Origin of the sequence: Brevibacillus reuszeri (assembly GCF_002897295.1) — a bacterium.
GTDB lineage: Bacteria > Bacillota > Bacilli > Brevibacillales > Brevibacillaceae > Brevibacillus > Brevibacillus reuszeri_A.
In genome coordinates this window covers 230,687-346,029 of sequence record NZ_BEXF01000004.1, presented here as the reverse complement: position 1 = coordinate 346,029, position 115,343 = coordinate 230,687, and the positions used below count along the sequence as shown (strand labels likewise).

The following is a 115,343-nucleotide window of genomic DNA, read 5'->3' as shown; positions in this document are numbered from 1 at the left end:
GATGTGGTCCTTTACGGCATCATCAGCTCCCTCAAGCGAGAACAACCGAATATCTCTTTGGCCGTCTTATCCAATCAGCCTGATCGGACGGCGGAATTGTTTGGGATTGAGGCTTTTAACCGCTGGAGCTTCGGAACCATCGTCCGCGAGCTTTCGCGAAGTGACATGCTTGTAATGGGCGGCGGAACCTTGATGCAGGACGTAACCAGTCCACGTAGCGTTCTCTACTACCTGGGCATCGTCACCATTGCCAAGCTACTGGGCAAACCCGTGGTTTTTTACGCACAGGGGTTTGGACCCATCCTCAAATCTCTCAGTCGCACCATGATCAAGCGCGTCGTAAATCGCGTTGATGTGATCACAGTTCGCGATTATGAGTCAGGAGAAGACTTCAAAGCTTGTGGCGTCAAAAAAGCGCCCATTCATATAACGGCTGACCCTGCTCTCACGATTTCACCTGACGACATCTCGGATGAGCGCGGCAAAGAACTGCTCGACGGCATGTTTGCTGATCCGACGAAGCCGCTTGTTGCTATTTCCGTGCGTGACTGGAAGCAGGAGCAGCAGTTTAAGCTAACAATCGCCAAAGCGGCAGATTGGTTCATTTTGCGTGGCTGGAATGTCTTGTTCCTGCCTATGCATGTGCCTAGCGATCTGGCTCCTTCTCGTGAAATCATGGAACAGATGGAACAGCCAGGAGCCCGTCTGCTCGATGCTTCTGTTACTTTCCATGATATCATGTCCGTCTTAAAGCAGTGTGACTATGTGGTAGGCATGAGACTTCATTCCCTGATTCTCGCCTGTATGCTTCGCACTCCTTTTATCGGCATATCCTACGATCCAAAAATTGATCGTTTTGTAGAACGAGCAGGTATGCCAAATGCCGGTCATATCACGCAGCTGGATGAAGCCTCCCTGCTTACCCTACTCGCCCAGCGACTGGACAAGCTCGAACAGGAAGTCGAGATCGTGACAGAGCACTCCCATCTACTCGAAATCGAAGCTGCGAAAAGCAGTGAATTGGTGCTTCAAGCGCTTCGCAAAAAACATTGATCGGAAAGGAGGACTCATCCATGTCCATTTCCTCTCAAGTTTTAATTGGAATGAATCGGTTGTTTCCGCTCCCCGTTCACCCATTCAATCTCGCAAACAACGGGGATATGAGCTATACGGAATGGCAATTTCAAAAAGGGGATCAGACCATTCAATTCTTCCTCCCCTTTCACAGTCAAGAGCAAATGTTCAGAGATAAAACAGTCCTAGATATCGGTTGTGGCGGTGGTGGCAAAACATGCTATTACGCTACCTTTGGCCCGAAGAAAATGATTGGGATCGATATCGTTCCTCACTATGCTGAGGAAGGGAATGCCTTTGCCAAGCAAAAAGGGCTGGAGGACGTCGTTTCCTTTGTGACTGGTGATGCAGCTAACATGACCTACGCAGACAACACCTTTGACACGATTATTATGAATGACGCGATGGAGCACGTCGGCGAGCCGGAAAAAACGCTGGACGAATGCTTCCGTGTCCTGAAGCCAGGCGGTCATCTCTACATTAATTTCCCGCCTTACTACCATCCATACGGCGCGCATCTATCCGATGCGATCGGAATACCTTGGGTCCACGCGCTCTTTTCGGAGCAAGCCTTGATCGATGCTTACAAACAACTCGTACGTGATCTGCCAGACGGTTCTGATCGGATTGCCTTCCGCTTTGACAAACGTCCTGATGGCAGCGACACGATCTCCTACATCAACCAGATGACGATCAAGCGGTTTCGTAGAATCCAGCAAGGCGTCGTGCAGCCTGCTGTCTATGAGCGGGAAATCCCTCTCCGCAATCAGCTGAAAGGATTGGCAAACATTCCTGGATTCCGTGAGTTTTTTGTCAAAATGGTCGTATGTGTCTACCGAAAAGAAAAATAGCAGCAGAACCTGAAAGCAGAAAGCCCCTTGCTCCTGATGATCTGGAGAAGGGGCTTTTCGTTATTGAGCTTTCGATGAAGTCTGCTTCTTACGGATCGTATTCATAAAGCTGCGCAATTTATTGCCACCCGGCAGCCAATCCAGCTCCTTGTCTTCAATCAACGGAATGAGGAGCAACAGTCCCAGGTAGACGAACAGTCCTACTCCTACCCCTGCCATCGTTTCCATTGCTCCCAAGAGACGCACCTTTTCTTTGCCCGCGAGCAAAAAGCCGACTGCCTCTGTAGCACCCCATGCCAAAAGCAGCATCAGGTTGGCTACCAGAAGTGGATACAATGTGTCAAAACGCCAGTTGATAGGTACAACGACGAGTTTTTTGATCGCGCGCATATTGAGCACACATACAAAAGCTGTCGCACACAGCCAAGAGAGCGAGAGACCATCCATCCCCAGGAACGAGGTAAATAACAGCGTAGCTCCGACCTTGACCAAAACACCATACAACAAATGAAGCGCAGGAATTTTTTCTTTGCCTACTCCTTGCAAAATCCCGTTCGTAGCCAAAAGCAATGACAACGGAATCGCCGTGACGCCTAGAATCGCCATTGCGCGTGTCCCTTCCATGTCTCCATACAGAGCCAGGTTGGCGCCCTCAGCCACGGCTGTGAGACCGAGACCTGCCGGAAGACCAATGAGCCATGCGAAACGCAGTGACAGCTTGGTAAGCGTCGTGACGCGCTCCTCATCCCTTTGTCTCTTCGCCTCAGCGATAGCAGGCACGATCGAGAGAGCAATTGAGGAACCAAACAAACTCGCCATTTGGAGCAGTGGACCACCCCGGCTGTAAATCCCGAACCACGTATCTGCCGTCAATCCATCAACATTCCATATGTAGCGGAATATGTTGATCGCAAGAAACGAGTCGGTCAAGCTAAAGATCGGAATCACTAGCGCGCTGACACAAATCGGCCAGGCAATACGCCACATGGATTGGAAGAAGGAGCGATCATACCAATAGTCCAATCTCCCCCACTGTGCTCCTGTAAATACCGAGCTTTTCCGGTTATGCAGCCACATTAAAAGCGCCAGAAAACCGAGACTGAGCAGCGTACTGATCATCGTGCCGAAATTGACGCCCGTAATGACCGTATCTGTATCCTCTCCGAGTGAGACGAGATACATGGACGCAATCAGGATAAAAGCCACCCGCAGCGTCTGCTCTACGATTTGGGAAAGACCTACATACAGCATTTTTTGATGACCGTAAAAGAAACCGCGAATGACCGCAATCAATGGAACAAACAGCAAGGAGAGCGATATGGCGCGGATCGGCTCCACCAGATGCGGATTGCCCATCATTTTGGCAATCAGTGGAGAGCTCACGTACAGGATGGCAAACAAGACAATTCCGATTGCCCCCATCATAACCATGCTGCGAGCAAGAATCTGTCCGACCGAATTCTGCTTTCCTTCGGCCAATGCTTCCGCGATTACTCTGGACAATGCCACTGGCACACCCGCTGTAGCGAGGATCAGGAAGGTGAGGTAAAGCGGATAAACCTCCTGATAGAGCCCAAGACCATTGTCACCTACGATTTCCTGGAGCGGGATACGATAAAACATCCCGATCACTTTTGACAAAATCCCCGCAATGGCTAAAATTAACGCGCCTGCGAGAAAATGACTTTTTTTCAGCATGGGTAACTCCTTTGCTTATCGAGCCCGTTCAAAAAGGGAATGCGTCGACACCCCGATACGATAGATGCTTCCCGGACTTTTTTGAACATCCTCTTATATCCCAAACGATGAGGCTTGCCACAATCGACATGAACCCACTCTCTATCCTACTATCAAATTACCGTTCCAGCAAACAGGTATAACGATGGAATTTGACAGGAATACTGGGGACAGCCTGATGTGAACAGCTTTAACCACTTGCTATCATATCTTATTTCTAGCGTTCCTACCAACCTCTTTCCCGCCCGGCTTGCTACTTGGATGAAGTATTCATTATAATGGATGGGTTAATCCCTGCGTGTAGGAGGACTACAATCAAAATGAGAGAAACCGTGTTGAAGTGGGGAAGCCAATCAACTACGTGGTTGTATTTGTTATTGGCCTATCCGGTAATTGATTTTGTCATGCGGAAAATTCTACCGATTCCAGTCGTTTCGTCTTTTTGGGATGAGGCTCTGCTCATCATCCTGCTGGTGTTTACGTTTGGTGCTTTCTTGCAAACGAATCGAACCATGCCTGGAATCAAGCATTTGCTCAGCGCCTTTTTCGTCCTGGGTCTGGCCTTGACGGTTACGGACATGACAAACTGGCAGGCAAGTGTGGAAGGGTTCCGCTCTGTCTACCAGTATCTGATCGCCTTTTTAATGGGCTTTTATTTATTAAAGTCTGTTGAAGATCTGGACAAGCTTTTGAAAGGACTTGTGCTGATCGGCTTTGTAGCTGGTGCGTACGGTGTCTTGCAGGTTGTGGTAGGCGTAAAAACACCTGAAGCATGGGTACAGGAGGGCGAAGCGATTACTACGCGTGCCTTTTCCTTCGTCACCAGTCCGAACGTTCTGGGAAGCTACATGGCGTTGATTGTGCCGGTTGCAGCGGGCTTGTTTATGAAAGCACCCAAAGCCATAGAGAAATGGCTCTGGGCTGCCATCACACTGACCTCATTGCTCGCTTTGCTTCTGACAGGCTCACGCGGAGCTTGGTTTGCTCTGGCGTTTGCTATTTTTGTCTGCTGCTACATTTGGAAAAAACGGATCGCAGGCTATCTCGTTCTGGCTGGGATCATCGGCGTGGTAGCCCTGTTCTTTGTACCTGAGTCGGTTCCGATGGTAGGTACTGTCAAAAATCGTATCTTTACCTTGTTTACTTCTGACTACTTCTATGCAAGCAGTCAAGGCGGTCGTGTCGAACGTTGGGGCAAAGCGTATGACCAGATGCGGGTGGAGCCGCTCTTTGGGGCTGGGCTTGGCCACCATGGTGGAGCCGTTGCGGCAAGACGCTTTGGAACGACCTACACCGACAGCTACTTCTTCAAGAGCCTGGCAGAATACGGATTGATCGGGACCATTATGCTGGTTGGTCTGATCCTCTCCATGCTCCGCTACAGCGCACGAGCGGTCAGCAAGATGCACGGCTCGCCGCATTTCTTCCCTGTCCTTGGTGTACTCGGGGGACTGGTCGCAGTAGCTGCGCACAATTTCGCGGAAAACATTTTCGAGGTGCCATTCATGGCGCTCTATTTCTGGCTGTTTGGTGGCTTCCTTTGCGCTTTATTTGCCGACCAGACACAATCAAAAAGGTGGTGAACCCATGCGCCGCAATCCTATTCTATCCACAGTGAGCTGGGCGCTGTACGCCATTGCCCTGTTTCTGATCTACCATTTGCTCGTCAAGCCAGCGTTCCTTGATTTGAGCTGGATCGCTTTGCTCCTATTTTTACCCTTGCTCGCTCTTTGCTACTATATTATCCGCCCGTCGGAACGGCGTCAGATGCTCGTATTTACCATCGGCTTCCTGCTTTTGGATCTTGCCCTGACTCGCTTAAACATACGAACGACGGCGACTTTGGTCGTTAGCGGTGCTGTAGCTGTCATTGTCGTGGCAATGCTGGTCAAGTGGTATGGGCGTCTGAATTGGCGCGCTGTTGGCGCCCTTGTGCTCATCGCTGTGCTTGTGAATGTAACCTTTAATCGAGATACGCTCAAAGCCTTAAATCACTTTACGATTCAATATGAATCCGATCGTCTGTACAACGGTGAGTGGGTCGATTATTTCCCAATGGCCTTGTACGATGTCAACAATGACGGCAAAATGGAGATCGTCACTTACGGAAATGCTGAAGAACTCCCTCTGCCCGAGAAGGTAGAGAAACCGGAAACAGAGGAAGAAAAGAAAGCATTAGCAGAAAAGCTGCGTCATTTGCACGCTGAGCCTGTCACCCTTTACGTACTGACCTGGCAAGACGGCAAAATGGTGCGCATGCCAAATGATCAGATTTCCCCTGAAACACTGGAGCTGATCAAGGAAAAATTGCCAACTGACTACCCTGGGTTCCCGTATTACACCATGAAGGACGATCAGCTCGTACCGAACGTACAACGTCAGCCGTACGCCGAAGGTATGCTGCAAATCGGAACGGCGCCTTACCGTGCTTTCATGCTGGACATGGCTAACATCGCCGATAAGCTAGAAGAAAATAAAGGCAGCATGGACGTTCGCCATGAGCTCGGGAAAAACTACAAGGATCTGCATATCAAGGACGGTATGTTGACTGGAACCTATGATGGCAAGCCTTTTGCAGGCACGACAAAAGCAACCAAAATTCTCACAACGATGATGGTGCCTGATGGTCGTGAAGGTCTGATCATTATGGGCGAGCACTTGAGCGTAATGGTTGTAGAGCCAGATGGTTCCCTTACAGAAGCCTACACCTTGACGCGCAAACAGGCTGAGCTCGCGACAGGAGAATTCATTCCTGCCGATATCGATAACGACAAGGTTGATGAGCTGTTAGTAGCGGCTACCCCGTCTTACATCTTGAAGCCGATGCCCGATGGTATATGGGATATCAAGTGGGCAAGCGGCGAAAAGGATAAGAGCTTCCGCTTCTCCAACTTTGCTACGATCGGCGGAAATGAGCAGCCAGAAATCGTAGCGAAAGCCAAGAGCTGGATCAGCACTACCGAATCCCGCTACTTATCCGGCTTTGAATACACACCTGATGGATTAAAAGAAAACTGGCGGATTTACTTGCCGCTGATCAATGTACAAATTGGAGATATTGATGGCGACAACGAAAACGAAATCGTCGCCAGCATTTTCAATACTCATCGCATTCTCGTGTTCAAGCAGCATCATATTCCGGTTCTGACACTGACGATCATCATTTTCGTCGGACTGCTGGGATATGGCGTGGTAAGGAGGTTTCGTCATGCGTAAATCGACGAAGGCATGGGCATTGCTGGCTGCCATTTGCACGGCGTCCCTACTCGGCGGCTGCACATACGAGTCAGGAACGAAGGCATTTGCCACCACCAATTTTGGCACCACACCCGAAAAAACGACCACAGCCCAAACCGAATCGGGGGCAGAGTGGCTGAAAAACGCATTAGCGAAAGCAAAAACAGACAAAGATGCGCAGACGTATTGGTACAAGGGGCATGTCAAAAACATGATTCTCTCCCGCTCGACGACGAGTATGTTCAGCGGTGCCGTTATCAACGGCAAAGGCTACAATGTGGATGCCCGCATCGCAGCTCAGCCCTATTCGTACTATCGCGTCAACGACAAGCACTATATCCGTGCCAACGACAACTGGGTGACTGCAACAGACGAGCCTCTCCCGTTTGATGTGCTTGCAGGCTTTGATGACTGGCTGCCCTTTATGGATCAAGCAGTTCAGCTGCCTGACGAAAAAATAATTGGTGTCCTCTCTGTTCCATTCCAATTAAAAATGACCGGAGCAGATTGGTTGAAAACGAGCAAAAGTCCTCTGCTCGAACCATTGAAAAAGCAACTCGGCGACCGTCCTGATCTGGATTACATCCTAAAGGAATCCACGATCAAAACCACGTTTTGGTTCGGCAAGGAAGATCGTCTGATCCACCAATATGAAACCTGGATCATTTTGCCACTGCCAGGAGCAGGAACGATGGACCAGCAAGTACATTTCAACATGTTTAAGTACGGCGATACAGGCGGCATCAACCTCAGTGAGCCTGAAGACGTCGAAAAGTATTTGTTGTACTAAAGAAGTCAGACGTTCTCTATTGCATCACAAAAGTTGAATTTGCAACACAAATAGGGTACGGAATCGCAACGGTTCTCGTACCCTATTTTTTATTAATATGTCAAGGATTTTAGACATTTGGTATATAAAATCGCAACATAATTTTTACAACAGGAACGAATGTTCCTTTTTGTTAATCGATAGGCTAAAATAGGAGTGAATTACTATGCTAAATGTGAGGATTGACTATCGTGGCAAAGTCTTTATGAGTCCTTTTTTAACGAGGCAGGTTAGTAAAAAAATAAAAAAGGGTGTGCAAGATGAAAAAAGGATTATTGGTTTGTACTACGATAATGTTGATGCTATTATCAGCTTGTGAAAATGTTGAAACAACATCAACTCCAAAAACCTCAAATACTTCGAATAATAGAGAAGAAAATGCAACTGTTTCCAATACTACCAGTGAGCATGAATCTGAAACTGATGAGTCCGTTATTCCAAAAAATACCGCTGAATATTGTGATGATGTATTCACAAATTTGGATAGTGAAACTGAAAAGTCTTTCTATGGAACTTGGAAAGTTGAGAAACTTTTGGGGTTTGCAAATTCATACAATGATGCTTCTGAATATCCAACAGGGCAAAAAATTATTGGTGATGAATTTATAATCAAAAAAGACTTCTTTTCATCAAAAGGACTTAAAAACTATAATGTTTATCAACATGAACTCAAGAATCCATTATATAAGCTTAACTTTACATGCTATAACACAGACTCGTTTTATCGTTTATTTAAAACAGATCCCGATGCTTTAAATATAAATTTAAATGATAAGGTAAAATACATAGTAATAAATGACTCTTCTACAAACCTTGGCATACCTCTAAGTTTTTTTATTGTTAATAATGATAGGCTTATCTTGTTATTAGAGGCAACATCTTTTGAACTTAAAAAAGTCACTGATTCATTGAATTGAGGTTAACAAAGTTGAAACATAAAGAAAAAGCATGACCTATTTCACATGTGAATAGTCATGCTTTTTCTCTTGTTAATTCATATGATTTTTTACATGTTCGCCTACGCCATTCGACTTCCACAAAAACAGACTGTACGCAAAGGCAACCAGCGAAAAGCCACCCATCGCCATGTAGAGAGCAGACCCTCCCAATTGCTGAAAGACCCAGCCTCCAGCAATCGATCCGATAATCCCGGAAATTCCGAAGAACAACACCGCCAGGACGGTTTGTCCCGTAGCCTTCCATTCTTCCGGTATGATTTTGTACAAATATTGAATCGTTGCCGTGTAAAAGATGACAAAGGTAATCCCCTGCATCAGCTGCAAGTAAACGACCCACTCGGCTGACGGCACGATCGCACAAAGGAAATAACGGATCGTATAAAGAGCGGACGCGACCATGATCAGCTTGATTTCACTCCAACGGCTCAAAATCCGGGCGCTGATGGCAAAAAAGGCGACCTCGCTCATCGCTGCCAAAAACCATGCCTGTCCAACATCACCGGTGCTCCCTCCCAGACTTTGCACATAAACGCCGAGAAAGCTGTCATTCGTCCGGTGCGGGGTTGCTGCAAGCAATACGAGCAGAAAAAAGCGCAATGTTTTGCGATAGAGAAAAAACTGCTTCAGCTCATGCCAGGACAGCTTTTTACCGCTTGCTGGAGCGTCAGAGACTACTGCAATAAAAAGAAAAGCCAGAACGCCATAGCCGAGGAAAAGCCAGACCAGTTGCTCCATTCCGACCAAATCAATCGTCCATCCAATGATCAGGGAAGCCGTGGCGTAGCCAATCGCACCAAACGTGCGGATAGAGCCAAAGCTGACTCCGTGCTTTTCGGCAATCCGAAAATTAAGACTCTCGGTTAACGGATCAGTCGGAAGCAAGAAAAAGTACATAGCCCCAACGAGTACAAACAGCATGTAAAAAGGAGCAGAGATAAATAAGAGCACACCTGCTACGATAGAGAAGCCAAGTGTAAACAAGATGACTCGCTTGATCGTTTTATAGCGATCACTTACCATTCCCCAAAAAGGTTGAGACAATATCCCGATGAACGAGCCGACACCAATCAAAATGCCAATTTGCGCGGGTGTTACGCCTCGATAGGTGAGGTAGACTGGCAAAAACGATATGAAGATAGAGAGCAAAGAAAAATAGAAGAAATTGTACGCGCGTAAGCTAGTGATTCCCATGTTCACCTTTCATCTCACCCACAATGGTTTTTTGTGAAAAAAATGCCCCGCAACCACTGGCGGCTCCGAGGCTTGCTTTCCTTTTTTTATTTGGAGATCAATTCATCCATCAGCTTTGCGAGCTGTCTCGCTTGTTCGCGGCGCTCATACGGTCTAACCCTCTCGGCAAAGTCCGCTCCGCGATCTTCCCCATTCGTTTGACCACTTATCTTCCATTCCTTGTACAGCTCCAGATACGCTTGCTTGATCGCATCCTTTTGTTCAGGATCTGCTACCTGTCCCAAGCGGAAGTTTTTAATGATCTCTGTCGCTTCGCCTGGCTTGTTCAGCGCGAGGATCGGGTTTCCGATACCCATGTACTCATAGAGCTTGCCCGGTATATAGGCACCAGCATCGGCAGAGACATCGCCAATTAATAGCAGTGCATCTGCCCCCTTCATCAGTCCCAGCGCCTGCTTGTGGGGCAGATTTCCGAGCAACCGGACATTATCACCAAGTCCGAGCGCTTCCACACAGTCGCGATTTTCGGAATAACCCGGATAATCGAAGACACCGGCAAAGCTGAGCAAGAGATCCTTTTGATTGACTTCCCCCTCATCGATCAATTCCCGAATCGCCTGCAGGAGAAGACGAGGATTTCTTTTTTGGTATAGGATGCCTGCATATACGGCATGGAATTTGCCAGGCTCTTCATAGGTTGGCTCTAATCCTTCAAAATCCGCCTGATCGAAACCGTTGTAGATAAGCTCCATACGCTTGATCCTCTGCTTGTGCTTCTTCAGGAAGTTCGTTGCAAATGTCGCCGTGACTGTGGTGACCGCATCGGCGTCAGCCATGACCTGCTCCTCCATCCGCTGTTCCCATTTTTCGCGCCAGGCAATCCCTGATGTATGCATGTTTTGCGTCCAGGGATCACGGAAATCCGCTACCCATTTGCAAGAAAACTCACTTGCCAGCCTGCGTGCCACAATATGATTCGTTACGGGACCTGAGGTCGAAAAAATGACATCGATCTTTTCACGACGCATGATTTCCCGACCCAGCTTAAGCGCACCTGGCATCCACAGTATTTGATCATCGGGAATCATCAAATACGGCTTCGCCTTTTTTAATACCTGAACGAGCTGCTTTTTGAGTACCGACTTCATAGAGGCACGAGGGGCAGCGGCGCCATCACCCGCAGCAGCATTGGCATTGGCAGTGCCAGGCTGTGCTTGTCCACCCCGGGGGAACACGGACATCTCCTTTGCCCGATGAATTTTCACCTCACTAGGCAATTGCGCCAGCAAGGACGGATCTAATGTAGCATGGTAGGTAGGATCGACTGTAAGGACATGCACTCCCCAGCCGTATTCCCCCAAATATTTTGCCATTTTGAGTGGCCGCGGGACGCCGCCACCACCGATTGGAGGGAAGTTGTAGCATATAATCAACACATTGCGCGTATTCATTTTTGTAACCGTCCTTCACGTTGTCTTTTTCCATCATAAACGATACCACAAGTGCTGTCTTATTGCGAATCTACCTTGCATCTGCTATAGTGAAAATGGCTTTGTTTTGTTTCGGCATATCTTTCCTCTTGAACAGAGGCGCTTTTTTTATATATGCGCCCACTGCGATCGAGGTTTTCTTATTACGATTCGGGTGAATTTACATGAGCAAATTACGAGTCCTCCACGTGATTGGCGGGGGGGAATTTGGCGGTGCGGAACAACATATACTGAATTTGGTCTCTACCTTCCCTGTCGACGAAGTAGAGGTAGCGGTAGTTTGTTTCTATGACTCTCTTTTTGCGAGCAAACTGCGAGAAGCAGGAATTACGGTCATCACACTGAATCAATTCGGTCGATTCGATGTACGATTGCTCCGTGCCCTGCGGAGTACGTTTTTCTCGTTTCAACCGGCTATCATTCATACGCATGGAATTAAAGCCAACTTTTTTTCACGTCTGGCCACACGCGGTATGAATGTGCCCCTCGTGACGACCGTTCACAGTGCCCTGCGTTACGATTATTCGAGCGCACTTGCCTATGTGATCGTGAGTACCATGGAACGAGGAACCAGACTCTGGAATCGGCATTATATAGCCGTTAGTAGGGCTCTCGCTGAAAATCTTCGCGGACAAGGTGTTCCTGCCTCTGATGTCAGTGTCATCTACAACGGGATGGACATATCTCCTTACCGCCAAGAGCAGAGCCGCGCTTCCGATCGAAGCCGGCTGCGTGCAGAATGGAACATTCCCGATGACGTCTTTTTATTCGGTACGGTAGCTCGCTTCGTTCCGGTTAAAGGACTGCCTATTCTTCTCGATGCATTTGCACAGGTTGTGCGTGAGGAGGAAAAAGCTCCTTTTCTCGTCATGATTGGCGACGGGGCCGAGCGAGGCCTTTTGGAAGCAAAGGTACGAGAGCTGAATTTGGAGTCCCATGTCCGGTTTACTGGCTTTCGCCAGGATATCCCAACATGTCTTCATGCGCTAGACGGCTTTGTTCATTCTTCCCTGTACGAAGGGCTTGGCTACACAATCATCGAGGCTATGGCTTCGGAGGTGCCTGTAGTCGCAAGCAATGTGGGTGGTGTGAAGGAATTCGTCTTTCAAGGGGAGACCGGCTTAGTCGTCGAACCCGGCAATCCCGGCTTATTGGCGAGCGCCATGCAAGAGCTGTACGGTTCTGAAGAGCTGCGCGACCGACTCGCAAGCCGCGCTTTGAAAAAAGTCGAGGATACGTTCACGATCCAGCAAATGACCGAAAAAATTGTTGCCCTCTACCGCAGGCTATTGAAGCAATAAGAGCACGACTCGCTTTTTGCAGCGTTGTCGTGCTTTTTTCCTTGCTGCTTTTGTTTGAAGAATCAGTTTTCATGGTTGCCTACTTTCTCGCAATCTGGTTACATAGAATTGGAACGATTTTTGATTCGCATGTGAGAGGATGAAAAAGATGAAGCTATTTTTATCAGTAGACATGGAAGGTATCTCCGGCATTGTTGACACCAGCTATATCAACCCTGATTCCGGAGTCAATTATCAGCGTGGACGCCAATTCATGACAACTGACGCTAACGCTGTTATTGAAGCCGCTCTCGAAAGTGGAGTGACAGAAATTCTGGTTTCTGACAGTCACAACACGATGAACAATATTTTGTGGGAATCTCTGCATCCAAAAGCAAAGCTATTGGCCGGTTCGCCTCGTGATTCTTCCATGGTACATGGCCTGGACGAGAGCTTTGATGCAGCGATGTTCATCGGCTATCATACACGCCAAGGTATTCCAGGTGTTCTCAGCCACACCATGTCAGGTGTCATCCGCAACATGTATATCAATGGTCAAATCGTGGGCGAATTCGGATTTAACGCTGCTTATGCAGGTATGTATAACGTTCCTGTCGTGATGGTTTCTGGTGATAACCTCATCGCCAAAGAAGCGTCTGAGCTGATTCCTGGCATCCATACCGCCATCGTAAAAGAAGCCGTGTCACGGACAGCAGCTATCTGTTTATCCCGCGAGGAAGCCACTGCCGAGCTGAAACGCCAAACTGCTCTGGCGCTTGGCAATGTGAAGCAAATCCAGCCGTACCACACAGCACTTCCCCTGGAGCTTGCGATTGAATTCTCTCATGCCGGACAAGCTGAGTTTGCAGCTATTGTTCCAGGTACTCGCTACGAGACAGAAACAAACACGGTGTACTACAACGCTGCCAACCAGCAGGATATGTATACAACGATGCGTGCTATGCTGAATCTTGCTGGTGGCGCTGAGTTTTTCTAATTGAAAGAAAGCGAAAAGGAGAGCATAGCCTTGTTAACTACCTTGGCTTTGCTCTCCTTTTTTCCATTACTTTCGTCTTCTCTTCGGTCGTGCTTGCCGTTTTCTTGCGGCTTTTGCTTTTCGCTTTGCTTTCGTGCCTGCACTTTCTTTTTGCCTGTTGTTCATACCACTATTCGATGCTCGTGAGCCGGGTCCCCCGCCAACTGCATGCTGCTGCTTTGTATTTGCGCTCTCGATCGCTGCATTGGTACCGCCAGTGCTGTAAGTTCCGCCACCACCTGCCACCTGTGTAGCTGATGCGCCCCTTTGACTTTTCGCCAGCTTCACTACCTGGTCGTTAATGATAATGACATCTTCTTTTCCATTTTTTGCCTTCCGATGCTTGCCGGGTTCTGATTGCTTGCCCCTCATCCCCGTATTTTTCGCACGTCCCCCAGCCCCAACACTTTGTTGTTGCTCTGTGTTCGACGAAGCAATAGCCGCATCGTTCCCAGCCGCACTGCTTCGTCCCGCCCCACTTGAAATTTGTGTGGTGTTTGGAGCATTTGTAAATTGACTATTGAGCACAACTACGATTCTTTTGCTGCCATCGAAGGGAGTTTTTACAACCATGCGTCTCTTTCCGTTTTGGTAAATAACCGTTAGCTTGCCCTTATTACGCGCCATGCTGCTCATTCCTTTATCAACAAGACATCTATTCTTATGATAATGCGAAAGGCGGACAAAGCGTGTGGGACATGGTATATCCGCGCACAAAATATGCGCTAGTGCATTCGTTCACTTCTCCAAGAAAAAAAACAGACTCATCAACTGAGTCTGTTTGTCGGTGTCGTTTTTATACTTTTTGAACGTTCGTCGCTTGAGGACCACGCTGACCATTTTCTACGTCAAAAGTAACCTCTTGCCCCTCGTCCAATGTTTTAAATCCGTCGCCCTGAATTGCGGAGAAATGTACGAATACATCCTCGCCGCCCTCTCGCTCAATAAAACCAAAGCCTTTTTCACTGTTAAACCACTTTACTTTACCACGTTCCATTTTAGCCTCCTAGCATGTACCCATAACATGAAGTTGAAATTTTGTCTTACCCTGCTAGTATCCCCGGCTAAACTAGTTCTTATACTTTTTTCCAAGCATTTCATTACTTCGCGACCTCTGTCGCTTCCTTGGCTTTGCTTTGATCGATGACGACCTTGCCCTTCCAGCTTCCTTTTGTTTTCCCAATCCGATTGGCATCGATGTTCAGCGTAATCGACTGCGGCAGCTTGCTTCCATCTGTCACAAACGCAAGAATGCCTTCTGGTCGATCATGATCCGCAATTCCGGTAATGATTTCTTTGCCGTCAGCATCTGTCAAATAGTATGGAAGGTTGTCTTCCCGATCCGTTCCGATAAAGCTCAATACACTAAATCCTTCTAAGCCTTTTTCCTGGTAGGTTGGGTTCTCCGTATACTTGCCGTCCTCTGGCTCGCTCGAGATCACATCAAGGCCTGTTGTATCGAATTCAAAAGGAACCAACTTTCCATCTTCTTTTTCAATACTGTAATGGATGAGGATTTTCGTATCCTCTACGTACACTTCTTTAATATGAATGGAAATGCCTTGATCCGTTATTTTTTGATCCATCGGGACAGACAGACCCTCGCTTACCGCTCGTTTGACACCCTCATTGACCAGACCATTCAAATTGTTCTCTCCCGTAAAATAAGAGGAGCTGTTCAGTGCGGCGTACACGCCTGTTGGAAGCAAGATAGCAGCAGCCAAGCATATCGTTAGGACTCTTTTTTTCATCGAAAACTTCTCCTTTTTTTCGTGGTAGCGATGAAAGGATGCTCTAATTTGTTCATCGAGCTCTTCTGGTACCACGGTTTTCTCTATTTGGTTTACTAATGATTTTTTCAGCTTTTTGGAGATAGACATTGTTGGAGTTCCTCCCCGTCCATTTCGGTGTCGAACCATGCTCGTATGCGCTTTAACGCCAGATGACTTCTCGATTTGGCAGTACCTGATGGAATCTGAAGCAATTCGCCAATCTGATCGTAAGAGTACTCGTAGTAATACCGATAGATAATGACGATCCTCAGCTTAAAAGGCAGTGCCATAATCGCGCGTTGCATTTCTTGTGATGCTTCTGTTTCCAGCAAAGGTTCATCCGGCGTCTCGACATGTGGTTCTTCACGCAAGAGGTTTTTGCGCTCAAGCAAACGGAATCTTCTCCAAATTTGTCTACGCCAGTTTTTGACTTGCCTGATGACAATCCCATTCAGCCAGAAGAGAAACGGCCTGTTGCGGTCGTAGCTCGGCAACGCTCTCCACAGCTGATAGTAAATTTCGTTTACGATATCGTGTACATCTTCTTTATTACTGACCATGGCTGCCACCGTACCGTAGATTTTCGTACGCGTCAGGCTGTAAACCACTTCAAATGCTTCCTGGTCTCCATCCCTCAATCGGTCCAGCCATATGTCCAACATTTGATCATTCATCGGAGGGCCCCCTGAAATTGTATACACCATGTATTGGCTCTCTCACTTTGAATCGTTCACTTGTTTGCAAACTTTTTTTTGCAAAAAAAACTTCTATAAACGCACCGTAGCACGTTTATAGAAGTTTTCGGTAAGAGTCTCTTGAATCGTTTGCGCAGCTTAGATACGAATCAACGTAGCATGGCTTGGCAATTCGCCCGAGATGCGGTTTTTCGTATCGAACAGGATGGGGGAGTCAGCCATTTGGCTTGCGATAGCCGCCCAGTCTGCTTCTGCAAATTCTTTTTGTACAGCTGTCAGGAATAATGCGTCTGCTCCTTTGACTGCTTGCTCCAGACTGCTTGTCTTGTGCTCGTATACAGTCGGCACAGCTGGATCGTACGAACGCACATCTACGCCCTTTGCCAAAAGAAGCTTGATCATGTCATGAACAGGGCTGACACGGTCATCATTGGAGAAGTCCTTCATCGCCATCCCCAAAACAGCTACGTGGCTGCCTGCCAGTGTCTTGCCTTTTTCTTGCAATGCTTTTTCCAGCATGCCGATCAATACCTCAGGAACAGCGTCATTCGTGCAGCGAGCTTGCTGCATCAGCGGCAGTGCCACGTCCAGCTCGCGTGCTTTTGGTTGGAGATAGTAAAGTGCATTAGGCAAGCAGAAGCCGCCTACACCCGGTCCTGGCGTCAATAGGTTCACACGCGTATGTGTATTGGCAACCTTGATCAGCTCAAATGTATCGATGCCAAACGCCTCGGAAAAACGGGCGAATTCCTGAACCATTGCAATATTTACGTCGCGCTGAATATTTTCAATGACCTTCGCTGTTTCTACAACGCGAATGTCCGAAATCGTAATTTCTGTTTCATTAATAAAGGAGAGCAGCTCTTTTCCTTTTGCCACGCTTTCCTCATTAATTCCGCCGAGTACAAGCGGCATATGGATGAACTCCTCGAAAGCTCGTCCTTCGGCAATGCGCTCTGAGCAATAGGTCAGGAAAAAATCAACACCTGCTGTAAGACCGCTCACTTCTTCCAAAATAGGCAGGATTACCTCTTGGGTTGTTCCTGGTACGACTGTACTGCGAATCATGACCGAATCGCCTTTTTTTAGTACGCTCCCCAAGGTGTGCGCACAGTTTTTCAACGGTCCAAGGTCAGGATCGCCATTATGAACGGGCAAGCCTGCTGTTACAATATAATGATTTACCTCCGCTGCAGCCTCTTCATAAGAAGTCGTCGCGCGGAAGCGTTTTGCTTCAATTTGCTCGCGAAGAATTTCTGCAAGTGTCTTTCCCTGATAGGACTCCAGGTGATGGGAACGGGCCGCATTGATCTCATCAACAACGTGAGGTACGACATCGACACCGACGACATTTGCTCCCTTCATAGCGTAGGTAAGCGCCAACGGTAAGCCAACAAACCCCAATCCTACAACAGCTACGCGTACAGGCTGAGTCATTCTCGTATCTCCTCTTTCACGTTCTCTAGGTAAGGTCCAGGCAACTACGAATAGTTACACGGCCAGGTTACAAACTGCTACGACAGGTAGTAAACACCTGCTGCAATAAATACGACGCACAATCCTATGAGGACCTTGTATAAAGTTTCCAAGGCGGTTCCTCCCCATGCTCATAGTCTAGGCTTGGCCTCTGCCAAATCCTAATTATACTCTTGATTAAAATATCGTTCAATAAGGGTTTCTTTTTCATACGGAGGCAGGTGCATCCAAATAGACGGTCAACGGACCGCTCAGATATACCTGACACGCTAGGCGGTACCCTTTTTCAAGGGCTTCCTTCCCTAGTCGATATTGCTCGGTTTCAGACGCGAAGGAGACAGAGCCTTCTGGAGCTTGCAGGCGCAGCATACACGATCTGCACTTGCCTGTCGTACAGAAAAATGATACGGGCAGCTTGGCACGCACGAGTGCCATTAGCAGGTTCTCCCCGCGCGACGCATAGAATTGCTGCTGCTTGTTCCCTTCCCAGACGGTGATCACTATCTGAGGTTGTTTTGCCTGATCCATCTGCTCTCCCTCCCCTAGTCTGAAGGTGAAAAGCTATCTCTTTAGCGCGCCAAGCTCGCTCCGATAATGTAGGAAAACCCAATGGACAAAACCATTGCAATAAAGCCGACTGCTCTGTTGTCCTTGGCAATTTCCTCATCAATCTTGAACGTAGGTGTCATGAATTCGAAAACGAAGTAACTCACAAGCAGCAGCAAAAAGCCGAACGTGCCCCAAATCAACGCCTGACCAAGCGATTGATGCGCCTGAATCGAGTGGCGAAATACATTGGCGATGCCAAAAATTTTTCCTCCGGTTGCCATTGCAACAGCCAGATTCCCTTGCTTTAGCTCATGCCAAACCCGATAACGTGTCACCAGCTCAAACACCGACAAAAATAAAATCATCGCCAGTCCAGTCACGGTAAAATAAGCGGCAGCAGCAAAGTATGGATTGTGCAGAAGGCTTGCCATAATACCCCTCCCCACTTATCTGGTTATTTCAATTCGGCAATCGTAGCACCTACGCCGCCTTCTCCCTGCCCGCCCAAGCGGAATGACTTGACGTTTCTGTGATGCTTCAAGTACTCATGAACACCCTTGCGCAGGACACCTGTGCCATGGCCGTGAATGATGGATACTGAATGCAAACCTGCGAGAAGAGCATCATCGAGGAACTGATCAATCTCCCTGATGCCATCCTCTACGTTGTAGCCGCGCAAATCGAGATCCATCTTGATATTGTCGCTTCTGCGTTTGACAGAAGTATAGGGCGCAGCCTGAGGCTTTTGCTGCATCGTATTTTGAACGTGCATGTCCTCACGTTTTACTTTCATTTTCATGATACCGATCTGCACCAGGAACTCATCGCTTCCTGCCTTTTCCAATACGGTTCCCTTTTGCCCAAAGCTTGTGACCATAACCTCATCACCCACTTTGATTTGAGTCGCACGTACGGCCTTCGCCGGCTTTTTGACCTTTTCCTTTTCCAGCTCCAAGACAGCATTGCCGAGTCGCTTCTTGGCATCGATCAAACGGTGTTCTTTGATTTCCATGCCTTCTGCCATCATCTCGCGCAATTCACGAATAATGGTATCTGCCTCTTCTTTTGCCAGCTGAACGGCAATCCGCGCCTCGTCCTCGGCACGCTCCATCCGCTTGTTTTTCTCCTCAGCGAACTGGGCTCGCTCTTCTTCCAGCTGACGGCGCAGGTTCTCGGCTTCGCGTCTGAGCGCTTCAGCCTGGTGGCGCTCTGCCTCGGCTGTCTTGCGGTTGCGCTCCAGCGAAGCAATCATGCTTTCCACCTGATTATCTTCTTCGCTGATGGAGCCTCGAGCTACTTCGATAATGTGCTCAGGCAGTCCCAGACGTCGGGCAATTGCAAATGCATTGGAGCGTCCTGGCACGCCGATCAGCAGACGATACGTAGGTCTGAGTGTCTCTACATCGAACTCCACGCTCGCGTTGATGACTTCCGGTCTGTCATAGGCATAAGCCTTCAACTCGCTGTAGTGAGTCGTCGCAACCAGACGAGCTTTCGATTCGATCACATGATCAATAATCGACATTGCCAGAGCTGCCCCCTCTGTCGGGTCTGTTCCTGCTCCCAGTTCGTCAAACAGCACCAGACTCTTTTCATCCATATTCGCCAAAATGTGAATGATGTTGGTCATATGGCTGGAGAAGGTCGATAGGCTCTGCTCGATGGATTGCTCGTCGCCAATGTCGGCAAAGACGGAGGAGAAGACGGTCATTTCACTTTCTTCCTCAGCTGGAATGTGCAGCCCGGACATCGCCATCAAGGACAGAAGTCCGATCGTTTTCAAGGAAACCGTTTTTCCCCCTGTATTTGGACCCGTCACAACGATGGCCTGATATTCGCCGCCAAGCTCTACGTCTACAGGTACGACTACCTCTCGAGGAATCAGTGGATGGCGAGCTTTTTTCAGATGCAAGTAGCCTCGGTCATTCAAACGCGGACAAATGGCCTTCATGCTCCAAGCCAGCTGTGCCTTGGCAAACATAAAGTCAAGCTCCGTTAGCGCATCTACGCTTTCAAGCAGCGCTTCAACAGCAAAGGAAACCTGCTCAGTGAGAACGTAGAGGATTCGCTCCACCTCGCGCTCCTCACGAAGACGCAGCTCGCGCAATTTATTATTCATGGTTACAATGACTTCTGGTTCGATAAATAACGTAGCACCAGATGCAGACTGGTCGTGTACAATTCCGCCAAATACATGACGATACTCCTGCTTCACCGGGATGACAAAGCGGTCTCCACGAATGGTCACGATGCTCTCCATCAGCATTTTTTGGTAAGAGGAGGAACGTGTCATCTGATCCAGCTTTTCCCGGATTCTGGACTCTACCTGTCTGATTTCCTGACGCACCTGACGCAGCTCGATACTCGCACTGTCTAAAATATCGCCATTCTCATCCACACAACGGCGGATTTCTGTTTCCAGCTCACGCAAGCCTTCGATACGCTCTGCCTCTTGCTCTAGCAGCGGCAGCTCGTGGTCATCGCACATATCCAGCAAAAACGATTTGAGTCTCCGTCCCGCCATTATGGTGCTGGCAATGTCCAAAAGCTCCATCGGAGCAAGCATGGCATTCAGTCTTGCCCTCTGAACGGGTCCACGGATGTCGCGAATTCCCCCGAGCGGAACACTGCCTTTCAAGCGCAATACTGTTGCAGCCTGAGCCGTTCCTTGCTGTGCAGTCACTACTTCATCCAGCCTTAAAAACGGAACCAGCTCCGCTGCCTTTTCCTTTCCATATGTGCACGATGCCTTGTCGATTAACAGGGCAACCATTTTATCGTACTCTAACGTTTTTAATACCCGTTGTTCCACTTTGATCCTCCTTATATCCGCAAGCTTGCGACCAATCATTTCATGCAGACTAAAGGCCGCGGTTTAACCCGGCAATCCTTATGATTTTTTCATTATATCACGCCAACCGTTTGAAGGATAATTTTACACGCCATGACCCTAGCATAGTTCGACACCCAAATAGCCACAATGAAGATGAAACAATCCCAAAGGAGGAGTACACTTGACGATCATGCGCCATATTGTCCGCTTTATCGTCGCTGCCGTAGTCCTGATGTTTGTCGGGTTTTTAGTTCCCGGCTTTTCTGTAAGCAGCTTCTGGACTGCGTTTCTAGCCGCGGTTGTCATCGCCCTCTTGGGCTGGGTCGTAGAAGCCATGTTCGGGGATCGCATCTCCCCTTATAATCGTGGCATCATCGGCTTTTTGGTCAGTGCCGTAGTTATTTACTTGACTCAGTTTATTGTTTCCGGTTTCCACGTCACCATATTGGGAGCGCTCTTGGCCTCTTTGGTCATCGGGATTATCGACCTCTTTATCCCGATCAAGACGCATATGGACTTGCACAATGGAGACGCCGGCAATAAACAAGAAACGTAATGATATGGGAAAAAGAGCCACCCGGATCAAACGGGTTGGCTCTTTTTTTGCACAAACCGCAGCTTGGTCAAAAGGCTTGACGCAGCCAGGTTGTCTAAGCTGTTATTATTTGTCCGTCTGGCGATGGATCATGCCTGCCATATAGCCTGCGCCAAATCCATTGTCAATATTGACAACCGCGACTCCGTTTGCGCATGAATTGAGCATAGCGAGAAGCGCAGCCACACCCCCAAAATTGGCACCATACCCTACACTGGTAGGAACGGCGATTACCGGTTTGTCTACGAGACCAGCCACTACGCTCGTGAGCGCTCCTTCCATCCCTGCAATACAGATGATGACAGATGCCCCTCTGATCTCTTCCAAGCGGTGAAACAAACGGTGAATGCCAGCCACCCCTACATCTGCGATGACTCTGGCTTCGCTGCCAAAGCAGCGTACCGTCCAGGCAGCCTCCTGAGCTACCTTCCAGTCAGATGTCCCTGCGGCAACTACCGCTACATAGCCTGGTCGCTGCGGGACGATTGGTCCACGACTGGAAACGAGCAATCCTGCATCCTCGATGTATTGTACATCAGGCAACCGCTCCAGCACTTGCTTAGCCTGATCATCATTTACCCGTGTAACCAAAACTAGCTCTTGATGGGCTTGCAGCCTGTCAATGATCCCGATGAGCTGCTCAACACTTTTTCCTGCCCCGTATACGACTTCAGGAAAGCCCGTTCTGCCTGCCCGATCCAGGTCCAACGTGGCGTAATCCAGTCGACTTGCTCCCGTCAACTGTTCTTCGGCCTGCTCGATGCTCAATTGACCTGCCTTTACTTGCTCCAAGATCGCTTTGATATCAGCCATGCAGCTTTTTCACGTCCTTTGCTAGTACCGAGTTCATGCTTCCTGTTAAATAGCCAAACAAATCAAGTGTCACATACGAAAAGCCAATTTTCTGCAATTCCTGATTAATCTGTTCATGGTGTTCAAGAATTCGACTGAAGTCTTCAGGACTTACTTCGATTCGGGCAATCGTATCATGATGACGGACCCTTACCTGATGAAAGCCTAGACTGAGCAAGTATCCTTCTGCTCGATCGACCTGATCTATTTTTTCCAGCGTAATTTGCGAGCCATAGGGAATTCTGGAGGAAAGGCAGGCAAACGACGGCTTGTTCCACGTTGACAATCCCATTTCTTTTGATAACGCACGGATATCTTCCTTATAAAATCCAGCCTCTTGCAGTCGACTGCGCACACCTCGCTCTGCTGCTGCTACGCGCCCTGGGCGATAGTCTCCCTGATCATCCACGTTTGCTCCATCGCATATGATGGCCTGCCATTGATTTTTTTCAGCTAATACTCCCAAATGCTCATATAGACCATCCTTGCAAAAAAAGCAGCGGTTTACTGGATTGGAGACAAAATTGGGGTTTTCCATCTCACGAATTTCGGTAGTCACAAAGCGAGCGCCAAGCTGGGCTGCCAAATGCTTGGCTGCTTCAAATTCCCGAGTCGGAAAGGTTTCGGATGCAGCAGTCACCGCAATAGCACGATCTCCCAGCTCTTCTACAGCCCGCGCCAGCAAAAACGTACTGTCCACACCGCCCGAAAAAGCGACGAGCACTGTACCCATTTCCCGTAAAATCCTGCCCAGCTGTTTATTTTTTTCGCTGAGGGACGCAATGACAGTTTCCAGCGCTTGTTGGTCATTTGCACTCATGGCGTTTTCTTCCCCCTCTTCCAAGCGGTTTATGTATAAAGTGAAAAGAGAGGCAAAAGCCCCTCTTTTCCCTTAATCTATCTTTTTTCCATTTGCATCTTCCTGAAGGATCTTCAGCAGTTCTTCGTACTCTTGACGCAAGCGGAAGTATTCATCCGCAATATTAACGGCAGAGAGTACCGCAATCTTGGCCGTGTCTAGACGATGATTGCCGTTTGCGATTTCGTTCATCTTGTCATCAACGAAACCGGCCACCATGCGTATGTGATTGACACTTGCCTTGCCACTGAGCCGGTATTGTTGGCCGAAGATATCCACCGTCAAACGATTTTTCCCATCAACTTGCACGAGGGGTTCCTCCCTACTGCGACCTTTGCTCTACTGTATCCTATTTAGGTTACTGAAAATGTCAGATTTCGTCAAGCCATACTACATTCTGAGTTCTGCACCTGTATCGTTCTTCAACGCTTCAATGACAGCAGTCGTCACTTGTTGAATCTCTTCATCCTGAAGTGTCCGCTCAGCATGACGGAATACAAGTGCAAAGGCCATGCTCTTTTTATCCTCTGCGATCCGCTCGCCCGTGTATACATCGAACAGAGTCAAGGATTCAAGCAGGCTTCCAGCTGCCCCGCGAATTGCCTTTTCCAAATTTCCGGCAGGTACGCTGCGATCCACAACAAGTGCAAGGTCACGAGTCACTGCAGGGAATTTCGGCAATGGACTGTAATGGCCTACCTCAGCTGCCACAGTGATGAGCTGTGCTACATCCAGCTGGAATACGTACGTTTCGGACAGATCATACGCTTTTTCTGTTCCCGGGTGAACCTGCCCCAAGTACCCGAGACGCTGCTCGCCTACCCATACTTCGGCAGTTCGGCCTGGATGCATGCCTGCCAGTTCAGCTGTTGCCTTGAACTCAGCCGCTTTGATTCCAAGACGTGCAAGCAGGGACTCTACAACGCCTTTTGCCTGATAGAAGTCTACAGGCTGCTTGGCACCCATCCAGTTTGGCGGCAGCCATTGACCAGTCAAGGCACCTGCTACATAGAGTCGCTCGTCAGGAAGCTGTGTCAGGGCTTCTTCTGTTGTCAGGAACACACGACCCAGCTCGAAAATACCAACGTCCTGGTTTTGGCGGTTCTTGTTGTACGCGATGGTTTGAAGCAAGCTCGGGATGAGACTCGTGCGTAGTACACTGTGCTCTTCACTCATTGGCATGAGCAAGCTGATTGGATTAACCGTTTCCTGATGCAGACCTGATACTTCTTCTACACGATCAGGGTGAACCAATGCATAAGAAATCGCTTCGTTCAGACCAGCACCAATCAAATGATGGCGGATAATGCGGCGCAGCTGCTGCTCGGGCGTCAATTGACCTTGTGTAGTAGAGCCGGATGGCAAGCTGGTCGGGATGTTGTCGTAGCCATACAGACGTGCAACCTCTTCTACCAGATCCTCAGGCAGTGTAATGTCTCCGCGTCTGGTTGGAACCGTTACTGTCCATGTATCATTGGAGGCCTCATACGGGAACTGCAAACGATCGAAAATCGGCGATACGTCGGAAGCAACCAGCGAGGTGCCCAAATGTTGATTGATTTTTTGCAGAGAGACGCTTACGACAGCAGGTGTTGCTTCTTTTACGATTGCTTTTGCGATGCCTTTGGAGACAGTTGCTCCAGACAATTGCTGAATCAAGGAAGCAGCACGCTCGCCAGCCTCTTCTACTCTCGCCTGGTCAACACCTTTTTCCCAGCGTACGCAGCCTTCCGTGCGCATTCCCAAAGAACGCGCTGTACGTCGAACGGTCTGTGGCGTGAACCAAGCAGCCTCCAAAATGATTTCCGTTGTTTCTCCTGTAATTTCGGAGTTGGCTCCACCCATGACCCCAGCGATCGCCAGGCCTTTTGTCGGATCAGCAATCAACAATGTCTCAGCATCCAGCGTGCGCTCCTGGTCATCCAGTGTTACCAGCTTTTCGCCTTCACCAGCCAGACGTACGATGATCGAGCGATTGTCTACCTGAGCTGCGTCAAATGCATGCAATGGCTGACCGTATTCGAGCAATACGTAGTTGGTAACGTCTACTACGTTGTTGATCGGACGGATGCCTGCAGCCATCAAACGATTTTTCATCCATTGTGGAGAAGACTCGATCTTCGCATTCGTGAAATGACGTCCGTTATATTGATAGCTTTCGTTTGTCGCTTCGATTTTGACTTGCAGTGGGTTGTCTCCACCATTTTCGTTCAGTTCAATCTGTGGCAGCAGTACTTCTTTGCCCAAAATGGCAGCTACTTCGTATGCTACTCCCAGCATACTCAGGCAATCGGAACGGTTCGGTGTAAGCCCCAGCTCCAATACATAGTCATCCAATCCGAGGTAAGAAATCGCGTCCATCCCGATTTCAGCATCGCTCGGCAAGACCATGATGCCTTCTTGCTGGTCTTTTGCGAGCAGCTTGTCGTTTAAGCCCAATTCTTTTGCGGAGCAGATCATCCCTTGGGATTCTACACCGCGCAGCTTGGAGCGCTTGATGTTCAGGCCACCCGGCAGCTTTGCACCGATCAAAGCAACCAGTACCTTTTGTCCTTTGTCTACGTTTGGTGCGCCACACACGATTTGCAGGTCTTCTCCTTGTCCTGCATCGACCACACACACATTCAGACGATCTGCGTCCGGGTGCTTGCTGCGCTCTTTTACATAACCGATTACAACGCCAGAGACCCCTGCATTGCGCGATTCCACTGCATCTACTTCAACCCCAGAACGAGTCAGCTTCTCTGCCAGCTCTTGCGGGTTCGTATCACTTAAATCCACGTATTCCGCTAACCATTGGTATGATACCTTCATTTTCGCCTCTCCTCTCTATCCTCGGTTGAACTGACGCAAGAAACGCACGTCATTGGTATAAAAATGGCGGATATCCTCTACGCCGTATTTCAGCATGGCAATCCGTTCTACGCCCATCCCGAAAGCAAATCCGCTGACTTCCTCTGGATTGTAGCCGGCCATTTCCAATACGCGCGGGTGCACCATACCGGAGCCCAAAATTTCGATCCAGCCTGTTTGCTTACATACACGGCAGCCATCTCCACCACAGTTGAAGCATTGCAGGTCAACCTCAGCACTTGGCTCCGTAAACGGGAAGAAGCTCGGACGCAGGCGAATTTGTTGGTTTTCTCCAAACATTTGGCGAGCAAAGGTCAAGAGGGTTCCTTTCAAGTCGCTCATCCCGATTTTTTTATCGATAACAAGTCCCTCAATCTGTGTGAACTGGTGGGAGTGGGTAGCATCGTCATCGTCACGGCGATACACTTTACCCGGACAGATCATTTTGAGCGGTGTCTTGCCTTCTTTTTTCAACATGGTACGAGCTTGCACCGGGGAGGTCTGCGTACGCATCAGCAGTTCGTCTGTTACATAAAATGTATCCTGCATATCGCGAGCCGGATGACCTTTTGGCAGGTTGAGCATTTCAAAGTTGAAATGGTCTGTCTCAAGCTCTGGACCCTCTGCGACCTCAAAGCCGAGTCCGATGAAAATGTCTTCGATTTCTTCAATAATGCGCGAAAGTGGATGCATCGTTCCAGCTGGTACTGGTCTGCCTGGCAGCGTTACATCTACGGTTTGGGACGAAAGCTTGGCATTCAGCTCTGCTTGTTCAAACGCTTGCTGTTTTCCGGAAAAAGCCGCTTCTAAAGCTTCGCGCACTTCATTGACCAGTTGGCCTACTACAGGACGCTCTTCTGGGGACAGACTGCCCATCCCGCGGAGCAGCTCTGTCAGCTCCCCTTTTTTCCCCAGGTATTTGACACGCAAATCCTGCAGCTGTGAGCTTTCCGTCACCTGGCTGATTTGGCCCAGTGCGGACTCTTTCATTTCATGCAACCGAGTTTGCACTTCATATCGCTCCTTTATCATGTGTTGGAAAAAAAGAAAAACCCGCCCCAAAAAGGGACGAGTTACTTTTTTCTCGCGGTACCACCCTTGTTAGACAAAAGCTCCAGCTGTGACATGTCTGTGACAATATCACCAATTAGGGCAAGACTTCTGTCTCACTTAAGATCATTGGTAACGGGAATGACCCGGCTGCTCCTACTGCGCCAAAAGCGGTTCAGAGTGCGGCTCTGGAGTGAATTTCTGCAGCTATGATGTTAAAGATGCTCTCAGTCTACGGCATCTTCTCCCTGAAAAACATATAGGTCCTGCGTACTAGTCTCCGTCATCGCTTTGCGTTATAATCAAGACGTAGGAAAATTATAGCGCAATAAGAGTGAACTTTCAATTCTACAAATGTTTCATCTTGTTAGTATTCCCTAGTCACATCTTTTTTATTAAGAAAACCTCTATCGAGGCCGCCTGCATGAGGAGCGACCGCATTTTAGTGGAAGGTTTTCATGCGCTCCAGAATTTATAAGCGCCACGCATATAAATTCCTATACGTTAAGAAAGGGGACTTTTGACATGATTGTTAATGTTTCCGCCCTCTACGATAAAAATTGCCGCTGTCGTCATTGTGAGGCTACCTTTACTACCAAGCGCATCAGAAGCGGCACGTTGACGATGGTCAAAAGAGATAGCGATTTTTACACCACATTCACGGAGCAATCCTTAAATCCGATTTACTATACGGTAAGTGTTTGTCCACAGTGCGGCTTTGCTTTTTCGGATCAGTTCAGAGACAAGCTCGCCCCTTGGCAAAAGCAGGTCGTCGACGAACAAATTTCTGCAAAATGGACACCAAAGGACTTCGGCCATATCAGAACGCTGGGCGAAGCCATTGTTAGCTACAAGCTGGCGATATACGCTGCGGAGCTGACAGACCAGCCTCACGCTGTAAAAGCAGGACTGTATCTGCGTCTTGCCTGGTTGTACCGCTCGCAAGAAAATACGGATGAAGAAATCCGTTTTATCGACATGGCCGTCGATGAATACGAGCAATCTTACATACATACCGACTATTTGCGCAGTGACAAGGAAATGTCAGAGGTACGTCTTTTGTATCTCATTGGCGAGCTTTACCGCCGCTTGGAGAAATTCGACCTCGCCATCAAGTATTTCGGGAAAGCACTTGCCTTCCGCAATCATACGATCGAAAGCGGAATCATCCGGATGGCTCAGGATCAATGGCAGGTCGCACGCGAGGAGTACAGGGAGAAAAAAGAACAAAGGATCGGCTAGCGCAGCCGATCTTTTCTATTTCTTTGTGCTTCAAAAACAAAAATGCCTGCTGCGACGGCAGCGTTTAGCGATTCTGCTTGTCCGTAAATCGGAATATGTACGAATTGATCTGCCTCGTCCATCAGTGCCTGCGACACGCCTCTGCCCTCGTTGCCGATAACAATCGCAGTCCGTTTCGAATAATCTGCCTCGTCATAAGAAACGCTCTCCTTTTGCAAGGAGGAGACGAGAAGACGGCCTCCATCCGCTCTCCATTGCGATGCGGTCTCCGCTAAGGAGCCGGTAAACACAGGCAAGCGGAACAACGCTCCCATCGTAGCACGGACGACTTTGCCGTTGTATACGTCTACACTTCCCTTGCCCAGCACCACGGCATCAATCGCTGCTGCCTCGGCTGTTCGCAAAATCGTTCCCAAATTTCCAGGGTCCTGAATTTCGTCGAGAAACAGAACCAGCAAATCATCGCCCGAGCTTCTCTTTTGATCTAGCCACTGGTCCCAGTCTGCTGCCGTTTTTTTTACTTCGGCTACGATGCCCTGAGGCGACTTCGTTTCGGATAGCTTGCCCAGCACCGCAGCAGAGGCCGCCACTACATGAACATCAAGCGGATGATTTTCGAGCGCGCGCCGACAGGCAGGGTCCATATCGCGATCGTTGTCATAAAGGATGGTAGTTACCTCCGCCCCACTCTTCAGCGCTTCCTCCACGAGATGCGCACCCTCAACGAGAAAACGCCCCTGTTCCTCGCGTCCTTTTCGATCCAGTAATTGATGCAGCCGCTTGACCAGCGGATTTTGTACGGAAGTAATCAGTTCATGTGCCATGCTTATGCGCGCTCCTCAAATGCCTTTAGGTCTTTATTATTTCCGATCACGACAAGAACGTCGCCATATTGAATGAGATCATCCGGGCTTGGTGCGATGTTGAATTTATCGCCACTTTTGATCGCAATCACGTTCACTTCATATTTTTTACGAATGTCTAGCTGGCGCATGTTTTTCCCAACCATTTTGGAAGATACCACTACCTCAGCCACACTGTAATCCTCTGCCAGCTCAATAAAGTCCAGGACATTCGCAGAGATCAAATTGTGGGCAACCCGCACACCCATATCCCGCTCAGGGAACACTACGCGGTCTGCTCCAACCTTGTACAAGACTTGTCCATGGCGTTCATTTTGGGCCTTTGCCACAATCTTTTTCACGCCAAGCTCCTTTAACGTGAGAACAGTCAGGATGCTTGCCTGGATATCTACCCCGATCGCAACGACCACCACATCAAAGTTGCGGATGCCGATTTCCTTTAAAGCTCGCTCATCCGTGGAATCGGCTGCCACCGCATGGGTCACGAATTGTATATTTTCATTGATACGCTCTTCATTCTCGTCGATGCCCATTACTTCATAATCCATTTCATACAAGGTACGAGCCACACTGGCACCAAAGCGCCCCATTCCAATAATGGCAAATTGCTTAGACATCCCTTATCTACTCCTTCATCGTGCCGACTGCCCTAGGGGCCTAGGAAATTATCATACGTTCAGATAGTATAGCATAACCCAAACCAGTGCTACAAAAGGGTATGAGCAAACTATCCATGACAAATACTAATCCAGAATTTGATTCCCATAAGAGAGGTGTTAGAACGGTTATGAACATTGCCTCACTCAATTTGCGTCAAGCCATTATGTACAAAATGCAGGGCTCAGATTCAGGTGCTGTGGAGGAGACCATCAGTGATGCTATCAGCAGTGGTCAAGAAAAAACCTTGCCTGGGCTTGGCGTCCTGTTTGAAGTATTGTGGCAGAACAGTGATGCTTCCTCTCGTCAGGAGATCGTACAGACTATTGCCTCCCACCTGCCTGAGCAAGCGGAAAAACCCATCTTATCATAAAGATGTATATGGAAAAAAAGCAAGGGGAGAGATGCTATGTCTCTCCCTTTTTGCTTTCTTCCACAGATGGATTTGTAGACTGCTTGCACCAGTGCAGGAGAGCCAAGAGAATAGGAATAAACACCGTTGTCAGGTAGCCATAGTAAGTCAGCTTTTTGACGAGAGAAAAAAACTCAACAATGTTTTGCGGCCACAGCGAGTAGTAAAAGAGGGGGAACATGAGGATAGTGGCGGTGACTCGCTGAAACCTTAGCCCCTTTCCAAACCACAAACGAATGACGTAAATCATTGAATAATACATATTTCCGAAGGCAGTAAACACAGACGCCATCCAGATCGTGAGAAAGGCGGATTCCAGTCTTTCCAAAAACCACCCGGTACTTTGCGCGGTCTTGACCATCTCTAGCGTGGGCCAGATAAGATGCTGCAGCTCCTCGTAGCCAAATACGACAATGCCCGCTGCTGCGGTTAGGGTGTACGACAGGACAGCAAAACACAAGCCAACCCAGCTAGTCAAAGCGATTCTGGCTCCCGGCATCGCCAACCCGAAATAAATCATCATCAGCTCGAACCCCGTATACAGTGAAAATGCACCTACCCCTGTTCCCATGACATCTTTCCACGAATCAATGTGCAGCGGCAGTAAATTGTACCAGCTAGCGGTGCTGAATGTCACATACGGGATGAGGAAGATGGGAATGAGCATGATCGGAAACAAGAGCTCATTGATCCGGACCAACACTTCCGGTTCGAACATACAAAGGTACAAAACAATCAGGGACAAGGTAAGCAGAATCATCTCAAGCGGCGTTTCCAACAGCACCGCTGTGACGATTACCTCCCCGAATCCGCGTGCCACCATTCCCGCGTTCATAAATTGAAACGAGATGAACAAAAACATCAAGGGATAGCTGAGCATTCTTCCCAATCGGGGATTACGACGTCCGCCAAGAACAAGCGGACTGTATTCGACAAAGGTGAGCCCCGGATATTGCTTGCTTAAGTAGACGATCGCCAGCAGCGGAAACAGGGTGATCATCCCGCCAACAATCGGACCCAGCCATCCCATCTGATACAGTGTCGCGGTAGTTGTACGCGGCATAGTTAGTATCCCCACCCCGATCATCGAGCTGATCAGAATGGATATCAATTGCCATGTACTGATGTATCGCGTTTGATTTCCCATTTCCATCGCGCTCCTATTGCATTTCCATCCCTAAGCGGCGAATCTTAATCGTATAGGCAACACGAATTGGGAAATTTTTGAAATCATGTTCCCAGTCGTGCTTTTCCCAGTAATCTCGGTAGTGGTGGGCTCTAAGAGCAAGTCCGAGCTTTAGAATGTCGCTGTTGTAATCCTTTTGCAACTGCTGAAACAGCTTTCTAGCTCTGTATTCCATTTCTTTTTTGATTAATACCTGCATTTGCTTAATGAATTTTTCAGGAGGCAGGTTGAGATCTGCCGTGACTTCCACGATGTCCCCCTGAAGCTCGCAGAAAAAGGTTGCTGCATGTCCATTGTGATTTTTTTCCCCTGCTATGTGGCTTCCTTTTAGCTCTAGCTTCTTTTTTACGAAATGGGGACGGAAAGTGACGTAACCACCCTTTGGATTTGGTAACGGGATGATGATATCTCCTCCGCGATCTTCATTTCTGAGCTGTAGAAGCGACCATGTCTGGATATCATTGAGTGTGCCCACCATTTTATGTCCACGAAAAACAGCTACACCGCTCCACCTTACCTCCGTTTCACTCGCTTGCACATAATTGAGAAACGGTTGCATCGTCTTGTTGGAGGTCTGATTGAAATAATCTACCAGGGTTTGATCGGGGATGGTTCCCATTTTAGCGCCGTTTTCGATTAAATCCATCAGGAACACAACAGGAATTTGCGCTAGTTGGGGTTTGATTTTGAGTAAGGTTGCTGCCTCTCCTTTGACGACGATTGGCCACATCAGTCGTCGAATTTGCGGCTCCCTCCGAAAGCTGTCCATGATGTCTCCGATTCCTTTTTTTGCTACTTCTTCACTAATAGCGAGTACGCGGGTATGGCCCAGGAACAGCTTTTGGTTCAAGCGCAACTGCAAGTTGTTGTTGGCATCGAGAATGGTCTTGCCGGTCACGCTCATGATTTTTACCGCATCGGCATTTCCTCCTCCGCCCTGCCCACTGCTTCCTGCAATTTTGATTGGGATTGGAATCTGTACCGTCAATTTGTACAAATCCTCTCTTCCCTCTACCACATCAACCGCGATAGCAAGTACGGAAGTGCGTTCCTCAAGCTCTCGCCTGTCCCAGCACCCTGTCAGAAGAGAGAGACTAACCATCAGAACTGCCAAATGAAGCCACCATCTAGCCATCTGCATTTCTCTCCTTTTGTTTTGATGCAAAATCTTTAATGAGGATTACTATCAGGTAGAGAGTAGGGATGCCAAGATTGAGGAAGAGACTCAATATACCCACAAATGAGCTCACTCGAAAAATATCCACGATATTTTGCGGCCACAGGGCAATGTAGTATAGAGGGATGAACAGGATTGCGGAGATAACCCTCTGAAACACAATGCCTTTATTGAACAGCTGGCGTATACCATACATAGCAGCGTAATAAGCATTTGCAACTGTAGTGAATACGGCAGTGACCCATACTGCCAGGAAAGCTGATTCCAGCCGCTCCAGAATGAGCCCTGGAACCTGAGTGGTCTTCACCAGCTCAAGAGTAGGCCAAGCAACCCGCTGTAGCTCTTCGTACCCGAACACGACGATGCCTGCTACCACGATCAAGGTATATACAATCATCGCAATGCCGATTCCGTAAAAACCTGCCTTTACTTTGCTTTTGTTCTCATGAGCGTAAGCAAAGAAGATTAGCATGATTTCGTAACCTGAAAAAGAATAAATCGCTTCGTAGCTACCCTGTAAAAGAGACTTGGCTGGTACGCGAAAAAGCGGAAGGATATTGTTCCACTCCGCTTTTTGGAAGGAAGCAAGAGCGATAAACAGGATTGGGAACAAGATCATTGGAAAAAGAAGCTCATTGACTCGTGCTACCACTTCCACGTCATGAAGGCATAAGATGAATGCAAGAAGAAACATGGAGATAATGATGACCTCCAGCGGAGTATCGAGCAAGACAGAGGTGACCACTACTTCTCCGAAAATGCGGGCGACGATGGCCGTTGTTGAATATAGGAAGACAAGATAACCGAGAATCCATGGCATACTGAGCCATTTTCCGATTTTCGGATAGTTTTTTTTTCCCCAGACGATAGGGCTGTATTCAATGAACGTCATTCCGGGAAAACGTTGACTTAGCTTGGCAATCATCCAGATGGATATTATCGCGACAACGGAACCAAAAACAGGAGACATCCATCCTGCTTCAAACAAGACGGAAGATGTAGAGCGTGGCAAGGTTAGCACACCTACACCAATTAGTGTGCTTGTAATCAAGGACGTCAGTTGCCATAAGGAAAACGTTTGTTGTCGGCTGCTCACGTCCTGCTTACTCACGGCTTCTCATCCTCTCTCATGCGTACTTCATCATGTACATGGAACATGGTTGGGCGGGTTTTCATCAAATGATGGGGTGCGCGTATGAATAAATCCCTCATCCCCTTCATATTGAGCGGGCTTAGTGGGGACATATACGGGACACCGAACGACTTGATCGATGATAAATGAATCAGAATAACGATCAAAAAAAGCATAATCCCATACAGTCCAAACATCCCAGCTAGGAGCATGACCGGAAAGCGCAGCATCCGAATCGCAATGGCTGCGCTATAGCTGGGGGAGGCAAATGATCCGATCGTAGTTACCGCGACGATGATGACCATGACAGGACTGACTAGACCAGCTGATACGGCCGCTTCCCCTACAACCAGCGCCCCTACGATTCCAATGGTAGGTCCAATCGGGCCAGGTAGCCGTACACTCGCTTCCCGCAAAATCTCGATAGCAAGCTCCATGAACAAAGCTTCTACTAGAGAAGGAAACGGTACGGTCGATCTGCCTGCCGCCATGGCGATCACAAGACGGGACGGGATCATCTCTGGATGAAAAGCGCTAAAAGCGATGTACAGAGATGGCAGCAAAAGCGCAATCGAGATACTGATGATCCGAATAAAGCGGATTAAAGTCGCAATGTAAAACCGTTCGTAATAATCCTCGGGACTCTGATAAAACTGAGAGAAAACAGCTGGAGCGATTAGTCCAAAAGGCGTCCCATCAACCAGAATGCCAACCTTGCCCTCCAACAGGTTGGCTACGACCTTATCCGGTCTCTCCGTATTTTGAAGTTGGGGAAAGGGCGACCATCTGTGGTCTTGTATCATTTGCTCAATATAACCACTTTCCAGAACCGAATCTACATTGATTTTCTCGATACGTGACAACACTTCTTTTACCATAGGCGGATGGGCTAGGCCCTCGATGTACATTACGTAGATGTCTGTCTGCGTACGTTGTCCTATTACGAGATGGCGTACCCTGAGATTGGGGTCCTTCAGGCGAAAGCGGATTAAGGCAGAGTTGACACAGAGTGTCTCGGAGAAACCGTCTCGCGGCCCCCGAACAACTGACTCCGTCTGCGGTTCCTCCACACTTCTGCGATCCCATCCTCGCGTATTATTCAAGTACGCCTTTTTTTCTCCATTACGCATGAGGACGGCGCTTCCTGAGAGGATATTGCGAATGACTTGCCGCAAACCGTCAGTCGATTCCAGTTCATTCGATGCTGGATGATCATAAGTAATTTGGGGATTGGTCATATTGGTGATGATAAACTCACTAATAATATTCCGATCGACCATTCCATCAAGAAAAACGATGGCACAATCTACACCAAACTTATCCGGAAAACGCCGGACAACTAGGTCATCGCATTTTCCCAACTGTCGCTCGATCAAGGTAATGTTGTCGTCTACACTTGTCGTGAGTTCTATATCTGCCACGCTTTCCATGCTTTTATTCGAGTGCTGCTGCAATGTCTGCTCCTGAAGAGTATCCTTCCGTCTTTGCCACGCTTTCCAAAATTGGCTCAACACACTCCCCCCTTGGTTCCTTATTCTGCACTGACTAGGAGTACGGATAGTGTACCCAAGAAAGGAAATGAAATCCCTTTTTATATGTTCTGCATAAAGCAAAAAAAGATCCAGCAATAAGCCGGACCTGTAAATCGAATAAACCTTCATTTTATATGTTAGCGTTTATTTATCGGTAGACCACTTTTCGCCTCACCTAAAAGAGGCGTAGACAAGACGTAGATGCCGTGATTCGAAAACGCCCATACAAGATTGCGATCCCATTCAACAAAAATACTGTGGACTGGGTTGGAATGCTCGCTCATTTCTTTGCCCTTACCGTCATTGCTCAAATATTCACCAGACATTTTTGGAACAAAGTAAGCTTCGATCGTTGGCTTGCTCGGATTTTTCAGATCAAAAACCTGCACACCCGCATTGTAGAACGCGTACGGCATCACTGTTTGGCTCGGTGTTCCAGGCTGGATCGCTGCATAACCGCTACGCTTTGGTCCAAAGCTGCCGCGACGTTGGCAGTAATCTGTGAATGGCGCATCACCAGGTGGAGTTGGCCGCGGCATAGTAAACGCAATTTTTGGATTCAGTGGATCACGAACGTCAATCGCATAAATGTCCTTGTACGGCTCGTGGCAATCCTCACCCAATGGGTATCCACTGTAGTAAACCATGCCTGTCGTCTCTACCTTGGTGACATCGATATTGTCTCCCTCGGTACCACTTGCACTGATTGGCATGTCAATATGAGCAACAGCTTTCATATTGTTTGGATCAGTAATATCGACGACCCAGAAGCCGTAGCCTCCCATTGCTGCATACCCGTATTTTCCGCCTTGTTCCACTGGCTTTGGAATGAATAGCGGCATTCTGGCACCCATCCAGGTGGTTTTGTTACCAGCACGAGGGTTTTTATTGTAGGCTTCTTCCTCTCCCTTGCGCTGTCCAGGCACCCACCAGGTATCCAATCGTTTTGGCTTGGCAGGATCTGAGACGTCAAATGCCAATTGACCTGCGGAGTATAGATAGCTCTTGTACTCAGTATTGGAAAAGCTGTCATCCGGCGCGCCTGCAATGAACAAATACTTGTCACCGGTGTATACAGGCACATCCAAGCCACCAGAGCCTTCCTGAACCTCGTCACCTGGCTTTGCTTTTGGATCAAGCGCAGTTTCGGAGAGCAGCTTCCATTCTGTGAACAACGGGCTCGTTACTTCATAGATACGGAATCCGCGCAGCATTTTTCGATCTTTAATCGCCTGAACCTCTTCTGGATTGGTGTATTTGTTCGACAGGACTCCATAGCGAGGCACTTCGTATACCTGAACAGCGATCAGCTTGCCCAGCTCTTTGTTATACTTGATTGTCATGGGACCAAATTGATGCTCTACTTTGGTATCGAAGCTTTTGTACGCTATCCGTTTGGCATTTTTCGGATCGGTAATATCAAAGACGTTGTACATGGTCGTTTCATAGTCATACAGATACCGCTTGCCATTCAGATCAAAGGTCGCCTGCCAGCTGTGGCCCCACCCTGCCACATACGGGTAAAATGCTTCGACATTCATATTTTTCACGTACTGGTTCTGGTCCAAATAAGGCAAGCTGCCATTGAACGGCTGAGGGCCCTCGTTATCTGGCGTCGCAGTTGGGTGCGTGAATGTTCCTGTCTTGACATCATATCCCCAGGTTCCAGGCGCTGGCTCGGCTGGTTCCCCTGGCAATAGCTTGTGGTCTTCTTTTGGATAGGGTGCCGGTGCATCTGGTGCGTTTACATTGAGTCCAGTTCGCGGTGCCACAAACGTATCTGACTTCGCGGGTGTCGATGCATCAACCGCTGTAATCGGTACAAGTGCACCAAATACAAGGGTTGTGGCAAGGAACGTACTCATGACTCTCTGCTTCTTCTCTTTTTTCATTGAATCAATCCCCTTATCTGCTAGATGGAATCGCCCCTATGTGAATGTCTGGATGTTAGGAGGTAATGTTTTTGTTGTCTTCCTTCCCTTGATTAGCGGATGCTGCATAAGCACTCGGATTTGCCTTTTTCCAGATGAAGTAGGCAATCGTAATGATGAGCAGAAGCGGGAAGCCCATGGTCAGCGTATCTTTAAATTCTGGCTGGAACCATGTAGAGAGTACAACGCATGCCAAAAGAACTGCTCCCAGGATTGTCAGATACGGAAAGCCAATCATTCTCACTGGAAGTTTTCGACCGCCCATTTTTTCCCATTTCCGACGGAAGAACAGATGTGTAACGAAAACCATGAACCAAGCGAACATCGCCCCAAAGCTGGAGAGAGAAATCATGACCACAAACGACTGATCAGGAGCGACAATATTGATGATCGTCGCAATCGCAATTCCGATGGTGGATAGGGCCAGCGCTTTGACCGGAACGCCTTTTTTACTTAAATCACCGAGCTTCGCAGGTGCAAAGCCTGCGCGAGACAGAGAAAATACCATCCGAGTGGAAATGTATAGCTGACTGTTCATCGCAGAGAGAGCTGCCGTCAATACAACGAAGTTCATGATGCCAGCTGCGCCCGGAATATTGATAATTTCGAAAACTTTCACAAAAGGACTGGCATCGCTTCCTGCTTTTTGCCAAGGAACAATCATGAGCATGAGGGCGAGAGTCAGAATGTAGAACAGCACAAGCCTGATAACTGCCGTTTTCAAAGCCATCGGAACCGCTTTTTCCGGCTCTTTTGCTTCACCGGCACTGACTGCGATCATTTCAATACTGAGGTAGCTGAACAAGGAGATAAAAATAGCGATCCACATGCCCCATACCCCGTTCGGGAAGAAGCCGCCGTTATTTGTAAAGTTCTGCGTGCCGATCTCTGGGTTTGAGGTACCGAATACAACATAAGCTCCAAATACAATAAACAAAATGATAGCTGCTACTTTAATCATGGAAAACCAATATTCAACAGTACCAAACAAATTGACACTGGTAGCGTTTACATAAAGGAGTACTGCGGAAAAGATGACAATCCAGATGAGACCTGGTACATCAGGGAACCAGTACTTCATATAAACGGACATCGCCGATACTTCTGTTCCTACCGCACACACCAGACTAAACCAATAGGCATAACGGACGGAAAAGCCAGCCCACGGATTGATATAACGCTCCGCGTGAGCGCCAAACGAGCCTGTCGTCGGATGAGCAACTGTCATTTCTGCCAAACATCCCATCAGCAATAGCGCAATGACGGCACCGATCAGATAGCTGACGATAACACTCGGTCCTGCAAAGCCAATCGCCATCCCGCTACCGAGAAACAATCCGGTACCGATCGCACCGCCGATGGCAATCATGGCGAGCTGGCGGGTCGTTAACCCGCGCTGTAGCCCTTTCTCCCTCTCCATGATGTCTTGAAAATTGTTATTGTTTGACACAGGCACACACTCCTTGTGGTCAAGCGCTTAGGCTACAACCCCACGCTTGTTCTCAAATTTTTCGTAGCTCTTTTCTTGCATAATGGTTTTTAAGATTTGCACACTTTCCCATACCTCGGTGTATGTCGTGTAGAAAGCAACCGGAGCCAAACGAATGATGTTCGGAGCGCGGAAGTCAGGAATGATTCCAGCTTCTTTTAATGCCTTGCAAATGCGCACTGCTTCCTCGTGTTCCAGGCTTACGTGACCGCCGCGACGCTCATCCTCTTGTGGATTCGCAATGACAAATCCCATGCCAGTAAGCTCCACCTCAATCAAATCCATCATATAGCGGGTCAGCTTCAGCGACTTTTCGCGGAGCACCTCGACGGACACCTCTTCAAACATTTCCAGTGAGCCAAGCAGCGGGGCCAGGCTGAACATATGCGGAGTTCCAGTCTGGTACGCTCCAGCCGTCTCGCACACATCCAGCGTGTGCTCCATGTCAAATTGCTTATCCTTTTTCGAGCTGTACCACCCTGCAAGTCCAGGGGTTCTTCCAAAATGCTTGCGATTCACATAAATGCTGCCGACGCTTCCTGGGCCTGCGTTTACGTATTTGTAGTTGCACCAGTAAGCAAAGTCCACTCCCCACTTGCTGAAATAATGCGGGATCGCTCCAACAGAATGGCACCCGTCAAAGCCGATCAAAATCCCTTTGTCATGTGCAGCCTTTGTCAAGCGCTCGATATCCAGCAGCTGACCACTTCGATAGAGTACCGTTGGCAGAACAACAAGCGCCACCTCGTCTGTCATCGCAGAAATGATATCTTCCTCTTCAATCAGGCGACCATCGCGGCTGGCTACTCGAATCAAATGCTCGTCCGGGTCTAGCCCATGCAGCTTGATATGACTTTGTAGCGCGTAAATATCGGTAGGGAAGTCGAGCTCTGTTGCGATGATTTTGGTTCGTTTCCCCTCTGGCTGATAAAAAGTAGCTGCCATTTGATGCAAATTGATCGTAGTGGATCCTGTTACAATCACTTCCTCTGGATTTGCACCAACGAGAGACGCACTCATCTCTCCCAGCTTTTCAGAAAGGAAGAACCATGGATGCTGCCCTGTCGTCCAGCCCTCGATCCCGAGCTCCTTCCATGACTGCACCAGATCAGACAAGCTTTTTTCCGCTCGCTTGGACATGAGACCAAGCGAATTCCCATCCAGATACATACTCGGCAACAGGTAAAACTCGTCGCGGTATTTCGCCAGTTCATCCTGTGCGTCTAGCTCCCCGGCGTAGTTTTTGGTAAGTGGGATTGATGCGTATGACATAGCTACCTCCTTGGAAAATTCGTTGATTTACCGGCTTTGCTCTTCTTTGGTTACTCCCCCCACACCCCAGTGGGAGGGGGGAAGCTCTGTAACCAGTACGCGAACCTGCTCAGGCTGGACATCCAAGCTTGTAGTGATTGCTGCAGTCACGCCTTCAATCAGATTCCTGATTTGCTCCTTATCTCTGCCTTGCAGGATAGAAACCTGAACAATCGGCATACTAGCACCTCGCTATAAACTGACTTTTAGCCTAGGGATGTGTTCCCTCTTATCCTTGGCAGCCGAATGTGACACTGCCCATCCCGTCGACCGTTACTTGAATGACATCCCCTGGTTCAAAGGCAATCGCTTCTGTAATAGCGCCGCTCAGGACGATGTGGCCCTTTTTCAGGCCGAGACCTTTTTCGCCCAGCTTATTGACCGCCCACGCCATCGACGCCGCTGGATGACCAAGCACAGCTGCACCTGAGCCTGTTGTTTGGACTATTCCATTTTTGCTCATGATCACGCCCGTTAAAGCGAGATCGAAATCTCGAGGCGACACCCACTTGCTCCCTACGACAAAAGCGGTGGAGGAGCAGTTGTCTGCCACAACATCCGGCAGTGTAAAGCGGAAATTCTCATAGCGACTGTCAATAATCTCAATCGCTGGAGCAACGTATTTGGTTGCCCGCAGCACATCCTCTGCCGTAACATTTGTCCCTTGCAAATCTTCTCCCATCATAAAAGCGATCTCCGGCTCCGCCTTTGGATGAATAAAGCGACTATAAGCAAGAGGCTCCCATTCGAGTGCCAGCATTCCGTCGGTTAAATAACCGTAAATCGCCTCGTGCACGCCCATCATCTGCTGCTTGGCCCTGCTGGTAAGTCCCAGCTTCAAGCCGATGCAACGCTCACCAGCCTGCTCCTTGCGCTCAATCAATTGCTGCTGAATCTCATACGCCACCTCAATCGGAAGATCAGGATAACGGGAGGTGATTTTCTCCACCTCTCGCTTCTCCCTCTCTGCTGAAAGCAAATAGTCGACCAGCTCTCGTTGTACTTCCTGTGTGATCGCCATTTGTCATACCCCCGCTCTTCGGATCTGCGCCAGCTCCGCTGCCACATCAATAATCATGTCTTCTTGTCCGCCCACCGCTTTTCGTCTGCCGACCTCCATCAAGATGTCTCTGGCATCAACGCCGAAACGCTTGCTCGCACGCTCGGCATGGAGAAGGAAGCTGGAATAGACGCCTGCATATCCCATGACGAGACTGCCTTTGCGAATTTCCTGTGATTGTGGCAGGATCGGACCTACGATATCTTCGGCTAGGTCCATCATTTTGTAGAGATCGATTCCGAGCTGTATGCCCATTCGATCCAGGACTGCAAGCAATACCTCCGTCTGTGCATTGCCAGCACCTGCCCCCAGACAGCGCATGCTGCCATCGATTCGGGTAGCTCCCTCTTCAATCGCCACAAGCGTATTGGCAATCGCTACGGACAAATTGTTATGTGCATGAAAGCCGATTTCGATATCGAGAGCCTGACGCATGGCGCGGATACGCTCACGCACCTGATCCGGCAAGAGCGCTCCCGCTGAATCCGTCACGTAAACAGCTTCTGCTCCATAGCTTTGCATCAGCTTTGCTTGCTCCACGAGCTTTTCGACCGGCGCAGAATGCGCCATCATTAGAAATCCGCAAACCTCCATGCCTAGCTCGCGCGCAATTTGGATGTGCTGAGCAGAAACATCTGCTTCCGTAACATGCGTAGCGACTCGGACGAGACCAGCCCCTAGCTGCCTTGCTTGCTTCAGCTCGTTCACCGTTCCCACTCCCGGAATCAGCAGAACCGCTACCTTTGCCTGCTTGCAAGCTGCTACAGCCGTTTCGATCAATTCCATTTCGTTTACACGCGAGCGCCCGTATTGAATCGTCGAGCCGCCCAATCCGTCACCATGGCTGACTTCAATGTAGTGCATGCCTGCATCGTCGAGGCCAGTTACAATAGACTTCACTTGCTCTGTAGTAAACTGGTGGGCTACGACGTGACTGCCATCGCGCAAACAAACCTCTGTCATTTTGATTGGTTGGTTGCTATTCCGTTCCAAGGCTTACTCCTCTCCCATCCAGTAGATGACGAGCGACCTGTTCTCCCACTCGCATGGCCGCTGCCGTCATGATGTCCAAATTGCCTGCATATGGAGGAAAGTAGTCTCCCGCTCCTTCGATTTCCAGAAACACCGTCACCCGGTTCTCTTCGAACAGCGGCTCCTGCTTGAGGCGATAGCCGGGTACATACTGACGAACCTCTTGAGTGATGTCCAAAATGGACTGACGGATCGCAGCTTCATCCATCTGAGCCACTTCACAATAGATCGTATCCCGCATCAAAATCGGCGGTTCTGCAGGGTTCAGTATGATGATTGCTTTGCCTTGATCTGCACCGCCTACTTGCTCCAGAGCTTGGCGAGTTGTCATCGTAAACTCGTCGATGTTGGCACGGGTACCGGGACCCGCGCTCTTGCTTGCAATCGTCGCTACAATTTCTGCGTAGCTGACATTAGCTACACGATTGATGGCATACACGATCGGGATCGTCGCCTGCCCACCGCATGTGATCATGTTAAGGTTTGTCGTATCCATCTCAAGCTGCTCTGCGAGGTTGACGACGGGGCACACGAATGGCCCGCGTGCCGCTGGAGTCAGATCGATTACTCGTATGCCTAGCTCCTTCAGCACTTTTGCGTGACGGACATGGGCTTTTGCAGAGGTAGCATCAAACACGATTTCCGCCAAATCCGGCTGGTTCACAATCGCCTCAATTCCGTTTGCAAACACAGGATATCCTCTTTCCTTCGCCCGCTTGAGACCATCGGAATCCGGGTCAATCCCGATAACAGCTGCTATCTCTATTACACTGCTTCTCTCCAACTTGTACATCAGGTCAGTCCCGATGTTGCCTGATCCTAAGATGGCTGCCTTGATTTTCTTCACAGTAAGTCTCCTCTCTACCGAAACGTCACGGAAACGGACCCCAATGACCCGAAACTTGCTGTGACGAAATCTCCCTCTCTGACTGCTACAGCAGCGCTAAGAGCACCTGGTAAAATCAACTCGCCTGCTTTTAGACCAATCCCAAACTCATGCAGCTTATTCGCCAGCCAGGCAACCGCATGGGCTGGGTGACCCAATGCTGCTGCGCCTGCTCCAGTACCGACTTCCTCTTCATTTTTGTACAGCGCCATGCCTACACTTCTTAGGTCAAGACCATCCAGACGAGTGCGCTGATCCCCGACGACGACAAGTGCAGAAGAGCCATTGTCTGCTACGGTATCGACCAGCTTGATTTTCCAGTCCGCGATGCGGCTATCAATAATCTCAAGTGTCGGCACCACATACTCGGTTGCCATTAATACATCCAGGTAGTTGATGTTTGGCCCAACCAGATCAGCCCCAAGCACGAAACCGATTTCCGCTTCAACCTTTGGCAAAAGCAGCTGGTCTGCCTGAACCGTGCCGTTATTTTTCACCACCATGCTATCGAGCAGATGTCCGTAGTCCGGCTCGTCGACCCCCAGCATTCGCTGCATAGCCAAGCTGGTCAGGCCGACTTTTTTGCCGATTACTTCTCTTCCACTGTCCAGCTTTTTTTCCAAAACCTTCAGCTGAATACGATAAGCGTCCGTTACCTGCAAGCCCTCATACCGGGCAGTAATCGGCGCTACCGGCTGACGGCTCTCTTCTGCAGCGAGCAGCTCCAGTGCTACGCTTTCGATTATTTGTTCCATGTCATGTCCATCCTTTCGCTTCCGCGCTGCAATTACAGCTTCATCGTCACTGTTTTGGCTTCGGTGTAGAACTCAAAGCTGTGACGACCGCCTTCGCGACCGATTCCACTTGCTTTTGAGCCGCCAAACGGGGTACGCAAATCACGGACATACCAGCAGTTGATCCAGAGCAAGCCGGAGTTGATGCCTGCTGCTACGCGATGGGCACGGCGCAGATCGTTTGTCCAGACTACGCCAGCCAGACCGTAAATCGAATCATTTGCGATTCGGATAGCCTCTTCTTCTGTTTTGAACGGGATGACCACCAGCACCGGACCGAAAATTTCCTCCTGAGCCACCCTCATTTTGTTATCAACGTCATACAGGACTGTCGGCTCGTAGTAATTACCTTTATCCAGTCCAGCTACGCGCTTGCCGCCGTGCGCCAGCTTTGCACCCTCGGACAATCCAATCTGCACATATTGCTCGACGGTTTCCAGATGGCTTTTTGACACGAGCGCCCCCATGTCTGTTTCCATATCCAGAGGATCGCCAACCTTGATCTTTTGTACAGCGGCAACAAACTTTTCAAGGAATTTCTCGTATACAGACTCCTCAACCAGCAGTCGCGAGCCTGCGAGGCAAATCTCGCCTTGGTTACGGAAAATCGCTTCCACTGAGCCTTTGACCGCTTCATCGAGATCAGCATCTGCAAAAACGATGTTCGCAGACTTGCCGCCCAGCTCCAGCGATACCGGGATCAATTCTGACGCCGCATTGCGCATGATCGTTTTGCCAGTAGTGGTTTCTCCTACGAACGAAATGCGTCGCACATGCGGATTTGTAGTCATGGCTGTGCCGACAGTTCCACCAGGACCGGTCAAAATATTCAGAACCCCTGGCGGCAAACCGGCTTCGTTGGCGATTTCCCCCAGCATGAGCGCAGAAAGCGGAGTGTAGGATGCCGGCTTTACTACGACCGTGTTCCCTGCTGCCAATGCAGCCGAAGCTTTCCAGGTCATCTGCATAAATGGCAGGTTCCACGGAATGATCAGGCTGGTTACGCCTGCTGGCGCATATTTGGCATAGGACATGAAGTTTCCTTTGTCATAATGCTCATGGTTCACATACTTAGCCATCTCTGCAAAGAAGCGCAGGTTTTGGGCCGCACGCGGAATATCAAAGCCGAGACTCTCCTTGATCGGCTTGCCCACATCCATCGTTTCCAGCGTCGCTAGCTCTTCGACACGCTCCAAAACCAGATCAGACATGCGACACAAGATTTCAGAGCGCTCTTCTACTGATTTATTGCTCCAAATCCCGCTCTCAAAAGCCTTTTGCGCGATCTCAATCGTCTTGCCCGTGTCCCGCTCGTCAGCGCATGCTACCGATGCGAGCTTTTCGTTTGTCGCCGGGTTGATCGTGTCAAACGTTTCTCCTGACATCGCGTCAACATACTCACCATTGATAAACAGTTTGGCATCTTGCAGTTGAATGCTGTTCATGTTTCCCCTCCTGTCTACTCCTCGATCTCCAGAACCATTTCTATCTCTACTGCTGTATTACCTGGCAGCTGCGCCATCCCGACCGCAGATCGACCATGCTTACCTTTTTCTCCAAAAACGGCTACCAACAAATCGGATGCCCCGTTCATCACTTTCGGTTGATCCGTAAAATCTTCAGTCGAATTGACAAATCCCAAAATTTTGACTACTCTCTTCACTTTGCCCAGATCACCAATTTCCGCTTTGACCGCCGCGAGCAGGTTGAGCATGGATTGACGGGAAGCCATATATCCTTCCTCAATCGTGAGGTCACGCCCCAGCTTTCCTTTGTACTGATCGACTCCCTGTCCTGCGGTAAACAGGAGATTGCCTGTTCGTACGCTGGCTACATAGTTGCCAACAGGGATACGAAGCTGTGGAAGCTCGAGCCCAAGCTCAGCTAAATTTTGTTCGGGTGTCTGTAATTGTTCTGCCACTCCTATGTCTCCTCTCATCGCGACACTTTCAAAAATTCTAGGGCATTGCCCCCGAGCATCGCACTTTTTTGTTGCTCTGTCAGACCAGGGGTATCGTAGATGACTTTTCCTGGTGGAAGCTCGCGGAGCAAAAACGGATAGTCTGTGCCCATCACGATTTTTTCATGACCGAATCGCTCAATCAGAAGCTTGATATTATTCGGCTCGTAATTCAGAGAATCAAAGTAAAAGTTTTTCGCATAGTAGCTAGGTGGGTGTTCAGTCACGCGCAGATGCGGCCAAACCTTCCAGCCTTGGTCGAGACGAGGCAAAATGTACGGGAAGGAGCCTCCGCCATGTGCAAAGCACACCTTTAGCTTCGGAAATTTTTCCATGACGCCGCCACCGACCAAACTCGCTGCTGCAAGTGCCGTTTCGCTCGGCATCCCGACTGTATACATGAAGTTGTGGCGCGGCATTCTCTCCCGTCCTAGCGTCTCCCACGGATGAACAAACAACGGCACATCCCACTTCTCGCACATCTCGAAAAACGGGAGAAAGACTGGATCATCCAAATTCAAGCCATTGATGTTGGAACCGATCTCGATTCCTTTCAAGCCCAGCGTGTGCATGCAGCGTTCCATTTCTCGAATAGAGCTCTCCACGTCTTGCAGTGGAACGGTCCCCAATCCTATGAAGCGATCCGGATACATGCGCACCGTATCAGCGATAAAGTCATTTTGCAGGCGAGCCATCGCTTCCGCTGCTTCAGCAGGCGCCCAGTAAGAGAAGGTCACAGGAATCGGTGAGAGTACTTGAACATCTACACCCTCCGCTATCATGTCCTCGATGCGTTTTTTCGGGTCCCAGCACTGATCCGTAATTTCTCGAAACAGCTTTCCGCCTACCATAATATTGGCGCCGCAGGAGCAAGTCGGTTGCAGCACCGGCCAACGATCACCGCCGTATTTTTTTGAAAAATCAGGCAAGTCAACTGGGATGATGTGTGTATGAAAGTCTACTCTGGTTGCCATTCTTTCACTTCCTCTGACATGATATGTCCGCAATTTTTGCACTCACGCAAATCGGCGCTGCTGTTGAATGTGTAAATCGCTTCTTTTACCTGCTTTTCAATATCAGTCAATTGAACACGCGTACGGTGCATTTCCTGGTCACATTGATCGCAGAACCAGACGAAATCCTCCAGCTCTCCGTGGTCGCGGTTGCGCTCGATCACAAGCCCAATCGTATCAGCTACTCGGTGAGGGGAATGCGGCACATTTGCGGGTAGCAGGAACATTTCGCCTTCGCGCACGGTAATGACCTCACGCTTGCCCTCTTCGTTAATGATTTCGACATAACAATCACCTTTTAGCTGATAAAAGATCTCTTCCGAAGGGTCTACGTGGAAATCCCGCCGTTTATTCGGACCGCCTAGCACCATCATCATCAGCTCAGCATCTTTCCAAACGACTTTATTGTTCACAGGTGGTTTCAGACTGTCTTTGTTTTCCTCAATAAATTTCCATATGTTAATAGGGCTTACGATTTTGCTCATTAGATGACACTCTCCTTTGACCATTCATTGGTTTCGATTTTTTTTGAATCAAAGCTTCCGTATTTCTCCTGAATAAAAGTAAGCGCTACTGCTCCGAGCAAGCACGGAATCGCGAATACGAGGAAGTTACTCTGCAGAGGCAGGCTTAGCGATAGTAAAAATCCGCCTAGTGTTGGACCAAGAATCGCACCGATCCGACCGATACCAAGTGACCAGCCGATGCCTGTAGAGCGCATTTCCTTCGGGTAATATTCTGTGATGTAAGGATTGGCCAGGTTTTGTGTGCCAATCGTGCACGCGCCACCCACTCCAACGAATAGGTACAAAAGCAGCGTGGAGGATTTGAAGCCGAGGAGAACAAAGCACAGGGCACCGATAAGGTAAAAGGCGATGATGACTTTCTTTGCACCCAATTTGTCAGAGAGCCAGCCACCGATAAGCGAGCCTGCAATCGACCCGAGATTGAGTGTCAGCATGAACGACAGGCTGGAGCCCATTGGGTAGCCTGCTTGCATCATCAGCTTTGGCAGCCATGTGTTGAGTCCATAGACCATGATCAGGCAGCAGAAGGTGGACAGCCAGAACAGGAAGGTGCTTCGCGCACGCTTTTCTTCAAACAGCTTTTTGACAGGTGAGCCTTTTGCCTTTTCCTTTTCCGCTTCAAAATGAAATTCGTCCGTCTCCTTGTACTGACCAGCAGGATCGACCTGGTTCAATATCCGGCAAAGCTCTTTGTTTTGCTTTTTCAAGATGTAAAAGCTCATTGATTCAGGGCAGTGCTTGATAAACCAAGGAAGCACGAGCAAAGGGATCGCGCCTACCCAAAAGATGGACTGCCAGCCTAGCACAGGCATGACGTACATACCGAACAGAGCTGCCATAATGCCACCGATTGCATATCCGCTGTACATTGCAGCTACTAAAATGCTTCTGATTTTTTTCGGTGAGTATTCTGTCATCAAAGCAATGACATTGGGCATCAGTCCTCCCAGACCAAGTCCTGCCACGATCCGCAATAGGGAGAAGATCGTAGGATTTGGAGAAAAGGCAACCAGCGCTGTTGCAATACTAAAGAGCGTGATGCAAATTATCAGTACCTTTTTCCTCCCGATTTTGTCTGCAAGCGGAGCGAAGACAAAAGCCCCTGCCATCATCCCAAGCAGTGCGTAGCTGCCCATCGCCCCTGCCTGTACCGGAGTCAAATTCCACTCCTGCATCAGGACTGGCAGTACCACACCGTACAGATTCAGGTCGTAGCCATCAAATATGATGCTGAATGCACACCAGAAAAAAACACCTAAGTGAAACTTGGAAAACTTGCTTGTTGCCATGACCGTTTGCGCATGAACTGATCGCACGAACAACCTACCCCCAGCGAATTATGAAATTTCTTTTTGTCTGTTGCAGGTAGTTTGGGCATGGTCGGCGAATGGTAGTATTCTGACTTCCCTCCGTAGTGTTTTCCGGCTGGCCGCTTGAAAACTGACTCTACAGGGGGTGAAGTCTCTTTTTTGTGTCCATCAGCCTCGATAACCAAACCGTTTGGAAACCGCTAATGCCGCAAGTTTCACTTCGCTGATGAACGTTTCCATTTTTTCATCGGAGAATCGATGCTTGGGCCCAGCGCTACTGATAGAAGCAATGACTTTGCCCTCATGGTTAAAAATGGGTGCTGCCACGCATTTCAATCCGATCTCAATTTCCTCATCGTCAATCGCGTACCCCTGCTCCCGGATTTTTGCGAGTTCCCGCTTGATTGCTACCGGGTCCGTCAAAGTAAGAGAGGTAAACGCTTTCAATTCGACTTCGTTTAAAATGCGATCCACTGTCTCCTCGTCCAAATGTGCGAATAGCGCCTTTCCGACCCCCGTGCAGTACAGCGGTGCTCGTTTTCCTAGCATCGAGTACATGCGAAGTGATCCGGGCCCTTCCACTTTTTCCACGTACACAACCTCGTCTTTGTCGAGAACAACCAAATGGACAGTCTCTTGCAGCGTTGCCACCAGATCGTGGATGACCGGATAGGCGAGATTCCGCAGCTCCATCCCACCTCCAACCAAATTACCCAGCTCGAACAGACGAAGGCCCAATTTGTACTTTTGATCGGTTGGTTTTTGTTCGAGGTAGCCTCTGTTTTCCAACGTTTTGATCAACCCATGAACCGTGCTTTTGGATAGCTGGAGTCGGTCGCTGATTTCTTTGACACTTAGCTCGGTATCGGTTAGTGAGAACAACTCCAAAATATCAATCGCTCGATCCACTGACTGAATAAATTTCTCGCTCATGATCCCTCCTCTTCGTTCGGCATTATCGAACGGCGTTCGTAAATACTGAATACATTTCTTATTATAGGCTGACTTTTCCAACTACGCAATACACAATTTAGAGTTTTCTGTCATTTGCACGCAAAAAAAATAACCCCGCGTCTTTAGATTGACACGGGATTACTTTGGTTATCCTATTAGCCAAACGAGGAGCGCAACTTGCAATATACAGAATACGGGTACGAGGATAAGGAAGCGGGCATGCTTCGTTTTATGACGATAGGTGAGCATACCTGCCAGCGCCCCTAATCCTCCCCCTAAAAAAGCAACGAGCAATAAGCTCGCTTCTGGAATCCGAAATCCTCTTCTCGGGGCCAAGTGCTTGTCAATTCTCATCAGGCTCCATGCGTATCCATTCAAGAGCACGCCACCAGCCACTGCCAACCACCAGACAGCAAGAATTGCCCCAGCCAAAAGCATGGCCCACCCGATAACAAGAAGTAGATTGCGATTCCGTCTATGCTGCGTTAATTGTTTATGGAACATAAGCTTACTCTCCTTTTGCTCGGTAAGCCCGATTCCCCAAAACGACCTTGCGTACAATCAAACCTATCGCCAAAACTGCAACTACGACGAGCAATGCATAAAAGCCATATTTCCGAATGATCCCGATGATCGATTCCACGTTGTTCCCAAAAACGTAGCCTAAAAAGTAAAAGGCTGTTGTCCAAACGAGACCGATTGGATAGGAAAGCAGGGCGTAGCGCCGATAGCTCATTCCACCCAATGCAACCAAATAGGGTACCACATGACGCACGACTGGGAACAGGTAGCTGATGCACAAAGCCGTCGTCCCGTATTTTTCCAGCATCACTGTCGAACGGTCTACTGCATGGCGCATTTTTTCGCTCTTTGAAAGCCACCGCAATATGGGCCTTCCGAAATATTTTCCAAGCAAAAATCCGATTGTTAAGCCTGAAGCCACACCTAAATACCCCGCTAAAAAGGAGTAATATGGGTTGAGCAGGCCGATGGATGCCAAGAATCCCCCTGTAGCTACAACCAGCTCATCAGGAATGGGTAGACCCACAATTCCCAGCCATAGCAAAAAGAAAATGGCAAAGTAACCGTATTGCTCTATGATTGACATCAGCAGGTTGATTTCCATCAGGCAAAATCCCCTATCCTCGCCACTTTTCAGCTACTATCATAGATGACAGTCAGTGGCTACTAGCGATCTATATGACACCTTTTAATACGTACGAACCCTCGAAAAAGCTACTTGTCTATTTTGCAATAGATGTGCGCTTTTTATCAAGCTAGAAATCGCCTACCCCCGTTCAGGCCAAATGCTTGAGCGCTTCCCGCTTGCTGAGGCTCGCCAAAGGAGTCTTTTCTACAAAATCGCGTACTGCTTCGGGATTTGTTTTGGCATACTCCCTTAATGACCAGCCGATTGCCTTTTGAATAAAAAACTCCTTGGATGCTGCACATGCTCGAATATAGGTGAACAAAAGCTCTTTGTTCGTCTCCTGTTTATAGGAAAGCTGAAACAGAATGGCAGTCCGTTGCAGCCACATATTTTGACTTTCCATCCATGCAGATGTAATAGGCTCGATTGTCTCAGGGTGATGTCGCAGGATCGTACCCGCCATATGGGACGCAAGAAAATCTACAGTATCCCACCACGACTTGGTTGTAACTAATTCCTCCAGCAGACGAAGGTGGCTATCCGTCAGCCGTTTTTTTACCTTCCCGACCACATCGAGCGCCAAATACTGGTATTCCCTCTCAGATAGCTGCCACAGCTGAAGTACGACCTCTTCCCAGTTGTTCGGTATCCCCTGCTCACGAAACAGCTGTTTGCTCAGTTCTTTGCGCAAGGGGGATTTAATCCCTAAAAAAGGGAAGTGATTTTTCATATATTGCTCCATTGGTCCAGCCAAAGCTTTATCGGCATGAGCTTGGAATTTTTGAAGTGCAGCATCTGTAAACGTGCTCGACATCCATTTCTCCCCCCCTTGCCGGGTTAGCCTGCTACATTTATGCTTGGCTCGACGATCGTAAAGGCATTTTGTAACTCATCCTTATACGGATAGTAAACCACGAGTGTAAAATCACCTTCGATGACTTCTCCTGTCTTCAGCCAGGTCTCGATGTCAAACGATACCTTAGTCGCGAGCGTATGCTTGAAGTAGTCCTTTTCCACAGAAGCGTGCTGCGCGAAATCCTCACGAAGCCGATCCCGCTGCTCATAAACCGTCGAAAACGTCTCTTGCATTTCTTCCTTTTCCATCACGTCTTCCCACCATAGCTTACGTGGACGATGCTTCTGGTTGCTAAGGAAGTCAAATTTCATCAGACTGACAACATGGTCAAGCCCTTCCAGCTGTTGAACCTGTAAAAAGCTTTGAAGACGGGTAAACAAATCCTCAAGCTGATGCCCGATGCGGCTCCAGTTTTGATTTTCCCAATAATCGCCAAATGATTGGAAGAAATCAAATGGCGACTCAAACTGATTTGCCAAAATCCATTCCAGCGTATGATCCATACGGTGCGCATTCCAATATTTTTCGAGCACATCCTCTACCCGCTTGATCTTTTGCATATCGGCAAACGAGAGAACATTGTTGCCTAAAATCTCGTAAGGAGCCTCGTCCATAAATACATAGCCGTGATTCGCTGCTCGCGCCCGCACGCCTGTTCCACGCAGCATCTTCAAAAACCCGAGCTGGAGCTCTTCCGGGCGCAGGGCAAACACGTCATTAAACGTTTTGCGGAACGATTGATAGTCTTCCTCTGGCAAGCCTGCAATCAAGTCCAGATGCTGATCGATTTTTTTCGACTCCTTGATTTGGGTAACCGTTCTAGACAGGCGATCAAAGCGTTGGATACGCTGAACAAGTCGATTCGTCTCATCATTCGTGGACTGCACCCCGATCTCAAAGCGGAACACGCCTGGCGGTGCATTCTCGGTCAGAAAGTCCAGGACGTCTGCACGCAAGATATCTGCTGTGATTTCAAATTGGAACACCGTTCCGTTATGGTTATCGATCAGAAATTGAAAAATCTCCAAGGCGTATTTTTTATTAATATTAAATGTGCGGTCAACAAACTTGATTGTTTTCACACCATGGTTAATCAGTCGTTGCAGCTCTTCCTTTACGCGCTCCAGGCTGAAGTAGCGTACGCCATCCTCAATGGAGGACAGACAGTATTGGCATTTGAATGGGCAGCCGCGAGACGCTTCGAAATAGACGACACGATTGTTAAGCTCGTCCAAATGGTCCGCATAGGGGGAGGGAATACTGTCCATCTCCTCAATCTGTGCCCGTGGCATGGAGAAACGCACATATTCTCCTTCACGGTAGGCGATTCCGGCTACATCACGCAATCTAGGAGGTTGATTGGTTTCCAAAGCTTCCTGGTAAACCCGCAGCAGCTCCAGGAAGGTTTGCTCCCCTTCTCCAATCGCAATCACATCGATCTCGGGATGCTTTTTCATCCATTCATCCGCATCATAGGTGACCTCAGGACCGCCGAGGATAACCGGCAAATCCGGGCATACCTTTTTCAGATTGCGAATCACGTCTAATGTCTCACGTATATTCCAGATGTAACAGGAAAATGCAACAACATCTGGCTGTCTTTTGTAAATGTCCGCAACCACATTTAGGGTCACATCGTTAATCGTATATTCTACTAGGTCGATGGATGGAAAAGACGACTGTGCGTAGCTGCGCAAATATCGCAATGCCAGCGACGAGTGAATAAACTTCGCGTTAAGCGTTGATAGTAAGATCTTCATGTATGGTTCTACTCTCCTTGCACTTTCCGGCACGAAAAACCATCTCTTATGCGGATGGTTTTATGCATGTCCGATCAGATTCCTTTCGTAACAGTACCATATGAGGCAAGAAAACGGCAAATTTCCGTCTTACCGATTCAATTCCCGAACGACATGTCCCAGCTCAGGAACAATCAGTCTGTTCATCGCCAAACGCACAGCACCCGTCGAGCCCGGTGTAGAAAAGATCATCTTCCCTTGGCGTGTTCCAGCCACTGCTCGACTCAGCATAGCCGCTGAACCGATGTCCTCTGTAAAGCTCAGCATGCGGAACAGTTCTCCAAAACCTGGCATCTCCTTCTCCAGCAGGCCTGAGACTGCCTCAAACGTATTATCTCGCGGAGAAATGCCTGTTCCTCCATTTAGAAGAATAACCTGAACACTGCTATGTAAAATGCCTTCCTCTATGGCAGCAATTACCTGTACCGGCTCATCCTTTACGATTCGATATAAGATAGCCTCGTGCCCTGCTTCCGTCAACAGCTGCTTCATTAACTGTCCACTCTTGTCAGTCTCTTCTGTTCGTGTATCTGAAACTGTAATGACCATACAGCTTACTTGTTTCGGTGAAAGAGCCTTGTGCTCCTGAGTGCTCATCCTGCCATCCTCCTGCTCCTTGGGCTTTCTCTTCCTTTATGATACCATTTTCTCGGGCCTGTTACCTATGGCACATCCTCGAAGAAATTATGCTAACCCTATACCCTAGTTGGTTCTCTTTCCTATATAATGCTGATGACTGCTATTTTTGATCGACAAGGAGGCGTGGCCGGATGACAAACCGCCCTTTTTTCTCTTTTCATTTCCATAAACAATCCCACACGCCCATTTACGTACAGCTTGCAGAGCAATTGCAAACAGCCATTTTACGCGGGGCCTTTCTCGTGGACGGACAACAGCTCATTTCGCTGCGTGATATGAAAACAGTCAGCGGCTGCTCGCTGGAAACAGTAAAGAAAGGATACGATCATCTCGCTATGGAGGGCTGGCTGGAGGCCGTACATGGCAAGGGTTATTATTTGACTCAGCAGGCAAAGGAAGCTCGTCTGGAAAACCGTTTGCCGCTTACAGATATCCCTATCGCATCACTCGCAGATTCGTCCCCAAGACCTGGCGAAGAGCTCGTTAAGCGTCTGCGAGGGGCTTTTTACGAAAGTTTAACAGTTTTGGATGAACCATCTGCCCAAAAGAAAATCAGACGCGCTCAGGCTGCCAAGGTGTTTGCGGATCATCTCCGTCGTCGCGGACTGCCGCATTATCCGGAACGACTGTTGTTGTTTAACAGAAGCACGAGTGGCTTTGCCTTTCTCGCGCAACGCATCATGAATGCACGTGATGTCGTCTACGTCGAGGAATACAGCTATCCGGTCTTTCTACGCTTGCTGAGTCAATGCGGGATTACAGTGCGTCCGATCAAAATGGACGACGAGGGTGTATCGATCGAAGCACTGGATAGCGAGCAGGAGCATTATCCTGCCAACTGGCTTTTGATCAACCCGCATTATCACTTCCCTACTGGAATCAGCTATTCCGAAGAACGCAAGGAAGAGATTCTCGACTGGGCTAAACGGCATAACGTCAGGCTCGTTGAGAATGATCACTACGGAGATTTATGGTTTGAACAGCCGAGCCACCCGCTCTACCAATTGGCGCGAGAAAAGGAAAGCTCTGTCGAGGTCTACTACCTCCATTCCTTATCAAAAACATTGGCCCGCGACTTGCAACTGGGAGTCTTACTCCTGCCTTCTGATCTAAATGAGGATGAGCTAGAACGGTACCGGCAAATCGTCTCCATGACAGGCGCTGAGCCTTCCCTGCTTGTCGTGGAGGCTGCTGTCCGTCTGCTCGACGATCCGTGGTTTTCCGAGGTGTACCTCGCTGACAGGCGCGCCTTGTTCCATGAACGCTTTTTACGGATCTGGCAAGAAAAACGTCAGGCTCTACCCTCCCACGCAAGCATGTATCCGATCTCAGGCGGATTAAATACGTGGATTGAATGGGGGAATCCTACCTCCAAAGCTACAGAACTGGAAGATCGAGTGATTGCCATACTTAAGGAAGAAGGTCTTGAGCTGACTGGCGGCCATGCGTTTCGGGTTGCAGATGAACCAGACGATTGCTTGCGTCGCCCAGCCGTTCGCTTCCCGTTGGCACCGATGGAGGAGCGCGAGCTGAAGCACTGGCTACATCGGTTGGGTGCTGCACTCATCCGGTAATTTGTTGAAAGAAGTGCCATACTAAGACGCGTGCATTTTCTACTCTGCTACAAGTAAAGAATCGATAAAAAGTCGAGGTAAAACCAAATATGATCAAAAAAATCGTAGAGAAGCTTCATCTTGATCCCCCAAAGACACTGGTGATTGGATTTGCTTTGATTATCCTTATCGGGACTACACTCTTAACGCTTCCCTCTGCGACAGAAAACGGGCTCGGATTGCCCTGGCTGGATGCTTTGTTTACCGCGACATCGGCTACCTGTGTGACCGGACTCGTCGTAGTAGATACAGGAACCACTTTTACGGTGTTTGGTCAGCTCGTGATCCTGTCCCTCATCCAGATTGGCGGCCTCGGCTTTATGACGCTAGCCACCTTCTTTGCCCTGATCATGCGTAAAAAAATCTCTTTGCGCGAGCGACTCATCCTTCAAGAATCGTTGAATCATATCTCCATGGAGGGTGTAGTCCGTTTGGCCAAAATGATTTTGATTTTTACAGCTTTGGCCGAGCTTATCGGTGGTATTCTTCTATCGATCCGGTTTGCCTTTGATTTCCCGCTCGGCAAAGCGATTTACTTCGGCTTTTTTCATGCGATCTCCAATTTCAACAATGCTGGCTTTGATTTGATGGGTGACTTCTCAAGTCTGACTGCTTATGTAGATGATCCGCTCGTCACACTCGATGTGTGCGCATTGATTATTTTGGGAGGGATCGGCTTCCTCGTCGTTAGCGAAGTGTACGATTACCGGCGCACACACCGACTGTCTCTACATACAAAGGTAGTTTTGGCAACAACCGCTTTTTTGGTAGTTGGGGGTACGGCCCTCATCTTTATACTTGAATATACAAACCCAAATACGTTGAAGCCACTGTCGTTCATGGGCAAAGTACTCGGCTCGTTATATCAGTCTGTTACTGCACGTACGGCAGGGTCCAATACGCTGAATATCGGCGACATGCACCAGTCTTCCCTGTTTCTAATCATTCTGTTGATGTTTATTGGCGCTTCTCCTGGCTCGACCGGGGGCGGTATCAAAACGACAACGTTTGCTACCTTGGTTGGTGCTGTGATCGCGCAAATAAAAGGAAAGGAAGACGTAATCTTCTTTCGCCAGCGGATTTTGCCGCACATGATTTACAAGTCGTTAACCGTGACGATGATCGGGCTCTTCATTGTTATGGCGATGACGATGGCGTTGTCCATCACGGAGCCTGGAGCCACGTTTCAGATGGTACTGTTTGAAGTAACGTCAGCTTTTGCCACGACCGGCCTTTCTATGGGACTTACTCCGATGCTTTCGCCAATTGGAAAATGCCTGATCGTCCTCACGATGTTTGCAGGTCGAGTTGGACCGCTGACTATCGCTTTTGCCCTGGCACAGCGTAAGCAAAAAGAATATTACCGTTACCCCAAAGGCAAGATCACGATCGGGTAAAAGAACACGTAAAAAAACCCTGCCGCCCATCTCAAAAGAGAGATGATTGGCAGGGTCTTTGCTATTATTTCTGTGGCAAAAGCTTCGCCAGCTCATCACGAACCAACTGCCCCATCTCGAGCGTACCGATGGCCTTGCTGCGGTCAGAAGCGATATCGCCAGTGCGATGACCTGCTTCCAGTACGGACCACACTGCATTCTCGACAGCTGCTGCTGCTTCATCCATCTCCAGGGAGAGGCGAAGCATCATCGCTACAGAGAGAATCGTTGCGAGTGGGTTGGCGATGCCTTGGCCCGCAATGTCAGGTGCAGAGCCGTGTACCGGCTCATACAGTCCAAAGCTGCCAGCAGCGAGGCTTGCAGAGGACAGCATACCGATAGAGCCTGTAAGCATGGCTGCCTGGTCACTCAAGATATCCCCAAACATGTTTTCCGTCACGATGACGTCAAACTGTTTTGGTGCGCGTACGAGCTGCATTGCGCAAGAGTCTACCAGCTGGTGAGAAAGCTCAACATCCGGATAGTCTTTTGCTACACGCTCAGCTACCTTGCGCCAGAGGCGGGAGCTTTCCAGCACGTTTGCCTTGTCAACAGATACCAGTCGCTTTTGACGCTTGCGAGCGATGTCAAAGCCGACACGGATAATCCGCTCTACTTCCGCTTCATTATAGATGCATTGGTCTTCTGCTACTTCACCGTTCGGACCATCGTAACGTCTTTTCTCCCCGAAATAAATGCCTCCGGTCAGCTCACGAACGACGATCAGATCTACGCCAGATACGACTTCTGGCTTCAGCGATGAAGCATCTACAAGAGAGCTGTGCATGGTAGCTGGACGAATGTTGGCAAACAGCCCCAGTGCTTTGCGGATACCGAGCAAACCTGTTTCCGGGCGCAGATGTCCCGGATTTTGGTCCCATTTGGGTCCGCCAACCGCTCCAAGCAGAACAGCGTCTGCCTGCTTTGCCAGCGTGATCGTTTCTTCTGGCAATGGTGTTCCATCCGTATCGATCGCGATTCCACCGATACGACCTTCTTCACATGTAAAAGTGACGCCTTCCCGTTCCCCAACGAGGGTGAGGACTTTGACCGCTTCCTGCATAATCTCCGGTCCAATACCGTCTCCCGGAAGAACGGCGATGCGATAATTTTTCTTCATCGTTTATCCCGCTTTTCTTTTCTGTAGTGGTTTGCAGTTCCTACTGGCTCTTGTCGTTCCTATCCAGTTGCCGATCAATATGTGTTAGTTCGCGGCTACGGGCACGGACTCTCCACGACGCTCCAAAATCTTGTTGATTGCTCTGACGTAAGCAATCGCGCTCGCTTCTAGTACGTCTGTGCTGACACCGCGTCCTGTCACAGTCAAATCACCCTGTTGCAAACGGACGAATACTTCACCCAATGCATCTTTTCCATGCGTTACGGAAAGGATTTTGTAATCAACAAGGGTCACATCTTCACCTGTTGCACGGTCAATCGCTTTGTAGATCGAATCGACCGAACCATTGCCGCACGCTGCCTCTTCCACAACAGAGCCGTCCGGACGAGCCAGACGTACACTTGCTGTCGGTACAGAAATGTTGCCATAGGCAAGCTGAACGGATTCCAGCTGGAATGCTTCAGGACCACGAACCATTTTGGCATCGACGAGGGCAAGAATATCGTCATCACTGATTTCCTTCTTCTTGTCGCACAGTACTTTAAACGCTGCGAATGCCGCGTTTACCTCTTCCTGCTCGAGGTGATAGCCCAGGTCTACGAGCTTTTCCTTGAACGCATGGCGTCCGGAATGCTTGCCAAGAACCAGTTTGTTCGACTTGAAGCCAACGGACTCAGGACGAATAATCTCATACGTCGTAACTTCCTTCAGCACGCCATCCTGATGAATCCCGGATTCGTGTGCAAAGGCGTTCGCACCTACTACTGCTTTGTTCCCCGGAACGATCATACCAGTCAAACGGCTTACCAACTGGCTGGTACGAGCAATTTCCTTCAGATGCAGCTTAGTAGTCGCCTGATAGTAATCCTTGCGTGTCTCGAGTGCGAGTGCTACTTCTTCCAGAGCAGCATTACCCGCACGTTCACCGATACCGTTGATCGTTCCTTCTACCTGTGTTGCCCCGCCTTCGACCGCAGCCAGGCTGTTTGCTACAGCCATACCTAGGTCGTCATGGCAGTGACAGCTCAGGCGAATATTTTCAGTCGCAGGAACACGCTGTCTCAGCTCACGGAAAATATTTCCGTACTGATACGGTGTCATGTAGCCCACCGTATCTGGAATATTGACTGTCGTGGCTCCCGCTTTGATGACTGCCTCTACTACCTCCGCCAAAAAGTCGATTTCAGTACGTGCCGCGTCCTCTGCGGAAAATTGTACTTCCGTGAAGTACTTTTTCGCATACGTGACTGCTTCCACTGCACGAGCAAGGACTTGCTCCTTGCTCATGTTCAACTTGTACTGACGGTGGATCGGTGATGTTGCAAGAAAGACGTGGAGGGATGCGTTTTGCGCGTTGCGTAGCGCTTCGTATGCCTTATCCATGTCGTCTTTGACGGCACGTGCCAGGCTGACGATGGTGGAATTTTTCACCCGCTTCGCCACTTCGGCCACAGACTTTTGGTCACCTGGGGAAGCAGCTGCGAAGCCCGCCTCAATTCTGTTTACTCCCAGCTTTTCGAGTTGAAGGGCGATCTCCACCTTTTCGTTCGTGCTGATGTTGACGCCTGGAGACTGCTCCCCATCACGTAGTGTTGTATCAAAAATCTCAATGGTCCGCATGAACTTTTCACCTCCACATTTTTTCCTACATTATATATATCTTGTGAGCCTATTTATTATTGACCGATTTTCGCTTCTTCTTTTTTGGTGTCTTTGTTCAGCCAAGACATCATGCCACGCAGCTGCTCACCTACTACCTCGATGCCATGCTCGGATTCGAGGCGGCGACGGGAAGTGAAGCCAGGGCGGTTAGCTTGGTTTTCCAAGATCCAGTTGCGTGCGAATGTACCATCTTGGATTTCTGTCAGAACTTTTTTCATTTCTTTGCGAGTTTCGTCTGTGATGATGCGACGACCGATGCTGTAGTCACCGTACTCTGCAGTGTCAGAAATGGAGTAGCGCATGCGTGCGAGTCCACCCTCATACATCAGGTCAACGATCAGCTTCAGCTCATGCAAGCACTCGAAGTACGCCATTTCAGGAGCATATCCTGCTTCTACCAATGTATCGAAACCGGCTTTAACCAGCTCGCTCGCTCCACCACACAATACTGCTTGCTCACCGAACAGGTCTGTTTCTGTTTCTTCACGGAAGCTGGTTTCGATTACGCCAGCACGTGTGCAACCGATACCGCTTGCGTATGCGAGAGCGATGTCTTTCGCATTGCCAGTCACGTCCTGGTGGATTGCAATCAGGCCAGGAACGCCAAAGCCTTCTTGGTATACACGGCGAACCAGGTGACCCGGGCTTTTTGGAGCTGCCAGGATAACATCGATGTCAGCTGGTGGTACGATTTGAGCAAAGTGTACGTTGAAACCATGGGAGAAGCACAGAGTGGAACCAGCTTTCAAGTTTGGAGCGATCTCTTGACGGTATACATCTGCTTGACGCTCGTCTGGCAGCAGGATTTGGATGAGGTCTGCACGTTTTGTAGCTTCTGCTACTGTCAGTACTTCGAAACCATCTTTTGCTGCTACATCCCAGGATTTCCCTGGACGCAGACCTACTACTACTTTATAACCACTTTCGCGCAGATTTTGTGCTTGTGCATGACCTTGGCTACCGTAGCCGATGATTGCGATTGTTTTACCACGCAGTGCCTCTTGTTTTACGTCTGCTTCATAATACATTTTTACCATTTGTATAGCCTCCCTAAAAATAATGTTAGTTTGAATTTCAATTCTGAATTTTGCAATTTAAACCGTTGCTGCGGCTGTTGCTGGAACAATACTACGCGCCATGGCTACAGAGCCTGTTCTCGTCAGCTCGAGAACGCCGTAGCTTTGCAAAAGAACAAGAAGCGCGTCAATCTTTTCGGTATCTCCCGTTACTTGTACGATCAGCGAGCTTGGGCCCACATCAACGATCGCTGCGCGGAACGGCTCAACAATCCCGTTCAGCTCTGCAAGCTGGCTAGGTGATGCGCTCACCTTGATCAGTGCAAGCTCCCTCGATACATAAGGATTTTCGCTAAGGTTGACTACGGAGATGACATCAATTAATTTGTAGAGCTGCTTCATTAATTGATGGATCTGACGGTCATCTCCCCCGGTCGATATGATCATCCGGGACAGTCCCTGCTCCTCTGTACCGCCCACCGTAATGCTGTCGATGTTGAAACCGCGCTGACCAAACAGTGTTGCTACTCGGGTCAAAACGCCTGGCTGGTCGTTGACGAGTACGGAAATGGTATGTTGCTGCATCCTAGTCGTCCCCCAATTCCATCTGATCTAAAGTGTCGCCTGATGCTACCATCGGATATACGTTTTCTCCCTGTGCTACACGGAAGTCAACGACTACCGGGCCATCGTGACGCAGCGCTTCTGCCCAAACGGCTTCAGCCTCTTGTGGAGTGGTTGCACGCAAGCCTTTGACACCATATGCTTCCGCGAGTTTGACGAAATCCGGGCTGCAGGTCAGGTCGATCTGGCTGTAGCGGTTGTCGTAGAACAGCTCTTGCCATTGACGAACCATTCCCAAGCATTGATTGTTCACAATCGCTACCTTCACCGGAATGTTGTACTGGGAAACAATCGCCAGCTCCTGATTGGTCATCTGGAAGCCTCCGTCCCCAACCACGGAGATAACCGTGCGCTCTGGGTTAGCGATTTGTGCGCCAATCGCAGCAGGGAAGCCAAAGCCCATCGTGCCTAGACCGCCTGAAGAGATAAACGAGCGCGGATGCTTGAACTTGTAGTATTGAGCTGTCCACATCTGGTGTTGTCCAACGTCTGTTGTGACGATCGCTTCCCCATCTGTGGAGTTGTACAAGAGCTCAATGACTGCTTGTGGCTTTAATACGTCGCCATCTTTTTTGTACTTGTACGGGTGCTGTGCCTGCCATTCCTTCAGTTGACTGATCCACGCTTCAGAATCGCATGCGCGCGCCAGTGGGATCGCTTTTGCCAGCGTGCTTTTCACATCGCCCGCCACCGTTACGAGTGTCTCTACGTTTTTCCCGAGCTCTGCCGGATCGATATCTACGTGAACGATGCGTGCTTTTGGAGCGAACTCTTTTGTGCGTCCCATCGTGATCCGGTCATCGAAGCGAGCGCCCAGACCGATGACACAGTCTGCATTGAGCAACGCCTGGTTCGCAGTGTAGTTACCGTGCATGCCTGGCATCGCGAGTGACAATTCATGTGTACCCGGGAATCCGCCCAGTCCCATAAAAGTGTTGATGACTGGGATGCGCGCCTTTTCTGCAAAAGCGAGGAGCTCTGCTTCTGCCTTGGAAGCGATGATTCCTCCGCCTGCCAAAATGACCGGTCGCTTCGCTTCACCAATCGCCTCGACAAATGTCTGCACTTCTTCATCAGTTGGGACAAGCGTATCGCGGTATCCGCGAATCTCTACTTTGTCTGGATACGTGAATGGTGCTTTCGCATTGGCAACATCTTTTGGAATGTCGATCAGGACTGGACCTGGGCGACCAGTTGTCGCGATGTGGAACGCTTCTTTCACGACCCGCGGCAAATCGCGGATATCGCGAACGAAGTAGCTGTGCTTGGTGATCGGGATTGTAATCCCTGTGATATTTGCCTCTTGGAATGCATCTGTTCCAATGAGCGACTGTGCTACGTTACCGGTGATGCAAACCAATGGAACCGAGTCCATATGAGCAGTTGCGATACCAGTAACCAGGTTCGTTGCTCCTGGACCAGAGGTGGCGATACATACGCCAGGCTTGCCGGTTGCACGAGCATAACCGTCGGCAGCGTGGATGGCTCCCTGCTCATGTCGAGTCAAAATGTGCTTGAAGTAGCTCCCGTACAGCGAGTCGTAAATGGGGAGTACAGCTCCACCCGGATAACCAAAGATGTATTCAACCTGCTCCAGAATGAGACAGCGCAAGAGCGTTTCTGCTCCTGTCACTTCTTCACCGAACTGAATCGGTGGAATGCCGTTCTTTTTCTGCAATTCGGCCATTTCAACACTCATTTCTTCTCCTCCTCCCACTTCTTAAGCAGGTATTGTAAATAACTATAGACACATAGAAAAACCCTTTCGCCCCGACACGGTTCTTTTTCCATGTCTTTTGGGGCGAAAGGGTTCGCGGTACCACCCAACTTTATCGACGCCTCGCGGCAGCCGATCTCAGCCAGTCACAACTAATGTGGACTGTAACACGCTAACGGGTGTTAAACGGTTTGGCCTACTGCCTACTTGATGTAGATTTCAGCAAAACGGCTCGGAGGTGAGCAATGCATCGTACCCTATACCCGTTTCTCAGCAACCAGGGCTCTCTGTAAAAGGGGTAACGTGCACCATCCTCGTCTTAGCCTACTATTAAAACAATATTTTCAATATTGTTGTTGTCAGAATATAAAGTGTTACGTCTGATTATAGCTAGGCACCTAGGGGGTGTCAACGGAAACAAAAAGATTTTTCTAGACTTTCGTCCGAACGAATGCTCAGTAGGAAACGGCTTAACAGCGCGGATTTTAGCTGTAAGCGGATACATTTTATCTTATTCTTGTCCCTCGTTGGTACAGAAAAAAGGAGGGACTCTGGTGTCCCTCCGTCTACTTTCTCAGGCTTTTTACCCTTTGTTTTGCAAACCTTCGATCAAAATATTAGCGACTTCTGGACGAGTGAATTCCGGGGGTGGTGTCTTCTTACTTCGAAGCATTTCTCTTACTTTTGTTCCAGAAAGTGTCAGATGATAGTTAGCTTCGTGCGGGCATGTTTTCGTAGTCGCCATTCCCTGGCAGGCTGTGCAGTAAAAGCTGTGTTCAAAAAATAGCAGCTGTATTCCCAGCTCCTCTGCAGTAAATTCGGAAAAAATATGCTGGGCATCGTAGGTTCCGTAATAATCGCCTACTCCTGCATGATCACGTCCAACGATAAAGTGCGTGCAGCCGTAGTTTTTACGTACCATTGCATGAAAAACAGCCTCACGCGGACCTGCGTATCGCATCGCTGCGGGGAAGGCAGCCAAGAGCACGCGCTTTGCCGGGTAATAATTTTCGAGAAGCGTCAGATAGCTGTTCATGCGTACTTCTGCTGGAACATCGTCCGATTTGGTTTCACCCATCAGCGGATTGAGAAAGAGGCCATCCACAATCTCCAGTGCCGCCTTTTGAATGTACTCATGAGCGCGGTGGACTGGGTTTCGCGTTTGAAAGCCCACTACCGTCTTCCAGCCCTTTGCACGAAAGATTTCTCTTGTCTGGAGCGGAGTCAAATAATAGTCAGAGAACCTCTCCGGGCGTGGCCGCTCCAATACCTCGATCGGCCCACCCAAATACAGATCCGGTTTGTCAAATAGCTTCTTCACACCCGGATGAGCGAGATCATCCGTGCGAAAGACCTGCACAGCTTCGCGGGCTTTATCTGGTTCATAGCGGCTCTTTACCTGAAGCACCGCATAATCGACGCCATTTTCTCCGCGCAAAAGGACCTGATCACCGATCTGTATATCATTATGCTCCGCTGCATCTACCGCCAGCGTAACTGGCAGCGGCCAAATTGTACCGTCTGCAAGCCGCATCGTTTCTACAACCGAATGATAATCGGCTTCACCGAGGAAGCCTGTGAGTGGAGAAAAAGCCCCGATTGCCAAGCAATCAATGTCCGATAGCGTCCACTTGTCAACGGTAATGGCTTTTTTTATCCCATGCAGCCTGTTTGCATCCTGCCGGTCTGTCAGCAAATGAACGAGAGACCCGCCATGGGGCAAGCTTATTTGCATCTGGTATCCACCTCCTGTCTCTCTCATTTGTGCAGGCCACATTCTGTCTTTTCAAAGCCTGCCCATCGTCCTGCACGCGGGTCCTGACCAGGCTGAACTGCCCGGGTGCAGACACTGCAGCCAATACTGGGATAGTTGTTGTCATGCAAAGGATTGTACGGCACATCGTTCGCATGTATATATTCCCAAACCTGACCATCCGTCCAATCCGCTAGCGGATTAAACTTGACCAGATTGAATTTTTCATCCCATTCTACTTTTTTGGCATTCGCGCGCGTAGGAGACTGCTCGCGCCGAATCCCCGTGATCCATGCCTGGTAGCCCGAAAGTACCCGCTGCAACGGTTCTACTTTGCGGATTTGGCAGCAAAGATTGGGGTCCTTCTCCCACAAATTGTCCCCATGCTCACTTGCCTGCTCAGCCAGCGTCAGCTTAGGCAAAACCTGAATAAACGTCGTACTGTATCTCTCCTGCAGCTTGTCACGTGTGGCATATGTTTCCGTAAAATGCTTGTTGGTATCAAGGTAAAAAACAGGCATGGTCGGCGCCAACTTGTGCAGCATGTCAATGAGCACAACATCCTCTGCGCCAAAGCTAGAAGCGAGAACAAGTCCACCGGCATAGTTCTCCACCGCTTTTACCAACACTTCCTGCGGCGATTTCGCTTCCAGACGGTACGCCCACACCTGCAATTCCTCATCCGCCATCATGTGGCGATTACTCATCAGCGAAACTCCTTTCTTGCGAGGATTCATCCATCATCATATGTGGGTTCGCCCGAAGTGGCGCTTCGTCCCGTTGACAAATCTTGACGACAAGTATGCTCTCCAAATGAAAAAACCATCAGACAAGTGTCTGATGGCCTTTTCGAAGGTACATGGCTTATTTATCTTTTTTGCCTTCAGCTGTTGCCGGAAATAAGAAGGCTGCTCCAGTAGGAGTCGTTACAGTCGTATTTGGAGTCGTGTCCACAAGCTTTTCATGTGTAGTCTGTCCGCTGCCAAAGAAAAGAGGTGGTGCGTCTACGTCATCTTTCGTTTTTGCAAATGCTCCTGGAACAAGAAGCGCCGAACAAACGATTGCAGTAGCACCCATCATCATCCATTTTTGTTTTTTCATATATAAATCTCCCCTATCCAATGTTTTCCTTCTACGCTTCTCATTGTATTGCATGAGGTAGTCCGCTCGACACGGACGGGGGATTGTTTTTCTCTCCAACTTAAGTCTGATTCAAAAATCCCTCTCCAACCCGTTGATTGCGCAAGTAATAAATGGCTTCCAACGCACTCTATGACGGCTTACCTTTTCACATGTGGACAGATGCTTTACGGTAAAAGTTTAATTTAGCAACAAAAAAAGTCGATCCTTTCCAAAAGGAAAGATCGACTTTTACTTGATACGCTACTTACGCGTTCAGTTTGCCTTTAGCAACAGTTGCCAATTCGTTGAACGCAACTTTGTCGTTAACAGCGAGGTCAGCCAGCATTTTGCGGTTAACTTCGATGCCAGCAACTTTCAGGCCATGCATCAAACGGCTGTAAGACAGACCGTTCATGCGAGCTTGTGCGTTGATACGAGTGATCCACAGTTTGCGGAAATCACGTTTCTTTTGACGACGGTCACGGTATGCATACATCAGGGATTTCATTACCTGAGCGTTTGCGGATTTAAACAGGCGATGTTTGGAACCGAAGTAACCTTTCGCCAGCTTCAGGATTTTCTTATGACGACGGCGTGTAACAATGCCACCTTTTACTCTTGGCATACTAACTCCTCCTGGTCTTTCCAGCATGGCGGCCTACTTCTAGGCGCTTAGGGAGCTCATGCTGCGTGATGGTTGTAATAAATAAACTTACAGGTATGTGAGCATTTGCTCAATGCGTTTTTGATCGCCTTTGGATACGAGTGCAGCTTTGCGCAGGTGACGCTTCGCTTTTGTCGATTTGTTGGCAAACAAGTGGCTACCAAATGCGCGGTCGCGCTTCAATTGGCCGCTTCCAGTTTTCTTGAAACGTTTCGCAGCAGCCTTGTTGGTTTTCATTTTAGGCATCTGAAAAATCCTCCTGTCTAAACTACTTACTTACTTTCCGCTTTCGGTGCCAAAATCATGATCATGCTGCGGCCCTCGATCTTCGGTTTGCGCTCAGGCGCAGCGAGATCTTCACACTGGGCAGCTACACGTTCCATAACGGCAAGTCCGATTTCGGAGTGGGTGATTTCACGTCCACGGAAACGGATCGAGCACTTCACCTTGTGTTGATCCTCCAAGAACTTACGGACGTTGCGAAGCTTTGTTTGAAAATCGTGTTCCTCGATGTTGGAAGAAAAACGCACTTCTTTCAGCTCGATGATCTTTTGGTTTTTACGTGCTTCCTTTTCCTTCTTCGCCTGCTCGTACTTGAACTTTCCATAGTCCATGATACGGCATACAGGCGGCTTGGCTGTAGGAGCAACGTTCACCAGATCCAATTCGGCTTCTTGGGCGATGCGTAGTGCTTCTCTGAAGGGCACAACTCCCAATTGGCTCCCGTCAGCGCCGATTAATCGGACTTCACGGGCACGGATCGCTTCGTTAATTAACATTTGATCCTTGCTAATACTTGCCACCCCCGTCAATTTCGAGAAGGAACAAAAATGTGCGAACGCATATCGCGCTCGCACATATCTCACCTAAGCAAATTCATTAGATCCAAAGATCTTTGCGTAAGAGTTACCTGTCAACAATCGATTAGGACGTCGACCCAGGTGAGAAGCTGTGCGCCTCTGCTTGTTCTCGAAGTATGAAGTGTTTATACACGCCCTTTATAATACAGGGTCAAAATGCCTTTGTCAAGGCTTATCACTATTTATCCCCCAATGTGGGACATTTCCACTTTTGAGCGTTTGGCAAGACCCGGTGTTTCTTTCAAGCGCTCTTCTGAATAGCGATCATCGCGCCGCTCCCAGATCGAGCGAATCTGCTCTTTGATTTCTTCATCACTATGGCCAGCGCGTAAAGGCTCTCGCAAATCCTCACCTGTAGAGGCAAAAAGACAGTTGTACATTTTCCCCTCTGCTGACAAGCGTGCCCTCGTACAGGTGGAGCAGAATGCTTGGGTCACGGATGAAATCAGGCCGATCTCCTGGTCAGAGCCGACATAGCGGTAGCGCGACGCCACCTCGCCAAAATAGTTAGGGTCGATCGCCTCAAGCGGCATTTCCTCATGAATCATGCGCACAATCTCACTGGAAGGAACGACCTGATCCAGCTTCCAGCCGTTGCTGTTGCCAACATCCATGAATTCGATGAAGCGAAGTGTATGCCCCTGCTCACGGAAATAGCGAGCCATCGGCAAAATATCTTGATCATTCACACCGCGCTGAACAACCATATTGATTTTAATCGATAGCCCTAGCTCTGCTGCCACGCGAATTCCATTCAATACCGTTTCAACCTGGTAGCCCCTGCCGTTCAATTGTCCAAAGCGTTCATTGTCCAAGCTGTCCAAACTGACCGTAACCCGATCCAGTCCCGCATCCTTCAGAGACTGGGCATGGCGCGCTAGCAAAGAGCCATTCGTAGTCATCGCGATGTCTTGAACGCCTTCCACCTGCCGAATCATACGAATCAAATCCGGCAAATTTTTCCGCATTAATGGCTCACCGCCGGTAATGCGAATTTTGCCAACACCAAGGGAGGTAAAAATGTTTGTCAGACGGGTAATCTCTTCAAAGGACAACAGCTTATGTTGCGGTAAAAACTCAAAATCCGGACCAAAAATTTCGGCAGGCATGCAATAACGACAGCGAAAATTACACTTGTCCGTTACGGAAATGCGCAAATCCCGAAGAGGCCGTTTGCGTAGATCAAACACTTGCTCTTGCATCGCAGTGTCCCCCTTTCTATCTGCACCACTGATACCCTCACTACTCTCCCAAGGAAGATGATGAATAGAGAATCTTTCCTGAATCTCGACAGCTGTAGCCACCCAGAGCCTCGACTTGCTCCCTGAACTCGCTGGAACGAATACAAGCAAGAAGCTCTTGACCTTGACTGCTTCGGTAAAAAGAGGCACTCATCACCAAGTCGTACCGCTCCTCGGAGACAGGAATAAAATCGAGATCCATCGCATGTGCAGCAGAATAAATGCCTAGTCCTGCATCCGCTGTCCCGCCTGCTACTGCGGCAGCCACACTCAAATGAGATACCGCTTCACGCGAATAGCCATAAATAAGCTCGCGATCAATATCGCTTGTTTTTAACAAGTAATCAAATAACAGACGCGTGCCTGCTCCTCGCTGTCGATTCATATACGTTACGCCTGGTTTTACCAAATCTTGAACAGATGTGATCCCAAGCGGATTTCCCTTCTTCACAAACCACCCTTGCTGTCGGTAGACCATCTGGATTAGCACGACATCTTTACCACGAAGGTATTTTTCAATAAAAGGCTGATTGTATTCCCCTGTCTGTTCATCAAACAGATGGACGCCTGCTACATGTGCCTCTCCTTTTTGGATCGCCAATATGCCACTCATGCTCCCTACATGTGACGAAACGAGAAAACGCTCTGGATTCGTCTTGCGAACCAAGGAATGAAGCACGTCCATCGCCAGATCGTGGCTACCAGTCGCAACCACGGTATTTTGAATCTGCTCAAGTGGACGGTACAGCTCGATCTCTACTTCCTCCCCCTGTTCATATCCCAAATCTCCTGGGGGAATACGCAACAGTCCATCCGCCCGCACCATCGACATCGTCACACCAGCTGAGCGAGTCAACGGATTCGCGATGTAGCTCCCATCTATCGAGCCAATGGTCACACGAATAAAATCCTCTGCGCCCATGACCGAGACAATCCGCCGTCCCATGATCGCTTTGACACGCTGTCTCACAGGCTCCAACAGCCCATAATAATGATACACCAGAGAGCGAGCAAACCACTCCAGATTCAGATAGGCAGAAACTGGATAGCCAGGTAAGCCGATGACTGGCTTTTCATTCACGACGCCTACCACAACCGGCTTTCCAGGACGAGTGGCTACGCCATGTGTCAGCACCTCGCCCAGTTCCTCTACTACATGAACTGTGAAATCTTCTCGGCCTGCAGATGATCCTGCATTTAAGAGTACCATATCTGCGTCTTCTAGGGCGGTTTTTACTGCATTTCGGATCAGCTCATAGTCATCTTTTACAATACCATAGTATACAGGCTCGGCGCCCCACTCCTGCAAATATGCCGCAAAGACAGTTCCGTTGAACTCGATGATTTCTCCAGAAGCGACCTTTGCAGTGGGCTCGATCAGCTCGGTACCTGTAGGGATAATCGCTACCCGAGGCTTTCTCAGTACGGGGACTGTTACGTTCCCACCCGCTAGGAGCGCTCCCAAATCAACGGGCCTCAGCTTGTGCCGATCGGGGACGATCATCTCTCCAATGACTACATCCTCGCCGATCGGGCGAATATGCTGCCACGGAGCCACGGCTTCAAGAATTTCAATCGTCTCTGTATCTACTTGATGAATATGCTCAATCATGATGACCGCATCATAGCCATCTGGGATCGGATCTCCTGTGTCTACCTCTACATAGTCCACATTATATTGGAGTCGTACGGGATGCTGCTCGCTTGCACTGTACGTTTTCTCTGCACGAACTGCGACTCCATCCATGGCTGATGCATGGAAATTGGGCATGGATACTTTCGCAAAAACCGAAGCAGCTGTCACTCTTCCCAGCGCTTCTCTTGTCGGGATCACTTCTACAATAGGCGTGAAGTGGATGCGGCTTGTGATTCTCTCCTGCGCTTCCTTCAGCGGCGTATCTTCTAAGTAGATTTTACGCATCTTACTCCTCCTGAAATTTCATCGTTTCCATACGTGACACGCTATTTAAAGATCCATCATTGAAACAAATGAACCTGTACCATATCGCCTTCAATAATCCCTTCTTTGTTTGCTTCTATCTCTACCATGCCGTCGCTTCGAACCAAGGTAGAGATCAAGCCAGACTTGCCAAAAACAGGTACAGCCCACAATCCGTCTACACGCTCTTCCAGCTTTACACGGATATAATCCGATCTCCCCACCGCAGAAGGGATGTTGCGAGAAATACGTGCACGGATTCGCTGATCAATCTGCGCAGGAGCTTGCCCCTGCAATTTTTGCAGCAACGGTACGACAAACAGGTGAAAAATGATTAATGCCGATGCAGGATGACCTGGCAATCCCATGACCGGCTTTTCTCCAGCCTTCGCAACGATCGTTGGCTTTCCAGGCTTGATTGCCACACCGTGGACCAAAACTCCCGGATTCCCCAACGATTGCATGACTTGCTCTGTATAATCACGCGTCCCGACAGAGCTGCCTCCAGAAAGAAGCAAAAGATCAGCTCGATTGAATAGCTCATTTGCTTTTGCAGCAAATGCTTCGTAATCATCGTCCACAATCCCTCCATAAATCACCTCGGCACCACACTGACTAGCTGCTGCACCGATCGTAATGCTGTTGATGTCCCTCACCTCACCGGGAGCGAGCTCTTTTTTATCAGGAGAGACAATCTCGTCGCCAGTCGATAAAATCGCAACAACAGGGCGTGGGTACACGCGCACAGTCGTTATGCCAATCGCAGAAAGAACCCCGAGATCCTGCGGCCGCAGTCGTTGTCCCGCCGCCATGACCAGATCTCCCTTATTCACATCATCACCTGCGCGTATGATGTTTTCTCCTGGCGCAACCTGCCGATACACATTGAGCAAATCATCGACTTCCTCTACATGCTCGATCATCACGATGCTATCTGCGCCTTCTGGGAGCATACCTCCGGTAGGGATGGCTTGCGCCTGTCCTTCTCTCAGTACCTGGCTAGCTTCTTTTCCCATCTCAATTTTGCCCGTGACGGTCAGAAAGGCTGGCAATGAATCGGACGCTCCGTACGTGTCTCTAGCCCTGACGGCAAATCCATCTACAGTAGATCGGTCGAAATGCGGAACCTGCTCACCAGCTACGATATCTTCGGACAGAACCATGCCCAACGCTTCTGTCAAAGGTACCTCCACAGGCTGTGTAATCGGATGAAATTGATTTGCAATCACATCCAACGTTTCCGCTACCGTTTTCACATTGAAAAATTTCATGATTGCCTCCATCGTTTCTTACTTGTCAAAATCATTTATAATAAAAAGAAAAAGGGGAATATTCAATTATGATCGTAAAGGTATTCGCCAACTTCCGTGAAATTTGCCAAGCCAAAACGGTAGAGGTACCGATGGACAACGGCAATCGGGTCATCGACATTATGGAGACACTCATCCAAATGTATCCTGCTTTAGAAGAGGAGGTCTTTACACCGGAGCGAACATTCAAACCGTTTGTGCATGTATTTATCAACGGACGCAACATCATTCATGCGGATGGACTGCAGACCCGCGTACTAGAAAGTGATCAGTTTGCACTGTTCCCGCCGGTGGCAGGAGGATAAAATGCTTGATCAAACCCTGGAGATTAGAGGCATTCCAGTTACTCATTTAGTCACGTACCTAGTGGAGTGCGGGGGAAGTGTCCAATCCGAAGCCTGGCCGATCAGCGTGCTCGGCAATGGCTGGCAAGCAGATTTACTGCGGGAGGAGACTGTAACGATTACTTCCCGGTTTCATGTAAACGCCGTGTTTGTCCACTTCACATCTCATGATGAAGAACAATTTGCTCACTTCATGAAGCGTTTTCGCACCAAGCTTTTGAGAGTCGGTGGATGATCGGTATGAGTGGAAGAAAAGAAGGTGGAAACAGGTTCCCACCTTCTTTTTGCCTGTTTTACACGATGTTCAATTCCTTCAGCTTATCCTCTGGTACGACACCGTCAACCCAGCCCCGTACTTGATAGTACTCATCCAGCATGACATCCATTCTGCTGACGTGCCCTGCACTGTTTCCAGTTGCCGGCTCCTCTGTAAAGCGTTTTGGCAAGTGATCGTCCTCACGCTTATTAAATCCAGCCATGTTGTTGTAGTGGCGCTCCAGATTGTAAATACGCTCACCGATTTTCATCACATCATCGGCTGACACTTCCACGCCAGTCATCGTGGAATACTGTTCTGCGTAATTGTCTGCATTCTCGGAGAAGGAGGAGAATTTGCATATATTCATGGAATCAGAGAAAGCGAGCAGGTCCTGGAACACTTTTAACAGCTCACCTTTTCCTTCTGGCACGAGGCGATCTGTCGGCATCGGAATGCCTGCGATCTCACTCGCAACCGTATAACCACGCAAATGACAAGCTCCTCGATTGCTCGTTGCATAGCCGAGACCAATCCCTTGGATACCACGCGGATCATAGGCAGGAATCGCTTGACCTTTTACGCACATCGCGAGGTTTTCGTCGCCAAAATGCTTCGCAGCGCGTGCGGTACCCTCAGCAAGCACATCACCAATTCCTCTACGGAAGACCATCATTTCTGTCAGCTCGATCATGCGATCTGCATCGCCCCAATCGATTTTTTCCTCCGTTAACCCGCGTTCATAGGCCTCCATCATACAGGAGAGCGTATTCCCCAGCTCGATTGTATCCATGCCATGTTCGTTGCACAGATTGATTAAATAAGAGATCGGTGCTGCGTCCCCAACACCGCAGTTTGCTCCCAGCGCCCAGCCTGATTCATACTCAAAGCTTTCTACGCGCGTTTTGTACTTGCCTTCCTTCACTTCTACTTCCTTCTTACAAGCGACTGGACAGGCGTGACAGGTGTTGTCAGCTACCAGCAAGGTAGCGTTTACGGTTTCGCCGCTGTGTCCCTCAGCAGCATCCCACTGGGTGAACTTCGAGTTCATCGTCGGGAGAGCCCCTACCTCGTTGATGATACTCGTCAAAACGTTCGTTCCATATACAGAAAGACCGCCTTTTTTCGGAGCAGTCAATCCGCCCTCCATAATCGCTTTCAGCGCCTTTTGATTTGCTTTCTTGTATTCCTCATCCTGTGCAGGCTGTGGCATATTTCCTTTTTGCGCTGCCTTGATGACAATCGCCTTCAGTTTTTTGTAGCCAGCTACTGCACCTGTCCCGCCGCGTCCCGCCGCGCGGTCATGCTCATTCATAAAACCGGCATAGCGTACAAGATTTTCACCCGCTTGTCCGATACAGATCACGCTGAGATCCTCTTTGCCATAGCGGTCTTGCATCGCTCGGACAGTCGCTCTCGTTCCTTGTCCCCACAAATCACTCGCATCTCGCAGCTCGCCTTGACCGTTTTCAATATAGAGATAGACAGGCTTGTCACTGGTCCCTTTGAAGATGACGTTATCAACTCCGGACCATTTGAGACGCGCTGCCGACCAACCTCCCATGTGCGAATCGGTAACTGTTCCAGTCAAAGGTGACTTCGTAACCATGCACAAACGGCCACTCATGGACGAACGTGAGCCTGTTACCGGTCCGGTCATGATACAAAGAATGTTTTCAGCGGAAAACGGTTCCACTTCAGGGCCATTGTCATACACATACTTCACCCCAAGTCCGCGTCCCCCGATATATTTCTTTGCCAGTTCTTCATTGATTTCCTGATATCCGACTGCACCCGATGAAAGATCGACCAAAATTTCACGATTTTTAAAACCACCGAGATTCATGATTTGACTCCTCCCTTTCTTCATTCTTATTAAAATCGCAAATAATAAGTACCTAGTTCGACTATTATGTGTGAAATCCTCCCTAAATACCAGTGAAACTCAGCAAAATTAGCAATATTTCGATTAATTTCTTGCCTAGCTCCCCTGTGGTAAAGTATGTTATTTATAGGTAAAAGCATGTAAAACTAACTCAAACTAACTCAAACCAATTCAACCAAACTAAAAAGGGGGTGACGTTTTGGAGAATGAGTATCTGACTCCGGATGAGGTTGCCGTCGCACTCAAGCTCACTCGCTATACTGTTTATGAGATGATCAAGCGCGGTGAATTGCCTGCTGCTAAAATTGGACGAGCACTGAGAATATTACAGACCGATTTAGACAGCTTTATGCACAAAAACAAATCACGAGAGGAGCATACGACTTATCCATTGACCAATGCCGTGCACTTGCGGAAGCAGCCTCTCGAAATCCTATTTGCCGGGAGTCACGACCTCACAATTGATCTGCTTACACGTAAATTGGCAGAGCGCGGAATCACTCTCCTGCCTGCTTTTTGCGGGAGCCTGGATGGCTTGATTGAGTTGTACAAAGGCAGGGTAGAGATGGCCGGAACTCATCTGCTGGATCGTGCGAGCGGTGAGTACAATCTGCCGTATATTCGCTGCTTGCTCCCAAACGAAGGCGTATTGGTCATCAATCTGGTAAGTCGCTGGCAAGGCTTTATGGTTCCGAAGAGCAACCCCAAAATGATTACAAGCTGGAGTGAGTTGTTAAGTGGACGTCATCGGATCGCCAACAGACAACGCGGTTCCGGTACGCGAGTCCTCCTTGATTTCAACATGCAGCAGTTAGGGGTCTTGCCAGGTGAAATTCCGGGCTATGATTTGGAATTAACTACGCATTATGCCACTGGCTCAGCAGTCCTTCAGGGAACTGCGGATGCTGCTTTGGGAATCGAGAGTGTGGCACGCGGGCTTGGACTTGATTTTTTCCCCATTCATGAGGAACGCTACGATTTGGTCATCCCCGTCCAACTGTGCAAGCAGGAGCGTTTCCAAGATCTGCTGAGCATACTGCAGGACCCTGTCTTTAAACAAGCCGTCGTTGCACAAGGCGGATACAACATTTCGATGACTGGCAAACAAATTTCCAGAATCAATTGAAGTTTCTATTTCTTGGTAAAGGAGCAATCCCGTCATGATGAAGAGGTTTTCTATGATCTATCCCTTTTTTCTAGCGCTTGTTTTGATGCTACTGTCCGCCTGTTCACAGCAATCTTCACAACCGAGCTCAGCGACACCGACGCCTGAATCCACTCCTCCTGCCACCGCTTCTAAGGAAGCCAAGGAGATCGTGCTTGCTACCACCACCAGTACACAAGACTCCGGACTTCTGGATAGCCTCCTTCCCGTCTTCGAGCAAAAGACCGGCATCAAAGTGAAGGTCGTAGCTGTCGGCACTGGACAAGCTATTAAATTGGGCGAAGACGGCAATGCCGACGTACTGCTGGTGCACGCTCGCAAATCCGAGGATGAATTCATGGAAAAGGGTTTGGGAATCAACGCCTACGATGTCATGTACAACCAGTTTTACATCGTTGGTCCTTCTGATGATCCTGCTGGATTGAAGCAAGCGAAAACAGCAAAGGAAGCGATGGAAAAAATAGCAGCGAGCAAGTCTAGCTTCGTCTCTCGCGGAGATGATTCTGGAACAGATAAAAAAGAGAAAAGCATCTGGAAGGAAGCAGGTATCACACCTGAGGGCAGCTGGTATCTATCCTCCGGGCAAGGAATGGGCGAAACCTTGCAAATGGCAGATGAAAAGAAAGCGTATACCTTGACGGACGAGGCAACCTTCTTGTCTCGCAAGCTCGGTCTTCAAATTGTCATGCAGGGAGACAAGTCTCTTTTGAATCCATACGGTATCATTCAGGTCAAATCTTCCTCCAAACAAGAGGAAGGCATGCAATTGATTCAATTTTTCACAGGCGAAGAAGGTCAAAAGCTCATTGGCGAATTCGGACAAGCCACCTATGGAAAAGGTCTGTTCGTACCTGATGCAAAAAAACGATAGGAGTTTTTGACGATGATGTTTACCCCTGACGTATGGGAGGTCATCTGGCTCTCCTTGCAGGTTACGACTACTTCCGTACTGATCGGAATGCTCATCGGCATCCCGGCAGGTGCCTTTCTCGGATTGTATTCTTTTTCAGGGAAGCGTTTGATAGTCATCCTGATTTACACATGCATGGGCCTGCCACCTGTTTTAGTAGGCGTAGTAGTCTATCTGCTTCTCTCGCGCTATGGTCCACTTGGCTCATTGGATCTTTTGTTCAGTGCAGAGGCCATGATTATTGCGCAAGTGATACTGGTAACCCCTATTATCACTGGATTGACAATGGCCGGCGTACAGGCAAAAGAAAACGCCTACTGGGAAACAGCCAAGAGCCTCGGGGCAAGCCCGTTTCAACTGATGGTCACCATCATCAAGGAGGCTCGCGGCGGGATCTGGTCTGGTATTGCTGCCGCTTATGGACGCGCAATTTCTGAGGTCGGCGCCGTCATGCTGGTCGGCGGCAATATTGAGCACCACACCCGGGTCATGACAACCGCGATTATTCTGGAGACGAGAACAGGTAATTTCTCTGGCGGCCTACAGATGGGTTTTGTTCTCTTGGCCATCAGCTTTTTGTTCAACAGCTTTATGATGGTCGGAATGCTAAACCAGATGAAAGCAAAGAAAAGGTGATCGGATGAATCAGTTGGAGCTGCAAAATATCGCGGTAACGTATGATGAACGCACCATTTTGGACGTAGACCATATCTCATTTGAACGAGGAAAAATGTACGGGATTGTAGGTCCTAGCGGAGCTGGTAAAAGCACACTGCTGAGGGTCATTAACTTGTTAGAGAAACCGAGGCGGGGCAGCATGGGTTTCTTCGGAACGCAGGTAGAGCTGGCGTCCCTGACTCATGCAAAAGGATTGTCCATTCAACGTCAGATGGGCTATGTCGCGCAAAAGCCTTCGATGTTTCACGCTTCTGTTTTTGACAATGTTGCGTTGGGACTTCGCTATCGCAAATTGGATCGGTCACAGATTCAAGCTCTTGTCCACGAAGCTTTGCAGTACGTTGAGCTGTCGCATCTGGCAAATCAAAGAGCAAATACGCTCTCTGGTGGAGAGGCTCAGCGAATCGCTCTTGCCAGGGCACTGGTTTATGAACCGGCCCTGCTCCTTCTTGACGAGCCGACCGCCAGCCTCGACCCATCCAACATCAAAATTTTTGAGCGGGTCATTCAATTGATTAACCAGAAAAAGAAGACTACTATTCTTATGATTACGCATAATTTGCCACAAGCAAGACGACTTGCAGAAGTTTGCCTGTTTTTATTTCACGGACGAATCGTGGAGTACAGTGAAACGGACACGTTTTTTAGCCGACCCGCGTGCCATGAGCTTCAGGATTTTGTCTCCGGCCGTATGATCTGTTGAAAGCAGAAAGGAGCTACCCATGGATTTTTCCTCCCGCTACTCTAGGCAAATTCGTTTCGCTCCCATCGGTAAGCACGGTCAAGAGCAGCTAGCTCAAAAAAAGGTGGCAATCGTTGGTGCAGGTGCATTAGGGACAGTTCTCGCTAATCATATGGTACGAGCAGGAGTTGGATATATCCGCATCATTGACAGAGACTTCGTCGAAGAAAGCAATTTGCAAAGACAGATGCTCTATGATGAAGAGGATGCCCAGCAGCATCTGCCGAAAGCAATGGCAGCTGCCACAAAGCTTACAGCCATTAACTCCTCGGTAATCGTCGAAGGAATCGTAGCTGATGTACATGCGGGCAATGCCGAAGCCTTGCTTGCTGATGCAGATGTCATTCTGGATGGCTCTGACAATTTCCAGATTCGCTATATTATGAATGACGTGGCAGTCAAGCATCAAATCCCATGGGTATACGGCGGTGCGGTCAGCTCCCGAGGGATGTTTGCCGTAATCAGACCAGGAGCTACTCCTTGTTTTCGCTGCCTCTTCCCACACGCTCCTACAGGAAGGGGAGAAACTTGCGATACAGTAGGTGTCATCGGACCGCTTGTCTATGTTATCGCTTCGTACCAAGCCACAGAAGCGCTCAAGCTGATGGTAGGAGCTACGGATCAGCTTAATCCGCATCTTGAGCAAATCGATTTGTGGCAAAACGATTTTGATTCACTCCCTATCAGTCAGGGGAAAAATCCAAGCTGCCCAGCCTGCGGACAGCAACAGTTCGAGTACCTCGATCTTCGTGAAACTGAAGCAGAGGAGTTCGTCACCCTATGTGGTCGGGATACAGTACAAATCACTCCTGCTAAGCACTATACCGTCGATTTCACCGCGCTTGCGCAGCGCTTCTCCGCTCTGGGGAAAGTGGAACAAAACCGATTCCTGCTGCGTTTTTATGTAGACGGCTACACCCTCGTCTTTTTTGCAGATGGACGTGTGCTCATACAAGGGACTCATGATACAGCTGCTGCCCGGACACTTTATGCGAAATATGTTGGGCACTAGGTCGCTCGTGGCAAAAAGGGCAATCCGCTAAAAACGGACTGCCCTTTTCCTATTCATCGTCTACACAATTACTTCATTTCATTGATTTCTGCACGAATTTTTTCTACGAACTCGTCTACAGTCATTGCACCTTCGTCGCCTACACCGCGTCTGCGCACAGACAGGGTGCCGTCCGCCATCTCTTTTTCCCCGATGACGAGCATGTACGGGATTTTTTGCACTTGCGCTTCGCGGATTTTGTAGCCAATTTTTTCATTGCGCGCATCCAGCTCGACACGGATACCCGCTGCTGACAGCTTCGCTTTTACTTCTTTTGCATATGGCACGTGAACTTCGCTGATGTTCATCAGGCGTGCCTGAATTGGAGTCAGCCATGTTGGGAACGCACCCGCATAGTGCTCAATCAGAATACCGATGAAACGCTCCATGGAACCATACATCGCACGGTGCAATACAACCGGACGGTGTTTTTCATTGTCTTGACCCACATAAGTCAGGTCGAACTTCTCTGGCATTTGGAAGTCAAGCTGAATGGTTCCGCATTGGTGACGGCGTTTCAGCGCATCGGTGATTTGGAAGTCGATTTTCGGTCCGTAGAACGCACCGTCGCCTTCTTTGATCTCATAAGGCATTTCCAAGTGCTCCAATACCTTTTTCAGGGAGCTTTCCGCAGTTTCCCACAGCTCATCGGAGCCCATGGAATCCTCTGGACGAGTCGAGAGAGCTACGCTGTATTCAAAACCGAATACATTGTAGATCTTGTCGATCAGTTGGATCATGCCCTTGATCTCTTCCTCGATCTGATCAGGACGAACAAATACGTGCGCGTCATCCTGGCAGAAAGTCCGAACACGAAGCATACCGTTCAATGCGCCGGAATACTCGTGACGGTGTACCTGACCAAATTCGGAATAGCGGATTGGCAGGTCGCGGTAGGAGTGCATCGCATTTTTGTAAATGAGCATGTGTCCTGGGCAGTTCATCGGCTTCAGTGCGTAAGTCGCGTTGTCTACCTCAGAGAAATACATGTTTTCTTTGTAGTGGTCCCAGTGACCAGATTCTTTCCAGAGACGCTCGTTCATGAGGAACGGGGATCGTACCTCTGTGTACTCCGCAAGCTGTTGCAGTCGGCGGGAGAATTGCTCCAGCTCGTTGCGAACAGTGAAGCCGTTTGGCAGGTAGAAAGGCATGCCAGGTGCTTCCTCGGAGAACATGAACAGCTCCAGCTCTTTACCCAATTTGCGGTGGTCGCGCTTTTTCGCTTCTTCGATGAAGTGCAGATATTCATCCATCTCCGCTTTTTTCGGCCAAGCTGTTCCGTATACGCGTTGGAGTACTTGGTTTTCTGATTTTCCACGCCAGTAGGCACCAGCCACGCTCATCAATTTGAATGCCTTGATGAAGCCAGTAGATGGCAAGTGCGGTCCGCGACAGAGGTCAAAGAATTCACCTTGCTCATAAAGAGTGATAGTGGAATCCTCAGGCAGGTCACGAATCAGCTCTAGTTTCAGGTGATCGTTCAGACCTTGGAAAATCTCGGTTGCTTCCGCGCGGCTTACAACTTTACGGCGAATCGGCAAATCTTCTTTTACGATTTTTTCCATTTCCGCTTCAATTTTGCCGAGGTCATCAGGCGAGAGAGAAACAGGAATGTCCATATCGTAGTAGAAGCCGTCCTCAATTACAGGACCGATACCGAATTTGACTTCACTGCCGTAGATGCGTTTAACCGCTTGAGCCAGTAAGTGAGCTGTACTGTGACGATATACTTCCAGTCCGTCAGCTGAATCGAGCGTAACGATTTCAATCGCCGCATCTTCTTCCAAAGGGGTATACAGATCTACTACTTTGCCGTCTTTTTTACCGGCTACTGCTTTTTTCTTCAGGCTTGCGCTAATCGAGCCTGCAATCTCTTCGATGGTGATCCCAGCATCATACTGACGTACTGCGCCATCTGGGAAAGTTACATTAATTTGTGCCACCTTGGATTCTTCCTTCCTGTTTATTGATTTTGAGAAAATAAAAAAACACTCATCCCCAAAAAGGGACGAGTGTTTTCTCGCGGTACCACCCTAGTTCAAGTCTGCTTTAAAAGGTAAGGTCGACAAAAAGCATCGCCTGAAAGCAAACTCCTCAAGTCATTGTAACGGTATTTAACCGGCTAGCCGATAGTAAAAGCAAAGTATGCTTCGTTCCCGACTGCTACTCGAAGGTGGTAGATCCATATGGGTGCGCAGCGAGCTTCCAGCCTAGGCCCGCCTCTCTATAGCGACCTGCATATTGTCCATGTCCTTCTCATCGTATTTGTAGGCATGTAAAGTTTTGTTGTTGCTATTATAGTTTAGTCGGATTGTGCACGTCAAGTACACGTCTTTGCGCCAAACAGAGCCCACAGGAATGACAGGTGGTAAGCCGGCTGTCAAAAATGCTTCGGATCGTTTGAGCCAGCCCCGGCTTTTCCGCTGCCATGTGCAAAACAATGCTCTCAGGTGCAAGTGTAACCAAAGCGCTGACCAAATAGTCCTCATCCCGACATTTTTGCTCGTCCATGCTCAGTACCGCATCCAGCTGGTCGAGCCAAAGTCGATCCCCATTTTTATCATAAAGGTGGAAAGGTTTGTCCACACTAGGAATGACGTGAACGACTTCCTGTTTGGTTTCCTGAACAGCAATGAAATAACGGAGGAGCTCCACGAACTCCTGGTATTGCTTGTCTTCCAAGTATTCGTCGATGCCAGCCTCCACGAGTTCAAACAGCTCATTCCAATGCTCTTGCAAACGAAACCGAACGAATCCGAGTACGTTAATCGACCGTTCGTGCTCGAGGTAATTAAACGCTTTGCGGTATACATTAGCCTTGCGTGTTGTTGCCGTCAACAAATCCCGCCCATAGAGGTCATCTTCCTGGCACATACGCTGAATGTATGGAAAAATTTCGATCCACTCTTCTTCAATCTGCTCGGCTTGCAACAAGTCTGCTGCGATTTCCTCGAGGATTTCCGGGTCTTTTACCCGAATCACCCATTCAGCCAATGTGAGCGCTACAAAAGCTCTCGCCCATTCAATCGTCTGCGCATCATACTCCTGTTCGCACCAGCTTTGAAAGAAAAACAGGTGGTAGCCATCCTGCTCTTGCTCCTTGTATGTAATGCGCACTGGCGCCGTGTTGACCCGTTCCGTCATCTCGTTTACGATGGCGCGATACGTGCCACAATGCGCAGGGACATTCTCCAGCAATACGCGAAACGTCTGCATATCCATCCCCCCAACCGCAATTGTAGTTACAGTATATGTCCCGTTAGGAGCGATATACTTTTAAACGGTTGGAAACTACGGGAAGGTTGCAGAAAGTCATCAGATCAAGCGTTTGTTAAAATCATACATTCAAAAAAACACGCCTCTCCGCCACATTTTCCACCTATTACAGGCGCGGAAACATGACAGAAAAGCGTGCTCCTAAAACTTTAATTAGTTTTGCATGACAAAATCTCTCTCCGCCATCTCGCCGTCTTTAAATACGCGCAGGATGTCGTACTGAGTGTTGCGCTGTGCAGGGATTTTGCCTGCTCCGCGAATCAGCTCGAGAATTTGGTTTGTATTTACTTTGTGCGTACACGCTGCTGCGGAAACAACGTTTTCCTCCATCATGGTTTGACCGAAGTCGTTTGCTCCATAAGACAGGGAAAGCTGTCCGTAATGCGGGCCCATCGTTACCCACGAAGATTGGAAGTTTTCTACATTGTCCAGCATTAGTCGACTAATTGCCAGTGTCTTCAGATACTCTTCCGGCGTGTTGTTTACCGCTTTCATGTTGGTATTGTCAGGCTGGAAGGTCCACACAATAAACGCTTTAAAGCCGTTTGTTTCATCCTGTGCTTCGCGAATGCGCATCAAGGACAGTACGCGCTCTTCCATTTCCTCACCAAAGCCGATTACCATGGTAGCTGTACCAGGCAGGCCCGCGCGGTGTGCCGCTTTTTGCGTGTCAATCCACTCCGTCCAAGAGCCTTTCAGACGCGAAATTTTCCGGCGAGTGCGATCATCCAGAATTTCTCCGCCAGCACCTGGCAACGAATCCAGTCCTGCTGCTTTCAGTTCCCGCAGAACGTCCTCGACGGTCATGTTGGAAACCTCTGCGATTTTGATTACTTCCGCAACCGACAGAGAGTGCATGGTAATGTGCGGGAAACGTTCTTTAATCGCACGCAGCAGATCGGTGTAGTAATCCAGCTTCAGGTTTGGATTGGTTCCGCCCTGCATCAGGATTTCCGTTCCGCCTACATCTACTGTCTCCTGAATTTTTTGGAAAATGGTCTCTCTCGGGAGAACATATCCTTCTGGAGAACCAGGGGCTCGGTAAAAAGCACAAAAGCGGCAATACGTGTCACAAACGTTTGTGTAGTTCACGTTGCGGCTAATCACAAATGTTGCGATCGGATCAGGATGATGCTTTAGCATCACTTGGTTTGCATAATGCCCAATTTTTTCAATATCATTGCTTGCGAACAAGGCCAGGCCATCCTCTAGGCCCAAGCGCTCACCTTTCAAGGCACGTTCCAGTATGTTGTCGATCATAAGGATCACTCCTTGTACCATACGTAAATTCCACTCCACATGATATCACAATCCAAACACCCCGGCTATACCACAGGTGTCCGCCGAAGCCATCCCCAAACAAAAACAGCCCTGCTGCTGGCAAGGGCTGTCTGTTTATTCCAATGTCTTTTCTATTCGAATCCGATCGACTCATACACTTCTGGTTCCCAATAGATTACGGTTTGAGCGAGCGGCAGATTTGTTTCCCGTGCTCCATTTGGCTGTCCGTTGAAGTAAATAATTTCCGTCACGGATACACGATCTCCGCGAACGTCAATTTCCCCTGATAGCTGCAAGCTGGTCCCGTCTGGCGCATAGTAAACGACTTTCCCCGATCCCAATGTCTTCATGGGTTCCTCCCAATGCTGTTTGTCCTATTTTTCTATACTAATGGATAATCTTTCCTAGCGTCAATAAAAAACGAAGGACTAAACGACCACAATTTGACAACCGTACCAATCCTATTTACATTCATTCCCGTTTGCCTCTGAATAAAAACCGGGACAAAATTACCATTTTCACAAATTTTCAAGCATGTAACCCAACCTAGGCGGCAACCGTATCTGTTATTGTCGTTACTTACTTCATGAAAGATTTTTTGCAGCATCTGGGTGCCATCTGTCGGTCTTTGTTTGGACAAAGAGGCATAACCTAACTACAGAAACCCGAATCTTTCCTGTATAATCGAATACGAGAGGAAACGTCGTAAGGAGATGCTCATGCTCGAACAAATAACGCAACTTTTCATGAATTACGGAATATGGGGACTTTTTGGCATGGCATTTTTGGACTCGTTCATAAGTCCAATTCCACCTTTTTTTATGCAAATTGCGATGAGTCTGATCGATCCTGGATCTGCACTCCGATATGCTACAGTTGCCTTCACTGCTTCAATACTCGGTGCGCCAATCGGTTACATGCTGGGAAAATGGCTGGGAAAACCACTTTTGCAAAAGCTGCTCCCAGAAAAATGGGTTGTGCTGGCAACGGAGAAGTTTGCAAAAAACGGGGATGCCGCCGTCTTAATTGGCGCTTTTACCCCCATTCCCTTCAAGGTATTTACCGTGCTTAGCGGTGTATTCAACTACTCGCTAACCAAACTGATGTTTTTCGCCATCGTGGGACGAGGCCTGAAATTTTTCCTCATCGGGACGCTGTTTCATTTCTATGGAAAACACGCCAAGGTGCTTTTGGATGACTATTTGGAGGTAACACTGCTTGGAGTAGCCGCTCTTGTTGCTGTCGCCTGGTTCATTTGGAACAAGCGGCGAAAACGCTACGCAATGAGATAAAGGGACAAAAAAGCGCTCAAGCCCGCTGTAATCTCGGCAATGAGCGCTTTTCGTTTTTATTCAGAAAAAAAGAAGAGAAGCTAACGCACTGTGGTTGAATTCAGGCTCTCCCATGCTTCGACAGAAACTGGTTGATACTCCATCAGCTCGTTGAAAAAGTGAACATCGAGAAGCGAATCTTCCTGAACACCTCGCTTCTGCTTCGTTTGCAAATGCTTGTTTGCATAGAGCCGGGCAAGAATGTATTTGCGCACGTTGCCTTGGTTCACCGCCTGATCCTCAGCTTCATTTACAATACAGCTAAGTGTATATATATCGACCATGTGATCAGCAAGAGCCTTGAGCTTATAGCTTAAATAATCCGGCGATTGGCGCATCAGGTAGGCGATATTTTCTTCCAGTACAGTGAGCTCAGCTAGCACGAGCTGCGCAAACGGCTTCGATAATTCGTAGCTCCAGCCAGCGGCGCGCTCCCGAATCTTTTGAATAAAGACGTGATGGGCGTTCTCTTTTTGCATTACGCGCAAAAGGTCCAACGCCAAAATATTGGAGGTCCCCTCCCAAACAGTCAGAACTTGGGCATCCCGCAGCAAGCGAGGAGTCACATATTCCTCGATGAAGCCGTTCCCTCCATGAATTTCGATGGCGGTGTGCGCTGCCTCGACCGCCTCCTCCCCTGTACGATATTTCAGTATGGGGATGAGCAGCCGTGCAAATGCTATATCTTCCTTTTTTACTTCGGCGGATTGCAAGCGATCATAAACCTGAAGCATATCAAAAATGGCTCCACTGCTAACCTCGACATCCAGCAAAAGCTCGATGAGCATTTGTCTCACCATTGGATACTGATCAATCGGATTGCCAAATGCACTCCGCTCATGCGCATAATACTGTGCCTCGTACAATGCCCTGCGCATAATCCCAATAGATGCGACTGCATTGCAGATACGGGATAAATTCAATGCCTCTGCCATGTACTTGAAGCCATTCTCAGGCTGTCCAATCAGGTAGCCCTCTGCTCCTTCCAGAAGTACCTCGGCTGATGGCACCGCATTGACACCGAGCTTATCCTTCAGGCGGCGGACTTGAATCTGGTTTTTCTCCCCATTCGGCTTGATCCATGGTACGAGAAAAAGTCCCAGCCCTTTTGTTCCGGGCTTGTCAGCGTCGATTCTCGCAAGCACAGTCGCTACCATCGCACCTGCGTTGCTCGCGAAAAATTTTTCACCCGTCAGTTGGTAAACTCCTGGACGCTCCTCAACTGCTTGCGCCACCGTTACATTTGCCCCGACATCTGATCCGCCCTGTCGCTCCGTCAGCCATGTAGCTCCCTCATACAAGCGAGTGCGATCACTTGTGGTCAGACCCGATAAATATTGCTGCTTCTGCTCCTCATCCCCATAGCGATCAATCAGATAAGCTGCTGACATCGTCAGGGTCACTGGGCAATAAAAGCCCGGCTCGGTCTGACTTACCAAATACCCCATCAGAAAGGAGTACGTATACGGTACGGTTGTGCCCAGCTCAGGAACAGGATGATAGAGATGACTCACGATCCCCGCCCCATATATATGGGCGACGGTCTCTTTGTAGCCTTCATTCGTAATGATCTCGGAAACGTCTTCGCCAAGCCGGTTGTATTTGCGCAAGCGCGGCTTTCCCTCACGATCGGTAAAAGCTGCCCGTTCATCCATCGGACCTGTAACATAGGCGCCCAGCTCGGTTAGCTGGCTTTTTGCCCATTCGTGCATCGCGGTTGGCAAATAACGTGTAAGTAAGTACTCCAGATTCGGATCGGCTGTGTAAAAATTTTGCTCATTGGCCATTCTTGGGTGAGGGATATTGTCGCTGTACGTCTTACGGTCAATTTTAGACTGCAGACTGCTCATATCTACTCCACTCCCTGAAATGAATATGACTCGCGCAAGCTATGCTTCAGCACCTTTCCACTAGAGTTGCGTGGCAATGCCGGAAGAACCACTACCTGGCGCGGCAGCTTGTAATCAGCCAGGCGCCCTCCCAAAAAGCTGCGAACCTCCTGGCTCCAATCCTGTCCAGGCTCCGCTTCTGCTCGCAAAACGACATACGCCGTAATCGTTTCACCCCACTCCGGATGCGGCAAGCCAACAACCGCCACCTCCAAAATCGCAGGATGACGCTCCAGCAAAAGCTCGATTTCCTTTGGGTAAACGTTGATTCCGCCTGTGATCATGACATCTTTTTTGCGATCTATAATCCACAAAAATCCATCCTCATCCACACGCCCAATATCCCCTGTATAAATCCAGCCGTCTCGCAGTGTCTCAGCAGTCGCTTCAGAATTATTGTAGTAGCCCTTCATCGTTCCTTCTCCGCGCACACGGATTTCGCCCGCTTCACCGGCAGCAGTCTGTGCTCCGCGTTCATCTACTACTTCGATTTCTGCAAACAGTACTCCACGATTGCCGATGCTTCCTACTTTTTCGGGGTATTCGCGATGGAACAGACAAGTTCCCGTAGGTCCAGCCTCTGTTAATCCATAGACACACGTCAGCTTGTCACGTCCATAGGCCTGCTCCATATGTGCAGCCATTTCTTTGGACAGGGGAGCACCTCCATAAATCCAGAACTCCACAGAGGAAAGATCGTAGTCGTTGAACGCAGGGTGTTTCATCGTCAATAAATAGGCGACAGGTGCCCCAAAGAAATGTGTGATTTGGTGCTTTTGGACGAGAGACAGCAGCAATTCGGGTGAAAAAGTGAGAGCGGTGACTTGGGTTGCCCCTAGCATCAGAGCTGGGATAAAGAAGAGGTGTAGCGGTGCAGAATGACTCAGTGGCATAAGCTGCAAAACCCGCGAACGGTGCGTCATTCCCATTTCAATCGACATCATTTTGGCAACTGTCAGCAGGCTGCGATGGGAAAACAAAACACCCTTTGGACGGCCCGTTGTACCAGACGTATACAAAATGCTGACATCGCTGTCTTCACTCGCCCAGTTTGCTTCAGGGTCGATACCATGAGCAGCCAGCTGATCGGGAATGCTATCATCCAACTCCCAATCCGCCGTTCCTGCCCAATTCCCCTGACTTTTTCCCGTTTTAATCGCCACGAGCTTTCCATTCTCCTCGACTAGCTCGTTAACGGCCGGGACCAGTGCTTCATGGACGACCAGTGCTTTTGCCTCGGCGTTCGCACAAATAAAACGAACCTCCTCCTCGGTCGATCGAGCATTGATCGGGACCACTATTGCACCAGAGCGAATGACGGCCATGTACATAAAGGCAAATTCCAGACAGTTTGGCATCATCACAACTACGCGATCACCAGGCGCAACGCCTTGTTCACGCAAATGGCAAGCCCAGCCGTTGGATACATGATTCCACCTGGAGTAGCTCACTTCTTCGTCTCCCGCAATTAACGCTGGCTTATTCGGAAATTTGCGTCCATTTGCTGCTAGTAGCGCTGCTACATTCATCCGTCATCCTCCTAGTCTCTTCAAGCAATTTTTGTTCAAAGCTTTGCTTGTAGACGAGAATGTCTTCTCTTAGCTGCATGAGCTCGCTGATCTTCTCGTCAATCTCCGCCAGCTTCTGATTCCCATACTCAATCGTACGCATTAGCTGTTTGCGGCCAGTGCGGTCTTCTGCAAACAATTCGATCATCTCGCGGATTTGATCCAGTGAGAAGCCAAAGCGCTTGCCGCGTAGAATCAGTCGCAGCCTTGCTCGGTCCCCACGGCTGTAAAATCTGATCCCCCGCTCAGTTCGACCAGGCAAAATCAAGCCTAGCTCTTCGTAATAGCGTATTGTTCTGGTGCTGACATCCAATTCGTGAGCAAGAGCAGAGATGGGCCATGATTCTTGTCTACCACGATCTTCTCTGGTCATGTTTTGGAGGTCCTCCTGAAATATTTAGTAAAAATTCAGAAATAACTGATTATACATATTTTACCTTTCGTTTACGTTAACGTCAACTAACCCTTCCTTCCACGGAAAAATTTACTCAGTCAATCACCCATCTGCGGGTCGCCCATATATTGTAATTGTGAGTTTTACGAGGAGGTGAAGCAATGGCCGTCATCAAAGCAAACGCAAATGACGTGGCACTACTTGCACGGTTACTGCGTGCAGAGGCTGAAGGAGAAGGCGAGCTTGGCATGCTTATGGTGGGAAACGTCGGCGTGAACCGGATTCTCGGCAATTGTCTGGACTTTAAAAATATCCGTTCGATGAGCGACATGGTTTATCAATCGCCTGGGGGATATGAATCCGTCCAAAAGCCGTACTTTTATCAGCGTGCACGTGATCGAGAAAAACGTCTAGCCAAGCGTGCCATTAATGGAGAACGAACACATCCCGCTTCGAATGCCTTGTGGTTTTACCGTCCGACAGGCAATTGCCCTGCTACCTGGTGGGATCAGCAAAACTCTGGTCGCTATAAAGCACACTGCTTCTTCGTACCAAAAGCATCAGAATGCCCACGCGTTTACTAGTAAGGATAGATAAAGGAGCGAGTTCATCATGAGTCAACAAATGCCGTACCCATCTTACCAACAATACGGGTATGATATGTACCAATCCACACAATTTCCAATGGGAATGCCTCAACAGCAGCAGCCATTTGGAATGCCTCAACAACAACAGCCGCAATTGGTACCGATGCAGCCAAGCGGCGCCTGGATTCCGGGCACGCCCATCACGCCAGGTCAACTCGTAGAGGAATCGTATATCGAGAACATTTTGCGTTTGAATCGCGGTAAGGTAATCACTGTATACCAAACCTTTGAAAACAACAGCCAATGGAACGCTAAAATCTTCCGTGGCGTTCTGGAAACGGCTGGACGCGACCATATCATTTTGAGCGATCCTCAAACAGGAAAACGTTATCTGCTTCTCATGGTTAATACGGACTATATTACAGCAGATGAGGAATTGAACTACATTCCCCCCACCCTCCCACAAGGTATTCGCTAAATACCGCTTGCAGGCAGCCTTTCTTCTCTTTCCTTTGAAGAATGGCTGCCTCTTTTGTGTGTCCTGATCTTTGTTATAATAGAGAGCACGAATATAAAAGCGGATAAAGGATGACGAGCGTTGGCATTCGGGATAACTAGAGAAGAATTGAACAAGTGGAAGCAGGCGGTAATCCGGGAAGAGATCGCTTTTTTGACGCATTACTGGCTCGATCCACGCTTCCCAGGGGTAAAAACAGTCACAAAGGTAGGCTGCGCGAATCGTCAACGCTTAACGGAATGGTGCCTCGTACATGGACTGAATCCCGTCTACATTCATGACCGCCCTCCTTTCCCCCATTTTGATCTGCTTGGTCCTCGGCAAAAGGAGATTTTGCAACTGGAAGGACAGTGGGATCAGTTAGAACGCTTTGGCTTACTTGACAGGTAGAGAGTAAATCTCTACGTGAATGAAAAAAGACTGCCCATCGGCAGCCTATTTTCGTTTTTTCTCCTGATTGTATCCACGCTCACCATAAGGAGCGAGTTTTTCTAGCCATTTGTCTTCCAATTTTTCTAGCTCATCCGCCTCATCAAAGAAAGGCACATCTTTTTTCTCCAATACCTCAAGCACCTCAAATTCAAATGCTTCCGGCCCAAATTCATTCCACTCTTTTTGCAAGGCACGGTTTGTATGCGAGCCATGCTGCAGCATGAATTTTTTTCCGTTCATGGTCTTTAGGTTACGGCTGCTCGTGACAAAGATTTTCTCGTTCTTCGTATTTTTTATTTGATAGACGCCTGCTTCCGTCTTCACTTCTTTATACATCTGCTTCAGCTCTTGTTTTCGATTCATCGGTGCTACCTCCTGTTCCTCACTTCGTTCCTGCTCGTTCACCCAATATTGGCTGCCATCCGGCTTTCTATCTAGCAATGCATAATCGATTAAATATCTGCGCAACGTAACATGATCCGCATAAATGGCTTCAAGAATGGCATTTACTTCTTTTTCATTATAAAAGCGCTCAGGGTCGAATCGCTCGGCAATTTGCCTCAAAACAAACAGTCGATGCTTATGCTTGCGTGGAAAACTAGCCAATGGACCGTCTGTTCCTTCCGGGAAGTACTTGCTTGCAAGCACTGCCGCTTCCTTTTCCTCCATTGCTGCGGATGAGTCTGGAAGTTCCTTCGACGCCTTACTGCTTTTTACTCCTGATGATGCTGAGAAGGAGGTTTGTTTATCTGGTTCTCGAAGCAGCTCCATCATGACCAGAAACACCTTTGCTTGACGTTCCTTTTCTTTTAAGGCAAAACGGTGATTTCGGATCGTGGATGCACTTCCGATCCCCATTTCAGCCTGTACTTCGCTATCATTTTTTCCTTGGTAAAACAAACGCAAGAGACTCGTTTGATGATCGGACAAGCCTGTCAATCGCTTATCAAGCCTGCTCAGGTGATCAAAAACGGAACCATGCTCCGTCTCGATATGATGCCGCATAAAACGACCAGCATCGTATAATAACTCATCTACTGGATATATGATCCCTTTTTCTACTGTTTGCCCACACAACAGGCACAGATAGTCATGTTCTTTTTCAAGATAGCCGTGTTTCAGCTCTTCTACGGTTGCACTCCAGAACTGTTCATTCACATTCATTTTACAAACACAACCTTCATTCGTTTGTTTAATTATAGATATTTTATCATCACATCTATTTTTAGTCAAACAAAAAAGCCCCCTGTCTATAATCGTATAGACAAAAAGAGCTTTTTGTTTATCTTTCGTTCGCTTGTAATACCAGGCTTTTTTCTGCCATCTCTCTCAGAAACTCCCGACGATCTCCCTTCCAAAAACGGCCGGCCGTCGCTTCCCTTCGCTGACGATAGCGAATCGCGAGCCGATTGACTAAACGATTGATCTCCAGATGCTGCCCTTCATCCATCGTAAATCGTACAGCGTATTCGTAGTAATCCTGCTCCCACGAAGTAGTACGCACGACATGCCCGTACATTTTTAATGGCTGCCCACACATCTCTGTCTCGAATTGAAGCACCAGCTGATCGTTTGCAGGCATTTTTAAATGGGAGAGAAAACGCAGGCCACCTGCTCCTATATCTTCAATCAAAACTGTCGCACTTCCAATTTCCATTGTCTTCCCTTTTACCAGTACAATAGTCATTTCGGCGCAGAGGGCGTGCTCCAGCTTCAGTCGAAAATATTCTCGTTGTTGTCCCTCTGTTACGACAGTCAATTTTGCTCACCTTCCTAAAATAAAGACGCCGGACTAAGGGCGCCTTTATTTATTTTTTCTGCTTCTGATAATGCATTTCCTTCAAGGTTACATTGGAATTTTCCCATAGCTCTCTTTGGTCATGCTCGATCGAGTCATTCCGATCCAGTCGGAAGAGGAGTTTGACGAGAAACCAAACAATCAAGAGAAACCCAAAAAAGATCACGAGCGTTAAATAGATCATACTTGTAACCCCCTCCCTTTTTCTTACATGATATGGGAGGGAACGAAAAAAGATTACCAATTGTGGCAAAAATGTGACGTTTTATAATAGCGCTATCATTTTAGAAAGGAGTGGTGCTTCTCGGTTTTTCACTCACGAAGAACAGTCTGTCCAGCTTTGGGACCGCCTCGACTTCATCAATGTCAACCAGCCCATACGAATACAGCTTGCGGAAGCCTACCGCCCCCATCACCAGTGATGAGAAATCGGAAATATCCATCGCAACACTTACATCCGCCTCTCCATCCTCTACCAGCTGCGGACGCCCCTCACTGAATCGGATGAGCCAGCTTCCGGCATTCTCAGGCAAAAATGAATCTCGAATGAACAAGCGCAGCGTCACCTGCTCCGTCCCAAAGGATGGCTGAGTAAGCTTGGAGAAAAAGCCTGGCACATCAATGACGCGATACATCAGTCCGACTCCAGATACGTTGCTCTCATGATAAACACTTGGGAGGAGGTTGTCCGTGCCGTTACCAGGATCGGATAAGAGGACGTGAAAATCTTCGTCTGCAGTAGTCAGAACGATTCGCTGAATTTGATCCGCCTGAGAGTGCAAAAAGGAGAGCATTTGGCCGAGTGCTTCACGCGACTCATACAGAAACTCTTTGACCACCAGATCATTGAAAATCCGGTTTTCCTCGTGAGCTCGCTGGAATTGGAAGGCGAGGTAGCCACCGAGTCGACCTTCGTTTTTATAGCCCACGGTCACTAGCTCCGGCTGCTCCAGAAACTTCTTCAGCTCTTGATCGGTTTTTCTGATCATTCCGTGTGTTTGCCGGACAATACGATGATAGCAGGCTAACATTTCTTCTCTATTTTCCATACCTAAGTAAATGATTTTGTCTTTGCTACTAAATGGCAAGCTGGAGGGCTTTATCCGGTATTGATTGATTTTGGTTCCCACCCCGAAGCCCATCTGCTTGTAAAAATCGACGCGGAACGGATAAAGCGAGACAAGGCTGACTCCACGCTCCCGATAGCTACCGAGGAAGCCTTCCAGCATCGTTTTTGCCACCTTTTCTTTTTTATGCAGAAGATCTACCGCCACCATACCGATTCCACCGGTAAGCATTTGGGTTCCGTGTACGTTCATAGACAGATCATGCCACTTCATAATGCCAATCAGCTGGTCATTTCGGTAACACCCGTGAAAGCTGACGTTTGGATCGTTTTCCAGAGTGTCTTTCACACGCTCACTAAAACGCTGGGCATTCTCTGATGCCAAGAGATTGCTGCCTGGATACGCCATAGCTGTAATTCTGACAACCTCGCTGACTTCCTCAATTGTAACGGGGCGAATCTCTTCCATCGATCATTGCACTCCTGTCTGTTGAAATAGGGGAATACCACAATCTACTTACAGAAAATAGTAACGAATCAGAGCACATTTAGGCAATAAGAAATTTGTATTTTTTGGTAATATATGTATGTAACGTGGCGGATTTAGGCTTAATGGATGTCTTTTATTTAGGCAACTGGTAGATTTCAGCAGGCGTGGCTGCGGTCCATTGCTCTACCGATAAGGACGGATGGCTGTTAATATACGCTTGGACCATTCGGTAGCCCTCGCTGTAACCAAAGGCCAGGGGCAGCTCGTCGCCACCAAACATGATTCTTTGCATGAATGGGTAATTTGTCGAGTGGAGATTTTGTTCGATGATTTTTCGGTTTCCCTCTTGTTCCTCCCCGTAAACTGGCAGGCTTGTTGCGCCAGGATAAAGCATGCTTTGAAAAGCTACTGCCTTCCCTTCAAACACAAGATAATCCAATAAGGTCAATGGCTTTGATTGATCATAATAGCTGCTCGTCCATGCACTATGGTGATATTCGTGGGCCACAGTGCTGGCAAGCTCCTCCATGTCTTTGTACAGATACTGGTTGTACAGAATAAGAATTTTGCCTGAACCAACTGTATATGCCGCTGACGTTTCGATCAAATCTGTAGGCAAGACACATAAATTTGTTATCGGCGGTCCCTGTAGGTGGGCTTGCGACTTGATTAACGCGTCTTTGATCGTTTTCGTAGCATCGGGGTTATCCAGTAGCTCTATCGCTTTTTCCAGTCGGTTAAAATTCGTAGGCGGATTCTCCCGAATGCTCTGGATGATGCCGATGTATTCACCCTTGTCGAAGCAAACGCTCCAAACGGGTTGAAAGACGGTTTCATCATACAGGCTCGGAAGATTCGCTGCCTGATTTTCATTTGCTTTCGTTATGTAGTTTTTTAGCGCATTCTGAAGCCGGATCATATGAAATTCTTGCCTTTGGCCATCCCCATCGATTGTAAAGCTATCTGTGACAAAAGGAGAGTTATTGGCCACTTCTACCGGCTTATCGCTCGAGCATGAAATACACAACATGGCTACAGTCACTAGGAGGATGGATGATGTCCATCGCTTCATAAAAAGCCTACAGTTACTCATTTGGATCACCTCTATCTCTTGTACGATGAACCGCCGAGTAAGTTGCTTTCATTTCCTGCATTGATAAATTTCCCCATATACAAAAAAGCGCCAGCCATGAGCCGACGCTTTTTTTCTAGTTCTCTCTTGCAGGCTGTCTCTGTGCTTTGGCGATGAGCAGCGACAAAAAGAACGTACATACAGCCAAGACAAGTGAGCCAATAAACACGATATGTACACCCGATGCGAGAACATCTCTGATTTGCAAGAGCTGTTCAGCAGGCACACCTCCCGTTTCAAAAGATGCCCCAAGGTTTTCATGCCCACTCCCTACAGTCACCAGGTTGAACATCATCCCGAATACGGCAGCGCCAAAGGTTTGGCTAAACGTACCAGTAAACGTATTGAGCGCCACTGCTGTTCCTCGTTTGTCTACGGCTACAGAAGCCTGGATTTTCACCATGACAATCGGACTGATCAGACCCATGCCTAAACCGATCAAGCCAACCGCCAAGTAGATGAGAAAGCCAGCCGAATGTGACCCTAACAAGGTGAGCAGTACGCCTGCAACCGTCAGGACAGCTGTTCCCGTAGTAATTAACTGCTCGGCACGCAGCTTGCCCAGTAAATTACCAGACAGGACTGCACCGATCGTCCAGCATACCGGCATCGGCATAAGAACAAAGCCTGCCATCGTCGCGCTTTCTCCCAAAACACCTTGACTCCAAATCGGCAAGTACACTACCATACTGATCACAATCCCGTTTGTTAACAGAGTAAGCAAGTTAATCAGCATCACGTTTCGATTGGTCAAAAGCGAGAGCGGGATAAGCGGCTCAGGCGATTTTTTCTCGACAGATACGAAAATCAAGAAGGTAACCAGTGCAAACACGATCAAGGAAATCGTAACCGGACTTAGCCAAGACTGATTCTGGCTGCCAGTCAACAGCGCATACAACAACGCAATCGTACCTACTGTAAAAATAAATGCACCTGGATAATCAATATGGCGCTTCGCTTTAACAGCCAGCTTTTCTTTATACAGCATCACAATCATAAAAAACGATACGAGCCCAAATGGCAGGTTAAGAAGGAAAATATAGCGCCAGGTCAGCGTATCGACCAGAAATCCTCCGACCAATGGACCTGCAACCCCTGAAAGCCCCCAAACCGCGCTAATCCATCCTTGGGCTTTCGCTCTTGCTGTTTGCTCCGTATACAAATCGCCGATAATCGTCATCGTAATCGGCATTACTGCCCCTGCACCGAGTCCCTGAATGGCCCGGTACACAATCAGCTGCTCCATGGACATCGCTACACCACAGAGGGTAGATCCTACCAGAAAGATTCCAATCCCCGCCAAAAAAACATTTTTGCGACCGAACAAATCAGCCAGCTTTCCGTAGATCGGAGCAGATACTGCAGTAGCCAGCATGTAAATCGCATACACCCAGCTTACTTGCTCAAATCCCAGTAAATCACTCGTAATGCGTGGCACAGCCGTACTCACGATTGTTCCTTCCATAGCGGCCAGGAAGGTCGAGAGCATCAGCGCCATCATAATTTTTCCCCTCATCTTGCTCTCCTCTCTAGCTCTTCCAAGATCACGATCAAAAAAAGCATTGTCATAGTATACCACACAATTTCTTTTGCTTGGTGCTTTTGTCTGTTTAGAAAGCACCGCGATGAACGGCAAAGCGGTAATCGCACTCAGATACAAAAAGCCTCTGCTTGTCCGATGCCAAGCGAGGCCTTCTGCTCTTTTTGTTCAATCGAGTCCAGCTAATCTTTTTATGGCCATAAACACTTGCTCATAGTAATGTGCCTCATGCGGAACGAAATCAGCCTGCGCCACTTTGCACTTCGTGTCAGTAGCTTTTCCCTTCTCATCCACCAAAAAGCCAGCTGCCGTAACCTCTGTCAGCTCTCCGGCAAAAAGCTTCTCCAACGGTGCAAGTCGCACCCACAGTAAACCAGTGACTTCTTCCTTTTGTAATACATAATCATCTAAAGGCTGCTCGCACACAAACACAAACGTATGACACATTTCTTTATCGATAATTCCCGGCGAGCTCATCACATCACGAATCATCCCGATCTTGCTGAGCTGCTCAAATCGCACCGACAATCCTAGCTCCTCGTAAAGCTCGCGAACTCCCTCACTCGGCTGTTCGGATGCGAGCAAATGTCCCGCTGAAGTGATATCGAGTAAATTCGGACAAGTGTCCTTTTGCGGATGCCTTTTCTGGAACAGAACTTCTACCCGCCCTTCGACAACCCGATAAATCCAGCAATGAAAGGTTTGATGCCACAGACCCAGGCGATGCACCTCGCTGCGCGCCTTGACTCCGATGTGCTGCCCAGCTTCATCGAAGATATCCAGCTGTTCTTCCTGCATGAACTCATTCCACCTTATACCAGCATCTCTTGCTCGCTTACATCTTTACATTCCTGATTCAGGTGGAATTCTCCTCCCAACAAAAAGAAGTTCCTTCGCTAGGCAACAAAATGCTTTTGCTCCTTCCAAAGCTTTTCCAGTACCATCGCAATCAAGACACCGACCAACAGACCGTTCCCCGCGATGTACTGTACAACTGTTGGCAAGCCCTGAAACATATCTGGTGGCAGAAACATGATCGACAGCCCTAATAACAGCGTCACTCCTAAAATGGTCAGCCTTCTTTCTGTCAATGCTTCCCGCAAAATGGCTCGTACACCCAGCCCGACCATGGGTACAAAAGCCGCCAGCTCAACCGCGTATGCCACAGGTGCAGGCAAGGTGGTCAACAAGCCGATAGCCACTGGAATGAACGACAGGCAAACCATAATCAGACCGCCAATCAGAAAGGGACGCAATCTGCTTTGCCCAGTCACACTGACGAAGCCTGCACTACCCCCTAAAGGGACAATGCCTACTGATGAAAAAACGGAAGACAACAAATGAGTAAACCCGCCTGCTAACGCACCGCGAGAAAAGCGCTTGGGATCTTCCTTTTGGCTCTCGCCGATCGCCTGCTCCATCGACTCTGTTGCGGCAAGTGTACTCGAGAGCAGCATCAATACTAGCGGTAGCACCGCGACAGCCATTCCTAAATCAAATTGGGGAGGACCCCAGGCAAACATTTGTGGGAGACGAAACCAGCTAGCATCCGAGATAGCAGCGCCGCCCATGCCCATACAGGAAAATACCAGCCATCCGGCTATAATACCGATGAGTATCGCATAGCTCCTCCACCAGTTTTTGCCCCAGGTTGAAAGGCAGAAAACGAGAACAAAGACGCCAACAGCTACCAGTCCGGCCAATGCCCGATCACCTGTTAGCGGTCCTCCCCCTGCTCCGAGCATTCCTTTAATAAAAACACCACCGAGCTGAAAGGAGAGCAGAAGGAGAAACGAGCCTGTCACCAGTGGCGTAAACCAGCTTGCAAAGCGATGGGCGATACCGCTTACTGCAAACAGCATAAGCCCCGCGACCAGCATTCCGCCCTCCAATACGCGCAGTGTAGACGACAAATCATCCCCTTGGCGCAGTGCCATATCCCCCAAAATGACAAAAACACTCAGCCAGATGCCCGCCGGACCATCTGCTATCGGTAAGCGATGCCCCACCAGACCTTGCAGAACAGTGGAAGCACCAGCGATCAGGAAGGTTCGTTGCATCAAGCTCGCAATCTCATCCATGGGTAAATGGTATAAGCCTCCAATGACAATCGGGATCGGGATCGAATAGACGAGCAAGTAAACAAACCATTGCAACGCTCCGAGTGTCTCATTCCATCCCGAAATCTGTGCGTTTTTCCGCATGCGTCCCTCCTCCTAAGAAAACGCGGCATTGCCAAACCTTTGACACTGCCCGAGCCCTTGTGTTTGTCTATTTTGCTCAAACAAATCGAGGGGATAGCGCCGAACGCCATCCCCACGGTGTGGTCATTATTTAATCGTTACTTCATCCAGCATCAAATAGCCGACAGGGCTGAGCCAGAAACCATTTACATCCTTGGATGTGACAGATACGTGGTCGATCGTACGAATTGGAATGACTGGAGCTTCTTTCAATTCGATTTCTTGCAGCTTCGCGTAGATTTCGTTACGTTTAGCTGAGTCTTTTTCACGACGACCTTCTTCGATCAATTTATCCACTTCTGGGTTGTTGTAGAAAGCAAGGTTACCCGCGCTTCCTTTGGAGGAGCTGTGGAAAACGTTGTATTGGTTGTAGTCGCCATCGCCAGTTGCGTTACCCCAGCCACCGATGAACATCGCATGCTCGCCTTTATCAGTGAAATCCAGATACGCACCGTATTCCATTACTTTGATTTCTAGATCGATGCCGATACCCTTCAGCTGGGACTGAATCACTTCTGCTACGTTCATTCGCTCTTTACGATCGTCTGTTACGATGGACGTCTTAAATCCGTTTGCATAACCTGCAGCAGCGAGGAGTGCCTTCGCTTCATTTACATCATAGGAGTAATCCTTGAGGTTGGCATTGTAGCCAATTACTTTTGGTGACAGGGACGATACAGCCTCTGTTCCTACGTTGTTGTATACACCTTTGACAATTGCTTCTTTTTCGATGGCATGTGCCACTGCTTGACGCACACGTACATCATCGAAAGGCTTTTTCTGTACGTTGAAGCCGATATATTCTACACCGAGACCTTCTGCGCGAACCATGTTCATGCTAGGAGTAGCCTGTGCACGCTCTACCTCTGTTACAGGAAGCTGGTCACCGATGTGAGCCTCGCCTGCTTCTACCATCGCGATACGAGTCGTATCCTCTGGAACTACTTTGTAAACAACTTTGTCTACTTTTGGTTTTTCGCCCCAGTAGCTATCATTTTTCGCCAATGTCATATCTTGACCTGGTGTCCACGATTCAAATTTGAAAGGTCCGGTTCCCACTGGCTGCTTGGACAGCGTGTCAGAATGCTCCGCTATTGCTTTCGGGCTGAGGATGCTGCCCTCAGAGCTGGCGAGGATTGACAAAAGTGGTGCAAATGGATATTCCAAAATGAATTGTACGGTTTTGTCGTCTACAACTTTGACTTCCTTGATCATCGAGAAGTTGGATGCTCGAGGAGAAGCCACTTTTGGGTCCAATACGCGTTCAAATGTCTTTTTCACTGCTTCCGCATTAAACGGAGCGCCATCGTGAAAGGTAACGCCTTCACGCAGCTTGAATTCCCATGTCAGGTCATCTACTTGCTTCCACTCTGTTGCGAGTGTTGCCTTGTAGTCAGCGTTTTTATCCCGGGATACGAGGCTTTCATATACTTTTCCGTAGATGTAGTTAGCCGATGGAATGTTGGAAATAAAATGCGGGTCCAAGTTATTGGCATCCGCTTTGCGCGCTACGATCAGCGTACCGCCTTCTTTTGAAGCTTCTGCGGCTGGTGTGTTGCCTGTAGTAGACTGCTCTGCCCCCGCACTGCATCCCGCTAGTGCTGTGCCGATCGTCAGCGTCAAAGCAAGCAAAGAGCCGAACAAGCGTGTTTTCTTCATATGATGATACCCCCTGTTGATTTTCGTCTAATCCTGTCGAAAATTCTGAATCTACGTCTTATTTGCATTATACGGGATATTCATCTGCGAGCTTTTCAGCATCTTTACATCTATTTATATTATTTTTACTTTTATTCAACATTTGATTACCTATATGAATATTGACGAACAACATGTTTATTGAGCGAAAAAGAAGAAATCCGCTGCCCTTGTTGAAACAAGAGACACCGGATTTCACATCGTCTATTTTCCTTCTACACGATCTTTTTGCCATACCATTTTGCCTGCATACATGACTGCTTCCTTCGGGTTCTGACGAGCAACGGCTTCAGCAGAGCATTTTGCCCGTACAAAAACAACATCGGCCGCATCGCCTGCTTTTGGCCAGATTTGGTTGCCCTGTTTGTCCAGCGGAGTCAGGCCACCCGTCACAAATCCAAGCGCCTGTGAGAGAGAAACTTCGTCAATCCAGCGAAAACGCTCTGCAAGACGATTTGCTTTTTGCAGCATATCCCCTGTCCCAAACGGGTCCCAATGATCTGTTATGTTGTCATTGCCCAAGCCTACGTGCACACCCTTCGCATGCAAGAGCGGAACCGGGATCGTCGGCATATCAATCGGTATAGCGGACATCACTGCAATTTGCAAGCTGGCGAGACGCTCCGCCATCTCTTCGACAAGCGGTGTAGGCAATTCCCCGAGTCCGTAAGCGTGGCTGATCGTTACACGTCCTTGCCACCCTGCATCCTCTGTCATGGCAGCAAGTCGCTTCATAATAAACAGCCCCAAGTGCCCTGGCTCATGCAAATGCAGATCGACATCCGCATTTGCTTCTACCGCAATATCCATCATCGTATATAGCGATTTTTCAATATCGTCGTCAAACGTAGCCGGATCGACACCGCCAACGAGTCCCGCACCGTGCTTCATCGCTTCCCGTACCAAAGAGACGGAATCGCTGCGCAGCAATCCATGCTGTGGGAAGGCGACCATTTCCCAGGAAAGTTTCCCGCTAAATGTCTCCAGCGCTTGCAGGGTCGCTTCCATGTTTTTTAGCCCAATGACCGGGTCAATATTGCAATGCGTTCGCACATGTGTAGCCCCGTGAGATTGAATCAGCTGCAAAAGCTTCTCTGCTCTCTCCTTCGCCACTGGCAATTGGCGAGGCAACAGCTCCTGCTCCTGTTCAATCCGGAAAAAGCGGTTCGGTGCCGGAATAACAGCTTGCCACGGCCCTCCATAAAACGTTTTATCCAGATGAATATGCATCTCTTTAAAAGAAGGAAGCATGAGTAGTCCGTCAGCATCCCAAACCACTTCTCCTACTGGCAGTGGTTGTGTGGCTGGAATGATCCGCTCAAAGTGTCCATCTTTCACAAACACATGAAACCGTTCTGTATTTGTTCCATTCACCCTGCCATTTTCCACTGAAAAGCTGCACTCCAGACTGGCATTGGCGATCCAGAAGCTTTCTTTCATCGACCTCTTCCTTCCTGTACCGATTACTGAATCGTGATGTTATTGATCATCATGTAGCCGGATGGACTGATCCAGAAACCTTTAATATTTTTCCCGACAGCAGCCACGTGCTCCAAATTCCGAATCGGGACCATTGGCGCTTCGTCTGCCTCAATCTGCAATGCTTGTGCATAAATTTGTTTCCGTTTTTCCGTGTCCTGCTCGCGGCGTCCTTGCTCGATCAGTTTATCAACTTCTGGGTTTACGTAAAAGGTTGTATTTCCACCCTTGCCGAGCGAAGCGGAGTGGAACAGATTGTACTGGTTGTAGTCAGCATCACCCGTCGCATTGCCCCAGCCGCTAATGAACATGTCGGTTTCACCGTTGTCTTCGGCATCCAGATAAGCGCCATATTCCAATACTTTGATCTCTACGTCAATACCGATTCCTTTTAACTGTGATTGAATGACTTCAGCAGCATTGATCCGTTCTTTTCGGTCACCCGTCCAAATCGTAGTTTTAAAGCCATTCGGATATCCTGCTTCTTTTAGTAGAGCTTTTGCTTTGTTCGGGTCAAAGCTGTAGCTTTTCAAGCTTTCACTGTAACCGAGAACCTTTGGGCTCATCGCAGAATTCGCTCTGGTTCCGATATTGTTGTACACGCCTTGAATAATCGCATCTGTCTCGATGGCATAATTGATGGCCTGACGCACGCGTACATCATCATAAGGCTTCTTTTTATTATTGAAGCCAATAAAATCAGTACCCAAGCCTGCCGTACGATACAAATCGAGCTGCGGAGAATTTTTTACTCTTTCAATCTCCGTAACCGGCAAAGGCTCAGCAATATGTGCCTCTCCGGTTTCTACCATGGCGATTCTTGTCGTATCTTCTGGAACAACTTTGAAGACGGCTTTGGCGAATTTGATCGGTTCGCCCCAATATTTATCATTTTTCACCAGCACGATTTCCTGTCCCGGTGTCCACGATTCAAACACCAATGGCCCGGTTCCTACTGGATGCTTGGACAAATCTTTTCCATATTGCTCGATTGCTTTCGGACTGATGATACTGCCTTCATGGTTGGCGAGAATCGAAAGCAGAGGAGAGTACGGGTAAGCCAGCTTGAATTGTACCGTATAATCATCGATGACTTTTACTTCTGTAATCATCTTAAATTGACCTGCTCGTGGAGAACCTACTTTTTCGTCCAGCACACGCCCAATTGTCGCTTTTACTGCTTCTGCATTAAACGGTGTGCCATCGTGGAAGGTTACCCCCTCACGCAGCTTGAATTCCCACGTAACGTCATCCAGCTGCTTCCACTCTGTCGCGAGCAACGGCTTGAATACCATGTTTTCGTCGCGTGCGATCAAACCCTCGTATACCTTGTGTTGTACAACACTTGCCGCATTGATGGCGGAAATAAAATGCGGGTCCAGATTGTTGGCATCGGATTGACGCGCGATAATCAAGGTTTGGTTTGTTGGTGCAGGGTCTGCTCCAGCTACAGTGGTGCTCGTACCTTGTTCGCTGCCCGAAGAACATCCAGCAAGCACAATTCCTACGCTAAGTACACTGACAAGCAACGTATTCATCCATTTGCTCTTGTTCATGTTCTAGCCCCCAGGTTACTTTTTTCTATATCGAATCTTTTTTAAAGAGCAACAGCATAGCTCGCTTCCAAAAAGGAATTTCGCTATGCTGCTAATCGTGCAGTCTTATGGGAGCGTTATGTCATCGATTTCGATGTGACCAGCTGGGCTGATCCATACACCCTCTACGCCTTTTTCAATCGCAGCCAGGTTTTCCGAGTAGCGATATGGTACCAATGCTGCCTCGTCCATTTCGATTTGCTGTGCTTTTTCATAGATTTGCTTGCGTTTTTCTTCGTCTTTTTCCTTGCGTCCTTCTTCGATTAGCTTGTCCACCTCAGGATTGCTATAGAAGGAGTGGTTGCCAGCTGCACCTTGGGATTTGGTGTGGAACAGGTTGTACTGGTTGTAGTCAGCATCCCCTGTCGCATTACCCCACCCGCTGATGAACAGGTCAGTTTCGCCTTTGGTCGCTGCATCGATGTAAGCACCAAATTCCAAAACCTTTACTTCCAGATCAATGTTGATTTGTTTCAATTGCTGTTGCAGAACTTCTGCTACGTTGATACGTGCTTTATTGTCATTGAGATAAATAGTTGCTTTGAATCCATTTGCGTAGCCTGCTTCAGCCAACAGCTTTTTGGACAGCTCCAGATCGTATTTCGCATCTTTTACGTTCGGGCTGTACCCAACCATTGTAGGAGAAACAGATGAATGTGCTGCAGCCCCTACATCGTTGTAAACACCTTGGATGATCGATGGCTTGTCGATCGCATGGGCAATCGCTTGGCGTACGCGCACATCGTCAAACGGTTTTTTCTTCGTATTGATCCCGATATGATCGCTGGAGAAGGAAGCATAGCGGCCAAGTGTCATGGAAGTAGAGTTTTGTACGCGGTCTACCTCAGTGACAGGCAGCTGCTCGGCTACCTGAGCTTCTCCTGTTTCTACCATTGCGAGACGTGTTGTATCCTCTGGAACGGTTTTGAAGACGACTTTGTCCAGCTTAGGCTTGTCACCCCAGTAGTTGTCGTTCTTCACCAATACAACCTCTTGACCAGGTGTCCAGGATTCAAATTTGTAAGGCCCGGTTCCGGTTGGATGCTTGGTCAGCTCCTTGCCGTATTGCTCGATTGCTTTTGGTGACAGGATGCCACCCTCTGCACTCGCGAGAACGGACAAGAGCGGTGTGTATGGATAGTGAAGAATAAATTGAACGGTTTGGTCATCCACTACTTTTACTTCCTTGATTGCTTCAAACAGGTTGGCACGGTTGGAGCCAACTGCTGGGTCCTGGACGCGGGCAATCGTCGCTTTTACAGCTTCTGCATTAAATGGAGCTCCATCGTGGAAAGTAACTCCGGAGCGTAGCTTGAACTCCCATGTCACGTCATCCACTTGTTTCCATTCGGTTGCAAGCGCACCCACGTATTTGCTTTCTTTGTCCATACGAACGAGACCCTCGTATACTTTGTGATGAATGATTGCAGCAGAGTTGATTTGGGTCAGGAAATGCGGGTCTAGATTGTTCGCATCAGACAATCGGGCAATAACGAGAGTTCCCCCTGCTTTGCTGGCGTCGGCTGGTGCAGCTGTACCGGTTTGGCCTGATGCATTTGTGTTTGCATTCGTTCCTGCTTGTGGCGCTGATGAGCAGCCTGCCAATGCGGCAGAAACTGCTACAGTCAGGGCAATCAGCGTTTGGAAAAAGCGCGTCTTTTTCATGTAGATGTCCCCCTCTTTCGTTTGCGCTTTCTTCATTTGAATTTTTTAACGATTCGCGCATGTTTCATTTTACCTACTATTCAGCTAATATTTTTTCACTCTCTTTACTAGAATTTTCACTTTCTTTACTATTTTTTCAGGTTTTTAAACAAAGGGCGTTTCAGTACGAGCGGGGCTGTTGGGGAGGAGAGGAAACCGGAGAAAACGCTCCAGGTACTTGGAACACTTGCGCGGGGGATTGACTGCACGGCTCCGGGGAAAAAGGGAAACCGCGTCCAAAGTAGTCGACACTGAAAGTGTCTCAGGGGTGGACGCTTAAAGGCGTGTTTCCCTTTTTCCCCTACGCCTCGGCTGTGTTCCAAAGACCTTCGCTTTTTTCTCCGGTTTCCTCTCACCAGCCGTTGTACTTCCACTTGGCGACAGGGACAAGAGCAAAGGAATGCCAATGTCGCTGCGCTTATTGGCTAACCCCATAAAAGCTTTAAAAAGAAGGCAATGTGCTTTCACTGTGGAATCTACTAATTAATAACGAGATTCATGAGGTGATAGAAATGTCGATAGTGCAAAATGACAATGCTTTGATTCGTCCTGTTCGTCTGGAGGATGTGGATGCGATATGGGAGCTGGAGCGTGAGATTGTTCGGGAAGGGGAATATTTTATTGCAGTTTCCGAGGAGTTTGACAAAACGGTGGAACAGCAGCGGGAGTGGATTTCTCGGGTGATGGAAAGTGAAAGGGAGACGGTGCTTGTCGCTGAAATAGATGGTGGGGTTGTTGGTGTGATTGGGTTTTCTTCGCCCAATCGCAAGCGACTGGCGCATACGGGCTCAATGATGATGATTTCAAAAGATCACCGAAGCAAGGGACTGGGGAAGATGTTGTTGCAGGAGCTACTGGCTTGGGCAGAGCAGCATCCGTTGATCGAAAAAGTAAGCTTGGGCGTATTATCTACGAATCATCGTGCGATCGCTTTGTACAAAAAGATGGGATTTGTTGAGGAAGGGCGCAAAGTGAAGGAATTCAAGATGAGTGAAAATGAATATGTAGATGATGTGCTGATGTACAAATTTGTCTAGGGATTTGGGTGTCGACGTCCAAAAGGCTCTCTCCGTATTCGTGGAGGGAGCCTCTTTCTTTGCTTACTGCTACTTAATGGTTATGTCGTTTACTTCGATATAGCCTGACGGACTAATGTACACTCCTTCCACATTTTTCGCGATAGCCGCGAGGTTTTCACTGCTGCGGTATGGGAGCAGCGGGACCTCATCCATCTCGATTTGTTGTGCTTCGGCATAGATTTCCTTGCGTTTTTCCGGATCTTTTTCTTTGCGTGCTGCTTCAATCAAAGCATCGACTTTTGGATTGCTGTAGAAGGAATGGTTGCCGGGAATGCCTTTTGATGTGCTATGGAACAGATTGTACTGGTTGTAGTCACCGTCTCCTGTTGCATTGCCCCAACCACTAATGAACATTTGGGCTTCGCCTTTTGCTGCCAAATCCAGATACGCCCCGAATTCCATGACTTGAATTTGCAAATCAATGCCAATCCCTTTTAGCTGGGATTGCAGCACCTCGGCAACGTTGATACGCGCTTTGTTGTCATTTAAATAAATGGTCGCCTTGAAGCCATTGCCATAGCCAGCTTCCGTCAGCAGCTGCTTTGCTTTGTTCAGGTCGTACTCGGGTGTTTTGATATTCGGGCTGTACCCGATTACTTTTGGTCCCAGGGAAGAGATCGCTACTTTCCCTACATTATTGTAAACGCCTTTGATAATCGATTCCTTGTCTACTGCATGTGCGATGGCTTGACGAACACGCACATCATCAAATGGCTTTTGTGTGACATTCATCCCGATATGATCGACAGCGAACGATTCAAACCGACCCAAAGACATGCTTGTGGAGTTTTGCACGCGCTCCAGCTCGGTTACAGGAAGCTGCTCTGCTACATGAGCCTCTCCTGTTTCGACCATCGCTACGCGCGTCGCATCCTCAGGAACGGTTTTAAAGATGACCTTGTCCACCTTGGGCTTTGTTCCCCAGTAGTTTTCATTTTTGACGATGACAATTTCTTGTCCAGGCGTCCACGATTCAAATGTGAAGGGGCCTGTTCCTACCGGATGCTTCGCCAAATCTTTTCCGTACTGCTCGATCGCTTTCGGGCTGATGATTCCTCCCTCAGCACTCGCCAGAACAGACAGAAGCCCGGCAAACGGATAATGCAAGACGATTTGAACTTTTTGCGGGTCAACGATCTTCACTTCTTTAATCATGCCAAACATGTTGGCTTTTGGTGTTGGCTGATCCTTGTCGAGAATGCGATCAATTGTCTTTTTCACTGCCTCCGCATTAAATGGCGCTCCATCCTGGAAGGTGACTCCTTCGCGAAGCGTAAACTCCCATGTGATGTCATCCAGCTGCTTCCATTCGGTTGCCAGAAGAGGCTTGTACTCACTGTTACGATCCATCATGACAAGTCCCTCATAAAGCTTGTGCTGGGTAACTGCCATAGAGTTGATCTGGGTACTGAAGTGTGGGTCCAAATTATTCGCATCAGACAGGCGAGCGATGATGAGGGTGCCACCCTCTGGCGATGCAGGAGCTGGTGCCGCCTGATTTCCCGCAGGAGCTGCAGTACTAGGTGCCGTACCTGTTCCGCTTGTCTGTTGTCCCGAAGCACACCCAGTCAAAGCAGATACAAGCATGAGGGACAAAGCGAGAACAGAACCAAGCAATCGTTTTCGTTTCATGAATAATGCCCCCTTTTTTATGTGGAAAATAGAGAAAAGATGATTACTGTAGAAATATTATCAATTTTCTAACATTTTATCTTTCTAAGATCTTTACCTCTCTTTGCAATATCTTTACTATTTTTCGGTTGGTTCGATAATAAAAAACACGACCCTCTCTTCAGCAGAGAAGGTCGTGCCTATTTTTTGCTATATCCTTTATTCGGTTACGGGTACAGACCAACCGAACTTGTCTTCTTTTTCACCGTACTGAATACCCGTCATGGTCTCGTACAGTTTCGTGGTCAGCTCGCCGGTTTTCTCGCCGTTAATGATCATTTGGTGACCATTCCAGTTCAAGTCTCCGATTGGTGAAATGACTGCCGCTGTGCCTGTCCCAAATGCTTCTTCCAGCTCACCATTGGTGTATGCTGTATACAAGTCCTCTATAGAAATCCGCTTCTCGATCACTGGTACGCCCCAGTCCTTCAAAAGGGCGATGGTAGAATCGCGCGTGATACCTTCCAGAATGCTTCCGTTCAAGGAAGGTGTCCACACCTCGCCTTTTACTTTAAAGAATACGTTCATGCTGCCGACTTCTTCGATGTACTTGTTTTCCACGCCATCGAGCCACAATACCTGCTCATAGCCTTTTTCTTTTGCTTCTACCTGTGCTTTCAGGCCACCTGCATAGTTGCCCGCTACCTTGGCGTTACCTGTACCGCCTCTTACCGCACGGACGTAGTTGTTTTCTACATAAATTTTTACCGGATTCATCCCGCCTGCATAATATGCTCCTACTGGAGACAACAGGATGATCAATTTGTACATATGAGAAGCACGAACCCCAAAACATGGCTCGGTAGCAATCACGAATGGACGGATGTAGAGCGACATACCGCTCTCTGTCGGAATCCACTCTTTGTCAGTCGCCACCAGCTTTTTCAAAGCGTCGACCATAAAATCCTCATCGACTGACGGCATGCTCAGTCTCTCCAGAGAACGATTCATACGCTTGAAATTTTGATCTGGTCGGAACAGCCAAACCTTGCCTTCCTTGTTCCGATAAGCTTTCAGTCCTTCAAAGACGGCCTGACCGTAGTGGAACACCATCGCTGCCGGATCAAGCGAAAGCGGGGAATACGGTACGATCTGTGGATCATGCCATCCTTTTCCTTCTGTATAGTCCATGGTGAACATATGATCGGTAAAATGTACACCAAATCCCAGCTTGTCAGTCGCTGGCTTCTCTTTTTTCTGTTCTGCGAGGGCAATCGATAACTGACACTCCATTTTCCACATCTCCCTTGGTATTAGATCCTACTTCTCTAGTACTACATATTGTTATTAAAATAGCAACTATTTTGAATGATTGCTAGTCTAAGTTTCTCTCATTGATCACATTTCTTTCCGTTTTGTTCCACTATTTGCCCCAGCGCCATTAGCACCGCATCCATCTCCGCATCTGTTCCGATCGTTATCCGTAAATAATCGCGCAGTCGCGGGTTTTTGTAGTAGCGCACGTAAATGCTTTGCTTCATCAATGTATCGTATAGCTCTTCGGCAGTCGGACAACCGGAGCCAGCAGGAGGCTTGCACAAAAGAAAATTGGTATGCGAGGGCACAACTATGAACCCTTGCCTAGCGAGCTGCCCTGAAAATCTGTCGCGCGTGCGCTTGATTGCAGCTGTAATCGTACACATATAGCTTTGATCTTCCAGGGCTGCCAGAGCCAGCTCCCGGCTGATGGCATCCACATTGTAAACGTCCTTTCCTTTTTCCAGTGCTGTGATCAGCTTTTCATTGCCAAAACAGTACCCGATCCTTGCTCCGCAGAGTGCATAAGCTTTGGAAAAGGTTCGGATCACTAACAGATTTGAATATCGGGCAATCAACGAAACAGCAGACGCATCCATTTTGGCAAAATCGATATAGGCTTCGTCGAGGATGACAAGTCCCGGGAATTCCCTCACTAGTCGCTCTACGTCTTCTATCGGCAGCAGCAAGCCTGTCGGGGCATTTGGGTTGACCAGCACGACTGCTTGTGCGCCGCTATGAATCAGTTGCTCAACGTCAATTGAAAAATCGTCACGGGTCGGAATCCCAATACATTCTGCCTGATAGCTGGCGGCTACAGAATGATAGAGCGGAAAGGAAGGATCAGGGATGGCGAGCTTGCCGTGAGGGCCGATGAACACTTTCATCACAAGTGAAATAATTTCACTTGAGCCGTTCGAGCAAAACGTCTGCTCCTCACGTACACCATAATGCTTTGCAAGGGCCGTCCGCAGCTTGTCACATTTGGCATCTGGGTAACGGCGCAAGGTCTCCTCTGGTATCGATTGCAGGGCTTTTACTACCTCTGGTGATGGCGGATAAGAGCTTTCATTCAGGTTGAGGCGTATGGCTTGTGTACCATCAGGCGGCTGCTCTCCCTGAGCATATCCTGGCAGTCGTTCGATGTGTGGCAAGATCATCGTCATCTTTTTCGTCTCCTCCTGTTAGGCCACGCAGTAGGCGGCTCATTGTCTACATCTTGCTTCCAGTTCATCCCATTAGATGTTACGATGTAGAATATCCGTATTTTGGCATTAGAAAAAGGGCCAGTTTGCGAATATTTTGAATGCCAGTTTTCCAGGCACGATCAGGAGGTGGAACGGTTTGCTTCAATTGACGCCGAAGCTCGATGAGGGATCGAAAGAGGCATTATATCATCAGCTATATCGCTATATTCAGGGCGAAATGATCGCAGGACGCATCCCTGCTTATGCCCGATTGCCATCCATTAGGCGACTGGCAGAGGCACTCGGGGTGAGCAGAACCCCCGTTGCTCTGGCGTACGATCAACTGCTGGCAGAAGGATATGTGATCAGCAAGCCTCGCAGTGGACTATATGCAGCTGAATTAGAGATAAACAATCGCACGCAGATTTCGGAGCGGACCAGTGCCACGCCTTCCCCTTCCCGTGCCTATCACGCTTCTCCTACAGAAACCGTTCGCTATGATTTCGGTTATGGCAGTATCGATGTCCACCATTTTCCGTGGACAAAGTGGCGCAGACTCGTTAACCAATGCTTATTGCCAGAAAACAACCGGATGCTTCTTTACGGCGATTGGCAAGGGGAAGCTGAATTGCGCAGACACATCGCCGAGTACCTGCACCAGACGCGCGGTGTTCGCTGTACGCCGGATCAGATTGTGATCGGCGCTGGCACCTATCATTCGCTCGATCTTTTATTTCAGTTAATAAAAAGGGAAGTGACTACTCTCGCGATAGAAGCAGCCGTCAACGATGGCGTGAAATCGCTTGTTGAGCAATATCCGTTTACCTGTATTCCGATTGGCTTGGAGGAGGACGGGATCAGCATCCACGATGTCATTCACAGCACAGCCGGTGCCGTCTACGTGACTCCCTCCCATCAATTCCCCTTTGGAATGACCCTCTCTATTGGCAAACGGATGAAGCTGTTGAAGTGGGCTACTGAACATAGTGCCTACATCATCGAAAACGACTATGACGGCGAGTTCCGTTATGGGACAAGACCAATTCCTTCGCTGCAAAGTCTGGATGAAAGCGATCGAGTGATTTATTTGGGGACGTTTTCGCGAGCGCTTGGCCCTGCCTTTCGCCTCAGCTATCTCGTCCTTCCCCCTTCCCTGCTGGATCGCTTTTGGAAGAAGCAGCACAGCTACGACCAGCTCGCCTCGCCCATTTTGCAAAAGGCACTGCTGCTCTTCATGCAATCCGGCGATTTCGATCGGCACATGCTCAAAATGCGTATCTTATACCATCGAAAGCATGATGCTTTGCTCGAAGCCTTGACGACGCATTTCCCATCGTCGGCTAGAGTAATTGGGGCCGGATCGGGCTTGCATGTACTGCTGCAGCCTGGCAACGGGATGGACGAGGCCGAATTGGTGCGAGCCGCTGAACAAGTGGGCGTGAAGGTTTATCCTACCTCTGTCTACGCGCTGGCCTCGGAATGGGCTTTGCCCGCAACTGTTTTACTTGGCTTTGGCGGGCTTGCGGAGACAGAGATACGTGCGGGAGTAGGGCTTTTGGCAGAGGCTTTTAGAGGAGGTGATTGAGAGATGTCCTAGTCAATGACGATCACGATTTTTCCGCGTCCGTGACCTCTTTCCATCTCTTCGTGAGCTTCTGCCGCTCGCTCCAGCGGATATGTTTTCCTCACATGCAATTGCAATCGACCAGCTACGTACAGGTTAACGAGCTCCTGCAATCGTGATGCTGAACGCTTGCTGCGGATGCTGCGAATGCCGAGACTTGCCGCTAGCTCAAAGGCTACAATCGTTCCTATACGGTCTTTGCTCTTGGCTACTTCCATCGATACACGCAATGCCTCGTCTCCTGCCGCATCAAAGGCCACGTCAACACCCTCTGGTGCCAGCTGCAGAATTCTTTCTCGCAGGCCCTCACCGTAGAGAACGGGGATAGCCCCAAGTGTACGGAGATAATCGTGATTAGCCTCGCTCGCTGTACCGATGACAGTCGCTCCGAGAGATTTGGCAACCTGCACCGCAACGGTTCCGACCCCACCTGCTGCCCCGTGAATCAGCACGGTATCCCCTTTTCCAACCCGGAGCTCTTCCATTGCAGTGTGTGCCGTTTGGCCTGAGGCAGACAAGGATGCTGCTACCTCCCATGGCATGGACTTTGGCTTGGGAACTATTTGCTCACGTCCGACAATCACGTACTCAGCATTGCAACCCAGCATTCGATAGCCAAGCACCTCCTGACCGATCGTAAAGTCAGTGACACCGTCTCCCAGCTGATCAATCGTTCCCGAGAATTCATTTCCCACTATTTGCGGAAACTGTACGGTCGCACCTGGCGGCGTCCACCCGCTCCTCACTGCACAATCAAACGGCTGTACTCCCGCTGCTTTAACTCGTACCCTCACTTCACCTGGCCCAGCCTGTGGTGTCTGAACCTCGATGGATTGCAATACCTTCGGGCTACCGTATGCCATAAATCCTGCCGCTCTCATAAAAAATCCCCCATTCTTATTCGCTATCGAAGACTATGTTCTCGCTTCTATGCGGTTTGTGCTTTTCATTTTACTCATTGCTATTGATAATGAAAAATACATAATTCTTTATTTACTGATATACTCAGGTATATAAGCGAGTCGGGGGTGAGAAAAATTGAACTGCTACAGCTTCAGTACTTTCGCAAGGTAGCACATTTAGAGCATATGACAAAAGCAGCCCAAGAGCTGCGCATCGCACAGCCGGCCCTCAGCAAGACCATTGCCCGTCTCGAAGAGGATTTGGGCGTACCCTTGTTTGATCGCAAAGGGAGGCAAATTCGGCTGAATACGTTTGGCGAGGCATTTTTGAAAAAGGTTGAAGCTGCACTCATCTTGTTAGAGGATGGCCGGCGGGAAGTGATTGATCTAGCGGGTATGGAACGTGGACGCGTTTTTTTGGCAACTACGACACATAAGTGCTTTACTGACGTAATCGGTTCGTTTCTCGCTCAGCACCCGGATGTCCAGCTGCGCATCATCCAGGCCTCCACGGAAGAAAAGGTGCAGCAGCTTTTTACAGGAGAAATAGATCTTTGCATCACCTTTCCTCCGATCGAGCGGCAAGGCATTGCCGGGATTTCCTTTCTGACCGAAGAAATCGTTCTCGCTGTCCCTCCTGGTCATCGTTTGGCAAATCGCACGAGCATTGCGCTTGCGGAAGTGGCAAACGAGCCATTTATTTGCATCAAAGAAGGCAATCCGTTCCGTGCGATGACCGATGAATTTTGCCGTCAAGCTGGCTTCGCTCCTCATATCGTTTGTGAGGTCGACGAGCATTCGGCGGTCAGTCACTTTATCCGAACTGGGATCGGCATTGCTTTTTTTCCTGAATCGATCGGGGATAAGATCACTTCCTTTCCAACTATTCGGATAGATCAGCCTGTCTGTCAGCGTACGTATCAGATCTCCTGGCTTCGGGACCGCTATTTGTCCAAAGCAGCCCAAACATTCCGCGAGTATGTCGTTTCTTATTTTGCTGAGTTGAAGACTGGAACGTCTCCGAAGTCGATGCACGAATAGGTGTAATCAGAAAAGAAGCTGCTTGATTTCCAGCAGCTTCTTGTTGTTCACAAACATTCAAAAAATTGTTTTCCCCCGTTTCGCTCATGCTATGCTAGTGTAGTAACAACCCGATCGGTTTTGCTTGTCAATCGCGAAGAACGGCGCTTTTTACACATCGCACAACGTCATTACATCCATTCATTGTGTAGGAGGGATCTTTGTGTACAGAGTGGGTGACAGCATCATCATCAATAATCTGTGGTTGAGTATCATTCCATTTCTACTAGGGACGGTTGGGTTTACGTGCCTGCTCCTTGGCTTATTCAAGCAAAAGAAATGGAATTTTATTGTATCTGGTATTTGCTTTATCCTTCTCTTTTCCTACTTCCTTTTCGGACACTTATTTCTTACACCCGTCTCTTAACATTCTCTCCCACGCTTCATCACCACCACTATTTTGGGAGGTACATATGACCGTTCACAAACAGCTTTTCGAAACGAAGTCCAACAAAATCGCCATCATTACAGGAGCAAGTAGGACGCAGGGAATCGGTGCAGCCATCTGTCGCGCTCTAGCTCAAGACGGAGTTGATATTTTCTTCACATACTGGAGCAAGTACGATCAATCTATGCCTTGGGGAATTGATCTGGGTGATCCGCAACAGCTACAAGAGGAACTACGGCATCGAGGTGTGCGCTGCGAGTGCTTGGAAGTGGATTTATCGACACCTGATGCCTATCTCGCTGTGCTGGATGAAGTGAAAAGGAAGCTAGGCGACCCCTGCATTTTGGTTAACAATGCCTGCTTCTCCACAAATGACGGTTATGCGGTATTGGACAGCACAAGCCTCGACAGTCATTATGCGATCAATGTACGTGCGACGACCATGCTTAGCGTTGAGTTTGCCCGCCGTTTCTCCAAAGGCTCGGGAGGCAGAATTATCAACCTGACTTCCGGTCAAGCAAAAGGTCCAATGCCAGGCGAGATCGCTTATGCAGCAACCAAAGGCGCAGTCGAAGCACTCACACTGACACTGTCTGCAGAGGTCGCCCCGATTGGAATAACTGTGAATGCCGTCAATCCTGGTCCCACCGATACAGGCTGGATGTCGGAGGAAATCAAGCAATACCTTTTGACAAAAAGCCCGTTTGGACGGATCGGTTTGCCAGAGGATGCCGCACGGTTGGTTGCTTTTCTTGCAAGTGAGGAGGCAGCTTGGATTACGGGGCAGGTGATTCATTCCGAGGGTGGATATATGCGGAGTTAGTACTGATCCTGATGCAAATAACTAACAACTTTTAACTCCGAATGGAAATATTTATCAAGTTTTAACTCCCCGGA

General features: G+C 48.7%; 107 protein-coding genes and 1 other annotated feature (1 of these 108 cut by a window edge). Of the genes, 28 read left to right on the top strand and 79 right to left on the bottom strand.

Annotated features, from left to right (window positions below; genetic code table 11):
- Together csaB and C3B52_RS09290 are read left to right on the top strand one after the other, a co-directional pair.
- Window positions 1–1,053: the 3' portion of a polysaccharide pyruvyl transferase CsaB gene (csaB, locus tag C3B52_RS09295; RefSeq protein WP_103105795.1), read on the top strand. Its footprint begins 51 nt before the window's first position; 1,053 of the gene's 1,104 nt are visible here — the last part of the coding sequence; its start codon lies beyond the left edge, outside the window; it ends in the stop codon at window positions 1,051–1,053.
- A gap of 20 nt (window positions 1,054–1,073) precedes the next feature.
- Window positions 1,074–1,925: a class I SAM-dependent methyltransferase gene (locus tag C3B52_RS09290; protein ID WP_103105794.1), complete on the top strand. Its 852-nt coding sequence runs from the start codon at window positions 1,074–1,076 to the stop codon at window positions 1,923–1,925.
- A 60-nt stretch (window positions 1,926–1,985) separates the two neighbouring features.
- Here the strand turns inward: C3B52_RS09290 and C3B52_RS09285 are convergent, their stop codons facing one another.
- The gene (locus C3B52_RS09285; RefSeq protein WP_103105793.1) at window positions 1,986–3,623 is read right to left on the bottom strand and encodes a putative polysaccharide biosynthesis protein; all 1,638 of its coding nucleotides are present in this window, start codon (window positions 3,621–3,623) and stop codon (window positions 1,986–1,988) included.
- Window positions 3,624–3,982: 359 nt separating this feature from the next.
- Here C3B52_RS09285 and C3B52_RS09280 point away from each other — a divergent pair, with 359 nt between their 5' ends.
- The 4 genes from C3B52_RS09280 (at window position 3,983) to C3B52_RS09265 (ending at window position 8,645) form a co-directional block, all read left to right on the top strand.
- The gene (locus tag C3B52_RS09280; protein ID WP_103105792.1) at window positions 3,983–5,245 is read left to right on the top strand and encodes an O-antigen ligase family protein; all 1,263 of its coding nucleotides are present in this window, start codon (window positions 3,983–3,985) and stop codon (window positions 5,243–5,245) included.
- A gap of 4 nt (window positions 5,246–5,249) precedes the next feature.
- The gene (locus C3B52_RS09275) at window positions 5,250–6,878 is read left to right on the top strand and encodes a hypothetical protein (RefSeq protein ID WP_103105791.1); all 1,629 of its coding nucleotides are present in this window, start codon (window positions 5,250–5,252) and stop codon (window positions 6,876–6,878) included.
- Window positions 6,871–7,689, top strand: coding sequence for a hypothetical protein (locus tag C3B52_RS09270; protein ID WP_103105790.1), 819 nt, complete (start codon window positions 6,871–6,873; stop codon window positions 7,687–7,689). Before C3B52_RS09275 ends, C3B52_RS09270 begins: the two co-directional genes overlap by 8 nt.
- Window positions 7,690–7,988: 299 nt before the next feature.
- Entirely contained in the window at window positions 7,989–8,645 is a 657-nt protein-coding gene (locus C3B52_RS09265) for a hypothetical protein (RefSeq protein ID WP_103105789.1), read from the top strand.
- 72 nt (window positions 8,646–8,717) lie between these two features.
- Here the strand turns inward: C3B52_RS09265 and C3B52_RS09260 are convergent, their stop codons facing one another.
- Window positions 8,718–9,878 carry an MFS transporter gene (locus C3B52_RS09260; RefSeq protein WP_235615653.1) on the bottom strand — a complete coding sequence of 387 codons (1,161 nt, stop codon included), beginning with the start codon at window positions 9,876–9,878 and terminating at the stop codon, window positions 8,718–8,720.
- A gap of 86 nt (window positions 9,879–9,964) precedes the next feature.
- Window positions 9,965–11,329, bottom strand: coding sequence for a glycosyltransferase (locus C3B52_RS09255; protein WP_103105787.1), 1,365 nt, complete (start codon window positions 11,327–11,329; stop codon window positions 9,965–9,967).
- A 203-nt stretch (window positions 11,330–11,532) separates the two neighbouring features.
- Here C3B52_RS09255 and C3B52_RS09250 point away from each other — a divergent pair, with 203 nt between their 5' ends.
- Both C3B52_RS09250 and C3B52_RS09245 read left to right on the top strand, forming a co-directional pair.
- Window positions 11,533–12,669, top strand: coding sequence for a glycosyltransferase (locus tag C3B52_RS09250; protein WP_103105786.1), 1,137 nt, complete (start codon window positions 11,533–11,535; stop codon window positions 12,667–12,669).
- A gap of 148 nt (window positions 12,670–12,817) precedes the next feature.
- Window positions 12,818–13,645, top strand: a complete 828-nt coding sequence (locus C3B52_RS09245; RefSeq protein WP_103105785.1) for a M55 family metallopeptidase — start codon at window positions 12,818–12,820, stop codon at window positions 13,643–13,645.
- A gap of 66 nt (window positions 13,646–13,711) precedes the next feature.
- Here the strand turns inward: C3B52_RS09245 and C3B52_RS09240 are convergent, their stop codons facing one another.
- The 8 genes from C3B52_RS09240 to C3B52_RS09205 form a co-directional block, all read right to left on the bottom strand.
- Window positions 13,712–14,257 carry a hypothetical protein gene (locus tag C3B52_RS09240; protein WP_306418812.1) on the bottom strand — a complete coding sequence of 182 codons (546 nt, stop codon included), beginning with the start codon at window positions 14,255–14,257 and terminating at the stop codon, window positions 13,712–13,714.
- A gap of 223 nt (window positions 14,258–14,480) precedes the next feature.
- Window positions 14,481–14,681 (bottom strand): cold-shock protein, encoded by a 201-nt coding sequence (locus tag C3B52_RS09235; protein WP_103105783.1) that lies wholly within the window; start codon window positions 14,679–14,681, stop codon window positions 14,481–14,483.
- 103 nt (window positions 14,682–14,784) lie between these two features.
- On the bottom strand, window positions 14,785–15,564 hold the full coding sequence (locus C3B52_RS09230) for a DUF4179 domain-containing protein (protein WP_103105782.1): 780 nt from the start codon (window positions 15,562–15,564) through the stop codon (window positions 14,785–14,787).
- Window positions 15,543–16,130: a sigma-70 family RNA polymerase sigma factor gene (locus tag C3B52_RS09225; protein ID WP_103105781.1), complete on the bottom strand. Its 588-nt coding sequence runs from the start codon at window positions 16,128–16,130 to the stop codon at window positions 15,543–15,545. The genes C3B52_RS09230 and C3B52_RS09225 overlap by 22 nt, the downstream gene beginning before the upstream one ends.
- Window positions 16,131–16,289: 159 nt before the next feature.
- On the bottom strand, window positions 16,290–17,588 hold the full coding sequence (locus tag C3B52_RS09220) for a nucleotide sugar dehydrogenase (RefSeq protein WP_103105780.1): 1,299 nt from the start codon (window positions 17,586–17,588) through the stop codon (window positions 16,290–16,292).
- 246 nt (window positions 17,589–17,834) lie between these two features.
- Window positions 17,835–18,155, bottom strand: a complete 321-nt coding sequence (locus C3B52_RS09215) for a 2Fe-2S iron-sulfur cluster-binding protein (protein WP_103105779.1) — start codon at window positions 18,153–18,155, stop codon at window positions 17,835–17,837.
- 41 nt (window positions 18,156–18,196) lie between these two features.
- On the bottom strand, window positions 18,197–18,607 hold the full coding sequence (locus C3B52_RS09210) for a DUF350 domain-containing protein (RefSeq protein WP_103105778.1): 411 nt from the start codon (window positions 18,605–18,607) through the stop codon (window positions 18,197–18,199).
- A gap of 23 nt (window positions 18,608–18,630) precedes the next feature.
- On the bottom strand, window positions 18,631–20,988 hold the full coding sequence (locus C3B52_RS09205) for an endonuclease MutS2 (RefSeq protein WP_103105777.1): 2,358 nt from the start codon (window positions 20,986–20,988) through the stop codon (window positions 18,631–18,633).
- Window positions 20,989–21,190: 202 nt separating this feature from the next.
- Here C3B52_RS09205 and C3B52_RS09200 point away from each other — a divergent pair, with 202 nt between their 5' ends.
- Complete coding sequence (locus C3B52_RS09200) at window positions 21,191–21,565, top strand: phage holin family protein (RefSeq protein WP_103105776.1); 375 nt, start codon at window positions 21,191–21,193, stop codon at window positions 21,563–21,565.
- Between the two features lie 105 nt (window positions 21,566–21,670).
- Here C3B52_RS09200 and larB read toward each other — a convergent pair whose 3' ends face one another.
- The 5 genes from larB to pheS all read right to left on the bottom strand — a co-directional run bounded on the left by larB (window position 21,671) and on the right by pheS (window position 27,179).
- Window positions 21,671–22,417, bottom strand: coding sequence for a nickel pincer cofactor biosynthesis protein LarB (gene larB / locus C3B52_RS09195; RefSeq protein ID WP_103105775.1), 747 nt, complete (start codon window positions 22,415–22,417; stop codon window positions 21,671–21,673).
- Window positions 22,410–23,276: an ATP-dependent sacrificial sulfur transferase LarE gene (gene larE, locus C3B52_RS09190; RefSeq protein WP_103105774.1), complete on the bottom strand. Its 867-nt coding sequence runs from the start codon at window positions 23,274–23,276 to the stop codon at window positions 22,410–22,412. Before larE ends, larB begins: the two co-directional genes overlap by 8 nt.
- Before the next feature lie 72 nt (window positions 23,277–23,348).
- Window positions 23,349–23,624 (bottom strand): cell division protein ZapA, encoded by a 276-nt coding sequence (gene zapA / locus C3B52_RS09185; RefSeq protein ID WP_049737698.1) that lies wholly within the window; start codon window positions 23,622–23,624, stop codon window positions 23,349–23,351.
- A gap of 81 nt (window positions 23,625–23,705) precedes the next feature.
- Complete coding sequence (gene pheT / locus C3B52_RS09180) at window positions 23,706–26,129, bottom strand: phenylalanine--tRNA ligase subunit beta (RefSeq protein WP_103105773.1); 2,424 nt, start codon at window positions 26,127–26,129, stop codon at window positions 23,706–23,708.
- Window positions 26,130–26,144: 15 nt separating this feature from the next.
- Window positions 26,145–27,179 (bottom strand): phenylalanine--tRNA ligase subunit alpha, encoded by a 1,035-nt coding sequence (pheS, locus tag C3B52_RS09175; protein ID WP_103105772.1) that lies wholly within the window; start codon window positions 27,177–27,179, stop codon window positions 26,145–26,147.
- A gap of 50 nt (window positions 27,180–27,229) precedes the next feature.
- Window positions 27,230–27,514: a binding site (T-box leader), on the bottom strand.
- Between the two features lie 229 nt (window positions 27,515–27,743).
- Here pheS and C3B52_RS09170 point away from each other — a divergent pair.
- Window positions 27,744–28,460, top strand: a complete 717-nt coding sequence (locus C3B52_RS09170; protein ID WP_103105771.1) for a DUF2225 domain-containing protein — start codon at window positions 27,744–27,746, stop codon at window positions 28,458–28,460.
- Here C3B52_RS09170 and C3B52_RS09165 read toward each other — a convergent pair.
- Both C3B52_RS09165 and C3B52_RS09160 read right to left on the bottom strand, forming a co-directional pair.
- Window positions 28,457–29,284 carry a TrmH family RNA methyltransferase gene (locus C3B52_RS09165; protein WP_103105770.1) on the bottom strand — a complete coding sequence of 276 codons (828 nt, stop codon included), beginning with the start codon at window positions 29,282–29,284 and terminating at the stop codon, window positions 28,457–28,459. The two genes, C3B52_RS09170 and C3B52_RS09165, sit on opposite strands and share 4 nt — an antisense overlap.
- A gap of 2 nt (window positions 29,285–29,286) precedes the next feature.
- Window positions 29,287–29,940, bottom strand: coding sequence for a potassium channel family protein (locus tag C3B52_RS09160; protein ID WP_103105769.1), 654 nt, complete (start codon window positions 29,938–29,940; stop codon window positions 29,287–29,289).
- 170 nt (window positions 29,941–30,110) lie between these two features.
- Here C3B52_RS09160 and sspI point away from each other — a divergent pair, with 170 nt between their 5' ends.
- Entirely contained in the window at window positions 30,111–30,353 is a 243-nt protein-coding gene (gene sspI, locus C3B52_RS09155) for a small acid-soluble spore protein SspI (RefSeq protein ID WP_103105768.1), read from the top strand.
- A gap of 34 nt (window positions 30,354–30,387) precedes the next feature.
- Here sspI and C3B52_RS09150 read toward each other — a convergent pair whose 3' ends face one another.
- From C3B52_RS09150 to C3B52_RS09040, 23 genes are all read right to left on the bottom strand, one after another.
- Complete coding sequence (locus C3B52_RS09150; RefSeq protein WP_103105767.1) at window positions 30,388–31,539, bottom strand: GerAB/ArcD/ProY family transporter; 1,152 nt, start codon at window positions 31,537–31,539, stop codon at window positions 30,388–30,390.
- A gap of 13 nt (window positions 31,540–31,552) precedes the next feature.
- Window positions 31,553–32,713 carry a Ger(x)C family spore germination protein gene (locus C3B52_RS09145; protein ID WP_103105766.1) on the bottom strand — a complete coding sequence of 387 codons (1,161 nt, stop codon included), beginning with the start codon at window positions 32,711–32,713 and terminating at the stop codon, window positions 31,553–31,555.
- The gene (locus tag C3B52_RS09140) at window positions 32,706–33,866 is read right to left on the bottom strand and encodes a GerAB/ArcD/ProY family transporter (RefSeq protein ID WP_103105765.1); all 1,161 of its coding nucleotides are present in this window, start codon (window positions 33,864–33,866) and stop codon (window positions 32,706–32,708) included. Before C3B52_RS09140 ends, C3B52_RS09145 begins: the two co-directional genes overlap by 8 nt.
- Window positions 33,863–35,398, bottom strand: coding sequence for a spore germination protein (locus tag C3B52_RS09135; RefSeq protein ID WP_103105764.1), 1,536 nt, complete (start codon window positions 35,396–35,398; stop codon window positions 33,863–33,865). Before C3B52_RS09135 ends, C3B52_RS09140 begins: the two co-directional genes overlap by 4 nt.
- 158 nt (window positions 35,399–35,556) lie before the next feature.
- Window positions 35,557–37,311: a hypothetical protein gene (locus C3B52_RS09130; RefSeq protein WP_201264862.1), complete on the bottom strand. Its 1,755-nt coding sequence runs from the start codon at window positions 37,309–37,311 to the stop codon at window positions 35,557–35,559.
- 55 nt (window positions 37,312–37,366) lie between these two features.
- Window positions 37,367–38,770 carry an amino acid permease gene (locus C3B52_RS09125; protein ID WP_103105859.1) on the bottom strand — a complete coding sequence of 468 codons (1,404 nt, stop codon included), beginning with the start codon at window positions 38,768–38,770 and terminating at the stop codon, window positions 37,367–37,369.
- Window positions 38,771–38,827: 57 nt separating this feature from the next.
- Entirely contained in the window at window positions 38,828–40,111 is a 1,284-nt protein-coding gene (kynU, locus tag C3B52_RS09120) for a kynureninase (protein ID WP_103105763.1), read from the bottom strand.
- A 27-nt stretch (window positions 40,112–40,138) separates the two neighbouring features.
- Window positions 40,139–40,330 (bottom strand): 4-oxalocrotonate tautomerase, encoded by a 192-nt coding sequence (locus C3B52_RS09115; protein WP_103105762.1) that lies wholly within the window; start codon window positions 40,328–40,330, stop codon window positions 40,139–40,141.
- Window positions 40,331–40,379: 49 nt separating this feature from the next.
- Window positions 40,380–41,171, bottom strand: a complete 792-nt coding sequence (locus C3B52_RS09110) for a 2-keto-4-pentenoate hydratase (protein WP_103105761.1) — start codon at window positions 41,169–41,171, stop codon at window positions 40,380–40,382.
- A 3-nt stretch (window positions 41,172–41,174) separates the two neighbouring features.
- Window positions 41,175–42,203, bottom strand: coding sequence for a 4-hydroxy-2-oxovalerate aldolase (gene dmpG / locus C3B52_RS09105; RefSeq protein WP_103105760.1), 1,029 nt, complete (start codon window positions 42,201–42,203; stop codon window positions 41,175–41,177).
- Window positions 42,190–43,089, bottom strand: a complete 900-nt coding sequence (locus C3B52_RS09100; protein ID WP_103105759.1) for an acetaldehyde dehydrogenase (acetylating) — start codon at window positions 43,087–43,089, stop codon at window positions 42,190–42,192. Before C3B52_RS09100 ends, dmpG begins: the two co-directional genes overlap by 14 nt.
- A 14-nt stretch (window positions 43,090–43,103) precedes the next feature.
- Window positions 43,104–43,883: a 2-keto-4-pentenoate hydratase gene (locus C3B52_RS09095; RefSeq protein WP_103105758.1), complete on the bottom strand. Its 780-nt coding sequence runs from the start codon at window positions 43,881–43,883 to the stop codon at window positions 43,104–43,106.
- A gap of 32 nt (window positions 43,884–43,915) precedes the next feature.
- Complete coding sequence (locus C3B52_RS09090; protein ID WP_103105757.1) at window positions 43,916–45,367, bottom strand: aldehyde dehydrogenase; 1,452 nt, start codon at window positions 45,365–45,367, stop codon at window positions 43,916–43,918.
- A gap of 14 nt (window positions 45,368–45,381) precedes the next feature.
- Complete coding sequence (locus C3B52_RS09085) at window positions 45,382–45,861, bottom strand: RidA family protein (protein ID WP_103105756.1); 480 nt, start codon at window positions 45,859–45,861, stop codon at window positions 45,382–45,384.
- Entirely contained in the window at window positions 45,858–46,856 is a 999-nt protein-coding gene (locus C3B52_RS09080) for an amidohydrolase family protein (protein WP_103105755.1), read from the bottom strand. Before C3B52_RS09080 ends, C3B52_RS09085 begins: the two co-directional genes overlap by 4 nt.
- Window positions 46,841–47,380, bottom strand: a complete 540-nt coding sequence (locus C3B52_RS09075; RefSeq protein WP_103105754.1) for a 3-hydroxyanthranilate 3,4-dioxygenase — start codon at window positions 47,378–47,380, stop codon at window positions 46,841–46,843. Before C3B52_RS09075 ends, C3B52_RS09080 begins: the two co-directional genes overlap by 16 nt.
- Entirely contained in the window at window positions 47,380–48,738 is a 1,359-nt protein-coding gene (locus tag C3B52_RS09070) for an MFS transporter (RefSeq protein ID WP_235615645.1), read from the bottom strand. The genes C3B52_RS09075 and C3B52_RS09070 overlap by 1 nt, the downstream gene beginning before the upstream one ends.
- 162 nt (window positions 48,739–48,900) lie before the next feature.
- The gene (locus tag C3B52_RS09065) at window positions 48,901–49,665 is read right to left on the bottom strand and encodes an IclR family transcriptional regulator (RefSeq protein ID WP_103105752.1); all 765 of its coding nucleotides are present in this window, start codon (window positions 49,663–49,665) and stop codon (window positions 48,901–48,903) included.
- A 168-nt stretch (window positions 49,666–49,833) separates the two neighbouring features.
- Window positions 49,834–50,190 carry a DUF1294 domain-containing protein gene (locus C3B52_RS09060; RefSeq protein WP_103105751.1) on the bottom strand — a complete coding sequence of 119 codons (357 nt, stop codon included), beginning with the start codon at window positions 50,188–50,190 and terminating at the stop codon, window positions 49,834–49,836.
- 4 nt (window positions 50,191–50,194) lie between these two features.
- Complete coding sequence (locus C3B52_RS09055; RefSeq protein WP_103105750.1) at window positions 50,195–50,812, bottom strand: DedA family protein; 618 nt, start codon at window positions 50,810–50,812, stop codon at window positions 50,195–50,197.
- 172 nt (window positions 50,813–50,984) lie between these two features.
- Entirely contained in the window at window positions 50,985–51,650 is a 666-nt protein-coding gene (locus tag C3B52_RS09050) for a DNA alkylation repair protein (protein ID WP_103105749.1), read from the bottom strand.
- A gap of 23 nt (window positions 51,651–51,673) precedes the next feature.
- On the bottom strand, window positions 51,674–53,452 hold the full coding sequence (locus tag C3B52_RS09045; RefSeq protein WP_103105748.1) for a B12-binding domain-containing radical SAM protein: 1,779 nt from the start codon (window positions 53,450–53,452) through the stop codon (window positions 51,674–51,676).
- A gap of 129 nt (window positions 53,453–53,581) precedes the next feature.
- On the bottom strand, window positions 53,582–54,088 hold the full coding sequence (locus C3B52_RS09040) for a MogA/MoaB family molybdenum cofactor biosynthesis protein (RefSeq protein WP_103105747.1): 507 nt from the start codon (window positions 54,086–54,088) through the stop codon (window positions 53,582–53,584).
- Between the two features lie 173 nt (window positions 54,089–54,261).
- Here C3B52_RS09040 and C3B52_RS09035 point away from each other — a divergent pair, with 173 nt between their 5' ends.
- Window positions 54,262–55,704, top strand: coding sequence for an aminotransferase-like domain-containing protein (locus C3B52_RS09035; protein WP_103105746.1), 1,443 nt, complete (start codon window positions 54,262–54,264; stop codon window positions 55,702–55,704).
- Window positions 55,705–55,793: 89 nt separating this feature from the next.
- Window positions 55,794–57,140: a TrkH family potassium uptake protein gene (locus C3B52_RS09030; protein WP_103105745.1), complete on the top strand. Its 1,347-nt coding sequence runs from the start codon at window positions 55,794–55,796 to the stop codon at window positions 57,138–57,140.
- Between the two features lie 64 nt (window positions 57,141–57,204).
- On the opposite strand, the gene leuB is transcribed toward C3B52_RS09030, so the two are convergent.
- The 14 genes from leuB to C3B52_RS08960 form a co-directional block, all read right to left on the bottom strand.
- Window positions 57,205–58,299, bottom strand: a complete 1,095-nt coding sequence (gene leuB, locus C3B52_RS09025; protein ID WP_103105744.1) for a 3-isopropylmalate dehydrogenase — start codon at window positions 58,297–58,299, stop codon at window positions 57,205–57,207.
- Between the two features lie 84 nt (window positions 58,300–58,383).
- The gene (locus C3B52_RS09020) at window positions 58,384–59,919 is read right to left on the bottom strand and encodes a 2-isopropylmalate synthase (RefSeq protein ID WP_103105743.1); all 1,536 of its coding nucleotides are present in this window, start codon (window positions 59,917–59,919) and stop codon (window positions 58,384–58,386) included.
- A 56-nt stretch (window positions 59,920–59,975) separates the two neighbouring features.
- Complete coding sequence (gene ilvC, locus C3B52_RS09015; RefSeq protein ID WP_103105742.1) at window positions 59,976–60,998, bottom strand: ketol-acid reductoisomerase; 1,023 nt, start codon at window positions 60,996–60,998, stop codon at window positions 59,976–59,978.
- Window positions 60,999–61,055: 57 nt separating this feature from the next.
- Window positions 61,056–61,562 carry an acetolactate synthase small subunit gene (gene ilvN, locus C3B52_RS09010; RefSeq protein ID WP_103105741.1) on the bottom strand — a complete coding sequence of 169 codons (507 nt, stop codon included), beginning with the start codon at window positions 61,560–61,562 and terminating at the stop codon, window positions 61,056–61,058.
- A 1-nt stretch (window position 61,563) separates the two neighbouring features.
- Complete coding sequence (gene ilvB / locus C3B52_RS09005) at window positions 61,564–63,300, bottom strand: biosynthetic-type acetolactate synthase large subunit (RefSeq protein ID WP_103105740.1); 1,737 nt, start codon at window positions 63,298–63,300, stop codon at window positions 61,564–61,566.
- 601 nt (window positions 63,301–63,901) lie between these two features.
- Complete coding sequence (sat, locus tag C3B52_RS09000) at window positions 63,902–65,053, bottom strand: sulfate adenylyltransferase (RefSeq protein ID WP_103105739.1); 1,152 nt, start codon at window positions 65,051–65,053, stop codon at window positions 63,902–63,904.
- A 23-nt stretch (window positions 65,054–65,076) separates the two neighbouring features.
- Entirely contained in the window at window positions 65,077–65,778 is a 702-nt protein-coding gene (locus C3B52_RS08995; RefSeq protein WP_103105738.1) for a phosphoadenylyl-sulfate reductase, read from the bottom strand.
- Window positions 65,779–65,935: 157 nt separating this feature from the next.
- A complete protein-coding gene (locus C3B52_RS08990) occupies window positions 65,936–66,172 on the bottom strand; it encodes a hypothetical protein (protein ID WP_103105737.1) in 237 nt (78 codons plus the stop codon).
- Window positions 66,173–66,458: 286 nt separating this feature from the next.
- Window positions 66,459–66,818 (bottom strand): 50S ribosomal protein L20, encoded by a 360-nt coding sequence (gene rplT, locus C3B52_RS08985; protein WP_103105736.1) that lies wholly within the window; start codon window positions 66,816–66,818, stop codon window positions 66,459–66,461.
- 87 nt (window positions 66,819–66,905) lie between these two features.
- A complete protein-coding gene (gene rpmI / locus C3B52_RS08980) occupies window positions 66,906–67,103 on the bottom strand; it encodes a 50S ribosomal protein L35 (RefSeq protein WP_012685334.1) in 198 nt (65 codons plus the stop codon).
- Window positions 67,104–67,129: 26 nt separating this feature from the next.
- Window positions 67,130–67,636 carry a translation initiation factor IF-3 gene (gene infC, locus C3B52_RS08975; RefSeq protein WP_103105858.1) on the bottom strand — a complete coding sequence of 169 codons (507 nt, stop codon included), beginning with the start codon at window positions 67,634–67,636 and terminating at the stop codon, window positions 67,130–67,132.
- A gap of 263 nt (window positions 67,637–67,899) precedes the next feature.
- Window positions 67,900–68,919 (bottom strand): GTP 3',8-cyclase MoaA, encoded by a 1,020-nt coding sequence (moaA, locus tag C3B52_RS08970; RefSeq protein WP_103105735.1) that lies wholly within the window; start codon window positions 68,917–68,919, stop codon window positions 67,900–67,902.
- 40 nt (window positions 68,920–68,959) lie between these two features.
- Entirely contained in the window at window positions 68,960–70,879 is a 1,920-nt protein-coding gene (locus C3B52_RS08965) for a molybdopterin biosynthesis protein (protein ID WP_103105734.1), read from the bottom strand.
- 56 nt (window positions 70,880–70,935) lie between these two features.
- Window positions 70,936–72,168 (bottom strand): molybdopterin molybdotransferase MoeA, encoded by a 1,233-nt coding sequence (locus C3B52_RS08960; protein WP_103105733.1) that lies wholly within the window; start codon window positions 72,166–72,168, stop codon window positions 70,936–70,938.
- A gap of 68 nt (window positions 72,169–72,236) precedes the next feature.
- Here C3B52_RS08960 and C3B52_RS08955 point away from each other — a divergent pair, with 68 nt between their 5' ends.
- Both C3B52_RS08955 and C3B52_RS08950 read left to right on the top strand, forming a co-directional pair.
- Window positions 72,237–72,512, top strand: a complete 276-nt coding sequence (locus C3B52_RS08955) for a ubiquitin-like small modifier protein 1 (RefSeq protein WP_049737667.1) — start codon at window positions 72,237–72,239, stop codon at window positions 72,510–72,512.
- Between the two features lies 1 nt (window position 72,513).
- The gene (locus tag C3B52_RS08950) at window positions 72,514–72,786 is read left to right on the top strand and encodes a hypothetical protein (protein ID WP_103105732.1); all 273 of its coding nucleotides are present in this window, start codon (window positions 72,514–72,516) and stop codon (window positions 72,784–72,786) included.
- Window positions 72,787–72,844: 58 nt separating this feature from the next.
- On the opposite strand, the gene C3B52_RS08945 is transcribed toward C3B52_RS08950, so the two are convergent.
- Window positions 72,845–74,653, bottom strand: coding sequence for an aldehyde ferredoxin oxidoreductase family protein (locus C3B52_RS08945; RefSeq protein ID WP_103105731.1), 1,809 nt, complete (start codon window positions 74,651–74,653; stop codon window positions 72,845–72,847).
- Between the two features lie 238 nt (window positions 74,654–74,891).
- Between C3B52_RS08945 and C3B52_RS08940 the strand changes: the two genes are divergently transcribed.
- The 5 genes from C3B52_RS08940 to C3B52_RS08920 are packed head-to-tail and all read left to right on the top strand — an operon-like array spanning window position 74,892 to window position 79,199.
- Window positions 74,892–75,818 carry a substrate-binding domain-containing protein gene (locus C3B52_RS08940; RefSeq protein WP_103105730.1) on the top strand — a complete coding sequence of 309 codons (927 nt, stop codon included), beginning with the start codon at window positions 74,892–74,894 and terminating at the stop codon, window positions 75,816–75,818.
- Between the two features lie 52 nt (window positions 75,819–75,870).
- Window positions 75,871–76,728, top strand: a complete 858-nt coding sequence (locus C3B52_RS08935) for a substrate-binding domain-containing protein (RefSeq protein WP_235615644.1) — start codon at window positions 75,871–75,873, stop codon at window positions 76,726–76,728.
- A gap of 12 nt (window positions 76,729–76,740) precedes the next feature.
- Window positions 76,741–77,403 (top strand): ABC transporter permease, encoded by a 663-nt coding sequence (locus tag C3B52_RS08930; protein ID WP_103105729.1) that lies wholly within the window; start codon window positions 76,741–76,743, stop codon window positions 77,401–77,403.
- 4 nt (window positions 77,404–77,407) lie between these two features.
- Window positions 77,408–78,148 (top strand): ABC transporter ATP-binding protein, encoded by a 741-nt coding sequence (locus C3B52_RS08925; RefSeq protein ID WP_103105728.1) that lies wholly within the window; start codon window positions 77,408–77,410, stop codon window positions 78,146–78,148.
- 19 nt (window positions 78,149–78,167) lie between these two features.
- The gene (locus C3B52_RS08920) at window positions 78,168–79,199 is read left to right on the top strand and encodes a ThiF family adenylyltransferase (protein ID WP_103105727.1); all 1,032 of its coding nucleotides are present in this window, start codon (window positions 78,168–78,170) and stop codon (window positions 79,197–79,199) included.
- A gap of 68 nt (window positions 79,200–79,267) precedes the next feature.
- Here the strand turns inward: C3B52_RS08920 and thrS are convergent, their stop codons facing one another.
- The 4 genes from thrS to C3B52_RS08900 form a co-directional block, all read right to left on the bottom strand.
- Entirely contained in the window at window positions 79,268–81,181 is a 1,914-nt protein-coding gene (thrS, locus tag C3B52_RS08915) for a threonine--tRNA ligase (protein ID WP_103105726.1), read from the bottom strand.
- A 352-nt stretch (window positions 81,182–81,533) separates the two neighbouring features.
- Entirely contained in the window at window positions 81,534–82,454 is a 921-nt protein-coding gene (gene ytxC / locus C3B52_RS08910) for a putative sporulation protein YtxC (RefSeq protein ID WP_103105725.1), read from the bottom strand.
- A 213-nt stretch (window positions 82,455–82,667) separates the two neighbouring features.
- Window positions 82,668–83,774, bottom strand: coding sequence for a cyclic dehypoxanthinyl futalosine synthase (gene mqnC, locus C3B52_RS08905; protein ID WP_103105724.1), 1,107 nt, complete (start codon window positions 83,772–83,774; stop codon window positions 82,668–82,670).
- Between the two features lie 152 nt (window positions 83,775–83,926).
- Window positions 83,927–84,145, bottom strand: a complete 219-nt coding sequence (locus C3B52_RS08900; protein ID WP_049737657.1) for a hypothetical protein — start codon at window positions 84,143–84,145, stop codon at window positions 83,927–83,929.
- 369 nt (window positions 84,146–84,514) lie between these two features.
- Between C3B52_RS08900 and C3B52_RS08895 the strand changes: the two genes are divergently transcribed.
- Window positions 84,515–85,087, top strand: coding sequence for a YqaA family protein (locus C3B52_RS08895; RefSeq protein ID WP_103105723.1), 573 nt, complete (start codon window positions 84,515–84,517; stop codon window positions 85,085–85,087).
- Window positions 85,088–85,167: 80 nt separating this feature from the next.
- Here C3B52_RS08895 and C3B52_RS08890 read toward each other — a convergent pair whose 3' ends face one another.
- From C3B52_RS08890 to C3B52_RS08880, 3 genes are read right to left on the bottom strand one after another with little or no spacing between them, the layout of a single operon-like run.
- Window positions 85,168–86,976: an acyl-CoA dehydrogenase family protein gene (locus C3B52_RS08890; RefSeq protein ID WP_103105722.1), complete on the bottom strand. Its 1,809-nt coding sequence runs from the start codon at window positions 86,974–86,976 to the stop codon at window positions 85,168–85,170.
- 2 nt (window positions 86,977–86,978) lie between these two features.
- Window positions 86,979–88,544 carry a class I adenylate-forming enzyme family protein gene (locus C3B52_RS08885; protein ID WP_103105721.1) on the bottom strand — a complete coding sequence of 522 codons (1,566 nt, stop codon included), beginning with the start codon at window positions 88,542–88,544 and terminating at the stop codon, window positions 86,979–86,981.
- Window positions 88,495–88,956: a MerR family transcriptional regulator gene (locus C3B52_RS08880; protein WP_103105720.1), complete on the bottom strand. Its 462-nt coding sequence runs from the start codon at window positions 88,954–88,956 to the stop codon at window positions 88,495–88,497. Before C3B52_RS08880 ends, C3B52_RS08885 begins: the two co-directional genes overlap by 50 nt.
- A 182-nt stretch (window positions 88,957–89,138) precedes the next feature.
- On the opposite strand from C3B52_RS08880, the gene C3B52_RS08875 reads away from it, so the two are divergent.
- The 3 genes from C3B52_RS08875 to C3B52_RS08865 all read left to right on the top strand — a co-directional run bounded on the left by C3B52_RS08875 (window position 89,139) and on the right by C3B52_RS08865 (window position 90,471).
- Window positions 89,139–89,561 carry a cell wall hydrolase gene (locus C3B52_RS08875; RefSeq protein WP_103105719.1) on the top strand — a complete coding sequence of 141 codons (423 nt, stop codon included), beginning with the start codon at window positions 89,139–89,141 and terminating at the stop codon, window positions 89,559–89,561.
- Between the two features lie 28 nt (window positions 89,562–89,589).
- Window positions 89,590–90,042 (top strand): spore coat protein GerQ, encoded by a 453-nt coding sequence (gerQ, locus tag C3B52_RS08870; RefSeq protein ID WP_103105718.1) that lies wholly within the window; start codon window positions 89,590–89,592, stop codon window positions 90,040–90,042.
- 120 nt (window positions 90,043–90,162) lie between these two features.
- Entirely contained in the window at window positions 90,163–90,471 is a 309-nt protein-coding gene (locus C3B52_RS08865; protein WP_103105717.1) for a hypothetical protein, read from the top strand.
- 45 nt (window positions 90,472–90,516) lie between these two features.
- On the opposite strand, the gene C3B52_RS08860 is transcribed toward C3B52_RS08865, so the two are convergent.
- From C3B52_RS08860 to C3B52_RS08810, 12 genes are all read right to left on the bottom strand, one after another.
- Entirely contained in the window at window positions 90,517–91,677 is a 1,161-nt protein-coding gene (locus tag C3B52_RS08860; RefSeq protein ID WP_103105716.1) for a DUF2087 domain-containing protein, read from the bottom strand.
- A 118-nt stretch (window positions 91,678–91,795) separates the two neighbouring features.
- Entirely contained in the window at window positions 91,796–92,272 is a 477-nt protein-coding gene (locus tag C3B52_RS08855) for a PilZ domain-containing protein (RefSeq protein WP_103105715.1), read from the bottom strand.
- Window positions 92,273–92,321: 49 nt separating this feature from the next.
- A complete protein-coding gene (locus C3B52_RS36345; protein ID WP_164684727.1) occupies window positions 92,322–92,495 on the bottom strand; it encodes a hypothetical protein in 174 nt (57 codons plus the stop codon).
- A gap of 100 nt (window positions 92,496–92,595) precedes the next feature.
- Window positions 92,596–93,846 (bottom strand): GNAT family N-acetyltransferase, encoded by a 1,251-nt coding sequence (locus C3B52_RS08850; protein WP_103105714.1) that lies wholly within the window; start codon window positions 93,844–93,846, stop codon window positions 92,596–92,598.
- Window positions 93,847–94,000: 154 nt separating this feature from the next.
- Window positions 94,001–94,939: a DUF2268 domain-containing putative Zn-dependent protease gene (locus C3B52_RS08845; RefSeq protein ID WP_164684726.1), complete on the bottom strand. Its 939-nt coding sequence runs from the start codon at window positions 94,937–94,939 to the stop codon at window positions 94,001–94,003.
- 136 nt (window positions 94,940–95,075) lie between these two features.
- Entirely contained in the window at window positions 95,076–96,515 is a 1,440-nt protein-coding gene (locus C3B52_RS08840; protein WP_103105856.1) for an MDR family MFS transporter, read from the bottom strand.
- 192 nt (window positions 96,516–96,707) lie between these two features.
- A complete protein-coding gene (locus C3B52_RS08835; RefSeq protein ID WP_103105712.1) occupies window positions 96,708–97,337 on the bottom strand; it encodes an NUDIX hydrolase in 630 nt (209 codons plus the stop codon).
- Between the two features lie 98 nt (window positions 97,338–97,435).
- Complete coding sequence (locus C3B52_RS08830; RefSeq protein ID WP_103105711.1) at window positions 97,436–98,743, bottom strand: purine/pyrimidine permease; 1,308 nt, start codon at window positions 98,741–98,743, stop codon at window positions 97,436–97,438.
- Between the two features lie 126 nt (window positions 98,744–98,869).
- Complete coding sequence (locus C3B52_RS08825) at window positions 98,870–100,441, bottom strand: glutathione ABC transporter substrate-binding protein (protein WP_103105710.1); 1,572 nt, start codon at window positions 100,439–100,441, stop codon at window positions 98,870–98,872.
- 243 nt (window positions 100,442–100,684) lie between these two features.
- Window positions 100,685–101,920: an amidohydrolase family protein gene (locus C3B52_RS08820; RefSeq protein ID WP_103105709.1), complete on the bottom strand. Its 1,236-nt coding sequence runs from the start codon at window positions 101,918–101,920 to the stop codon at window positions 100,685–100,687.
- Between the two features lie 23 nt (window positions 101,921–101,943).
- On the bottom strand, window positions 101,944–103,515 hold the full coding sequence (locus C3B52_RS08815) for a glutathione ABC transporter substrate-binding protein (protein ID WP_103105708.1): 1,572 nt from the start codon (window positions 103,513–103,515) through the stop codon (window positions 101,944–101,946).
- Window positions 103,516–103,620: 105 nt separating this feature from the next.
- Window positions 103,621–105,219, bottom strand: a complete 1,599-nt coding sequence (locus C3B52_RS08810; protein WP_103105707.1) for a glutathione ABC transporter substrate-binding protein — start codon at window positions 105,217–105,219, stop codon at window positions 103,621–103,623.
- A gap of 551 nt (window positions 105,220–105,770) precedes the next feature.
- Here C3B52_RS08810 and C3B52_RS08800 point away from each other — a divergent pair.
- Window positions 105,771–106,295 carry a GNAT family N-acetyltransferase gene (locus tag C3B52_RS08800; protein WP_103105706.1) on the top strand — a complete coding sequence of 175 codons (525 nt, stop codon included), beginning with the start codon at window positions 105,771–105,773 and terminating at the stop codon, window positions 106,293–106,295.
- Window positions 106,296–106,364: 69 nt separating this feature from the next.
- Here the strand turns inward: C3B52_RS08800 and C3B52_RS08795 are convergent, their stop codons facing one another.
- From C3B52_RS08795 to hisC, 3 genes are all read right to left on the bottom strand, one after another.
- A complete protein-coding gene (locus C3B52_RS08795) occupies window positions 106,365–107,969 on the bottom strand; it encodes a glutathione ABC transporter substrate-binding protein (RefSeq protein WP_103105705.1) in 1,605 nt (534 codons plus the stop codon).
- A gap of 198 nt (window positions 107,970–108,167) precedes the next feature.
- Entirely contained in the window at window positions 108,168–109,241 is a 1,074-nt protein-coding gene (locus tag C3B52_RS08790) for a branched-chain amino acid aminotransferase (protein WP_103105704.1), read from the bottom strand.
- A 98-nt stretch (window positions 109,242–109,339) separates the two neighbouring features.
- Entirely contained in the window at window positions 109,340–110,431 is a 1,092-nt protein-coding gene (gene hisC, locus C3B52_RS08785) for a histidinol-phosphate transaminase (protein ID WP_103105703.1), read from the bottom strand.
- 178 nt (window positions 110,432–110,609) lie between these two features.
- Between hisC and pdxR the strand changes: the two genes are divergently transcribed.
- A complete protein-coding gene (gene pdxR / locus C3B52_RS08780; protein WP_103105702.1) occupies window positions 110,610–112,037 on the top strand; it encodes a MocR-like pyridoxine biosynthesis transcription factor PdxR in 1,428 nt (475 codons plus the stop codon).
- 8 nt (window positions 112,038–112,045) lie between these two features.
- Here the strand turns inward: pdxR and C3B52_RS08775 are convergent, their stop codons facing one another.
- A complete protein-coding gene (locus C3B52_RS08775) occupies window positions 112,046–112,957 on the bottom strand; it encodes an NADP-dependent oxidoreductase (RefSeq protein ID WP_103105701.1) in 912 nt (303 codons plus the stop codon).
- 156 nt (window positions 112,958–113,113) lie between these two features.
- Between C3B52_RS08775 and C3B52_RS08770 the strand changes: the two genes are divergently transcribed.
- On the top strand, window positions 113,114–114,019 hold the full coding sequence (locus C3B52_RS08770) for a LysR family transcriptional regulator (protein ID WP_103105855.1): 906 nt from the start codon (window positions 113,114–113,116) through the stop codon (window positions 114,017–114,019).
- Between the two features lie 452 nt (window positions 114,020–114,471).
- Window positions 114,472–115,269: an SDR family oxidoreductase gene (locus tag C3B52_RS08760; RefSeq protein ID WP_103105699.1), complete on the top strand. Its 798-nt coding sequence runs from the start codon at window positions 114,472–114,474 to the stop codon at window positions 115,267–115,269.
- The last annotated feature ends 74 nt before the right edge of the window (window positions 115,270–115,343 follow it).

Coding starts and splice junctions, on each gene's coding strand:
- ilvC (WP_103105742.1), bottom strand. CDS start 60,998: ATGGTAAAAATGTATTATGAAGCAGACGTAAAACAAGAGGCACTGCGT.
- C3B52_RS08795 (WP_103105705.1), bottom strand. CDS start 107,969: ATGAAACGAAAACGATTGCTTGGTTCTGTTCTCGCTTTGTCCCTCATG.
- C3B52_RS08820 (WP_103105709.1), bottom strand. CDS start 101,920: ATGAAAGAAAGCTTCTGGATCGCCAATGCCAGTCTGGAGTGCAGCTTT.
- C3B52_RS08775 (WP_103105701.1), bottom strand. CDS start 112,957: ATGAGAGCGGCAGGATTTATGGCATACGGTAGCCCGAAGGTATTGCAA.
- hisC (WP_103105703.1), bottom strand. CDS start 110,431: ATGACGATGATCTTGCCACACATCGAACGACTGCCAGGATATGCTCAG.
- C3B52_RS09265 (WP_103105789.1), top strand. CDS start 7,989: ATGAAAAAAGGATTATTGGTTTGTACTACGATAATGTTGATGCTATTA.
- pheT (WP_103105773.1), bottom strand. CDS start 26,129: ATGAAGGTATCATACCAATGGTTAGCGGAATACGTGGATTTAAGTGAT.
- kynU (WP_103105763.1), bottom strand. CDS start 40,111: ATGTCATACGCATCAATCCCACTTACCAAAAACTACGCCGGGGAGCTA.
- C3B52_RS08990 (WP_103105737.1), bottom strand. CDS start 66,172: ATGAAAAAACAAAAATGGATGATGATGGGTGCTACTGCAATCGTTTGT.
- C3B52_RS09255 (WP_103105787.1), bottom strand. CDS start 11,329: ATGAATACGCGCAATGTGTTGATTATATGCTACAACTTCCCTCCAATC.
- C3B52_RS09250 (WP_103105786.1), top strand. CDS start 11,533: ATGAGCAAATTACGAGTCCTCCACGTGATTGGCGGGGGGGAATTTGGC.
- C3B52_RS09145 (WP_103105766.1), bottom strand. CDS start 32,713: ATGGCTAGATGGTGGCTTCATTTGGCAGTTCTGATGGTTAGTCTCTCT.
- moaA (WP_103105735.1), bottom strand. CDS start 68,919: ATGCAAGAGCAAGTGTTTGATCTACGCAAACGGCCTCTTCGGGATTTG.
- C3B52_RS09110 (WP_103105761.1), bottom strand. CDS start 41,171: ATGGCGATCACACAGGAAGTACAACGAGAGCTGGTCGACTATTTGCTT.
- C3B52_RS09230 (WP_103105782.1), bottom strand. CDS start 15,564: ATGTCTATCTCCAAAAAGCTGAAAAAATCATTAGTAAACCAAATAGAG.
- C3B52_RS08860 (WP_103105716.1), bottom strand. CDS start 91,677: ATGAATGTGAATGAACAGTTCTGGAGTGCAACCGTAGAAGAGCTGAAA.
- C3B52_RS09260 (WP_235615653.1), bottom strand. CDS start 9,878: ATGGGAATCACTAGCTTACGCGCGTACAATTTCTTCTATTTTTCTTTG.
- ilvB (WP_103105740.1), bottom strand. CDS start 63,300: ATGAGTGTTGAAATGGCCGAATTGCAGAAAAAGAACGGCATTCCACCG.
- C3B52_RS09280 (WP_103105792.1), top strand. CDS start 3,983: ATGAGAGAAACCGTGTTGAAGTGGGGAAGCCAATCAACTACGTGGTTG.
- C3B52_RS09115 (WP_103105762.1), bottom strand. CDS start 40,330: ATGCCGATTGTTCAGGTTTCTATCCTGCAAGGCAGAGATAAGGAGCAA.
- C3B52_RS09220 (WP_103105780.1), bottom strand. CDS start 17,588: ATGACTCAGCCTGTACGCGTAGCTGTTGTAGGATTGGGGTTTGTTGGC.
- C3B52_RS08950 (WP_103105732.1), top strand. CDS start 72,514: ATGCTTGATCAAACCCTGGAGATTAGAGGCATTCCAGTTACTCATTTA.
- sat (WP_103105739.1), bottom strand. CDS start 65,053: ATGCAAATAAGCTTGCCCCATGGCGGGTCTCTCGTTCATTTGCTGACA.
- C3B52_RS08945 (WP_103105731.1), bottom strand. CDS start 74,653: ATGAATCTCGGTGGTTTTAAAAATCGTGAAATTTTGGTCGATCTTTCA.
- C3B52_RS09095 (WP_103105758.1), bottom strand. CDS start 43,883: ATGGAACAAATAATCGAAAGCGTAGCACTGGAGCTGCTCGCTGCAGAA.
- C3B52_RS09165 (WP_103105770.1), bottom strand. CDS start 29,284: ATGGCACATGAACTGATTACTTCCGTACAAAATCCGCTGGTCAAGCGG.
- C3B52_RS08965 (WP_103105734.1), bottom strand. CDS start 70,879: ATGCGTAAAATCTACTTAGAAGATACGCCGCTGAAGGAAGCGCAGGAG.
- rplT (WP_103105736.1), bottom strand. CDS start 66,818: ATGCCAAGAGTAAAAGGTGGCATTGTTACACGCCGTCGTCATAAGAAA.
- C3B52_RS09160 (WP_103105769.1), bottom strand. CDS start 29,940: ATGTCTAAGCAATTTGCCATTATTGGAATGGGGCGCTTTGGTGCCAGT.
- C3B52_RS08960 (WP_103105733.1), bottom strand. CDS start 72,168: ATGAAATTTTTCAATGTGAAAACGGTAGCGGAAACGTTGGATGTGATT.
- C3B52_RS08835 (WP_103105712.1), bottom strand. CDS start 97,337: ATGCAGGAAGAACAGCTGGATATCTTCGATGAAGCTGGGCAGCACATC.
- C3B52_RS09275 (WP_103105791.1), top strand. CDS start 5,250: ATGCGCCGCAATCCTATTCTATCCACAGTGAGCTGGGCGCTGTACGCC.
- C3B52_RS09060 (WP_103105751.1), bottom strand. CDS start 50,190: ATGTTCCATAAACAATTAACGCAGCATAGACGGAATCGCAATCTACTT.
- C3B52_RS09210 (WP_103105778.1), bottom strand. CDS start 18,607: ATGGCAAGCCTTCTGCACAATCCATACTTTGCTGCTGCCGCTTATTTT.
- C3B52_RS09125 (WP_103105859.1), bottom strand. CDS start 38,770: ATGGAGAGGGAGAAAGGGCTACAGCGCGGGTTAACGACCCGCCAGCTC.
- C3B52_RS08875 (WP_103105719.1), top strand. CDS start 89,139: ATGGCCGTCATCAAAGCAAACGCAAATGACGTGGCACTACTTGCACGG.
- rpmI (WP_012685334.1), bottom strand. CDS start 67,103: ATGCCTAAAATGAAAACCAACAAGGCTGCTGCGAAACGTTTCAAGAAA.
- C3B52_RS08815 (WP_103105708.1), bottom strand. CDS start 103,515: ATGAACAAGAGCAAATGGATGAATACGTTGCTTGTCAGTGTACTTAGC.
- C3B52_RS09050 (WP_103105749.1), bottom strand. CDS start 51,650: ATGTCGAGCACGTTTACAGATGCTGCACTTCAAAAATTCCAAGCTCAT.
- C3B52_RS09020 (WP_103105743.1), bottom strand. CDS start 59,919: ATGCGGACCATTGAGATTTTTGATACAACACTACGTGATGGGGAGCAG.
- ilvN (WP_103105741.1), bottom strand. CDS start 61,562: ATGCAGCAACATACCATTTCCGTACTCGTCAACGACCAGCCAGGCGTT.
- C3B52_RS08825 (WP_103105710.1), bottom strand. CDS start 100,441: ATGAAGAAAACACGCTTGTTCGGCTCTTTGCTTGCTTTGACGCTGACG.
- C3B52_RS08955 (WP_049737667.1), top strand. CDS start 72,237: ATGATCGTAAAGGTATTCGCCAACTTCCGTGAAATTTGCCAAGCCAAA.
- C3B52_RS08925 (WP_103105728.1), top strand. CDS start 77,408: ATGAATCAGTTGGAGCTGCAAAATATCGCGGTAACGTATGATGAACGC.
- C3B52_RS08790 (WP_103105704.1), bottom strand. CDS start 109,241: ATGGAGTGTCAGTTATCGATTGCCCTCGCAGAACAGAAAAAAGAGAAG.
- C3B52_RS09225 (WP_103105781.1), bottom strand. CDS start 16,130: ATGAATGATCAAATGTTGGACATATGGCTGGACCGATTGAGGGATGGA.
- C3B52_RS08930 (WP_103105729.1), top strand. CDS start 76,741: ATGATGTTTACCCCTGACGTATGGGAGGTCATCTGGCTCTCCTTGCAG.
- C3B52_RS08850 (WP_103105714.1), bottom strand. CDS start 93,846: ATGGAAGAGATTCGCCCCGTTACAATTGAGGAAGTCAGCGAGGTTGTC.
- ytxC (WP_103105725.1), bottom strand. CDS start 82,454: ATGCAGACGTTTCGCGTATTGCTGGAGAATGTCCCTGCGCATTGTGGC.
- mqnC (WP_103105724.1), bottom strand. CDS start 83,774: ATGATCGACAACATACTGGAACGTGCCTTGAAAGGTGAGCGCTTGGGC.
- C3B52_RS08995 (WP_103105738.1), bottom strand. CDS start 65,778: ATGAGTAATCGCCACATGATGGCGGATGAGGAATTGCAGGTGTGGGCG.
- C3B52_RS09270 (WP_103105790.1), top strand. CDS start 6,871: ATGCGTAAATCGACGAAGGCATGGGCATTGCTGGCTGCCATTTGCACG.
- larB (WP_103105775.1), bottom strand. CDS start 22,417: ATGGCTGATATCAAAGCGATCTTGGAGCAAGTAAAGGCAGGTCAATTG.
- C3B52_RS36345 (WP_164684727.1), bottom strand. CDS start 92,495: ATGATCTATTTAACGCTCGTGATCTTTTTTGGGTTTCTCTTGATTGTT.
- C3B52_RS09055 (WP_103105750.1), bottom strand. CDS start 50,812: ATGGAAATCAACCTGCTGATGTCAATCATAGAGCAATACGGTTACTTT.
- C3B52_RS08840 (WP_103105856.1), bottom strand. CDS start 96,515: ATGAGGGGAAAAATTATGATGGCGCTGATGCTCTCGACCTTCCTGGCC.
- sspI (WP_103105768.1), top strand. CDS start 30,111: ATGAACATTGCCTCACTCAATTTGCGTCAAGCCATTATGTACAAAATG.
- C3B52_RS09035 (WP_103105746.1), top strand. CDS start 54,262: ATGACAAACCGCCCTTTTTTCTCTTTTCATTTCCATAAACAATCCCAC.
- C3B52_RS09215 (WP_103105779.1), bottom strand. CDS start 18,155: ATGGATCAGGCAAAACAACCTCAGATAGTGATCACCGTCTGGGAAGGG.
- C3B52_RS08800 (WP_103105706.1), top strand. CDS start 105,771: ATGTCGATAGTGCAAAATGACAATGCTTTGATTCGTCCTGTTCGTCTG.
- C3B52_RS09065 (WP_103105752.1), bottom strand. CDS start 49,665: ATGAGCGAGAAATTTATTCAGTCAGTGGATCGAGCGATTGATATTTTG.
- larE (WP_103105774.1), bottom strand. CDS start 23,276: ATGAGTGCAAATGACCAACAAGCGCTGGAAACTGTCATTGCGTCCCTC.
- C3B52_RS08885 (WP_103105721.1), bottom strand. CDS start 88,544: ATGAATGTAGCAGCGCTACTAGCAGCAAATGGACGCAAATTTCCGAAT.
- C3B52_RS08900 (WP_049737657.1), bottom strand. CDS start 84,145: ATGAAGACATTGGGATCGGGGAAAGTCGTTTACTATGCGCCAGACGGG.
- gerQ (WP_103105718.1), top strand. CDS start 89,590: ATGAGTCAACAAATGCCGTACCCATCTTACCAACAATACGGGTATGAT.
- C3B52_RS09075 (WP_103105754.1), bottom strand. CDS start 47,380: ATGAGCAAAATCGTAAGCCCTATTAACATATGGAAATTTATTGAGGAA.
- leuB (WP_103105744.1), bottom strand. CDS start 58,299: ATGAAGAAAAATTATCGCATCGCCGTTCTTCCGGGAGACGGTATTGGA.
- C3B52_RS09085 (WP_103105756.1), bottom strand. CDS start 45,861: ATGAGAGGAGACATAGGAGTGGCAGAACAATTACAGACACCCGAACAA.
- C3B52_RS09240 (WP_306418812.1), bottom strand. CDS start 14,257: ATGGTTGTAAAAACTCCCTTCGATGGCAGCAAAAGAATCGTAGTTGTG.
- infC (WP_103105858.1), bottom strand. CDS start 67,636: ATGTTAATTAACGAAGCGATCCGTGCCCGTGAAGTCCGATTAATCGGC.
- C3B52_RS08845 (WP_164684726.1), bottom strand. CDS start 94,939: ATGAAGCGATGGACATCATCCATCCTCCTAGTGACTGTAGCCATGTTG.
- C3B52_RS09235 (WP_103105783.1), bottom strand. CDS start 14,681: ATGGAACGTGGTAAAGTAAAGTGGTTTAACAGTGAAAAAGGCTTTGGT.
- C3B52_RS09130 (WP_201264862.1), bottom strand. CDS start 37,311: ATGAAAAAAGAGAAGAAGCAGAGAGTCATGAGTACGTTCCTTGCCACA.
- C3B52_RS08895 (WP_103105723.1), top strand. CDS start 84,515: ATGCTCGAACAAATAACGCAACTTTTCATGAATTACGGAATATGGGGA.
- C3B52_RS08810 (WP_103105707.1), bottom strand. CDS start 105,219: ATGAAAAAGACGCGCTTTTTCCAAACGCTGATTGCCCTGACTGTAGCA.
- C3B52_RS09080 (WP_103105755.1), bottom strand. CDS start 46,856: ATGGCAACCAGAGTAGACTTTCATACACACATCATCCCAGTTGACTTG.
- C3B52_RS08920 (WP_103105727.1), top strand. CDS start 78,168: ATGGATTTTTCCTCCCGCTACTCTAGGCAAATTCGTTTCGCTCCCATC.
- C3B52_RS09150 (WP_103105767.1), bottom strand. CDS start 31,539: ATGGGAAATCAAACGCGATACATCAGTACATGGCAATTGATATCCATT.
- C3B52_RS08935 (WP_235615644.1), top strand. CDS start 75,871: ATGATCTATCCCTTTTTTCTAGCGCTTGTTTTGATGCTACTGTCCGCC.
- C3B52_RS09285 (WP_103105793.1), bottom strand. CDS start 3,623: ATGCTGAAAAAAAGTCATTTTCTCGCAGGCGCGTTAATTTTAGCCATT.
- C3B52_RS09090 (WP_103105757.1), bottom strand. CDS start 45,367: ATGAACAGCATTCAACTGCAAGATGCCAAACTGTTTATCAATGGTGAG.
- C3B52_RS09040 (WP_103105747.1), bottom strand. CDS start 54,088: ATGAGCACTCAGGAGCACAAGGCTCTTTCACCGAAACAAGTAAGCTGT.
- C3B52_RS08890 (WP_103105722.1), bottom strand. CDS start 86,976: ATGAGCAGTCTGCAGTCTAAAATTGACCGTAAGACGTACAGCGACAAT.
- C3B52_RS09030 (WP_103105745.1), top strand. CDS start 55,794: ATGATCAAAAAAATCGTAGAGAAGCTTCATCTTGATCCCCCAAAGACA.
- C3B52_RS09290 (WP_103105794.1), top strand. CDS start 1,074: ATGTCCATTTCCTCTCAAGTTTTAATTGGAATGAATCGGTTGTTTCCG.
- C3B52_RS08760 (WP_103105699.1), top strand. CDS start 114,472: ATGACCGTTCACAAACAGCTTTTCGAAACGAAGTCCAACAAAATCGCC.
- C3B52_RS08830 (WP_103105711.1), bottom strand. CDS start 98,743: ATGCGGAAAAACGCACAGATTTCGGGATGGAATGAGACACTCGGAGCG.
- C3B52_RS09170 (WP_103105771.1), top strand. CDS start 27,744: ATGATTGTTAATGTTTCCGCCCTCTACGATAAAAATTGCCGCTGTCGT.
- C3B52_RS08880 (WP_103105720.1), bottom strand. CDS start 88,956: ATGACCAGAGAAGATCGTGGTAGACAAGAATCATGGCCCATCTCTGCT.
- C3B52_RS09245 (WP_103105785.1), top strand. CDS start 12,818: ATGAAGCTATTTTTATCAGTAGACATGGAAGGTATCTCCGGCATTGTT.
- C3B52_RS09045 (WP_103105748.1), bottom strand. CDS start 53,452: ATGAAGATCTTACTATCAACGCTTAACGCGAAGTTTATTCACTCGTCG.